Source organism: Cronobacter dublinensis subsp. dublinensis LMG 23823 (assembly GCF_001277235.1).
Taxonomy (GTDB): Bacteria; Pseudomonadota; Gammaproteobacteria; order Enterobacterales; family Enterobacteriaceae; genus Cronobacter; species Cronobacter dublinensis.
This window is the reverse complement of the sequence record NZ_CP012266.1, coordinates 3,661,051-3,773,091: the sequence shown is the minus strand read 5'-3', so window position 1 is coordinate 3,773,091 and position 112,041 is coordinate 3,661,051. Positions and strand designations below refer to the sequence as shown.

The following is a 112,041-nucleotide window of genomic DNA, read 5'->3' as shown; positions in this document are numbered from 1 at the left end:
TTCGCGCAGCTGGTACTAAGTAAATTGCAGCCCGGCGGCGTGTTCCATATGGCGACCGACTGGGAACCTTATGCTGAACATATGCTCGAAGTAATGTCCTCGGTGGAAGGGTATGAGAACCTGTCCCAGACTCAGGATTATGTACCACGCCCGGCTTCGCGCCCGGTGACCAAATTTGAACAGCGTGGCCATCGTCTTGGCCACGGCGTATGGGACTTAATGTTCGGGAGAGTAAAATAATGGCGAAGAACCGTAGCCGTCGTCTGCGTAAAAAGATGCACATCGACGAATTTCAGGAACTGGGCTTTACGGTAACCTGGCGTTTCCCGCAGGGCGCCACGGATGAGCAGATCAACACCACGGTCGATGAGCTTATCAACGAGGCTATCGAGCCAAACGGTCTGGCCTTTGGCGGCAGCGGCAACCAGGCCTGGGAAGGGCTGGTGTTCCGCCAGCAGATTGGCAAATGCACCGATGAAGATCGTGACGTCGTGCGCAAGTGGCTGGAAGCGCGCGGCATGACGGATGTGCAGGTCAGCGAGCTGGTCGACATCTGGTGGGATTAAGGTAAAAAACGGGTCGGCTCAGCCGGCCCGTTGGCATTTAAGGAGCGAGTATGATGCGTAAAGCGCTGCTGGGCGTATTGCTGGTGACGGCGATGCAGGCCCAGGCGGAATACAAATGCAGCGTCACGCCGCGCGACGACGTGGTGCTTAAGCCCCAGATGGTTCAGGTGGTGGGCGAAAACGGCGATCTGGTCATTGGCCCGGATGGCGCGGTGAAGTTTAACGGTAAAGCGGTCACGCTCTCTGCCGCCCAGCGCCAGCAGGCGCTCGACTATCAAAAAGCGCTGCGCGCCACGCTGCCGTGGGTCGATCAGGGCGCGCTGTCGCGCGTCGAGAAAGGCCGCGTCGCGCTGGATAAAATTATTGCGAAAGAAGTGGGCGAAAACAGCAGCATGCGTGGGCGCCTGACTAAGCTTGACGCGCAGCTGAAAACGCAGATGAACCGGATCATCGAACATCGCGACGACGGGCTGACGTTCCACTATAAAGCCATCGATCAGGTGCGCGCCGACGGCCAGCAACTGGTGAATCAGGCGATGGGCGGCATTCTTCAGGACAGCATCAACGAAATGGGCGCTAAAGCGGTGCTGAAAGGCGGCGGCAATCCGCTGGAAGGCGTGCTCGGCAGCCTCGGCGGCCTGCAAACCGCTATTCAGAATGAATGGAAAAACCAGGAAGCGGATTTCCAGCAGTTCGGGCACGAAGTCTGTACCCGCACTATCCAGCTTGAAGAGCAGCGCCAGGCGCTGGTCGGCAGCTTTAAGTAAGCCTGAACGGGAGCCTGGCTCCCGTTCTGTTTCCTCTTCGCAAACGCCTTACCGACACATCGAGTTACACAGAATCACAATCACTTCCTCTTTGTCTTACTTTTTATTACTACGCTCTACGGGTGACTTCATCACCGGCGAGGATGCGTATGAAACGGGATTTTTCAGCAGGGAGCCTTATTTCTCTCTTTTTGCTCGCCATCATTACTCTCAATATCACGGTGCTGTGGACGCAGAGTTATGAACCCGCAGGCAATACCGCGAACAGCGCTGTCAGCGGCTGTACGCCGTTCTCCCCTGACGATCGCTGCGAGGGTGATGCACTGACAGCCTTTGACGCAGCCCCTCGCGGCCCGCTCCCCGGCGAACCGCCGCTGCATCTTGCCAGCCACGCAGAGCCGCTTTTCTCTCCTGCGCAGATCGCGCTCTACCGCGAGCCGCCGCCTGACCTGGATTTCCCTTATGACTTCCCCGACGACGCCCCGTGGATGGAGGATGAGGGGGAGGGTGCCTGGCAATAAAAAATCAGCGCCTGACGCAGAGAGTTTCTGAACACGCCTCGCAGCGTTTTCGCGCCGTTCAGCACGTTTCCTGAAAAAAACGCATAGTGCGCACGAAGGCCTGCCGGTGCCAGGCGCTGGCGGATTGTTCTTGTGTGTATTGGTGTGTATATTTATCAGGCCAGGAGGGCGGATGAGATCCAGTGAGCTTATCAGGTGACTACAGACGGCGGGTTGCGAATGCGTCAGGCACAACGGCGGCAGTCATCAGATCTGGTGGTCGCCGTTGACCGGTAAAACATTTGCGGTGCCGCACCCGAAAAAGGATCTGCCGCCCGGCACGTTGCACGCCATTCTGAAAATGGCCGGACTGAAATCGTGAAACGCGGGAGGCGCACATGTTTTTTTCTGTAGGCGTTGAGACGCCCGATAATGACGCTGTGGCGTGGGGCATCGTGGTGCCCGCGCTGTGTAATGAAGCGTTTGGGTGTTATTCAGCGGCGGACGATCGCGCGAGCATCGCGACGGCGGCGCGCGAGGCGATTCTGCTGGTGCTGGAGGAGATGATCCGTAGCGGTAAATACCGCCCAGAGACGATCGCGGACGCGGGGCATCTTGTCTATGCCGCGCATCCGGATTATCGCGCTTACGATAGCTGGTTTGCGATCGAGGTCGATCTCAGCGGGCTCGAAGGGCGTCAGCAGCGAATTAATATCACGCTGCCGGATACGCTTATCCAGCGCATCGACAATCGGGTAAAAGCGAGCGCCGGACGATACCGGGACCGCAGCCACTTTCTGGCGCAGGCGGCGCGACACGAATTACGCGAAGAATAAACGCCTGCCGGGCGGCAGGCGTATAACGGCATTCCTCAGGGGCGAAGGGAAAAGCAGGCTTAACGTTCCTTCGGCGCCAGCCCGGCGAAGGCCGCGCGGATCTCCTCTTCAGGCAGGTGCGCGCCGATAAACACCAGCGTGCTGCGCGGCGTTTCGTCGCTTGTCCATTCGCGATCCCAGTCGGCGCTGTAAAGACGCTGGACGCCCTGGAATAACAGGCGGCGCGGCTCGTTTTCAATAAACAACATACCTTTATAGCGCAGGAGACGCTCATTGAAGCGCAGCAGTAGCCCTTCCATGACGCGGGAAATCGCATCGAGCGCGACCGGATAGTCGAAGTTCACCACGACAGACGTGATATCGGTCTGCGTCGGGGCCGCGAAGTGAAAACGCGGCGCGGGCTCGACGATACGCTCTTCCAGCATAAAGCCCTGAGTGTCGAAAATTAGCCGCAGGTCAACCTCGCCATGCACGACGCGATGCACTGGCGCGCGGGCGTTAATGCGTCGCAGGCGGGCCAGCAGGGCGTCGTCTTCGCCTGCGATATCGGTTTTGGTCAGCAGAATGCGGTCGGCGTAGCCGATTTGCGACTGCGCGAGCGCGTAGCGGTCCATCTGCTGCCCGGCGTGGACGGCATCGACCAGCGTTATCACGCCATCCAGCAGGTAGCGCTCGCAGATAGTGTCATGAGAAAAAAACGCCTGCACAATCGGGCCGGGGTCCGCCATACCGGTGCATTCGATGATCACCCGGTCAAACGTCGACGCGCCGCTGTCCAGCAGCGCCAGCAGATCGAGGAGCGTCGTCTCGAGCTCCTGCGAACGCGTACAGCAGATACAGCCGTTACTTAGCGTCTTCACCTGGGTGGCGCGGTCGCCGAGAAGCTCGCTGTCGATGGGCGTCTCGCTGAATTCGTTTTCAATCACCGCTATCTTGTAGCCGTGATCGGCTTCGAGGATATGACGCAGCAGCGTGGTTTTTCCGGCACCGAGAAAGCCGGTTAATAGCGTGACCGCAACGGGTTGCATTTCTACCTCCGCAAATTGTCAGCAGCAGCGCATGCCGCCTTCGCCGCTTCCGCCGTAGCGCACGTCCTGGCGCTCGCGGAAGAATTCGTTGTAGGTCATGTACGGTTTATCCGGATGGTTGGTTTTCATATGCTCAACGTAGTTGTCATAGTCCGGAATGCCGATCAGCATTTTCGCTGCCTGACCCAGATATTTTTTCGCCTGCCCTAAGTTACCAAACATGATGTTGTCCAGACAGAAAAAGCCAGATGGCGCGATGCGCGCCGGGGCCTGGGATGGTGTCGATGTCAGGCGGGTGCGCTTCGCTTACCCGCCCGGCATTCAACCGATGCATTTGTTATGTACGGCGGGTAAGCCTAAGCCTGCGCACCCGCCGTTTACCAACCGAATTTCCATCAATCAATGGTGTGACGTGGTCTTCACGCCGCCTTCCGGCACCGGCACATACGGGGTTTCTTTGGCGACGGGCTGCGTCGAGCGACGCGCCTTCATCGCGGTGCGCACGCCGTAGAAAATGATGCTGTACACCACCACCAGGAACAGAATACTCAGACCCGCGTTGGTGTAATTGTTGATGACGATGTGGTGCATGTTGGCTATTTGCTGCTCGGTCAGCTCCGCGCCGCCCGCCGCGATCCGCGCTTTATACGCGTTCGCCATGTAGAAGAAGCCTTCCATCTGCGGGTTGTCGCTAAAGAGCTTCATCCCGAGCGCCCAGGTGGTGCAGATAAGCAGCCACACCGCCGGTACGACCGTCACCCACACATAACGGGTGCGCTTCATCTTCACCAGCACCACGGTCGCCAGCACCAGCGCCACGGCGGCCAGCATCTGGTTAGAGATGCCGAACAGCGGCCACAGGCTCTTCACGCCGCCAAGCGGGTCCACCACGCCCTGATAGAGCAGATAGCCCCACAGTCCGACGCAGCCTGCGGTGCCGACGATACCCGCCACCAGCGAATCGGTTTTTTTCAGGAACGGCACGAAATTGCCCACCAGATCCTGGAACATAAAGCGGCCAGAGCGCGTACCGGCGTCCAGCGCGGTCAGGATAAACAGCGCTTCAAACAGAATGCCGAAGTGATACCAGAAGCCCATATCCGCCGCAGGCATAATTTTGTGGAACACGTGCGCGATACCGACCGCGAGCGTCGGCGCGCCGCCTGCGCGGTTGAGCACCGAAGGCTCGCCGATATCTTTGGCGGTCTGCATGATCTGCTCAGGCGTTATCACAAAGCCCCAGGCGCTCACCGTCGCCGCCGCGTGCGCGGAGACGTCTTTAAGCTGCGCGAGGATCAGCGGCGCGTTGCCGGTGCCGAGCTCATGCAGGTTCGGCATGGTAATGCCCAGTCCGGCGGGCGGGGTGTTCATCGCGAAATAGAGGCCTGGTTCGATGATAGACGCCGCCACCAGCGCCATCACGGCGACGAACGATTCCATCAGCATCGCGCCATAGCCAATAAACCGCGCGTCGGTTTCGTTCGCGAGCAGTTTCGGCGTGGTGCCGGAAGCAATCAGCGCATGGAAACCAGAAACCGCGCCGCAGGCGATAGTGATAAACAGGAACGGGAACAGCGCACCTTTCCACAGCGGGCCGGTGCCGTCGATGTACTGCGTAACCGCAGGCATTTTCAGTTCCGGGTTCAGGATAACAATGCCAATGGCGAGGCCAACAATCACACCGATTTTCAGGAAGGTTGCCAGATAGTCGCGCGGGGCCAGAATCAGCCACACCGGCAGCAGGGCGGAGACGAACGCATAGCCCACCAGCGCGTAAGTGATGGTCGTGTCTTTAAAGGTCAGCGCCGGGCCCCAGTACGGGTCGGCTGCGATCACGCCGCCAAACCAGATGGACGCCACCAGCAGCACCACACCAATCACCGACACTTCGCCCACGCGGCCGGGGCGCAAAAAGCGCATGTAGATCCCCATGAACAGCGCGATCGGCACCGTCGAGCAGACGGTAAAGACGCCCCACGGGCTCTCCGCCAGCGCTTTCACAACGATAAGCGCCAGTACCGCCAGGATAATAATCATGATGAGGAAGCAGCCAAACAGCGCGATAGTGCCCGGCACCGGGCCCATCTCCTCTTTTATCATCTCGCCGAGCGAGGCGCCGTTACGGCGCGAGGAGATAAACAGCACCATGAAATCCTGCACCGCGCCCGCCAGCACCACGCCTGCGAGCAGCCACAGCGTGCCGGGCAGATAGCCCATCTGCGCGGCCAGCACCGGGCCGACCAGCGGGCCCGCGCCTGCAATCGCGGCAAAGTGGTGGCCGAACAACACGTAGCGGTTGGTCGGCACATAGTTCAGGCCGTCGTTATTGATGACCGCCGGCGTCGCGCGCGTCGGGTCGAGTTTCATCACGCGGCTGGCGATGTAAAAGCTGTAGTAGCGATAAGCGACCAGGTAGACGGAGACGGACGCCACCACAATCCACAAGGCGCTGACGCTCTCGCCGCGGCGTAGCGCCACCACGGCAAGACAAAAGGCCCCGATCACGCCAAGAAGCGCCCAGGGCAGATGTTTCATTACTATTTTTTTGTCCATAGTAGACCTGCTGTTCAGACAGAGATAAAACCGCCCGTGACGAACATCCATAACGGCGCAGGCGGCGGGTAACCGGAAAGATCTAAAACGTGCCTAATGATGACAAAACGCGCGCAGCGGCGAGCGGCGAAATGATTAAGCGGCGCGATTGCCGCCCTGAATGGTCGTATAGCGGGACGAGCGGTTAGCCATCTTCGCAAGGCAGGGGAGTAATGTGAGGCAGGTCACGCGAATGCGGCATACGAACGGTGTTTTCTGGATGCTTTACCAGCGCGGCGGCGTTGAAAGGCGCTTGTAACAGATTCACCCTGCATCGCTCGTGAATAAATACGCATCGGCGATCTGCGACGTTACCCAAAATCAGACTGGTTGCCGTGGGAAATTATTCGCTCAGGCTTAACAATAATACATGATATATTTTTACCCGTTTTTTACTTTTTACGTGTGATACCCGTATCACCATCAATGTGAGTGAATTACACCGCCACCTCGCATTTTGAGTAAAATCGGAACGTTAGTTAAATTTCACTAAAATCGTATTTAGCGATGCTACATTAATTGACCGACTGGTTTAAAAAAATCAAAAAATAAAATTAGCGTAGTATCAGCGGGTTAAAAATGGCACCGTAAACCGCGCTGCGCCTGCGACAAAAATTTGCGTTAAAAGGAAAGCGGGAAAGACGGGGAGCAGTGAAAAACAATTGCGCTTAAGTGCCTACTTTTGCACTTTATTGCGCGCACAATGCGCTTTTTATTTATCTGGTTTTATCCGTTTCGTTACGTTTAATTTATACAGCCGGTAAAACTCGTTGAATTTTTTTGAATGCGGTTTTGAGAGGGCGTTCGCTAAAGAATCATTCTTTCACTGACGATAAACAATTAACAATTTTTATCATTTTAATGTGATGGTGAATGCAATGGCTTTAGTGACGTCGTTTGGCGAGAAAGTGAATAACCTCAGCGTCGGAAAAAAACTGACGTCAGGTTTTATTATTGTTTTGTGCATTATGCTGCTGATTGCTGGCGCCGGAATTTATGGCTTTCGCCAGGTGGATGAAAATGCCCGTAAGGAAACGCTGACCGTCAGTATCGTGACGGCCCTCAACGAGGCGCGTATTAACCGCACGCTGTTTCAGCTGACCAGCGATGAGAAGTATGCCGAACTCAACGCGAATGCGCTGCGTCAGGTAGAGTCGCAGCTCGCTTCGCTGTCGCTCTTTAACATGGATACCGAAGGGCGCACCCGGTTTGCGGCCATGCAGACGAACCTGCAAACCTATCTGAAAGTACGTGACAAATATATTCAGACGCTGCGTCAGCGCAACACGCTCGCCGCCGATCTGCATCAGCAGTGGCCGTCGCAGTTTATCGACCAGGCTTCCATGTTCAGCGAGCAAGCTGACGCCAGTCCGCAGGCGGCGATGCTGGCAGCCCGCCTCGCCGCGAAAGCGCAACAGGTGCAGAGTGTTGTCGACGCGCTGGTCATTCGCGGCGATCGCGAAATACTTAATCAACTCAACGAACTTCTGACGAGCATTGACGCGACCGCCTCGCTGCTGGCCGCCAGCACCCGCGATGCGCCGCTCGGCTGGTTGCCCGCGCTTGCCGATCACACCCGCCTGCTGCACAGCAGCGCCGCGCTGTTTGTTTCCGCTTTCGCGGAGCAGCAGACCCAGTCGACCACGCTCAGCGTCGCCGCAGGCGAGCTGAACCAGACGGTGAGCGACTTCCATGAGTTTCGTAAAATGCGCATGGCGAAATCCATTAGCCATGTCGAAACGCTGATGCTCAGCGGCACGCTGGCAGGCGTCCTGTTCGGGCTGATTGTCGCGGCGTTCATTACCCGCAATATCACCCGACCGCTGCGTGAAACCTTAGCGGTGGCGAATCGCATCGCGCAGGGCGATCTGACCGTGACCGTCTCCTCGGCGCGTCGCGACGAGCCGGGCCTCCTGATGCAGGCGGTCGGCACCATGAACGACAGTCTGAAGAGCATTATCACCCGCGTGCGTCACGGCGTGGATAACGTCTCGCGGGCGTCGTCGGAGATCGCCGCCGGGAATATTGACCTCTCCTCGCGCACCGAGGAGCAGTCCGCCGCGGTGGTGCAGACCGCCGCCAGCATGGAAGAGCTTACTTCTACCGTAAAAGAGACCGCAGGCAACGCCCAGCAGGCGAGCATGCTGGCCGCGCAGGCGTCCACCAATGCGGATCGGGGCGGGAAAGTGGTGAGTGAAGTGGTCGAGACGATGCGTACTATCCAGGCAAGCTCCGGGAAAATCGCCGACATCATCAGCGTCATTAACGGTATCGCCTTCCAGACCAATATTCTGGCGCTCAACGCCGCCGTGGAAGCGGCGCGCGCCGGTGAACAGGGCCGCGGGTTCGCCGTGGTCGCGGGCGAAGTACGCACGCTGGCAAGCCGCAGCGCCACCGCCGCGAAAGAGATAGGCGCGCTTATCACCGAGGCTAACCAGCGCGTGGAAAACGGCGCGGAACTGGTGGCGAGCGCGGGCGTGGCGATGGAAGATATCGTCGGCTCCGTCGCGAAAGTGCGCGAGATTATGGATGAGATTGCCCGCGCCTGTACCGAACAGAGCCGCGGCATCGCCCAGATAGGCCAGGCGATGTCGGAAATGGATACCACCACCCAGCAGAACGCCGCGCTGGTAGAAGAGTCATCCGCCGCCGCCTCGTCGCTTGAAGAGCAGGCGCGCGAACTGGAACAGATGGTCGCCGTGTTTAACGTCGGCAACGGCGCGCCGCAGCGTCCGGCACCTGTCGCTGCGCCGGTGATTGTCAGCGATATGCCCGTACCGAAAAAGCTCGCCGTCGCGGGCGCCCAGGGCGACTGGGAACACTTTTAAGCGTTAGCCCTGCCAGACCTTTACCCCGGTTCGCCGGGGTTTTTTATTCTGGCGTCCGGTAAGCGAATCGGTCAGGTATTTGCGCCTGGATTGCTATACTCTCTGGGTTGCAGCGCATATGGCGCTGACGTTTCCCGGCAACAGGATGTTTCCTTCCACCGGGCCCAGGAGAAATTATGACTGTGCTGTATAACGTGGCGATCGTGTTGCTGACGGTCGCCGTTATGGAGATCGTGGCGACGCTGACGCACAAATATGTTATGCACGGCTGGGGATGGGGCTGGCATCTCTCCCACCACACGCCGCGTAAAGGCTGGTTTGAGGTCAACGATCTCTACGCCGTGGTGTTTGCTGGCGTGGCGATTGCGCTTATCGCGCTCGGCGCGGGCGGCCACTGGCCGCTACAGTGGATTGGCGCCGGGATGACGCTCTACGGCGCGCTTTACTTTATTGTGCATGACGGGCTGGTGCACCAGCGCTGGCCGTTTCGCTATGTGCCGCGCCGGGGCTATTTGAAGCGGCTCTATATGGCGCACCGGCTGCATCACGCGGTGCGCGGACGCGAAGGCTGCGTCTCTTTTGGTTTTCTCTACGCGCCGCCGGTCGCTAAGCTGCAGGCGGTGTTGCGTGAGCGTAACGGTCGTCCTGCGCGGACGGACGCTGCCAGAGCGCCGCAGGGCGGGGCGTCGAGGTCGCGCCGCGAGAGCTGACCGCCATCGCCGCGCCTTTCGCCAGCAGGGCCAGTTTCTCCGCTTTGCTGGTGCCCTGGCGCGTCTCCCAGGCGTTCGCGCCTGCGCGCTTCACCTTCACGCCAATTTCCCGGTACACCCCGTGCGCGGTGGCGATAGCCCAGGCGCTGCGTAGCGGCAGCCCGGCAAGCCCGGCGCGCGCCGAGGCGTAATAGGGCTCCGCTTCGTCCACCAGGCGGGCGGCAAGGCGCGCAAGGGCAGGCCGATGCTCGCGCGCCGCCAGCGTCTCGCGGCGCAGTCCTTCCTGCATCAGCCATTCATCCGGCAGATAACAGCGCCCGATGGCGGCATCCTCAACGATATCCCGCGCAATGTTCGTCAGCTGAAACGCGAGGCCCAGATCGCAGGCGCGATCCAGCACTGCCTCGTCGCGCACGCCCATCACGCGCGCCATCATCAACCCCACCACGCCCGCGACGTGATAGCAGTAACGCAGCGTGTCATCAAAGGTGTGATAGCGCTCGTCGCGCACGTCCATCGCGAAGCCTTCCAGATGATCGAGCGCCAGCGACGGCGGGATCTGGTGGCGCAACGCCACTTCCTGGAATGCCGCAAAATTCGGCTCGGTCATCGGCGTACCCGCGTAAGCCTCAAGCGTCAGCGCGCGTAGCAGGGCGATGCGCGCCTGCGGGCTGTCGGCGGGCGCGTCCGGCGCGCGAAAGCCGAGCACCTGACCATCCGTGACGTCATCGCAGTGGCGGCACCAGGCGTAGAGCATCAGCGCGCTGCGGCGCGTATCGGCGTCGAACAGTTTCGAGGCGGTGGCGAAGCTTTTTGAGCCCGCCTCAATGGTTTCGGTCGCGTGCGTCAGCAGCGGTTTATCACTCATGCGCGATCCTCCAGCATCAGCCCGGCGGTGGCTTTCGCCGAGCCGATCACGCCCGGAATGCCTGCACCAGGGTGCGTGCCCGCGCCAACCAGATAGAGGTTATCGATGCGGCTGTCGCGGTTATGCGGACGGAACCAGGCGCTCTGGGTGAGGATAGGCTCTACCGAGAACGCCGAGCCCTGGTACGCGCCAAGCTGGTCGCGGAAGTCAAACGGCGTGAACATCCGGTGCGTCACCAGCTGGTCGCGCAGGCCCGGCATGTAGTGCTGCTCAAGGTACGCGAAGATGCGGTCGCGCAGGCGCGGGCCTTCGATATTCCAGTCGAGATCGGCCGTACCGAGATGCGGCACCGGCGCCAGCACGTAGTAGCTGCCGCAGCCCGGCGGCGCGAGCGACGGATCGGTCACGCACGGCGCGTGCAGGTAGAGCGAAAAATCCTCCGCCAGCGCGTCGCGGTTAAAAATATCGTCAATCAGCGCTTTGTAGCGCGGCCCGAAGCAAACGGTGTGGTGCGCCAGCTGGCTGTGATGATGATTTAGCCCGAAGTAGAGCACGAACAGCGAGTTGCTCATGCGCTTGCGCCGCAGCGACGCCGCCTGCGCGACGCCGCGCGGGTGGTGGCCGAGCAAGTTGTTGTAGGTATGCACCACGTCGGCGTTAGAGGCGACGGCGCTGGCGGCGATGCGTCGGCCGTCTGCCAGCGTAACGCCGCAGATTTTATCGCCCTGGGTTTCAAGGCGCGTCACCTGCGCGTTAAGTTCGGTCTCGCCGCCCAGATCGGTAAACAGCTTCACCAGCCCCTGCACCAGCGCGCCGGTGCCGCCGCGGGCGAACCAGACGCCCCACTGGCGCTCCAGCGCGTGGATAAGCGTATAGATCGAGGAGGTGGCGAACGGGTTGCCGCCGACCAGCAGCGAATGGAACGAGAACGCCTGGCGCAGGTGCTCATCTTCGATGTATTTCGACACCATGCCATAGACGCTGCGCCACGCCTGCAAACGCGCCAGCTGCGGGCCTGCGCGCACCATATCGCGAAACGAGAGAAACGGCACCGCGCCAAGCTTCAGGTAGCCTTCTTTAAACACCGCCTGCGAATAGGCCAGGAACTGGCGATAGCCTTCGACGTCGCGCGGGTTAAAGCGCGCGATCTGCGCCTCAAGGCTCGCCTGATCGTTATCGTAATTAAACACCTGGCCGTTCTCCCAGCAGAGGCGGTAAAACGGCGTGACGGGTAAGAGATCGACGTAATCAGCAATATTTTTACCGGCCAGCGTGAACAGCTCTTCGATGGCCGAAGGATCGGTGATGACGGTCGGGCCTGCGTCAAAGGTAAAGCCCTGATCCTCATAGACATACGCCCGCCCGCCATGTTTATCGCGCTGCTCAAGGAGTAGCGTGGGAACGCCCGCCGCCTGTAAGCGGATAGCCAGGGCCAGGCCGCCAAAGCCGGACCCGATAACAACAGTTTTAGTCATGATGAAAAGCTCGCAGCCGGGGTGTGTGCTTCAGGACGGCCTGCAGGGCTTCGCCCACCGGAACCGGTGGTTTGCCCGTCAACAGCCGCGCCATATCCAGAGGGGTCAGTCGTCCGGCGTAAAACCGGGCGATAAGCCCCGCGTTAAGTCCATAAAAGCGCTGCATCACCTGCCAGCGTTGGTCCGGTTTCCCGGCGAGAAACAGCATCCGGTTCAGCAGCCGGAAAAAGCGCTGACGCCGCCACTGGCGCTGCGCGTAACCTGCCGTCAGGGCATATAACGCCTGCGGCGTCGCGGGCGGTTGCGACGCGATAAGATCGGCAAGCGCCGCCGCGTGCGGCAGCGAATAGCCGGTGGTCGCGTGAAACAGCCCGGCGCGCAGGCCGCAGCGCGCAACGCCCTGCGCCTCCTGCCAGAACGCCTGCGGCGCGCCGGTGAGCGTGATGGGCAGATTGCCGCGCTCCTCGCGCAGAAGCGTCATCAATTGCCAGCCCTGCGTGCGGGCGTAGTCGGCGATATTCTCCCGTGCGCGGGCAGGGTCTAGCGTCGCGCTGTCGATGTAATGCGTATCTTCAATCAGCAGCGTGTCGGGCGTGAGCGGCAGCGTATAGACAAACCGGTAGCCGCCCTGCTGCGCGACGGTGGCGTCCATCAGAACCGGGCGCGTCAGGCCATGGGGGGCGGCGAGCCGCCACTGCTGGCCGAGAAACGCCTGCTGGCCGACGGTCAGGTGCGGGCTCGCCCGCCAGCCGCGACCATCGATAACCGCGCGGGCGTGCAGTGTGCGTCCGTCCGCCAGCGTGACGGACTGCGGGGTGAGCTGCGCCACCGGCGCGTTGCGCCAGAGGTTTTCTGCCAGCGTCTTTTGCAGAACGTCAGCGAATCTCTCTGACGTCACGCTGTAATAGCCGCCATCAAGCGTGCGTTTAAGCGCCGGGAAGCGCACCTCATAGCCGTCCCAGCGGTGCGCCACCAGCGGCGTTAGCCAGGCGTGCTGCGCGGGCGTGATATCGTCGCCATGAAACGACCAGGTGTGATTGCCGCCGGGCGCCTCGTCCGCCTCCAGCAGCAGCACCTTTAGCGCCGGTTGCAGCACGCGCAGGCGCAGGGCGAGAAGCCCGTTGGCGAGGCCGCCGCCTGCCAGTATCAGATCCCATTCGCTCGTCATGGCCGGGCCTGCGCCGTGACGGGCCGACGCTCGCGCAGGGCCTGTTCGGTGATCTGCGCCGCCCGCGTCGCGCCGCCGGCCTGCGCCAGCGCGCGCTGCATCGCCGAGAGGCGCGTGCGGCAGCCCGCATCGCCAAGCAGCGCCTGGAGCTGGCGGGTAAACGCGCGGCGACCGGCGAAGCGCGAGACGCGCCGCCCGATGCCGCAGTGCTCCACCCGCGCCGCGACGCCCGGCTGGTCGAACGCCAGCGGCACGACCAGCAGCGGCGTGGCGCTGGCGACGGCATCCATCACCGTGTTGAGCCCGCCGTGGGTGATAACCGCGTGTGACTGACTGAGCGCCAGCGGCTGGTCGGTAAACGCGGTGACGCGCGTCGCGCCCCAGGTTTCGAGCTGGGCCGCCTGCGCGGGGTTAAGCCCGCCGCAGTGCGCCACCAGCAGTTCGGCGTCGGCATCGCGACAGGCGCGGGCGATGGTGCGAAACAGCCCGTAACGGTGGCCCTGTAGCGTGCCAAGCGAGGCGAAAACGCGCGGGCGCGCTGCATCCGGCAGCGGCTCCGCCACCGACGGCTGCGGCGGGCGCAGCGGGCCGACGGCATGAAAACAGGCGGGCAGCGACTGGCGCGGAAAATCGAGCACGCCAAGCGTCTGGCTTATCTGCGCCAGCGGCGAGAGACAGTCATGCAGGCCGTGACGGGGCGCGAGCCCGAAGCGTTTCGCGTGATGGGCGATGACCTCGCCGTGCCGCCCCATCAGCCAGTCGTGTACCTGCTGGCTGGCGTGATAAATCTTGCGGGCGCGCGGCGTTTGCGCGTAGCGAAACGGCATGACCGGCAGCGGCAGCCCCGGCTCGCGGTTGACCGGCAGTGCGCAGGCGACCGAGATAAAGGGCAGACCGAGCGCGTCGGCGACGATGCCGCCTGCGGCTTCCATCTGGTCGACAATCAGGCCGTCGACGCCAAGCCGCGTCAGCGCGTCGGGCAGCTCGCGGCACAGCATGTCGGTGGTGCGCGCCAGATCGTTAATCAGGCTCAGGATTGCCGGGCCGCCAGGGTGGGCCGTCAGGCGCAACGTGCGGGCGAGGCTGCCGGGCGGGTGGCTCTTTTCGCCGACCGGATAAAACCCGATGCGCGGATCGTCCAGCAGCGTGCGGGCCTCTGCCTGCTGAATAAACGTGATGCGATGCCCGCGCGCGAGAAGTTCCTGCGCGAGCGCCTGCATGGCGTGAACGTGACTGTAAAGCGGGGGCGTAATGACGGCGTAGTGGCTCATTCCTCATCCCCGGCGCGAACCAGGCGAGCGTCTTTCAGCGCGTCGAGGCTGGCGCTGCCGGTACAGAAACAGGCGACCCGCAGTTGCTCAATCACCACCGCGAAATGTGCCAGCACTGCGCTGGTGGAGGTGGTGGCGCTGCCGAGCACCGCCGCGGCCTGGCCGACCAGGCGCGCGCCCATCGCGAGCGCTTTGGCGGCGTCAATGCCGTCGCGAATGCCGCCGGAGGCGATAAGCGGCATCGACGGGAGCGCCTGATGCAACTGGCGCAGCGCCTGCGCGGTGGGAATGCCCCAGCCCGCGAAAGCCATCGCCACATTGCGCGCGTGCGCGCTGGCGGCGCGTTCGCCTTCCACCGCCGCCCAGCTGGTGCCGCCCGCGCCCGCGACATCCAGCATCGCGACGCCTGCGTCGGCGAGCTGACGCGCCACCGGCACCGAGATCCCGGCACCCACTTCTTTGATGATGACCGGCACCGGCAGAGCGCGTACCGCCCGCTCAATGGCCGCCAGCACGCCGCGCCAGTCGCGATCGCCGCCGGTCTGGAGCGCCTCCTGGAGCGGGTTGAGGTGAATGATGAGCGCGTCCGCCTCGACCATGTCGACGGCGCGTCGGGCGTAATCGAGCCCCTGCGCGCTGCTAATCTGTGCGGCCCCGAGATTCGCCAGCAGCGGGATATCCGGCGCGTACTGGCGAAGCTCGCCGGTCAGCCCCCAGTTGTCGTCGCTCTCGATCGCCACGCGCTGTGAGCCGACGCCCATCGCCAGCCCCAGCGCCTGTGCCGCCTCGGCCAGATGCCGGTTGATCTCGCTCGCCCGGCGCGCGCCGCCGGTCATCGAGCTTATCAGGAGCGGCGCTTTCATCGGGCGGCCAAACAGGCGGGTGCTGAGATCGATCTCGTCGAGCGAAAGCTCCGGCAGGGCGCAGTGCTCGAAACGCCACTGTTCAAAGCCGGTACGCGTCGTCTGTTTAGCGCGCTCAGGATGCAGCACGATATCCAGATGATCGTTCTTGCGTTGGCTTAGTTCCTTGTCCTTCATTCATACTCCAGTAACGGTCGCTGTCAGCCGCGCAGACCCGCGCGTTCAGCCAAACATGGCCAGCTGATTATCAAACCAGGCGTACATAAAACGGCGGGTGGACGCGCCGCGCGAACAGGCGCAGGCGAGATGTTCGTCGGCGCGCAGTAGGTGATCGCGCAGGCGCTGATGCACCGCTTCCGGGCCGAGCATCGCCACCAGCGTGGATTTGCCCGCGTCCTTATTAATGTCTTTGCCGGTGTTATTGAGGCCGTCCGCCAGGTCATCAAGCAGCTGGAACGCCTGCCCGAGATGGCGCGAAAACTGGCGCAGCTTCTGGCGGACCGAGGCGGAGGCCCCGGCGGCGATGGCGGCGATTTGCAGCGTGGCATCAAACAGCACGCTGGTTTTGAGATCGTTGGTCGCAAGGATGGCCTCTGCGCTGCGGGCCTGGTTACCTTCGCTGAGATCGCGAAACTGTCCCTGTACCAGCCCCTGCAACCCCACCGCGCTGGAAAGCTCGCTGACCGCCTCGGTTTTGCAGCTGTCGGGCAGCGATCCCGCCTGCGCCACCACGCCGAAAGCGCGGCTTAATAACGCGACCGCCGCGAGGATCGCCACGCTTTCGCCAAACTGGCGGTGAATGGTGGGTTTGCCGCGGCGCAGCAAGGCGTTATCCATGCACGGAATATCGTCGAGCATTAGCGATGCGGCGTGCACCATCTCCACGGCGCAGGCGAGATCCAGCAGCGCGGGCTGGCTGGCGTCATAGCCGAGGTCGCGCGCGGCCAGAATGAGCAGCAGCGGACGCACCCGCTTACCGGGCGTGAGCGCGCCTTCGCGCATCGCGGCGCAGACCAGATCGCGCTCCTGGCCCGGCGGCAAAAGCTCGTCAAGGCGGGTTTGCAGGGCGTCGCGCAGCGCCTGCAATTCGTTTTCCTGCCCTGATGATTTCACGGCGTTAGCGTTCATGGTTAAGGCCTCAGGTGGTGATCGGGAGCTGTGTAGTGGAAGGAGCCAACGCGCCGGGCGCGCCGAATGTCGCGGTCAGGCGCGCAACATTCGTCGCATCAGGCGAAATGTGGGATTTTTCTTGTATGAACAACTGATTATCTTCACGGTTTTTTTTCCGGATCTTCTCTTAAAAAGCGTAGCGCAATACCGGAAAATGTCTTCGGCTAACTTAACGCGTCACAAAACTTTACATTCAGGCAACGCGTTGTACAAGTTTATGTCAATAAAGTGTGCAATAAGCTCATCACCTGACGCACTTCATCTGCAGTGAGCGCGCCATCTTTCGCAAAGCGTATACGGCCATCTTTATCCAGCACGACGACGGCTGAGCCGCCCGGCTGCAGGCGCCAGGCGCGCTGCGCGGCGCCGCTGTCATCCAGCACGAACACCGAGGCGGGGTAGGCTTTTTTGGTGCTTTCCAGACTGCGGCGCACAAAAATGGCGCTGCCCGGAATGGCGTCGTCAGTGTTGATTATCGTGGTGGCCTGGAATTTATCCGCCGGCAGACGCGCTGCGGCAATCGCGTCGCTGATGCCTTTATTAAGATCTTTGGCCGACAGCCTGCCCGCCACATGCAGCACGACCCCCACCTTGCCGCTGAGCCGCGCGCTGTTCCAGTCGCGATAACCGATATCGCCCTGATTAAGCGTCAGCTCGCCGCGCTCCGCCACGCCGACCGGCGCGACCCGTTCGCCCTCTTTAAAATTATGCGCGCAGGCGAAAAAGGGCAGCAGGGCGGAGATAAAGAGTAACGGGCGCAGCATGGAATATCCTCGACAAGGGAAACTGTGGAAAGTGTAGTGGATATTACCCTGTTCGGGTGTCAGAGAAACCCATTACGGGGTTACGTTAAGCCATTTCTGGATTGTTGCGCTCATTATGAATAAACCAGAGTTAGCATTTTTTTATTTTCAGATTACGTTGCTGCACAGGCTCTGGATGGCGCATTAGGTTGACAGTAATATTTAGTACGTAAACATGGAAAGGGAAATTTTATGGATACGACTGAACAGCGCAACGGAAAGTATTTCTTTGATGGGATGAATGTTGATAAAGAGGAGTTGCTTCACTGGCTAATACTGGATGAGTTTAAAAAACAATTCAGCGATGTGATTGATTTGCTAGCGATAGCTTCTATGCTGGTTAGTCTGCCTGTCATCCCTGTCAGGGGTAAATTAGGTGCAGATATGGCAACAAAAGGAACGAGCCCGCTTTCCCTGGCGCTCAGAAGCGTTATCCGCCAGCGCTTTAAAACAGGACGCAGAACGATCACATGGGCAAAATTGCTACGCGGTGAGTGGGCGTATACCACCAGCATAGGGGCTTATATCGGCAGATGGCTGCCCTGGGTTGGCGCCGTGTTCACGGTTTATCATCTTGCTATGATTACCCAAAATGTTATTCATCGCTATAAGCTTATTGTTGCATCGGGAGAGCGGTAATGGCAGATAAAGCTGCGTATGTCAGGGAACTCATTAAAAAGCATTTCTGGGAAATGTCTGACAATATGTCGCTCAGTACCGGAAATAAAAGCGTATTGCCGGAGGATGCTGCCGATTTTCTTGAGGAGTATATCAGTACGCTGAACGTAGATATGTCTGGTTTCTGTTTTAACCGTTATTTCCCTAATGAAGGTATTCGTTTCCTGCCAAATGCAATATTACCGCGATATTTAAAAACGGATCATCATGCACCCGAACCGTTGACGGTGAAAATGCTGATTGATTCGGCGATTGCGGGTCGCTGGCTTTTTTAATTGATTCGCGGAAAAAACGACGCTAACACAGATGTTTTGATGTATGACCTGCTACATACTGGCTCTGCGGAGCATAAGCTGCCGCCATTTTATCGCCACTCATCAGGCAGCCAACAAAAAAGCCACTCTTTCGAGTGGCTTAATTATATGATTTTAAAGCTAAAATTTGGTGGCCCCTGTTGGGTTTGAACCAACGACCAAGCGATTATGAGTCGCCTGCTCTAACCACTGAGCTAAGGGGCCGTGGCGCTGGATTATAGAGTAACTGGCGACGTCAATCCAGTCTCGGCGTCTCGGCTGCTGAATTTGTAAGCAAGGGCGGCGTAAGGCTTTATACTTTACAGATCCGTGAGTTAACAGGGAAACGACATGATAAACGATATTCTTGAACCGGGCCTGCGCGTGGTCTTTTGCGGAATCAATCCGGGAAAGTCGTCAGCGCATACCGGTTTTCATTTCGCGCATCCGGGTAACCGCTTCTGGAAGGTTATCCATCTGGCGGGGTTTACGGAGCGCCAGTTAAAACCCGAAGAGGAGCGGCATCTGCTGGATACGCGCTGTGGCATCACGAAACTGGTTGAGCGCCCGACGGTGCAGGCGAACGAGGTGGACGTGAAAGAGCTGCATGAGGGCGGACGTAATCTGGTGAAAAAAATTGAGGACTTCCAGCCGGACGCGCTCGCGGTGCTCGGTAAAAAAGCGTATGAGCAGGCGTTCAGCCAGCGCGGCGTGAAGTGGGGCAAGCAAAAGCTCAAGATCGGCGAGACGGAAATTTGGGTGCTGCCGAACCCCAGTGGGCTTAATCGCGCGTCGCTGGATAAGCTGGTGGAAGCCTACCGGGAACTGGATGAGGCGCTGCTGGCTCGCGGCAGATAAAGCGACGGCGCAGCCTGAGCCGCGCCGTAAGGGAAGGGCTGGTGGCTTAGCCGCCCGCCTGTTCGATAATCAGTTTGCCGAGCGACGACTGAATGCGGAAGCAGAGCGTTTTGATCTGCGACTGATACATCGTGATGACGATATCGTTCAGTTCCGGCGTCAGGCCCTCTTTAATCGAGAGATATTTGCCGGTTTTTGCGGTCAGAGCGTCCATTTCCGCAGCATAACGGCTGTAGGTTTTCGGGCCGTAGTGCTTAAGCGCGTCGAGCTCTTTACGGCAGGTCGCCATGCTGTTGGTGCTTTCCGAGGCGGCGGCGAACGGTTTGCTCTCCGGCGCTTGTTGTACAGGCTGTGGCTGGGCGACTGGAGCGAGCGGCGTCACCTGGCTTTTTGGCGGCTGGCTGGCACATCCGGCCAGTAAAACGCATGTCATGAATAACAGCGACTTGTTCATCCCGGGTCCTTGCTAAGTGATAACACTCTTGTTCATTTTCAGAGGCATAATCTCCCAGCAAATTACTCAGAATCGATATCTGTGACAAATTGTTTTTGCTGATTAATCCACACTCATCACGATGAATTATTGTTAATTGCCAGTTTACTGCCGGGCAGCGCTACTAATCCCACAAGAAATGCCGCAATGATTTCCTGCGTCAATAAAAAAGCCCTCCGAAGAGGGCTTTTGAAACGCGTTTATTGCAGACGATTAATCGTCAAGGAAGCTGCGCAGCACTTCAGAACGGCTCGGGTGGCGCAGCTTACGCAGCGCTTTCGCTTCGATCTGACGGATACGTTCGCGGGTAACGTCAAACTGTTTACCCACTTCTTCCAGCGTATGGTCGGTGTTCATGTCGATACCAAAACGCATACGCAGCACTTTCGCTTCACGCGCGGTGAGACCCGCCAGTACGTCGTGCGTCGCCGCACGCAGGCTTTCAGTCGTCGCGGAGTCCAGCGGCAGCTCGAGGGTGGTATCCTCGATGAAATCCCCCAGATGCGAATCTTCATCGTCGCCAATCGGCGTTTCCATGGAGATAGGCTCTTTAGCGATTTTCAGCACTTTACGGATTTTGTCTTCCGGCATCAGCATGCGCTCGGCCAGTTCTTCCGGCGTCGGCTCGCGGCCCATCTCCTGCAGCATCTGGCGGGAGATACGATTGAGCTTGTTGATGGTCTCAATCATATGCACCGGAATACGGATGGTGCGCGCCTGATCCGCGATAGAGCGGGTGATAGCCTGACGGATCCACCAGGTAGCATAGGTGGAGAACTTGTAACCACGGCGGTATTCGAACTTATCTACCGCTTTCATCAGGCCGATGTTGCCTTCCTGAATCAGGTCGAGGAACTGCAGACCGCGGTTGGTGTATTTCTTGGCGATAGAAATTACCAGACGTAAGTTCGCTTCAACCATCTCTTTCTTCGCACGGCGCGCTTTCGCTTCGCCGATAGACATGCGACGGTTGATATCCTTCACCTGCTCGATGGTGAGGCCGGTTTCTTCTTCAATCTGTTGCAGTTTTTGCAGGCTGCGGTGTACATCTTCCGCCACGTCGTGGAGCTTCTCAGACCACGGCTTGTTCATGGCGATAGCCGCGTTGAACCAGGTTTCGCTGGTTTCATTGCCGGTAAAGAGGGTGATGAAGTTCTTCTTCGGCATTTTGCACTGCTCAACGCACATCTTCATGATGATGCGTTCCTGGGTGCGCACGCGATCCATCATGACACGCATGCTGTTGACCAGGTAGTCGAACTGTTTCGGCACCAGACGGAACTGTTTGAACACTTCAGAAAGCTTCAGGATCTCTTCCTGAGACGCCGCGTGGCTGCGGCCTTTCGCTTTGATAGTGTCGCGGGTGACTTCGTACTGGGTACGCAGCTCGCCGAATTTCTCGCGCGCCAGTTCCGGATCGATGCTGTTGTCATCATCGCTGCTGTCGTCGTCAGACTCTTCGTCTTCATCTTCGTCATCATCCATCTCTTCCTGAGAGAGTTCAGAGCCGACGTGCGTCGCGGTAGGGGCCATGTCTTCTTCGGCGTTCGGATCGACAAAACCGGTGATCAGATCGGAAAGACGCGCTTCGCCGGCTTCCACACGATCGTACTGCTCCAGCAGATAGGTGATCGCTTCCGGATATTCGGCGACGGAGCACTGAACCTGGTTGATGCCGTCTTCGATGCGTTTGGCGATGTCGATTTCGCCTTCACGGGTCAACAGCTCAACGGTACCCATTTCACGCATGTACATGCGAACCGGATCGGTGGTGCGCCCGATTTCAGATTCCACGCTGGACAACACCTGGGCGGCCGCTTCTTCCGCGTCTTCGTCGGTATTGTTCGAGTTTTCAGCAAGCAACAGATCGTCGGCGTCCGGCGCTTCTTCCATCACCTGGATGCCCATATCGTTGATCATTTGGATGATGTCTTCGATCTGATCGGAGTCGACGATATCTTCCGGCAGATGGTCATTGACCTCGGCATAGGTCAGATAGCCCTGCTCCTTACCACGGGTGACAAGAAGCTTAAGCTGTGACTGCGGGTTTTGCTCCATAAGACGGTATCCACACTTATTTCATGAGGTTGGTGTCGTAGGCGTTGCCGCCAACAATAACGTGTGCCCGGGATTTCGTGTCTCAGTGTTGCAAGCGACGGCGCGTAATAGCGCCTGAACGCGTTGACAGCGACATGAAATCCACAGGGCGTTGCGGGCTGTTTTATTATTGCCGCTGCCCGGCAGTACGGCTCTCGGGTGCACCCGATCGTCAATCGGCAATTAAGCCGCGGAATTTATTTTTTTGCGCGCGCCTCGGTAATGATGCGCACTTCTTCGCGCTCCGCCGCGCTAAGTCCCTGGGTGCGCGAGCGGGCTATCAGTTCTGTTAATCTCAACTCCAGCACCGAATCGAACAGATGGTCCAGCGCGTCGGTGAACGTTTTTTCTGCGATATCCTTATCTGCTATATCGTCCCACGTTGAGAGTTTTTCAAGGGTAGCGGCTTCTTTTGTACCGCGATAATGTTCGAGCAACTGCCCAGTGGTCAGACCAGGCTGCGAAAGACAAGTATTGACCAGCTCTGAAAAGAGCTCCAGTCCAGGCAGCTTTGTTTTATCTAACGCCGCCAGAGAAGGCACTAAGGGTGCCAGCTCAGGATTCTGGACCAGCAATCCTATCAGTATACGCATGGTTGTACGCTTTAGCGTCGGCGCGGGCCGCGTTTGCGAATTATCTGCCTGCCGGGTCATCAACCGCTCGAGCTGGCTGTCATCCAGAATGCCGAGCTTGTTGCCTAACTCCTGGCGCAGATAGATGCGCAGCGTTTCGCCTGGCACCTGACTGATTAACGGCAGCGCCAGCGTACTCAACTGCGCCCGCCCGTCCGGCGTACTCAAATCCACCTGCGGCAGCAGGCTGTTGAACAGGAACGTGGAGAGCGGCTGAGCCTGCTCCATCCGCGCCTCGAACGCCGCTTTGCCTTCCTGACGAACCAGCGTATCCGGGTCTTCGCCATCGGGCAGAAACATAAAGCGTAGCTGACGTCCGTCGGTCATGTAAGGCAGCGCGGTTTCCAGCGCGCGCCATGCGGCGCTTCTGCCTGCTCTGTCGCCGTCGTAACAGCAAATGACGTTGTTCGTGACACGAAAGAGCATCTGAATATGCTCTGCCGTGGTCGCGGTGCCGAGCGAGGCGACCGCATAGTTGATGTCGTACTGCGACAGCGCCACGACGTCCATATAGCCTTCCACGACCAGAAGTCGCGGCGGGTTAGGATCGCTCTGTTGCACTTCATAAAGGCCATACAGCTGGCGACCCTTATGGAAAATATCGGTTTCCGGGGAGTTTAAGTATTTCGGCAATGCATCGCCTAAAACGCGACCGCCGAAGCCTATCACTCGCCCGCGCTTGTCGCGGATGGGGAACATCACCCGCTCGCGGAAGCGATCGTAACTGCGGCCCTTATCGTTGGTCACCAGCATACCGGCGTCGATAAGCGACTGGCGGTTTTCGCTGTTGTTGCCAAAGCGCTTTAGCGCGTTATCCCAGCCCGGCGGCGCATAACCGATGGCGAAGCGTTCAATCACGGATTCGCTCAGCCCGCGTTTCGCCAGATACTGACGCGCCGGCTCGGCGTTTTGTGCCTGTAAGGCCTGACGATAAAAGCCGTTCAGCCCGTCCAGCAGTTCGTATAATGTCTGACGCTGGTGGCGTTCAATTTGCGTCGGTCCGCTGCCCGCTTCGAATGGCACTTCCAGATTATGCATGGCGGCCAATTCTTCGACGGTCTCGACGAATTCGAGCTTGTCGTAATTCATCAGGAAGTCGATAGCGTTGCCGTGCGCGCCGCAACCGAAGCAGTGATAAAACTGTTTTTCGCCGTTTACGGTGAAAGAGGGGGTTTTTTCATTATGGAAGGGACAGCACGCGTGGTAGTTCTTGCCCTGCTTCTTGAGCTTTACCCGTGCGTCTATCAGGTCGACGATATCGGTGCGAGCCAGCAGATCATTGATAAAGACACGTGGGATTCGTCCAGCCATAAGCCCCGTTTTTATCAGCCCATAAACGAGAATAAGCCGCGCATTCCTTTCGGAAGCACGGCCTCTACAACTACTACTCTGTCTGTTTCAGGGGAGGATATCCCCTAAGGAATTAGTACAGACGAGTACGGCGTGCGTTTTCGCGAGCCAGTTTCTTCGCGTGACGTTTCACTGCGGAAGCTTTGGCGCGTTTACGTTCGGTAGTCGGTTTTTCATAGAATTCACGACGACGAACTTCCGCCAGAACACCCGCTTTTTCGCAGGAACGTTTGAAGCGACGCAGTGCTACGTCGAACGGCTCGTTTTCACGTACTTTAATTACCGGCATGTGCCTCTCACCTTTGATTAATTCGGTTCTGCTGACATCAGATAGCCAGCTTATTTCAAAATGGTGCGGAATTTTACTGCAACTGCTGCTGCTTTGTAAAGCACCGCCAGGACCAGAAACGCGGTTTTTGTGCGGTCTATTCCAGGGGCACGCATTATACACTATCTGGCCGCCTGGGTTGAGCAAAGTTTTACATCCGCAGCCGTTGGCCCTACACTGCGCGGCAGGCGAAAGAGGTAAAAAAACCATGCGTGTACTGGGAATTGAGACATCCTGCGATGAAACCGGCATCGCCATTTATGACGATGAAAACGGGCTATTAGCCAACCAATTGTATAGTCAGGTAAAACTGCATGCCGATTATGGCGGCGTAGTGCCTGAGCTGGCCTCGCGCGATCACGTGCGTAAAACCGTGCCGCTGATTCAGGCTGCAATTAAAGAAGCGGGCCTGACGGCGCAGGATATCGACGCCGTGGCGTATACCGCAGGGCCGGGTCTGGTGGGCGCGCTGCTCGTCGGCGCGACGGTCGGCCGCGCGCTGGCGTTTGCCTGGGACGTGCCGGCAGTGCCGGTACACCATATGGAAGGCCATCTGCTGGCCCCGATGCTGGAAGAGAATCCGCCCGAGTTTCCGTTCGTGGCGCTGCTGGTTTCCGGCGGCCATACGCAGCTTATCAGCGTCACCGGTATCGGCCAGTATACGCTGCTCGGCGAATCTATCGATGACGCCGCAGGCGAGGCCTTCGACAAAACCGCCAAGCTGCTGGGCCTTGATTACCCCGGCGGGCCGATGCTGTCGAAAATGGCCGCGCAGGGGACGGCAGGGCGCTTTACGTTCCCGCGCCCGATGACTGACCGTCCGGGCCTCGATTTCAGCTTCTCTGGTCTTAAAACCTTCGCGGCGAACACCATTCGCGACAGCGGCACCGACGATCAGACCCGCGCCGACATCGCGCGTGCGTTCGAAGACGCGGTGGTGGATACGCTGATGATTAAATGTCGCAGGGCGCTGGATCAGACCGGCTTTAAGCGTCTCGTGATGGCGGGCGGCGTGAGCGCCAACCGCACGTTACGCGCGCGTCTGGCGGAGATGATGCAAAAGCGCGGCGGCGACGTTTTCTATGCGCGCCCGGAGTTTTGTACCGATAACGGCGCGATGATCGCCTATGCGGGTATGGTGCGTCTTAAAGCGAAAGGCGAAGCGGGTCTTGGGGTAACGGTGCGTCCGCGCTGGCCGCTTTCGGAGCTGCCCGCCGCGTAACGCGTTCAGCGACGCGCTGTAAAAAAGGAGTGATAATTCACTCCTTTTTTTCTGCCCGTTTTTTGCGAAACCGGCTCCAGATTTTGGTTTCCTGGCCGCGCCATAAGCGCTGAATGTTGTCGTGATGACGCAAGAGAATCAGGCAGGAGAGCATCGCGACCGGGAAGGTAAACTGCGGTTTAAACCACCAGACGTAGAACGGGGCCACCAGCGCGCTGACAATCGCGCCCAGCGACGAGTAACCGCTCAGCAGCACCGTTAGAAACCAGGTGCCCGCCATCACGCCCGTGAGATCCCAGCCGATAGGCGCTATCGCGCCGAACGCCGTCGCCACCCCTTTGCCGCCGCGAAAATGGAAAAAGACCGGCCAGATATGACCAAGACAGGCGGCGATGGCGATAAGCCCCAGCCAGAACGGCGTCACGCCCAGCGCATACGCGCCCCAGACCGGCAGCATGCCTTTCAGCACGTCGAAAATCAGTACCGTTACGGCTGCTCCCTTGCCGCCAATTCGCAGGACGTTGGTCGCTCCGGGATTGCCGGAACCGCTGTCACGCGGATCGGGCAGACCCGCGATACGGCAGACCAGAATGGCGCTGGAGATCGAGCCGCAAAGGTACGCGAGGAAGATCATTCCAGGCGCGATTGCACTCATAACGCTGTTCCGTTGTGAAAATGTCGTTGTATTCTCTGCATCTGTGGATAATACGCATATTTTGCCGGAAGTGGTATCCGGTGGGGCTAAAAACAGGCAGGGCCGTGATGGACATAGTATTTATAGAGCAACTTTCGGTAATCACCACTATTGGCGTTTACGACTGGGAACAGACCATCGAGCAGAAACTTGTGTTCGATATCGAAATCGGCTGGGACAACCGCGCGGCGGCGGCGAGCGACGACGTGCGCGATTGCCTGAGCTACGCCGATGTGACGCAGGCGGTGCTGGAGCATGTCGGCAAGGGCCGTTTCGCGCTGGTAGAACGCGTGGCGGAAGAGGTCGCCGACCTGATCCTTAAGCGCTTTAACGCCCCCTGGGTGCGTATCAAATTAAGCAAGCCAGGCGCGGTCGCGCAGGCCGCGAATGTCGGCGTAATGATTGAGCGTAGCAATAATCCGAATTAAAACATTTAAATTCATAATGATTAAACCAAACGCGGGTATACCGGTCATAATGCAGGAACTTTCGCGGCCGTCGCGCTGATGGCCGCGTTTTTAGCGCTTATTTTGGGGTACGAGGGTTTACTGAATGACTGATATGCACTCGCTGTTGGTGGCGGCGATCCTGGGCATTGTTGAAGGACTCACTGAATTCCTGCCGGTGTCGAGCACCGGGCACATGATAATCGTGGGGCATCTGCTGGGCTTTGAGGGCGACACCGCGAAAACCTTTGAAGTGGTTATCCAGTTGGGCTCCATCCTGGCGGTTGTGGTGATGTTCTGGCGTCGTCTGTTTGGGTTAATCGGCATTCACTTCGGCCATCCGCCGCATGAAGGCGTCGGCAAAAACCGTTTGTCGCTTGTTCATATCCTGCTCGGCATGGTGCCGGCGGTGGTGCTGGGCCTGCTGTTCCACGATTTCATCAAATCGCTGTTTAACCCGATAAACGTGATGTATGCGCTGGTCGTCGGCGGCGTGCTGCTGATTGCGGCCGAACTCTTCAAACCTAAAGAGCCGAAGGCGCCCGGTCTGGACGATATGACATACCGCCAGGCGTTTTTCATCGGCTGCTTCCAGTGCCTCGCGCTCTGGCCGGGCTTTTCGCGCTCCGGCGCGACGATCTCCGGCGGCATGCTGGTCGGCGTTAGCCGCTATGCGGCGTCGGAGTTCTCCTTCCTGCTGGCAGTGCCGATGATGATGGGCGCCACCGCGCTCGATCTCTATAAAAGCCTGGGCTTCCTGACGATGGCGGATGTGCCGATGTTCGCAGTCGGTTTTGTCACCGCCTTCGTGGTCGCGCTGGTGGCAATCAAAACCTTCCTGCACATCATCAAACGTATTTCGTTTATTCCTTTCGCTATCTACCGTTTCATTGTCGCCGCCGCCGTATTCGCGGTCTTCATGTAAACGTTTAGCCCTCAGCCGCGGGCTGAGGGCACCGCGCGTCCTTCCAGGCCGCGACCGCGCGAATGCGCCGTTTCGTCAGCTCATCGCGGATAGCCGGGCCGGTAAAGCCCGCTTCCACTACCTCTTTTGGCGACACCGCGCGCGCCACCTCCCACGCCTCGCGCAGAAGTCGCGCCTGCGGATAATCTTTCGCTTCAAACCCGGTGCGCCCGCGCACGTCAGCTTCGCTGGTGATCGCTATCTGCTCGACGCGCTGCGGCTTGCGCCACGCGTCTATCGAATCGAACAGGCCCACGATAGTGCGCGGTTTCAGGACCGGGAAGGTATGAATAAGGTCATGGAATTCCGCCACCAGCTTTGCGAGATCGCGAATGTCGTTCGGCACGCGCAGCCGCTTGCAGACCTGCTCGACAAGCCGCACGCCTGCCGGGCCGTGACCGTGATGCCGCGGCCACAAGTGCGGCGGCGTCAGGCCTTTGCCTAAATCGTGGCACAGCGCGGCAAAGCGCACGTCCACCGCCGGGCTGAGCATCGCGGCCATTGAGAGCGTCATCAGGGTATGAATACCGGTGTCGATCTCCGGGTGCCACTTCGCCGGCGCCGGGACGCCAAAGAGTTTGTCCACTTCCGGGAACAGCACTTTCAGCGCGCCGCATTCGCGCAGCATCAGGAAATAGATCTGCGGATTACGGGTCGTCAGGGCGTTTTCGGTTTCCTTCCAGACGCGCTCCGCCGTCAGGTGTTCCAGCTCGCCGTTCTCCGCCATGTCGCGCATCAGCGCGAGCGTTTCCGGGGCGATGCGAAAGCCGAGATGCGCGTAGCGGGCGGCGAAGCGGGCCACGCGCAACACGCGCAGCGGATCTTCGTTAAACGCCGGCGAGACATGGCGCAGCAGGCGCGCGTTAAGATCGGCGCGCCCGTCGTAAGGGTCGATAAACTCGCCCGCGTCGTCCTGGGCGATAGCGTTAATGGTGAGGTCACGGCGCTGCAAATCCTGCTCCAGCGTCACGTCCGGCGCGGCATAGCAGGTAAAGCCGGTGTACCCCTGGCCGGATTTCCGCTCGGTGCGCGCAAGGGCATACTCTTCATGGGATTGCGGGTGCAAAAACACCGGGAAATCTTTCCCCACCTGCTGATACCCCAGTTCAAGCATTTCGGCGGGCGTGGCGCCTACCACCACCCAGTCTCTGTCCTTTACCGGCAGCCCTAACAGGGCATCACGTACCGCACCACCAACCAGATAACTCTTCACGCATTCGACTCCGACTCATATTTAGCCGACAGATAATACGTTAAGTGTAGAGGAGATGGGGAGCGAAAAGGGCAGCGGGCGCTGCCCTGCGAGGTTTAGTTCATCCAGCGGTCTTTGCGCTTGCGGCTTGGGATCATGTGCGGGAGCAGCAAACCGAGCAGCAAACCGACGCCCAGCACGCCGCCGCCATACATAAACCACTGCATGATGATAGTGCGCTGTTTATCATCGATCTGAATATTCGCGGCGTTCACTTTCTTCTGCGCCACGATAAGCTCGTTTTTAAGCTTCTGATTTTCGTCTTTCAGGCCGTTGATGATGCCGTCGCTGGCGGCGACTTTCTTTTGCATCTCCGCGGTGCGCTGGTTCCACGTGGTGTCGATATTGTTCAGCTTATCGGTCAGGGTCTTAACCTGATTTTCCAGCTCCGGCACCCGGGTACGCAGGCTGGGTTCGCTCTTGAGCTGTTCCAGCGGGATCCAGGACGTGCGGCCACTGGTATCACGAATCTGTCCATATTTACCGTTACTTTCGAGCAGTGCGACTTCTTCGCCAGCATTGACCGTGCCGACCAGGCGGTAATTGTCACCAGGGCCGCTACGCACCCAGGTGTTGAGTTCATCCGAGACATAGCGTTTTTCTTCGGCAACGGCCTGGTAAGAGACGCTAAGCGCAAGCAGGGAAAAGCAAATCAGACGTAATTTGTGCATCAGTTGGTCGTTATTGTCGTTGAAAGTGGAACGATAGTAGTGGCATCAGTCTGACGATGCAAAGCGTAAACCTGAATGGGAATCATCCTGGTCAGCCCGTCGCCTGCCACCGCGGCAAATTTCGCTTTTTGCGTGCGTCAAAAAGCCTCAAACATGGCAATTTTTTGCAAAATACTATCTACTGACAGATACCAGGCTATTAAGTTCGCTGGAGTTTTCTTCAGTGTGACCCAACAAGAAAGCAGAGACATGGCTCAGGAAATCGAACTCAAATTTATCGTCGACCCGGAACAGATTGATGCGGTGCGCGCCGCGCTGAACGCCCTTGAGGCTGAACACAGCGCCCCGCGCCAGCTGCTCAATATCTATTACGAAACCGCGGACAACCAGCTGCGCCGTCACGATATGGGGCTGCGTATTCGCGGGGATAATGGCCGCTATGAGATGACCATGAAGGTGGCGGGCCGCACCACCGGCGGGCTGCATCAGCGCCCGGAATATAACATTGAACTGGACTCGCCCGAGCTCACGCTGGCGCGTTTCCCGGCAGAAGTCTGGCCGGAAGGCTTGTCGCCCGAGGCGCTGCAGGACGCCGTACAGCCGCTGTTCAGCACCGATTTCGCCCGCGAAAAGTGGGTGGTTACTCACGGTGAAAGCCGCATCGAGCTTGCGCTCGATCGTGGCGAAGTAAAAGCTGGCGAGCTCGCGGAGCCCATCTGCGAGCTGGAGCTGGAGTTACTGGAGGGCCAGGCGGCGGACGTGCTGAAATTTGCCCGTCAGCTGGTGGCGAAGCCGGGCCTGCGTCAGGGCAGCCTGAGCAAAGCGGCGCGCGGTTATCATCTGGCGCAGGGCAACGCTGAACGCCCGCTGCGTCCGCTGACGCTGCTGAAGGTGCCCGCGAAAGCTCATGTGGAGCAGGGGCTTGAAGCATCGCTGGAGTGGGCGCTCGATCACTGGCTGTACCATGAAGAGCTGTGGCTGCGCGGCAACGGCAAGGCGAAGCAACAGGTGCGCGAGGCGATTGCCCTGGTGCGCCATACGCTGGCGCTGTTCGGCGGCATCGTTCCGCGAAAAGCGAGTACTCGCTTACGTGACCTGCTGACCCAGTGCGAAGCGACGCTTGCGACCGATGCTTCGGCCCAGACGGTCGCTTTCAGCGCCATTCAGGCCTCCGCCCGTCTTGCGCTCACCGAATGGCTGGTGTTCCGCGGCTGGCAGCCTTTCCTCGATGAAAAAGGCCGTCAGAAGATGGCGGACTCCTGGAAACGCTTTGCCGATATCCATCTTTCGCGTCACGCCGCTGAGCTGAAAGCCGCGTTTGGTCAGCCGCTCGGCGACCGTTATGTCGACCAGCTGCCGCGCCTGTCGCGCGAGCTTGACGCGCTGCGTCTGCTGGCGGGCGTTTATGACGAAACTGTTGCGCTGTTCTGGCTCGATAACTGGCAGGGGCTGCGTCACGCCATCGAAACCGGCCAGCGTATCGAGATTGAGCATTTCCGCAATGAGGCTATCTCGCAGACGCCGTTCTGGCGGCACAGCGGGAAACCGTAAACCACGACAGGAAAATCCGCATGACGCCGCTCTCCCTCCCTTTGCAACAGCACTGGCAAGCCGTGGTGGAGCGGCTGCCATTCGATGCCACCGCGCTCAGCGATGACGCGCGCGCGGTACTGACCTTCAGCGATTTCGTGCGCGAGGCCATCAGCGCGCATCCCGACTGGCTTCACGAGCTTGAGACAACGCCGCCTGAGGCGGATGAGTGGCGTCACTACGGCGCCTGGCTTCAGGCGACGCTTGCCGACGTGCATGACGAGGCGGCGCTGATGCGCGCGCTGCGCCAGTTCCGTCGCCGTATCATGACGCGCATCGCCTGGAGCCAGACGCTGGCGCGCGCCACCACCGGACAGACCCTGACGCAGCTCAGCGAGCTTGCGGAAACGCTGATCGTCGCGGCGCGCGACTGGCTTTATGCCGCATGCTGTCGCGAATGGGGCACGCCGTGTAACGCGCAGGGCGTGCCGCAGCCGCTGATGATCCTCGGCATGGGTAAACTGGGCGGCGGCGAGCTTAACTTCTCTTCCGATATCGATCTGATCTTCGCCTGGCCCGAGAGCGGATCGACCCAGGGCGGACGTCGCGAGCTGGATAACGCCCAGTTTTTTACGCGCCTCGGCCAGCGCCTTATCAAAGCGCTCGACCAGCCCACCCAGGATGGCTTTGTGTATCGCGTCGATATGCGCCTGCGTCCGTTCGGCGACAGCGGCCCCCTGGTGCTGAGCTTCGCCGCGCTTGAGGATTACTATCAGGAGCAGGGGCGCGACTGGGAGCGCTACGCGATGGTTAAAGCGCGCATCATGGGCGACAACGACGACGCCTGGAGCCAGGAGCTGCGCGCGATGCTGCGGCCCTTTATCTTCCGCCGCTATATCGATTTCAGCGTTATCCAGTCGCTGCGCAACATGAAGGGGATGATTGCCCGCGAGGTGCGCCGCCGGGGGTTGACCGATAACATCAAGCTCGGCGCGGGCGGCATCCGCGAAACCGAATTTATCGTCCAGGTGTTTCAGCTGATCCGCGGCGGGCGCGAGCCGTCGCTACAGCAGCGCTCGCTGCTGCCGACCCTTACGGCAATTGAGCAACTGCATCTGCTCTCGCCGGATGACGCCGCCTGCCTGCGCGACGCTTATCTCCTTTTGCGCCGGCTCGAAAACCTGCTGCAAAGCATCAACGACGAGCAAACCCAGACGCTGCCGGGCGACGCGCTGAACCGCGCGCGGCTCGCCTGGGCAATGGGCGAGGCGGACTGGGAGGCGCTTACCGCGCGTCTGGAGCGCCATATGGCGGGCGTGCGGCGGGTGTTTAACGAGCTTATCGGCGATGAAGATCCCACCGGCGGCGAGGAGTCGCTGACCGAAGGCTGGCGCGAACTGTGGCATGACGCGCTGGATGCCGATGACGACACGCCGGTGTTAAGCGCGCTTGGCGCGGAGAGCCGGATGCGGCTGCTGGCAACGCTTGCCGATTTTCGCAAAGAAACAGAGAAGCGCACCATCGGGCCGCGCGGGCGTCAGGTGCTGGATAATCTGATGCCGCACCTGCTGAGCGCCGTCTGCGCCAGCCCGGATGACGCGGCGCTGGCGCTCTCCCGGGTAACGCCGCTGCTGACCGGCATCGTCACCCGCACCACATACCTTGAACTGCTGAGCGAATATCCCGGCGCGCTCAAGCATTTGATTCGCCTGTGCGCCGCCTCGCCGATGATAGCAAGCCAGCTCGCGCGCTATCCGCTGCTGCTTGATGAACTGCTCGACCCGAACACGCTCTATCAGCCGACGGCGATGGACGCCTATCGCGATGAGCTGCGCCAGTATCTGCTGCGCGTGCCGGATGACGATGAAGAGCAACAGCTTGAGGCGCTGCGCCAGTTTAAACAGGCGCAACTGCTGCGCGTGGCGGCGGCGGATATTGCCGGTACGCTGCCGGTGATGAAAGTGAGCGATCACTTAACCTGGCTTGCCGAAGCGATTATCGACGCGGTGGTTCAGCAGGCGTGGGGACAGATGGTGGCGCGTTACGGTCAGCCGAAGCATCTGCGCGATCGCGACGGACGCGGCTTTGCGGTGGTCGGCTACGGCAAACTGGGCGGCTGGGAGCTCGGCTATAGCTCCGATCTCGATTTAGTCTTCCTGCACGACTGTCCGGCGGAGGTGATGACCGACGGCGAGCGCGAAATCGACGGCCGTCAGTTCTATCTGCGCCTCGCGCAGCGCATCATGCATCTGTTCAGCACCCGGACGTCGTCAGGCATTCTCTATGAAGTGGACGCCCGTTTGCGTCCGTCCGGGGCGGCGGGGATGCTGGTGACAACGGCGGAAGCCTTCGCCGATTACCAGAAAAACGACGCCTGGACCTGGGAACATCAGGCGCTGGTGCGCGCCCGCGTTGTGTACGGCGATAAACCTTTACAGGCGCAGTTTGACGCCATTCGCCGCGAGGTGCTTGCCACGCCGCGCGACGGCGACACGCTGCGTACCGACGTGCGCGAAATGCGCGAGAAAATGCGCGCCCATCTCGGCAACAAACACCGGGATCGCTTTGATATCAAAGCCGATGAAGGCGGCATTACCGATATCGAATTTATTACGCAGTTTATGGTGCTGCGCTACGCGCCTGAACAGCCGAAGCTGACGCGCTGGTCCGATAATGTGCGCATTCTGGAACTGCTGGCGCAGCACGACATTATGCGTGAGGACGAGGCGAAGGCGCTGACGCAGGCGTATGTCACGCTGCGTGACGAGCTGCACCGGCGGGCGCTACAGGAACTGCCGGGGCATGTGGCGCAGACGGCGTTCGAACAGGAACGCGAACAGGTGCGCGACAGCTGGCGGCGCTGGCTGGCCCCGGCGTAACCGTGCGATTGCGCGTAACTGTGCTATCATCGCGCGCAAATTTTGGTGTCTCTCAGGAGAGTCAGGAATGAAAGTAACGCTGCCCGATTTTGAACGCGCAGGCGTCATGGTAGTCGGTGATGTGATGCTGGACCGCTACTGGTATGGCCCGACGAGCCGTATTTCGCCGGAAGCCCCCGTGCCGGTCGTGAAAGTTGAAACCATCGAAGAGCGCCCGGGCGGCGCGGCGAACGTGGCGATGAATATCGCGTCTCTTGGCGCCAGTTCGCGTCTGGTTGGGCTGACCGGCATTGACGACGCGGCGCGCGCGCTCAGCCAGTCGCTCTCGCAGGTGAACGTGAAGTGCGATTTCGTGTCGGTGCCGACGCACCCGACCATCACCAAGCTGCGCGTGCTGTCGCGCAACCAGCAGCTCATCCGTCTTGATTTCGAAGAAGGTTTCGACGGTGTCGACCCGCAGCCGCTGCACGAGCGCATCAACCAGGCGCTGGGACAAATTGGTGCGCTGGTGCTTTCTGACTACGCGAAAGGCGCGCTCGCAAGCGTTCAGCAGATGATCCAGCTGGCGCGTAACGCGGGCGTTCCGGTGCTTATCGATCCGAAAGGCACCGATTTCGAGCGCTATCGCGGCGCGACGCTGCTGACGCCGAACCTCTCTGAGTTCGAAGCCGTAGCGGGCAAATGCAAAAATGAGCAGGACATCGTCGAGCGCGGCATGAAAATCATCGCCGATTTCGATCTCAGCGCGCTGCTGGTGACCCGCTCTGAGCAGGGCATGACGCTGCTGCAGCCCGGCAAAGCGCCGTTCCACCTGCCGACGCAGGCGCAGGAAGTCTATGACGTCACCGGCGCGGGGGATACCGTGATTGGCGTGCTGGCGGCGACGCTGGCGTCCGGTAATTCGCTGGAAGAAGCCTGTTTCTTCGCCAACGCGGCGGCGGGCGTGGTGGTCGGCAAGCTCGGCACCTCGACCGTGTCGCCGGTGGAGCTGGAAAACGCCGTGCGCGGTCGTTCAGAAACCGGTTTTGGCGTGATGAGCGAAGCGGCGCTGAAAGAGGCGGTGCTCGCGGCCCGCAAGCGCGGCGAAAAAGTGGTGATGACCAACGGCGTGTTCGACATTCTGCACGCAGGCCATGTCTCCTATCTGGCGAACGCCCGCAAGCTCGGCGATCGGCTGATTGTGGCGGTCAACAGCGACGCCTCTACCCGACGCCTGAAAGGCGACACGCGCCCGGTGAACCCGCAGGAACAGCGCATGACGGTGCTGGCCGCGCTGGAAGCCGTGGATTGGGTGGTGCCGTTTGAAGAGGACACGCCGCAGCGCCTGATTAGTGAAATCCTGCCGGATCTGCTGGTGAAAGGCGGCGACTATAAGCCTGAAGATATCGCGGGCAGCAAAGAGGTGTGGGCCAACGGCGGTGAGGTGATGGTGCTGAACTTCGAAGATGGCTGTTCCACCACCAATATCATCAAGAAGATCCAGAAAAACCGCTAAGGCGGTTTCACGGGCAAACGCCCCTTGCGAGTCAAGGGGCGTAGCTGGCGCTTAGTCCTGTTTGTCGAGGCTGTCGACGGGCGGGATGGCCGGCGGCGGCGTGACTGCCGTGACAGGGGCGCTGGCGCTGCCTGCCGTTGACGCCACAGGCGCGTCTGCTCCGGTTGCCGTCGTCGCGCCGCGAGATTCCAGCGCTGCCAGGCGTTGCTCCAGCGCCGTCAGTTTTTCACGCGTGCGCAGCAGTACCTGCGTCTGTACGTCAAACTCCTCACGGCTCACCAGATCCAGGCGAGACAGCTGGCCCTGCAGTACCTGGCGAATTTTCTTCTCAACATCTTCCCCGATCTCACGGATCCCTTTTGGCATCGATTCATGGACCTGACGGGCGATCTGTTCAATTTTTTTCGGGTCAATCATAGCGGTTTCCCTGATCTGGTATGGTCTGAAGAGTAATTGTAATCGCTGATCCCAAGGGTATAAACCGGAAATGTTTGAATCTCATGCATTGCCGACGATTATCAATGGCGTTATAGTTATCTCGCTTATTCTCAGGGCGGGGCGAAATTCCCCACCGGCGGTAAATCAGGCTTATCCGGCGTCTGCGCGAAGGCGAAAGACAAACGGTAAACTGAAAGCCCGCGAGCGCTTCAGAGTTTTTCTGAAGGTCAGCAGATCCGGTGTAATTCCGGGGCCGACGGTTAAAGTCCGGATGGGAGAGAGTAACGATCTGCCTGGGCTTACGCCCACTCACGTTATTTTGTTTGCCGCTTGCCGGCACTCCTAAGACCGCCCTGATTCTGGTAATCCATATAATTAATGAGGTTTCTTTACCATGAATCAGACGCTTCTTTCTGCTTTTGGCACCGCTTTTGAACGCGTGGAAAACGCGATCGCCGCACTGCGCGAAGGGCGCGGAGTGATGGTGCTCGATGATGAGAACCGTGAAAACGAAGGCGACATGATTTTCGCCGCCGAAACCATGACCGTTGAACAGATGGCGCTGACTATCCGTCACGGCAGCGGCATCGTCTGCCTGTGCCTGACCGAAGAACGCCGTAAACAGCTCGATCTGCCGATGATGGTGGAAAACAACACCAGCGCCTTCGGCACCGGCTTTACGGTGACCATCGAAGCGGCGCACGGCGTGACGACGGGCGTTTCCGCTGCTGACCGCATCACGACTATTCGCGCGGCGATTGCCGACGACGCGAAGCCGTCCGATCTGCATCGCCCTGGCCACGTTTTCCCGCTGCGCGCGCAGCCGGGCGGCGTTCTGACCCGCGGCGGCCACACCGAAGCGACCATCGATTTAGTGTCGCTGGCGGGCTTCAAACCGGCGGGCGTCCTGTGCGAACTGACCAATGACGACGGCACTATGGCGCGCGCGCCGGAGTGCATCGCGTTTGCCCGTGAGCACAACATGCCGGTCGTAACTATCGAAGATTTAGTGAGCTATCGCGAGGCGCAGGAGCGCAAAGCGAGCTGACCACACGCCCGGCGAGCACCGGGTCTGAATCAATACACAAAAGCCCGGTCTGACCGGGCTTTTTTATTAGCCGCTAAGCCCGCTCGTTTGCAGCAGCGTCAGGCTGAGTCCCATCACTGACATTCCGCACAGCACGCCGTAGCTCGGGTTGTTATGCGGGTCTATCTCTTTAGCAAGCGGCATCAGCTCATCCACCGACAGCGCCACCATAATCCCGGCCACCGCCGCCATAATCGCCGCCATCACTACCGGCGAAACCATCGTACCGAGGATAAGCCAGGCCAGCACCCCGCCGAGGATCTCCGCCATCCCGGAGACGCCTGCCCAGATAACCGCTTTACGGCGCGAACCGGTAGCGGCATAGACCGGGCCCGCCACCGCCAGTCCTTCGGGAATATTATGCAGCGCCACGGCCAGCGCGATGCCGAAGCCCAGCTCCAGGTTATTGCTGGCCGTCACGTACGTCGCGACGCCTTCCGGGAAGTTATGCAGGCTGATGCCGAGCGTCAGCAGCAGCGCGGTACGGCGCAGGCTGCCCGGCGAGTGGCGGTGTGCGGTATGCGGATCGACGAGATCCTGCGGATGCGCGTGCGGCAGCAGGCGATCGAGCGCGAAATACCCCAGCAGGCCGACGATAAACATGCCGTAGCCGAGCACCGGCGACATGCCTTCTTCATTGAGCGCGGCGGGCAGCATTTCCATTAGCGAAATCAGCAGCATAATGCCCGCGGCAAACCCCAGCGAAAACGCCAGCAGGCGGTTAGAGGGCTTCTGCCCCAGCACGCCCAGCACGGCGCCGATAAACGTGGCGCCGCCCGCCAGCAGGGTCAGGATCAGAGGCACTGACATCGAACACTCCTTTTGATAATGATTATCATTAATTTATCGGGCGCAACGGAAAAGTCGAGGCCAGTCCGTGGCTTTTACAGAACGCTTACATTCAAATTTTCTGACGATCTTCATCACCCTTATCTCCGTTCTTTACGCGCGCGATCGGCGTAAGGTAATCCCATTGATGATACCGATTCAGGGTAAAAATAATGACGCACGCACCCCGTATGCCTGCACTGTTCCTGGGCCATGGCAGCCCGATGAACGTGCTGGAAGATAACCGCTATACCCGCGCCTGGCGCACGCTTGGCGAAACGCTGCCGCGTCCGAAAGCCATTGTCATGGTTTCGGCCCACTGGTTCACGCGCGGCACCGGCGTGACCGCGATGGAACAGCCGCAGACCATTCACGATTTCGGCGGCTTCCCGCAGGCGCTCTACGACACGCACTATCCCGCGCCTGGCTCACCGGCGCTGGCGCAGCGCGTGGTGGATCTTCTGGCGCCGCTGCCGGTCACGCTCGACCGCGAAGCCTGGGGCTTTGACCACGGCGCGTGGGGGGTGCTGATAAAAATGTACCCGCAGGCCGATATCCCGCTGGTGCAACTGAGTATAGATAGCACCAAACCGCCGCTCTGGCATTATCAGATGGGCCGCCGCCTGGCGTCGCTGCGCGATGAAGGCGTGATGCTGGTCGCGAGCGGTAATGTGGTGCATAACCTGCGTACCGCCCGCTGGCATGGCGAGGGCGCGCCATATCCATGGGCGGAATCGTTCAATAACTTTGTGAAAGAAAACCTGACGTGGCGCGGCGATGACGCCGGGCACCCGCTGGTCAACTATCTGGATCACCCCGGCGGCAGCCTGTCGAACCCGACTGCGGATCACTTCCTGCCGTTGCTGTACGTGCTTGGGGCGTGGAACGGCGACGAGCCGGTGACGATACCGGTCGACGGGCTGGAAATGGCCTCGTTGAGTATGCTCTCGGTGCAGATAGGGTAAGCATGGCGCGCGAGCGCGCCATGGTGGCGATCATTCCACAAACAGATGCGGATAGAAGCGCGACAGATCCTGCGTGATCAGCGCTTTGTCTTCGCGAATGCCGATCCCGGCAGGCTGGTCGTTGATAAGCCAGCTGCCAATCAGCGTGTAGCTGTCGCCGAATTTCGGCAGCGGGTGGAACTGCTGCACGATGGTGCCTTCTTCGCCGTAAGGACCGTCCACCTGCTCGACGGTCTGACCGTTTTCAATGATAGAAACGTTCGCGCCTTCGCGGGAGAAAAAGGGTTTCACCACATATTTTTCCATCGGCGGCGGATTGTCTTCGCTGAAGTACGCCGGCAGCAGGTTAGGGTGATTCGGGTAGAGTTCCCAGAGCATCGGCAGCAGCGCTTTGTTGGAAATAATGCTCTTCCACGCGGGCTCCAGCCAGCGCACGCCCGCGTCTTCCAGCTTGGTGGAAAACGTCTCGCGCAGCATGTATTCCCACGGATAAAGCTTAAACAGATTGCTAATCACCTGATCCTGGAGATCGGTAAACTGGCCCTTTTCGCCAAGGCCGATATCTTCGATAAACAGGAACTCGTTCTCGATCCCGGCTTCGCTGGCGCAATCCTGTAAATATTGCACCGTACCGCGATCTTCCACGGTATCGCGACAGCAGGCGAGATGCAGGCGTTGAAAGCCATACTGCGCTTTCAGCTCGCCAAAACGCTCGATGATCTTCTCCTGAAGACTGTTGAACTGATCGCTCTCAGCCGGGAGTTTTCCGGCGCGCAGCTGATCTTCCAGCCAGATCCACTGGAAAAACGCCGCTTCATACAACGAGGTCGGCGTGTCGGCGTTGTTTTCGAGCAGTTTGGGCTCGCCGCGCCCGTCCCAGGCGAGATCGAGACGCGAATAGAGCGACGGCTGGCCGCTGCGCCACGACTGGCGCACAAACTCCCAGGTATGCTTCGGAATGCGGAATTTGGCCATCAGCGCATCGCTGGCAACCACTTTCTCAACCACCTGTAAGCACATCTGGTGCAGCCCGGCGGTGACCTCTTCAAGCTTCTCCACCTGCGCGAGCGTCAGGCGGTAGTAAGCGTCTTCGCACCAGTAGGGCTCGCCATACATCGTGTGAAAATTAAAGCCGTATTCGGCGGCTTTTTCGCGCCAGTCCGGGCGCTCGCTGACCGCGATTCTTTCCATGTGATTAACCGCCCATTGAACGAGAAGAAGAGCCGGCAGCGCTGCGCTGCATCGTGGCCTGTTTCGCAACGGAATCGCCGAAACCGCCGCGGGTGATGGTCGACGTGGTCGCCGGTTTCGGCGCCATCGCAGATTTCGGTACGGTCACGGTGCGGCCCGGCTGCGCGGCGCCGTAGTTGCGGCCGCTGGCGTCGGTGTATTTACCGTAAGCCGGGCTTGCCGGGTTGCGCGAGCTGAACAGCGGCTGCTGCGCGAACCCCATGCCGCCGCCGCCCATCAGACGCCCCATCATGTAGCCCGCCATCAGTGGCATCCACATGCTGCCGGTTTGCTGCGTGGCCTGGCTGGTGTTGGTGTTGTTCACCTGCTGGCACTGATCTTCGCCAAATTCCGCCACGCAGTCTTCGCGTGTCGCGTATTTCGGCGCGGTACGCTCCGCCTCTTTCAGGGCGTTATTGTACGAGGTGGTGCATTCAGCGCTTTTGCCGGGGTTAGCGGCCGCGCAGTCGTCGGCGTTCTGATAGAGCTGGACGGTTTCGTCGCTCTTTTCACAGCCCGCCAGCATAAAAGCTGCCGTGACCGCGAAGGCGACCGGCGTTAAATGACGCGCGTTCCAGCTTTTGCGAAACATCGCGCGGTTAATCTGTTTTGTCCGTTTCATGCCTGCTTCCTGACCCAGTGGTATTGCACAGTTATGGTGCTCAGGATAGTGGATGAGTGGTTGAAATTAAAGCGCAGAGCCGGATGGCGGGGGATCTTTACGTTGACTTACGTTCAGGCGGGAAGCGCGCTGGCGCCTCCCGCCGGAGGGGTTACTGACGGAACGGATTGCTGCTGTTGCCGGTCGTGCTGCGGTTTGCCGCGGCAGGCTGAACGGCCGGCGCTGCGCCGCCGCTGTTCGCCATGTTATTCACGGCGGCGTCCTGCTGTGGGTTTTCCGGGGCGACGCTTTCCGGCGTGGTAGAGACCGGTTTGCCCAGCGAGTTATTCAGCGCGACCAGATCCTGCTCGTTGAGCGTACCCAGCGCAGATTTAATATTGAGCTGGTTGATCAGGTAGTTATAACGGGCGCTTGAGAGCTGCTGCTTGGCGTTGTACAGCGTGGTAGTGGCATCCAGCACATCAACGATGGTACGAGTACCGACCGAATAACCGGCTTCCATCGCATCAAGCGAGCTCTGCGCGGAGACGACCGCCTGCTCATACGCTTTGATGCTGCTGATGGACGCGTTCACGTTGTTATAGGAAGAACGCACGGTCTGCACGACGTTGCGGTGCGCGCTTTCCAGTTTCTCGCTGGCGCCAACGAAGCTGTACTGCGCCTGTTTCACCTGCGAGGTGACCGAGCCGCCGCTGTAGAGCGGCATGCTGAAGCTCAGGCCGACGGAGTTCTGACCCACTTTGCTGTCGGTGTAACGGCTGGCTGCCGCCGCGCTGCTGGTTTTGCTGCCGCTGTAGTCGGTGTCAGAAACGCTGCTGGAGGCTGTCAGGCCGAGCGTCGGCATATGACCGGTTTCCGCGTAGCGAATCTGCTCGCGCGCCAGGTCCTGGCTCAGACGCGCCTGCAGCAGCGTCAGGTTACGCTGCTCGGCTTCTTTCAGCAGCGCGTTAACGGCGGCCGGTTTGGCGGTTTTGAAACTATCGACGTTCAGCGAGGCGAGCTGCGGGTAGTAGTTGCCCGTCACCTGACGCAGCTGCTCCAGCGCGTTGTCGAGGTTGTTGCGCGCGGTCACTTCGTTCGCCAGCACGTTATCGTACTGCGCGCGGGCGTTTTGCACGTCGGTAATCGCCACCAGGCCCACGTTAAAGCGCTGGGTGGTTTGATCGAGCTGGCGGTAAATCGCCTGTTTCTGCGCTTCGGTATAGGAAAGCGCGTCAATCGCGCTCAGCACCTGGAAGTAGGCGGTCGCAGTATTGAGCATCAGCGTCTGCTGATCGGTCTGATAGGTCACGTCCTGAATGCCTGCGGTTTTCTCCTGCAGCGTCAGGGCGCGCCATTTAGACATATCGAAAATAGTCTGGGTTAACTGTAACGAGGCGCTCTTGGACGTGGTGTCGACGCCGTCGTTATCGCGAAAACCGCTGTTATAGGTGTAATCTGCACCCAGGCCGAGCTGCGGAAGTAAAGGACTGCGGGCTTCGTTAATTTTTTCGAATGCGGCGTCGCGGTCAGCAGCGGAGCTGCGCAGGTCTGGGTTGCTTAAACGTGCCTGCTGGTAAACCTGCAACAGGTTTTCTGCCTGGCTCATGGCGCTGAAGCCCGTCAGGCTCAGGCCGATAAGGATGGGGAGCAGTTTCTTCATTTGCATTCCTTGTTGTGAAGCATAAAGAATTTATTAGCGCTGTCAGAAGCCGAAAAATTGACGCCGATTCTACCAGAGTCAACCCGCCGTCAGGCTTGGCGTAACGTGCCTTCTGCCGGTAAATTTCATCAATCTACCACATGGGCAATGAAACGGCAGGTAAACTGGCTTGAAATGCCCAAATTCGGCACCATTTTGAACCGGAAACCCTCATGAGCAAATCAACGAAAAGCCCCGTTACTTTCACCAAAAACGATGTAGAAATTATTGCACGGGAAAAGCTATATCGCGGCTTTTTTTCGCTCGATCTCTACCGCTTTCGCCACCGTCTTTTCAACGGCGAAATGAGCGGCGAAGTGCGGCGTGAAATTTTTGAGCGCGGCCATGCCGCAGTCCTGCTACCCTTTGACCCTGTGCGCGATGAGGTGGTGCTTATTGAGCAGATCCGCATCGCCGCGTTCGACACCAGCGACACCCCGTGGCTGCTGGAACTGGTCGCGGGCATGATTGAGCCTGGCGAAACGGTGGAAGAGGTTGCCCGCCGCGAAGCGATGGAAGAGGCGGGGCTCGACGTCGGACGCGTTAAAAAATTCATGAGCTATCTGGCAAGCCCTGGAGGCACCAGCGAGCGCCTGTCATTACTGGTTGGCGAAGTGGACGCCACGACCGCGCAAGGCATACACGGTCTGGCTGATGAAAACGAAGATATTCGTGTTCATGTGGTAAGCCGGGAACAGGCATACCTTTGGGTAGAAGAGGGGAGAATCGACAACGCGGCCTCGGTCATCGCACTGCAATGGCTGCAGTTACATCATCACGCATTGAGAAACGAGTGGAACACCTGAATATGAAGCGTTATACACCTGATTTTCCAGAAATGATGCGCCTGTGCGAAACCAACTTCGCGCAGCTGCGCCGCCTGCTGCCGCGCAACGACGCGCCAGGCGAAGCCGTAAGTTATCAGGTGGCGGGCGCGCAATACCGTTTAACGATACTGGAATCAACCCGGTACACGACGCTTGTGCAGATAGAGCAAACCGCGCCGAAAGTGAGCTACTGGAGTTTGCCCTCGATGAGCGTAAGGCTTTACCATGACGCCATGGTCGCGGAAGTGTGTTCAAGCCAGCAGATCTTTCGCTTCAAAGCGCGTTATGATTACCCAAATAAAAAGTTGCATCAGCGCGACGAAAAACACCAAATTAACCAGTTTCTTGCTGACTGGCTACGCTACTGTTTAGCGCATGGAGCAATGGCGGTTCCGGTTTGTTAGCGTCGTGAAACCTAAGGACACCATTTGGAAAGCCTGTTAAACCTTCCTGTTGCTGGTGGGGCCAGCGTCAGGATCTTACAAATTACAGATACTCACCTGTTTGCCGGAAAGAACGATACGCTGCTTGGGATCAATACCTGGGAGAGCTACCAGGCTGTGCTGGCGGCCCTCCATGCCGGGCAGCGTGAGTACGATCTGATTGTCGCGACAGGCGATCTTGCGCAGGACCATACGCCTGAGGCCTACGCGCACTTCGCGGCGGGCGTTTCAACGCTGCCTGCGCCCTGCGTCTGGCTGCCGGGCAACCACGATTTCCAGCCCGCTATGTTCAGCACGTTGCAGGACGCGGGCATTTCCCCCGCCAAACGCGTGTTCGCGGGCGACCACTGGCAGGTACTGCTGCTCGACAGCCAGGTCTTCGGCGTGCCGCACGGCGAACTGAGCGACTATCAGCTGGAGTGGCTTGAGCGCATGCTGCAGCAGGCGCCGGAGCGTCACACTTTACTGCTGCTGCATCATCATCCGCTGCCGTCCGGCTGCGGCTGGCTCGACCAGCACAGCCTGCGCAATGCGCAGTCGCTGGATGACGTACTGAACCGCTACCCGCGCGTGAAGCATCTGCTTTGCGGACATATTCATCAGGAGCTGGATCTCGACTGGAACGGGCGTCGCCTGCTTGCGACGCCGTCCACCTGCGTTCAGTTCAAACCCCACTGCGCCGGCTTTACGCTTGATACCGTCGCTCCCGGCTGGCGCTGGCTGAATCTGCACCCTGACGGCTCACTCACTACGGAAGTGTGCCGCCTCGAAGGCGTGCAGTTCCGCCCTGACACCGCATCAGAAGGATACTGATGTCTACGCTTCTCTATCTCCACGGTTTTAACAGTTCACCTCGCTCGGCGAAGGCCACCAGCCTGCAACGCTGGCTGGCGCACCAGCACCCTGACATCAACATGGTTGTTCCTCAACTGCCGCCGTATCCGTCCGATGCCGCGGAGCTGCTGGAATCCTTAGTGCTTGAGCAGGGCGGCGAGCCGCTCGGCGTCGTAGGCTCGTCACTCGGCGGTTATTACGCCACCTGGCTTTCGCAATGCTTTATGCTACCTGCCGTGGTGGTGAACCCGGCGGTGCGCCCCTTTGAGCTGCTGACCGATTTTCTCGGCGCTAACGAGAACCCCTACACCGGGCAGCAATATGTGCTAGAGTCACGCCATATTTACGATCTGAAAGTGATGCAAATTGAGCCGCTCGACGCCCCGGATCTCATCTGGCTGTTGCAGCAGACCGGTGACGAGGTGCTGGATTACCGCCAGGCGGTGGCGTATTACGCGCCATGCCGTCAGACGGTAGAAACCGGCGGCAACCACGCTTTTGCAGGCTTTGAAGATTATTTCACGCAGATTGTCGATTTCCTTAGCCTGCGTTAACGCTAAGGCATCGATGCCGTTTTGTGACCTGACGATAAAATCATGACCCAATCCTATAATGCCGATGCCATTGAGGTGCTCACCGGGCTTGAGCCGGTGCGCCGCCGTCCTGGGATGTACACCGATACGTCCCGTCCCAACCATCTGGGCCAGGAAGTTATTGATAACAGCGTCGATGAAGCGCTGGCGGGGCATGCCAGACGCGTCGACGTGATCCTGCACGCCGACCAGTCGCTGGAGGTGATCGACGACGGGCGCGGCATGCCGGTGGATATTCACCCGGAAGAGGGTGTTCCCGCCGTGGAACTGATCCTCTGCCGTCTGCACGCGGGCGGTAAATTCTCGAACAAAAACTACCAGTTCTCCGGCGGCCTGCACGGTGTTGGGATCTCGGTGGTTAACGCCCTGTCAAAACGTGTTGAAGTCAACGTGAAACGCGACGGGCAGATTTACAATATCGCCTTTGAAAACGGCGAGAAAGTCAAAGAACTCAGCGTGGTCGGCACCTGTCCGAAACGCCAGACCGGCACCAGCGTGCATTTCTGGCCGGATGAAAAATTCTTCGACAGCCCGCGCTTTTCGGTCTCCCGCCTGACGCACCTGTTAAAAGCGAAAGCGGTGCTCTGCCCGGGCGTTGAAATCAACTTTAAAGATCAGGTCAACAACACCGAGCAGCGTTGGTGCTACGAGGATGGTCTCAACGACTACCTGAGTGAAGCGGTGAACGGGCTCATTACGCTGCCGGAAAAACCGTTTATCGGTAATTTCTCCGGCGAAACGGAAGCGGTGGACTGGGCGCTGCTGTGGCTGCCGGAAGGCGGCGAGCTGCTGACGGAAAGCTACGTCAACCTGATCCCGACCATGCAGGGCGGCACTCACGTCAACGGCCTGCGCCAGGGCTTGCTGGACGCCATGCGCGAGTTCTGTGAATACCGCAATATCCTGCCGCGCGGCGTGAAGCTCTCGGCGGAGGATATCTGGGATCGCTGCGCCTATGTGCTGTCGGTGAAAATGCAGGACCCGCAATTCGCAGGCCAGACCAAAGAGCGTCTCTCTTCGCGCCAGTGCGCGGCGTTTGTCTCAGGCGTGGTCAAAGACGCCTTCAGCCTGTGGCTGAACCAGAACGTGCAGGCGGCTGAGCAGCTCGCGGAACTGGCGATCGCCAGCGCCCAGCGTCGTCTGCGCGCGGCCAAAAAAGTGGTGCGTAAAAAGCTCACCAGCGGCCCGGCGCTGCCCGGCAAGCTGGCGGACTGCACCGCGCAGGATCTCAACCGCACCGAGCTGTTCCTGGTGGAAGGGGATTCCGCTGGCGGCTCCGCCAAGCAGGCGCGCGATCGTGAATATCAGGCGATCATGCCGCTCAAGGGTAAGATCCTGAATACCTGGGAAGTCTCGTCCGATGAAGTACTGGCCTCTCAAGAGGTGCACGACATCTCGGTTGCGATCGGCATCGATCCAGACAGCGACGATCTCAGCCAGCTGCGTTACGGCAAGGTCTGCATCCTCGCGGATGCGGACTCCGATGGCCTGCACATCGCGACGCTGCTTTGCGCGCTGTTTGTGAAACACTTCCGCTCACTGGTGAAAGGCGGCCACGTGTATGTCGCTATGCCGCCGCTCTACCGTATCGATCTTGGCAAAGAGGTCTATTACGCGCTGGATGAAGAAGAGAAAGCGGGCGTGCTGGAACAGCTTAAGCGTAAGAAAGGCAAACCGAACGTACAGCGCTTTAAAGGCCTCGGCGAGATGAACCCGATGCAGCTGCGTGAAACGACGCTCGATCCGAACACGCGCCGTCTGGTGCAGCTCACCATCAGCGACGACGACGATGCGCGCACGCTGGCGGTAATGGACATGCTGCTTGCCAAAAAACGCTCCGAAGACCGTCGTAACTGGTTACAGGAGAAAGGCGATATGGCAGATATTGAGGTCTGATGTTCTGCAGCGGCGGGCCCCCGGTCTTGCCGACACGTTCTTTTTGCAGCGGCGCCCTGGGCGCCGCTGCTGTTTCTGGCCTGTAATCCCTTCATTTTCACGCGGCGTAGCACATGCCGCCGCTTTTATTGCGATGCAGATCAAAAACCGGCGTGTTAATCGTTACTCTGAGAGTAATGATTCGTCCGCGTCCTTAATTGATGCCTTTTTCTCCTGAGCGCACACTGAATTTAGCGTTAAGCAAATCAAAAAGATTCGCTGAATCAGGAGGTTAATAATGACGGCTTACCAAACGCCGGGGCGTGTCTGGAACACGCGCCGCACGGAGAAACAGCGGCGTCTCGCCTCGGTTCCCGTGCAGGACAAAGTATTGCCCACCGCAGATCTCGCAGCCATGCTGGAAAAACTGATAGCACCGGGTGACCGTGTAGTGCTGGAAGGCAATAACCAGAAACAGGCGGATTTTCTCTCCCGCATGCTGGCCAACGTCAGCCCGGAAAAAGTGCACGATCTGCACATGATCATGCCAAGCGTCGGGCGCAGCGAGCACCTCGATATTTTTGAGAAAGGTATCGCCCGCAAACTCGACTTCTCGTTCTCCGGCACCCAGAGCCTGCGTATTTCGCAACTGCTGGAAGATGGTCTGCTGGAAATCGGGGCTATCCACACCTATATCGAACTCTACTCCCGCCTGTATGTGGATCTGGCTCCGAACGTGGCGCTGATAGCCGGCTACAAAGCCGACCGCAAAGGCAATCTCTACACCGGGCCGAGCACCGAAGACACGCCCGCGCTGGTGGAAGCCGCCGCGTTCCATGACGGCATCGTTATCGCCCAGGTCAATGAACTGGTCGACGACGAGTGCGACCTGCCGCGCGTGGATATCCCCGGCTCCTGGATTGACTACGTGGTAGTGGCAGACAAACCCTTCTTTATCGAACCACTCTTTACCCGCGACCCGCGCCTTATCAAGCAGGAACATATCCTGATGGCGATGATGGCCATCAAGGGCATCTACGCCGAGCACCAGGTGCAGTCGCTCAATCACGGCATCGGTTTTAATACCGCAGCGATTGAACTGCTGCTGCCGACGTACGGCGAACAACTGGGTCTGAAGGGCAAAATCTGTAAACACTGGACGCTGAATCCGCATCCGACGCTTATCCCTGCCATTGAAAGCGGCTGGGTCGAGAGCGTGCACTGTTTCGGCGGCGAGCTGGGCATGGAAGAGTACATTCGCGCGCGCCCCGACGTGTTCTTCACCGGCGCTGACGGCTCCATGCGCTCCAACCGCGCCTTCTGTCAGCTGGCGGGCCAGTACGCGGTCGATATGTTTATCGGCTCCACGTTACAGGTAGACGGCCTTGCTAACTCCTCCACCGTCACCCGCGGGCGGCTTTCCGGCTTCGGCGGCGCGCCGAACATGGGGCACGATCCGCACGGCCGTCGCCACGCGACACCCGCCTGGCTCAACATGATCACCGAGCCTGACCCGATGCAGCGCGGTAAAAAGCTGGTGGTGCAGATGGTCGAAACCTTCCAGGCCGGCGTAAAACCGACCTTCGTGGAAAAACTCGATGCAGTTGACGTGGCGAAAGCCTCTGGCATGCCGCTCGCGCCGGTCATGATTTACGGCGATGACGTCACCCACGTGCTTACCGAAGAGGGGATTGCGTACCTTTACCGCGCAGAAAGCCTTGAAGAGCGCCGCGCGATGGTCGCAGCAGTCGCGGGCATCACTGACATTGGCCTTGGCGTGGACGCCGCACGCGTCGCTGAACTGCGTAAAACGGGCAAGGTGGTATACCCGGAAGATATCGGCATTCGCCGCGCCGACGCCACCCGCTCGTTGCTTGCCGCAAGCAGTGTCGCGGATCTCGTGGAATGGTCCGGCGGTCTTTACAACCCACCTGCCAAATTCCGGAGCTGGTAATGAACCGACAGCCACTGACTCACGCCGAAGGCACCGCAGACGCACTGGCGCGCATCGCCACCACCTGCCTGATTGATGAAGCGAGACTCACCCCGAAGCCGGGTCTGGTGGACTGTCGCGGGAGCGGCGCGCATCACGACCTGACGCTTGCGCTGATGGAGCGTTCGGCCCACAGCCTGACGCCCACCTTTCATGCGCTGGCTCAGCAGAGCTGGCAGCGCCCGGCGGATATTGCGCTGCGTGAAACCATTGGCCGTCTGGGCCGCGAGGGCGAAGCGCAAATGATGGCGGCCACCGGCGGGGTGAATACCCATCGCGGTGCTATCTGGGCGCTGGGACTGCTGGTGAGCGCCACCGCCATGTGCGACGCCGGAGCGACAGGTGAGGCTATCGCCGCCACGGCCGCCCGTCTGGCAGGCCTGCCGGACGCTGGCGCGCCGAAGGGCTTCAGCAAAGGGCTTCGCGCCACGCGGCGTTATCAGGTGCCGGGCGCGCGTGAAGAGGCGCAGCAGGGGTTTCCGCATGTGATGCAACTCGCGCTTCCACAGCTTCACGCCAGCCGCCGTGGCGGCGCGAAAGAAACCGAAGCACGTCTGGACGCGCTGATGGCCATCATGACGTCGCTGTGCGACACCTGCGTGCTTAACCGCGCGGGGCTCACGGGCCAGATGACCATGCAGCGCGGCGCCCGCGCCGTGCTGGCCGCAGGCGGTACGGCGACCGACGCCGGGCGTCGCGCGCTGGCAGAGCTTGATAGCGAGATGCTGGCGCTGAACGCCTCGCCAGGCGGAGCTGCTGATCTGCTGGCCGCCACGCTCTACCTCGACCGCGTGAGCGCGCCATCTCGAATAACCGAATAAGAGGGTGTTATGGAACAGATTACATTGTCATTCCCCGCGAGCCGCACGCTGAGCGGCAGAGCGCTGGCGGGAGTGGTCGGATCCGGTGATATGGAAGTGCTGTTCACCGCCGATCAGCAACAGGCGCTCAACGTGACCATCACGACATCCGTGGACAACAGCACCGCGCGCTGGAATGCGCTGTTTGACCGCCTCAACCTGCAAAATGGCCTGCCGTCCGGCACGCTGGTTATCCACGATTTCGGCGCGACGCCCGGTGTGGCGCGCATTCGCATCGAACAGGTTTTTGAGGAGGTCAGCCATGCGTAACGACCGCAGCTTTATTGAACTTCGGGCGCGCGAACGCGCCAGGGCGCTGCTCGATGAAGGCAGCTTTCGCGAACTGCTCGACCCGTTTGAGCAGGTCATGTCGCCGTGGCTTGGCAAGCAGGGCATCGTCCCGCAGGCGGACGACGGCATGGTGGTGGCGAAAGGCACCATCAACGGGCAGCCCGCCGTGGTGATTGCCATCGAAGGCACCTTCCAGGGCGGCAGCATGGGCGAAGTTTCCGGCGCGAAAATGGCCGCCGCCCTTGAGCTGGCCGCGGAGGATAACCGCAACGGCATTCCCACCCAGGCGGTGTTATGCCTGGAAACGGGTGGCGTGCGTCTGCAGGAGGCCAACCTCGGCCTCGCGGCGATTGCCGATATCCACGCCGCGATTGTCGACCTGCGCCGCTATACGCCGGTGGTCGGTATTGTTGCGGGCACCGTGGGCTGCTTCGGCGGGATGTCCATCGCGGCGGCGCTGTGCAGCTATCTCATTGTGACCCGTGAAGCACGCCTTGGCCTGAACGGCCCGCAGGTGATTGAGCAGGAAGCGGGTGTGGAAGAGTACGACTCCCGCGACCGTCCGTTTATCTGGAGCATGACCGGCGGCGAAGTGCGCTATGAAAGCGGTTTTGTCGACGCGCTGGTAGGCGATGGCGTTAACGCGGTGAAAACGGCGATGAACGAAGCCATCGCTAAAGGCGTGCCATCACAGCACCGCAGCGACAACTACGCCTGGTATCTCGATCGTCTGACGCGGTTCGACACCGCGAAACAGGCGGATCGCGAACAGATCAAACAGGTTTTTGCGCGGGAGGAAAAATGATGACGAATACAGTAAGCCGGGGCGCCTTATGGCTTGAAAAACTCGCGCCCAACGCGAAACGTCAGGAGGGGCTTTGCCCGTCCGTTCAGGTGGCCGATGCCGCGCTTAACGGCGAACCCGCACGCTTTATCGCCGTCGTGCCGGATGCCCATAACCACTACCCGCGCGCCGCTAAAGGGGAGGTCGGGCTGCTGGAGGGCTGGACGCTTGCCAGAGTGGTCAGCGAAACCATCAAAGAAGATGCCGATAAGCCAGTGAAGCGCCCGATTATCGCGGTGATTGACGTGCCAAGCCAGGCGTATGGCCGTCGCGAAGAGGCGTTCGGCATTCATCAGGCGCTCGCCGGGGCTGCGGGCGCTTATGCTAACGCACGCCTTGCCGGACACCCGGTAATTGGGCTTATCGTCGGTAAAGCGATGTCCGGGGCGTTTCTCGCCCACGGCTACCAGGCAAACCGGTTAATCGCCTTTAACGACAAAGGTGTGCTGGTGCATGCGATGGGTAAAGAATCCGCCGCGCGCATTACGCTTCGCACCGTCGAGGCGCTGGAGAAACTGGCGGCGACCATCCCGCCGATGGCCTATGACGTCGCCAACTACGCGACGCTCGGGCTGCTCTCTGACCTGCTCGATATCCGAAACCCGGATGCACCAACACCTGAGGATCTGGCACAGGTGAACGCCACGCTGCAACGCGCAATTGATGATGCGCGTCGTGACCCGAGCCTGAAAACCCGCCTCGGCGCCGACAACCGCCGTAGCTCACAGCATGTACGCGAACGTCTGCGCGCCAGCTGGTAAGTAAAACCCTAAAAAGACCTGCCGGATAGCGGCTTACAGGGGCGTAGCGATACGCCCTCTGGCCCGCCGCATCCGTAAAAAATAAAGCTCACCATCTCAGGGCGCGCCGCGCGCCATGAGATGTAAGGGCCACCATCGCACCAGTGTTGATTTTACTTTCATTACAGGTGACTTATGACTTACGTGATTATTCATGCGCTTGCCCCTATTTTTGTGATCATGCTGCTCGGCTTTATGGCGGGCAAAACAAAAATGGTCGATAACCAAAACGTCGCTTTACTCAATATCTTTGTGATGGACTTTGCCCTGCCAGCCGCGCTGTTTAGCGCCACCGTACAGACGCCGTGGGCGGGCATTGTCGCCCAGTCGCCGCTCATCATCGTCCTGGTGCTGGCGATGTGGATAACCTACGCCGCCATCTACTTCCTGGCGGTCGGGCCGTTTAAGAAATCCCCGCAGGATGCCGCCGTGCTCACGCTGACCGTGGCGCTGCCGAACTACGCCGCGTTGGGTCTGCCTATCCTTGGCAGCGTGCTCGGTGAAGGGCCATCGACATCGCTTTCCGTCGCGGTCTCCATTGCCTGCGGTTCGGTGCTGATGACGCCGTTCTGTCTGCTTATTCTGGAACGTGAAAAAGCGCGCGCCAGCGGCGAGAAGAGCGGCTCAACGCTCGCGATGCTGCCGGTGTTGATGTGGCGTTCGGTGAAAAAACCGATCGTCTGGGGGCCGCTGCTTGGCGTGGTGCTCTCCGCCATTGGCATCAAAATGCCGGAGCTGGTGCTTGCCGCCATTAAACCACTCGGCCTTGCCGCAACCGCTGCTGCGCTCTTCCTGACCGGCGTTATCCTCTCGGCCCGTAAGCTCAACATTAATTCTGTGGTGATTACCGCGACCATTGCCAAGCTGCTGATCCAGCCGTTTATCGCCTGGGGTATCGTGCTCGCGCTTGGCCTGACCGGGCCGGTTGCTATCACCGCTATCCTGATGATTGCCCTGGCGGCGGGCTTCTTCGGCGTGGTATTCGGCAACCGTTTCGGCGTACAGTCGCCGGACGCCGAAGCCGTGCTGCTGTTAAGCTCGGTATTGAGCATTCTTTCACTGCCGCTTTTTATCACCTTAACGCAAGGACTCTAAACCATGACCGACACGCCGCGTCCCCACGATTTACTCTGGCTTAACGACAGCCGCGCGCTCCAGGGCATTGACGCCCTGTGGGTAAGCGAGCAGTGGAAGTGCCAGTTTCCGGTGGTGGTACGGCGTGACCTGAGCGACAGCGGCCTGATCCCGGTGGGGGTGCGCGGCGTCAGACGCGACCAGCGCGCCGCCGGGTGGGTGGCGGCGCAGGATATCGTGCGCGTGGCGACACCGGAGTCGCTCGCCTGCCTTCAGACGCTGCTGCGCTCGCCGTTTGTCTCACAGCCTCCTGTGCAGGCCGCCATTCAACTCGCGCAGCGCACGTGGCCCTGGGCGTGGGGCATTACCGGCTCTGCTGGCTACGCGCTGGCGACCGAAATGCCGGTGCTGCACGCAGAAAGCGATCTCGACCTGACAATCCGGGCGCCCGTGCCTGTTACGCCTGCCGCCTTCGCCGACTGGCAACGGTGGGTTACCCAACTGCCGTGCCGGGCGGATACGCAGGTAGAGACGCCGTTCGGCGCGTTTTCGCTGACGGAATGGCTGCGCGACGGACGGGTATTATTAAAAACCAACCGGGGGCCGCTGCGGGTTGGCGACCCCTGGTGCAGGGAGGACGCATGAAAAGTATTTTTACGTTCCCGGGGCAAGGTACCCAGCGCCCCGGCATGCTGCAACATTTACCCGATGAGGAGACGCAGCGCGCGGCACGCGAGGTGCTGGGCGATGAATTCGCCACCCTCGACACGCCGCAGGCGCTACGCCACACCCGCGCCGTACAGCTCTCGCTGCTGATTGCCGGAGTGGCCTTCGCCCGCGCGCTGATGGCGCAGGGCGTCATGCCGGATATGGTCAGCGGTTTGTCGATTGGGGCCTATCCGGCGGCGGTGATCGCCGGCGCGCTCGATTTTCGCGACGCCTTACGGCTGGTGGCGCTGCGCGGCGATCTGATGGAGCAGGCCTATCCGCATGGTTATGGGTTGACCGCCATCCTCGGCCTGCGTCTGGATCAGGTCGAAAAACTGGCGGCGGAGCAGGGCGCGTATATCGCCAATCTCAATGCCGAAACGCAGATTGTGATTGCCGGGCGTGATGAACAGATGGCAAGGGTGGGCGAAGCGGCGCTCGCGCTTGGCGCGACCAAAGTGAACCGGCTCGCCGTCAGCGTGCCGTCCCACTGCGCGCTGCTCGACGCCCCGGCGCAAACACTTTTTGAGGCCTTTCACGACGTCACCCTGCATCGCCCGACGTGCGCTTACCTCAGCGGCAGCACCGCCCGCGTGGTGTGGCAGCCTGAGCGCATCGCAGACGATCTGGCGTTCAACATGGCGCGCACGGTGCGCTGGCAGGAGGCGATGATCGCCGCTCGCGAGCGCGACGCGAGGCTTGCCATTGAGATGCCGCCCGGCGGCGTGCTGACCTGTCTGACGCGCCAGGCCGGGTGGGAAGGCGAGAGCATTTCGCTTGAGCGCAGCGGCATGGACGTTGCGAGGCATCTGGCGGCGCGTCTGTCCCGCGATTAATTTTTATTGAGGCTCAGCGCGTACATGCGACACTCTGCCGCAAGCGCCAGCAGGTTTGGATCGCGTTCGCGATTGCGGGCAAACACCAGCGCTATCTGCTGGCGCATCTGGTACGGCTCCGCGAGCTTCAGAAGCTGCACATCGTTTTCATAAAGCTTCTTCACGCGCCCCGGTACCAGCGACAGCCCAACGCCCGCCTGCACCAGGCTCAGCATCGAGAAAATGTCATTCACGCGGGTGACGATATCCGGCTCAAAGCCCGCCACGTGAAATGCCTCCTGAAAGCCGGCATAAGTGGCGAACCCCTCTGCCAGCGAAACGAACTTACGGTTTTTATAGTGGCGCAAATCTGCGTCACGTCGGGTATCAAGCGCTTCCGCTGCCGGAGCCGCGAGATAAATGTCGTCGTTAAAAAGCGGCGTCACTTCCAGCGTTTTGTGATCAACCTGTGTTTCCGAGACCGAAATCAGTATGGCGTCCAGCGCGCCGTCTTCCAGCATATTAAGCAGCACCTGATTGGAGCCCATCGTGAGATCGAGTTCCAGATCGGGGCGGCGCAACTTCATGCCCATCAGCAGACGCGGTACGGTTTCAAGCGTCAGCGAATAGAGCGTGCCAACGCGCAACCGCCCCTGGCCGATGCCCGCCGTACGCTGTGTCTCCTCAATACCGCGCACCATCAGGCCAATGGCCTCCTGACAATATTCCAGCAAGGTTTCAGCTGCGGGCAGTGCCACCAGGCTGCGGCCCCGGTGTACGAAGAGCGGGCAGCGCACACCTTCTTCCAGGCTGTGCAGCGCCCGGTGCACGCTGACGGCGCTTAAGCCCAGCGCCTCGGCGGTGCGGGCGATATTTCCCTTCTCCATAAATGCCATGAAGATAGAAAGCTTGCGAAAGGTGATGTCGTCGTCGATGGCGAGTTTCATGCGGGCCTGGTGTTGAGTAACGGGATTAGCGAGCTTAACGGCTGGAGACGATGGGGTAAACCTTCCTTTCCGCAGGGACATTCTCGGGTTTGTTAAAGAAGGTACAGGCTATCAAATCTGTAGGTTAATACAGGTATGACTTATCAAACTGCGGGGCTATCGTAACGGCAAAACAGGACATGGAGCGAAACATGAGCACGCCGAACGACACCCACAACACGTTATCCGCAGGAAAATGCCCCTTTCATCAGGGCAACAACAATCAAAGCGCTGGCGGCGGCACGGCCAGCCGCGACTGGTGGCCAAATCAGCTGCGCGTTGAACTGCTAAGCCAGCACTCGAATCGCACCAGCCCGCTGGGCGAGGATTTCAACTACCGCAATGCCTTCAGCGAGCTTGACTACGCCGCCCTGAAAGGCGATCTGAAAGCCCTGTTAACCGATTCTCAGCCGTGGTGGCCTGCCGACTGGGGCAGCTACACCGGGCTTTTCATTCGTATGGCGTGGCACAGCGCCGGCACCTACCGCTCCGCTGACGGGCGCGGCGGCGCGGGCCGCGGGCAGCAGCGTTTCGCGCCGCTTAACTCCTGGCCGGATAACGTCAGCCTTGATAAAGCGCGCCGCCTGCTGTGGCCGGTGAAACAAAAATATGGCCAGAAAATCTCCTGGGCCGACCTGTTTATTCTTGCGGGCAACGTGGCGCTGGAAAATTCCGGTTTCCGTACCTTTGGTTTCGGCGCCGGGCGTGAAGACGTCTGGGAGCCGGATATGGATGTGAACTGGGGCGACGAGAAAGCCTGGCTTGAACATCGCCACCCGGAATCCCTGGCGCAGGCGCCGCTCGGCGCGACCGAAATGGGTCTTATCTATGTCAACCCGGAAGGGCCGAATCACAGCGGCGATCCGGCCTCCGCCGCGCCGGCGATTCGCGCCACCTTCGGCAACATGGGCATGAACGACGAAGAGACCGTGGCGCTGATCGCAGGCGGCCATACGCTCGGCAAAACCCACGGCGCAGGCGCGGCGAGCCATGTTGGCGTCGACCCGGAAGCGGCACCTATTGAAGCGCAGGGCCTCGGCTGGACCAGTAACTTCGGCAGCGGCGCGGGCGCGGATGCGATCACGTCCGGCCTCGAAGTGACCTGGACCCAGACGCCGACCCAATGGAGCAACTACTTCTTTGAGAACCTGTTCAAATATGAGTGGGTGCAGACCCGCAGCCCGGCGGGCGCTATCCAGTTTGAAGCGGTCGACGCGCCGGAGATCATTCCGGACCCGTTTGACCCGTCGAAAAAGCGCAAGCCGACCATGCTGGTGACCGACCTGACGCTGCGTTTCGACCCGGAATTCGAGAAGATTTCACGCCGTTTCCTCAACGATCCGCAGGCGTTCAATGAAGCGTTTGCCCGCGCCTGGTACAAGCTGACGCACCGCGATATGGGGCCGAAAGCGCGCTACATCGGGCCGGAAGTGCCGAAAGAAGATCTGATCTGGCAGGACCCGTTACCGGCGGCGATTTACCAGCCGACGCAGGCGGATATCGACGCGCTGAAAGCGGAGATCGCGAACGCCGGGTTATCGGTGAGCGAACTGGTTTCGGTTGCCTGGGCCTCGGCCTCTACTTTCCGCGGCGGCGATAAACGCGGCGGCGCTAACGGCGCGCGTCTGGCGCTCGCGCCGCAGCGCGACTGGGAAGTGAACGCCTCAGCGGCCCGCGCGCTGGCGAAGCTTGAGGAGATCCAGCGCGCGACCCATAAAGCCTCGCTCGCTGACCTTATCGTGCTGGCAGGCGTCGTGGGTATTGAACAGGCGGCGAAAGCGGCGGGCGTGGATATTACCGTGCCGTTTGCGCCGGGCCGCGTCGATGCGCGTCAGGATCAGACCGATGTCGCGCTGTTCGAGCTGCTGAAACCGGCGGCAGATGGTTTTCGTAACTACCGCGGCGTGCGCAACAGCACCTCCACGGAAGCGCTGCTTATCGACAAAGCGCAGCAGCTGACGCTCTCCGCGCCGGAACTCACCGTGCTGGTGGGCGGGATGCGTGTTCTCGGCGCCAACTTTGATGCCAGCCAGCACGGGATGTTCACCGATCGTGTGGGCGTGCTCAGCACCGATTTCTTCGTGAATCTGCTGGATATGCGTTACGAATGGAAAGCGAGCGACGCGACGTCTGAACGGTTTGAAGGCCGGGACCGCGCGAGCGGCGAGGTGAAATTCACGGCGACCCGCGCGGATCTCGTATTCGGTTCGAACGCGATTCTGCGCTCGGTGGCGGAAGTCTACGCCAGCCACGACGCCCGCGAGAAATTCGTGAAGGATTTCGTGGCGGCCTGGACCAAAGTGATGAACCTGGACCGTTTCGATCTGCGTTAATCAAAATGCCCGCGTTATCGCGCGGGTCGTTAATCCCCGTGCTAACAAAAAAGGCGATGAATGCTCATCGCCTTTTTTATGCTTTCCGGTGGCGCGTCAGACGCCGCTTTCCAGAATGCGGATGGTGGTATCCAGCACGTCGCCTTTCACCGCGTCACGAAAACCGAGCATATGCGGGGTTTCCAGGTGCGCTTTTAAGTGCTCGGCGCTGGCCCACTGCTCTACCATCACGATGGAATCCGGCGCGCTGGTCTGAAAAGCGAGGCCCGTGGCGCTGTCGACCATCGGGGCGTAACCGTGGCAACCGGCTTCCGCCAGCACCGCAGGAATGATCTTCTTGAACTCATCCAGCACCGCCTGGCGATGGTGCGCGCCAGGACGGGTACGAATTTCTGCTATTACTGTCAGCATGGTTAACTCCTTTTGTAAAACCGCCTGACAGTTAAGCAAAAATTTTCGCCAGATGCTCGCGATATTCTGCAACGTAGCGCGGCACGTCCGGCATTTTAATCACATCATTGGCGATATACGTCGGCAGTGCCGTCAGGCCCAGAAACTCGTTCGCCTTGTGGAACGGCAGGTAGACGCCATCCACGCCGACGCCGTGAAAGAACTGATCTTTCTCGGTGAACGCTTCCATCGGCGCGTTCCAGGTGAGCGACAACATATATTTTTTGCCCTGAATCAGGCCGCCGGAGCCATACTTTTTCGAGGCGTCGGAGCGGGTGCGGCCATCGCTGGCATACAGCGAACCGTGACCCTCGGTGAAAACATCATCGATATACTTTTTCACGGTCCAGGGCGCGCCCATCCACCAGCCTGGCATCTGATAGATAATGACGTCGGCCCAGAGATATTTCTGCACTTCTTCGCTGGCGTCATAGTCGCTGTCGGCGCGGGTGACCTGAACATCATGCCCGACGTCGCGCAGGTAGCTCTCCGCGACCTCAGTCAGGGTGTCGTTGAGCTGGCCTTTGGAGTGAGCGAACTGTTTCGCGCCGTTGATGATAAGTATGTTACTCATTATTTGTCCTCTAATTATCGCGTTTGTCATCAATAGTACCGCATCCAGCGGTGCGGCAATATTGGCAAAACGCGCAAAGACTTTTGCGCTATGAGCAATAATCAGGCGTGCGTGTACCGTTACGCGAGACCCACGTTCCACCAGAACAAATAATCATCATCGGAGTTAACGGAAAATTTCAGATCTTTGAACTCTTTATTGGTACGATCCAGATAATTCAGGAGAGATATCACCAGGGCAGGGACAACCTTGCTATATACCATATCCTTATCTAAATTGTTGACGATATAGCTGCCTGGTATTCTTAAGGCATCCAGGCCATCAAGGCGCTCAAGTTTCTCTACCAATTTATTATGATCGTCACCGGTTAAATACACCCTGAAAGAGAAGTCTTCATGTTGCGTGTGCCAGATTTCAAGGGTGGTATCAGCATTAACAACGGGGCTGGCGAGCTGTCTGGCCCGTAAATCGAAAATGCCCTTAATGATTTGGGCTACCTGAATTTCACCGTGAGTGACAAAGGAATTGTAAATACCCTGGAAAAAAGGCGTTCTGAAAACCAGGTTAATGGCATCGCTTAGAAAGTGGCGTATAACGGTATAACGTTCAATGATTTTTTCTGCATCCAGAATTGCTCTTCTTTCTTTAATCGTCAGCGCATTTTCTGTGTTCTTGAGATTACTTAGCGTCTCAATGGCAGAAAATTCATCCGCAAACGCGATGTCGATGTGCAGAGGCTCCTTGCGGGCAATCGCCAGCATCGCTTCGCCGCATAATACTTCCAGCTCTTGCTGGTCATTTTGGACGTTAAAATCGCTATCCAGCAAAAAGGTAATTACCGTTTCTTTGGCGTGGTACTGGCTATTGGCAATTTTATCGAAATCATTTTTAGCTGCCGACAGCTTATTCGCAGCAGGGAAAAAGAGCTTATAGTTTTTCTCTGTCCTTTCCAGGTTATAGCTGGTGACGAGTTGCCAGTAACAGTTGCCTTGTAGATCGCAAATAATGACGATGACGGGGATCGTATGGTTTAGCCAGTAATTAACAGTGCTGCTCGAAAAGTAGTTGGTCCAACCACTGTCATTCACCGGGTTATCAAAAAAACTAGGGCCGCATTTGATCTGAGCATGGATCTTTTTCCCGGTCGCGTATTTTTTATCGTCTTTCTCAAGCGTTATCTCGATTTCTGCGTCAATGCCGTAATCTCTGTTGTCCATGCGTCGGCAGATATAATTCATGGCGTTAATCTGCTGACTCACAAAGAGCGCGCCGCTTTCGCCCGTTATATGGTTTTCATGAACCGTGGGCAGCTGTGAGCCATCATCGTCGTTAGTTTTAGCAGGCGTTTTTACGGATTTTTTCACGGCGAAGGTCCCTTAATTTTTCAGTTGGCTGGCGGCTATTATCGGGTATGGCGCTGTTTTTAATAGCTGTTGGAATTGGTAGATAACCTAAGCACGATTTACGCAGCATAACGCGCCGCCTGCCGCGGCTCTTCAGTGACTCAGGGTGTGTTATAGGATAGAATTCAGGGTAATTTTGCCGCCGCACAGGCAGGCGCACACGTTGAGGAATCACGAGTAATGAGCGATATGGCAGAGCGTCTTGCGCTGCATGAATTCACTGAAAACGCCTATCTGAACTATTCCATGTACGTCATCATGGACCGCGCGCTGCCGTTTATCGGCGACGGGCTTAAGCCTGTTCAGCGCCGCATCGTCTATGCCATGTCGGAACTGGGACTGAACGCCAGCGCCAAATTCAAAAAATCCGCCCGTACCGTGGGCGACGTGCTGGGTAAATATCACCCGCACGGCGACAGTGCCTGCTATGAAGCGATGGTGCTGATGGCGCAGCCGTTCTCTTACCGTTATCCGCTGGTGGACGGGCAGGGGAACTGGGGCGCGCCGGACGATCCGAAATCCTTCGCGGCGATGCGTTATACCGAATCGCGCCTGTCGAAATATGCCGAAGTGCTGCTGGGCGAACTCGGGCAGGGCACCGTCGATTATGTTCCTAACTTCGACGGCACGCTGAACGAGCCGAAAATGCTGCCGGCGCGTCTGCCGAACATTCTGTTAAACGGCACCACCGGCATCGCGGTGGGCATGGCGACCGACATTCCGCCGCACAACCTGCGCGAAGTCGCTAAAGCCGCCGTGAGCCTGATCGACAGCCCGAAAACCAGCCTCGACGAGCTGCTGGATATCGTGCAGGGCCCGGACTACCCGACCGAAGCCGAAATCATCACCTCGCGCGCTGAGATTCGCAAAATCTACCAGAGCGGCCGCGGCTCGGTGCGTATGCGCGCCGTCTGGAAAAAAGAAGATGGCGCGGTGGTCATCTCCGCGCTGCCGCATCAGGTTTCTGGCGCCCGCGTGCTGGAGCAGATAGCAAACCAGATGCGCGCCAAAAAACTGCCGATGGTCGATGACCTGCGCGATGAATCAGATCACGAAAACCCGACGCGTCTCGTTATCGTGCCGCGCTCCAGTCGCGTGGATATGGATCAGGTGATGAACCACCTGTTCGCCACGACCGATCTGGAAAAAAGCTACCGTATCAACCTCAACATGATTGGGCTGGATGGCCGTCCGGCGGTGAAAAATCTGCTGGAGATCCTCACCGAATGGCTTGCGTTCCGCCGCGATACGGTGCGCCGTCGCCTTAATTATCGTCTGGAGAAAGTGCTCAAGCGGCTGCATATTCTGGAAGGTTTGCTGGTCGCGTTTCTCAATATCGACGAAGTTATCGAGATTATCCGCAGCGAAGATGAGCCGAAGCCGGTGCTGATGAGCCGTTTCGGCATCAGCGAAACCCAGGCCGAAGCGATCCTCGAACTCAAACTGCGCCATCTCGCGAAGCTTGAAGAGATGAAGATCCGCGGCGAACAGAGCGATCTGGAAAAAGAGCGCGATCAGATCCAGGGCATTCTCGCCTCCGAGCGCAAAATGAATACCCTGTTGAAAAAAGAGATCCAGGCGGACGCCGACGCCTATGGCGACGATCGCCGTTCACCGCTGCATGAGCGCGAAGAAGCGAAGGCGATGAACGAGCATGACATGCTGCCGTCCGAGCCGGTCACTATCGTGCTCTCCCAGATGGGCTGGGTACGCAGCGCCAAAGGCCATGACATCGACGCCAAAGCGCTGAGCTATAAAGCGGGCGACAGCTGGCTTTCGTCCGCGAAGGGCAAGAGCAACCAGCCGGTGGTGTTTATCGACTCCACGGGGCGCAGTTACGCGCTCGACCCGGTCTCGCTGCCGTCGGCCCGCGGCCAGGGCGAACCGCTCACCGGTAAGCTGACGCTGCCGCCAGGCGCGGTGGTGGAACATATGCTGATGACCGGCGAGGAGCAAAAGCTGCTGATGGCGTCTGACGCGGGCTACGGATTCGTTTGCACCTTCAACGATCTGGTGGCGCGCAACCGTGCCGGTAAGGCGCTGATTACGCTGCCGGAAAACGCGAACGTGCTGCCGCCGCTCGAAATTGAGCATGACGATGACATGCTGCTCGCCATTACGGCGGCAGGGCGTATGCTGATGTTCCCGGTGGCGGACTTGCCGCAGCTCTCTAAAGGCAAGGGCAACAAAATCATCTCCATTCCTTCCGCTGACGCGGCGAAAGGCGACGATAAGCTCGCTTATCTCACCATCCTGCCGCCGCAGAGCACCGTGACGCTGCACGTTGGCAAACGTAAAATCAAGCTGCGCCCGGAAGAGCTGCAAAAAGTGCATGGCGAACGCGGTCGTCGCGGAACGCTGATGCGCGGCCTGCAACGCATCGACAGGGTCGAAGTGGACGCGCCGTCGCGCCCGAAAGCCGACGACGGCGAGGCGTAATTCTCCCGACTAACGCATCACCGCAATGCTCAACCGCCGCCGCGCTTTCTGTGAACCTTAACAGGAAGCGCGGCGGCCTCGCTTGCGGAATTTTCCCGCCCGCGCCATTGTTTGTTTGCGCGTGACGCATAAAAATAAGTGTTTGAGTCTGCTCAACATGATGAGCCGCCAGGGATACCTGACCGTGAGCGGTGTGTTTTCCGTTAAAGCCGTTATACTGGTCCGCGGCTGCGGCTTCAGAGGTAGTTATGTTATCGATCGTTCGAATGATTATTGTAGTTATCTATAGTCTTCTGGTTTCTGTTCTGGGTTCGATATGGTGTCTGTTCAGTCCGCGTAACCCGCGCCATGTGGCAACGTTCGGCCATATGTTCGGGCGTCTTTCCACCGTGTTCGGTCTGAAGGTTGAGTTACGTAAACCGCAGGACGCGGAAAATTATGGCAATGCGATTTACATCGCCAACCACCAGAACAACTACGACATGGTGACGGCGTCGAAAATCGTGCAGCCGCCGACCGTGACCGTCGGCAAAAAAAGTCTGGCGTGGATCCCGTTCTTCGGCCAGCTCTACTGGCTGACCGGCAACCTGCTTATCGACCGCAACAACCGCAGCAAAGCGCACGGCACTATCGCAGAAGTCGTCGAGCACTTTCGCAAGCGCAAGATTTCCATCTGGATGTTCCCGGAAGGCACCCGCAGCCGTGGCCGCGGTCTGATGCCGTTTAAAACCGGCGCGTTCCATGCCGCTATCGCGGCCGGCGTGCCGATTATTCCGGTCTGCGTCTCCAATACGCATGGTAAAATCAAGCTCAATCGTTGGAACAACGGTCTGGTCATCGTCGAAATGTTACCGCCTGTCGACACCCAGGGTTGGGGAAAAGAACAGGTGCGGGAACTTGCCGCCCACTGCCGCCAGCTGATGGAGGCGAAAATCGCCGAGCTGGATAAAGAAGTGGCCGAGCGCGAAGCCGCCGGCAAGGTCTGAGACTGACGGCCTTGCGCCGTCATTCATTACCCGTTTTCATGGAGCCATTATGTCACTCAGTCGGCGTCAGTTTATTCAGGCATCGGGCGTCGCGCTCTGCGCGGGTGCGGTGCCGCTGAGGGCACATGCCGCGGGCCAGCAGCCAGCGCTGCCGGTGCCGCCGCTTCTGGAGTCGCGCCGCGGCCAACCGCTGTTTCTGACGCTCTCCCGCGCCCACTGGTCTTTCGCGCCGGGCACGCGTGCGCAGGTCTGGGGGTTCAACGGTCGCTATATGGGGCCGACGATCCGCGTCTGGAGCGGCGATGACGTGAAGCTGATTTACAGCAACCGTCTTCAGGAAAGCGTCGCCATGACGGTGAGCGGACTCCAGGTGCCAGGACCGCTGATGGGCGGCGCCCCGCGCATGATGTCGGCTGGGGCCGACTGGGCGCCGGTGCTGCCGGTACGTCAGGCTGCCGCCACGCTCTGGTATCACGCCAACACCCCTAACCGTACCGGCCAGCAGGTCTATAACGGCCTGGCGGGCATGTGGCTGGTGGAAGATGCCATCAGCAAAGCGCTGCCGGTGCCGAATCACTACGGCGTGGACGATTTCCCGATCATTATTCAGGACAAGCGCCTCGACAACTTCGGTACGCCGGAATACAGCGAGCCGGGCAGCGGCGGTTTCGTGGGCGATACGCTGCTGGTGAACGGCGCGCAGAGCCCTTACGTGGAAGTCTCACGCGGCTGGGTGCGTCTACGCCTGCTGAACGCCTCCAACGCGCGCCGCTACCAGCTGCAAATGAGCGACGGGCGTCCGCTGCACGTGATCGCAGGCGATCAGGGCTTTCTGCCTGCGCCGGTCGCGGTAAAACAGCTGGCGCTGGCGCCGGGCGAGCGCCGTGAAGTGCTTATCGACATGACCAACGGCGATGAAGTTTCCATAACCTGCGGCGAAGCGGCGTCGATAATGGACCGTATTCGCGGCATCTTTGAGCCTTCCAGCATTCTTATCTCGACGCTGGTGCTGACGCTACGCCCCACCGGCCTGCTGCCGCTGGTGACGGATACCCTGCCGATGCGCCTGCTGCCGGACGAGATAATCAACGGCGCGCCGGCGCGTAGCCGCGATATTACGCTCAGCGACGATCCGGGCATTAATGGGCAGCTGTGGGATATGAAGCGTACCGACGTGCAGACCCAGCAGGGCGCGTGGGAGCGCTGGACGGTGCGCTCCGATATGCCGCAGTCGTTCCATATGGAAGGCGTGAGTTTTCTTATCCGCAGCGTCAACGGCGCCGCGCCGTTCCCGGAAGATCGCGGCTGGAAGGACACGGTGTGGGTGGATGGCCAGGTGGAATTGCTGGTCTGGTTCAGCCAGCCGTCCTGGGAGCATTTCCCGTTCCTTTATTCCAGCCAGACGCTGGAGATGGCCGATCGCGGTTCGGTCGGGCAGATGGTGGTCAACCCGGCGCCGTAAGGTGCTTAGCATTAAAAAAAGCCGCTGCGAAGCGGCTTTTTTGTGCCTGAACGTCATGGTGGATGCGCTGCGCTTATCCACCCTACAAAACCCTCTCCCGCAGGCCCGAGCGTATTGTCATTCAAACATCGCCCAGGGCGGGTAAGCGCATCGCACCCTGCTTGCTAAGCCGCTACTCGACCAGGAACAGCTCCAGCAGCGAGTTCAGAAACAGCTTGCCGTGCTCGGTTATCTGCCAGCTCTCCGGCGTCTCTACCAGATAATTGCGCGCTATCGCCTCGTCAATCTGCGGGCGGATGGCGGATTCATCAAGCCCCGTGTAGCGGCGAAACTCATCGCGGGGCGCGGGTTCGAGCAGGCGGAAACGGTTCATGAAAAACTCGAACGGCTTATCCTGCGCCTCCACGTCATGCTGCTTATCGAGATAATTGCCGGTCATATAACCGCGCGGATGGCGGGTTTTGGCAGTGCGCAGAATACGCCCGTCCGCGAGCGTCACCTTGCCGTGCGCGCCGCAGCCGATGCCGAGATAATCCCCGAAGCGCCAGTAGTTCAGGTTGTGCTGACACTGGTAACCCGGTTTGGCATAGGCCGATGTCTCATACTGCTGATAGCCTGCGGCGCTTAGCAACTGATGGCCCTGCTCGAAAATATCCCACAGCGCATCGTCGTCCGGCAGCACCGGCGGGCGCGAGCCAAACAGCGTATTTGGTTCGATGGTCAGCTGATACCACGACAGATGCGGCGGATTAAGCGCGATAGCCTGGCGCAGGTCATCCAGCGCCTCTTCCAGCGACTGATCTGGCAGGCCGTGCATCAAATCGAGGTTAAAGCTGCGAAGCCCAAGGCCGCTTGCGAGCCGCGCCGCGCGCTTTGCTTCTTCCGGCCCGTGAATGCGGCCAAGTCGCGTCAGCTTTGGCTCGCTAAAGCTCTGCACGCCGATGGAAATTCGGTTCACACCCGCGCGCTGATACTCTACAAAGCGGTCGGCTTCTACGGTGCCTGGGTTCGCTTCCATGGTGATTTCGGCATCCGCCGCGAGCGTAAGGCGCGCCCGCACGCCGTCCAGCAAGGTTTGCATCGCGGGGCCGGAGAGCAGACTCGGCGTGCCGCCGCCGATGAAAATGGTCTTCACCTCGCGGCCCTGGGCCCAGGCCGCGTCGTTATCCAGATCGCTTAACAGATGCTGGACATAATCGTCGTGCGGCACTTCGCCCTTCAGCGCGTGGGAGTTGAAGTCGCAATAAGGGCACTTCTGCACGCACCAGGGAATGTGGATATAAAGACTTAAGGGTGGCAAATCAGCCATTACGCATTGCTTCCAGTAATAATTTCAGCGCCTGCCCGCGGTGGGAAATCGCGCTTTTCTCTTCGCGCGTCAGCTCGGCGGCGGTTTTGCCCTCGGAAGGGACAAAGAAAATCGGGTCATAGCCAAAGCCGCCCTGGCCTGCCGGAGCGCGTGCGATAACGCCCGGCCAGACGCCGTGAAACACCAGCGGCGTCGGGTCTTCAGCGTGACGTAAATAGACCAGCACACAGTGGAACTGCGCCTGACGCTTATCGTCCGGCACCTCTTTTAACGCCTCCAGCAGCTTTTCCAGGTTCTCCTGATCGCTCGCGTCTGCGCCCGCGTAGCGCGCGGAATAGATACCCGGCGCGCCGCCGAGCGCGTCCACCGCGAGGCCGGAATCATCGGCGATCGCCGCAAGTCCGGTGACCTGAGCGGCATGGCGCGCTTTCAGGATCGCGTTTTCGATAAACGTCAGGCCGGTTTCGTCGGCGGAGTCGACGCCAAGCTCGGTCTGTGCGACGATATCCAGCCCAAATTCCCGCAGCAATGAGGCGAGTTCACGCACTTTACCGGCATTGCCGGTCGCGAGGACAACTTTCTGCATAGCTCAATCCTGTTTAATCGGTGACAGCCGCAACTTCCGTTGGGATCTGTTGAGGTTCGATGATTTTGACTTGCTTGTGACGGCCCAGTTCGCCTTTTTCAATCACCACCTGGCTTTTAGCCACACGGAACTGTTTCGCGAGATATTTCACCAGATGGGCATTCGCCTGGCCGTCAACCGGCGGGGCGGTAATGGCGACTTTCAGTTCGTCGCCATGTAACCCGATAATGCTGTCGCGGCTGGCTTTGGGCTGGATATACAGCCGCAACACCAGCCCGTCGACGGTTTTGCTGACAGCGCTCACAGCAGATTCCAGAGCCCCGGGAAGAGATCCATGCCGACATAGTTCAGCAAATAAAGCGCAAGGATCACGCCCATCGCGGAAAAGTCGATGCCGCCCATGGCCGGAAGAATGCGGCGGATCGGCGCCATCAGCGGCTCGGTAAGCTGGATCAGCACGAATTCAATCGGACTGCGGCCCTGACTTACCCAGCTCATCAGCGAGCGGATGATAATCACCCAGAAAACCAGCAGCCCGGCGGATTTCAGCAGCGACAATAGGCCCACCACCAGGTTAAACGGATCGAGCGACAACCCGCCCGACTGAATTAACAGCAGCAGCGGGAATTTCAGTGTCGAGAGAATAAACGCCACCAGCAGCGAGGAGGTATCGATCGGCCCCATCGACGGAATTATGCGGCGCAGCGGGCCGATAATCGGCTGGGTAAATTTCACCACCGTCTGGGCGAGCGGGTTGTAAAAATCGCAGCGCGACCACTGCATCCAGATGCGCAGCAGCAGCACCATTACATACAGTTCGATCAGGGTTTTGACCAGGAAAGTCAACGTCAGCATGGCGTTCCTCAGAAGTTATTGTTGAGCGGCGCGGGCATAATCGCGCGCGCCGAAAATCGCGGTACCAATACGCACCATCGTGCTGCCTGCGGCGATGGCGGCTTCCATATCATCGCTCATGCCGAGCGACAGCGTGTCTACCGTCGGGTAGCGGGCCTTCAGCGTCGCGAAGGCTGCCGCCATCTCGCTTGCGACGGCAAACTGGCGCGCATACTCTTTTTCCGGCGCCGGAATGGCCATCAGCCCGCGCAGACGCAGACGCGGCAGAGCGGCCACTGCCGCCGCCAGCGCGTCCAGCTCGCTTAACGCGATGCCGGATTTGCTCTGTTCATCGCTGATATTAACCTGAATCAGCACATTAAGCGGCGCCATCGCATCCGGGCGCTGCTCGTTCAGCCGGGTGGCGATACGCAGCCGGTCGACCGTATGGCACCAGTCGAAATGCTCCGCCACCAGACGGCTTTTGTTGGACTGCAACGGACCGATAAAGTGCCACGTCAGTCCCTCCACGCCCGCCTCGCGGAAATGCTGGATCTTGTCCACTCCCTCCTGCACATAGTTTTCGCCGAATGCGCGCTGCCCGGCGTCGATAGCTTCTGCTATCGCGCTCGCAGGTTTTGTTTTACTCACTGCAAGCAGCGTAACTTCTTCTGGAGCCCGGCCGCAGCGTTGTGCCGCCGCTGAGATCTTTTGCCGAACCTGCGTTAAGTTGCGTTCTGTCTCACTCATGGTTAGGGAAGCTATATGGAAATGGATGAATTAGTGGCGCTTAGTGTAAAGCATAACGTTTCGGATCTACACCTGTGTAGCGAGCTGCCCGCCCGCTGGCGCAGGCAGGGGCGGCTGGAGCTGCTCAACCACCCGGTGCCGAAGCCGGAAAATCTGCTGGCGCGCTGGCTCGACGACGCCCATCAGCGCGAGCTTTCCGAGCGCGGGCAGACGGATTTCGCCGTCAGTCTTGCAGGCGGCGTGCGCCTTCGCGGTAACGCGTTTCGCCAGATGCAGGGCGTGTCGCTGGTCCTGCGCCTGCTGCCACGCGGCTGTCCGCGGCTTGAGGCGCTCGGCGTACCGGCGGTGGTGCCAGGGCTGCTTTCGATGCCGGACGGGCTGCTGCTCGTTACCGGCGCGACCGGTAGCGGTAAATCCACCACGCTTGCGGCGATGGTCGGCTATCTGAACAACACGCTCGACGGGCATATCCTGACGCTCGAAGATCCGGTCGAGTTTTGCCATCAACCCGCGCGCTGTCTCATTCAGCAGCGTGAAATCGGCACCCACTGCCAGAGCTTCAGCGACGGGCTGCGCGGCGCGCTACGTGAAGATCCGGATGTCATCCTGCTGGGCGAACTGCGCGACAGCGACACTATCCGGCTGGCGCTGACGGCGGCGGAGACCGGCCATCTGGTACTGGCGACGCTGCATACGCGCGGCGCGGCACAGGCCGTTGAGCGGCTGGTGGATGTCTTTGCGGCGGATGAACAGAACAAAGTGCGCAGCCAACTCGCGGGCAGCCTGAAAGCCGTGCTGGCGCAAAAGCTGGTGGCGGACGCGCAGGGCGGGAGAACGGCGCTTCATGAACTGCTTATCAACACGCCTGCGGTAGCTAACCTTATCCGCGAGGCGAAAACGCACCAGCTGCCAGGCCTGATGGAAACCGGCCAGCAGCATGGCATGCAGACGTTCGCACAAAGTGTCGCGATGCGCCTTAACGAAGGCAGGCTGGCGCTGCAGAAAGAGGCCAGCGCCGCACACTGGTGCTAACGCACGTGAAGCGCGTAGAGCGCGGGCAGGGCGCCTGCGGTGCTGAGGATCTCAAGCCGGATAACGCGTGCCGCGCCGGGCGTGTCGAGGCGGTGCTCGCACACCGAGTGGCGGTTATCGGTGACCTCCGCCAGCAGCGCGTCGTCAGCCCACAGCCGGTAATGCGTGATGCAGTGGGGCGTCACCGCGCAGTCATGGCCCATCTGCACCGTCTCCATCGCGTTGTCGAAGTCGTTATCGAATATCAGCGTCAGCGCCTGGAACGTCTGCGGCTGCGGCCACTGCCACTCCACCGTCGGGCGCGGATCGCTCACCGCGGGCACCCAGGCGTTGGTCTGCTGTTCCGGTCGCAGGCGGCCATTGAGCAGGTTTTCCGGCGGGTAGCAGCGCAGCGGGGCATCGAGGCGCAGCGCGGGCATGATCTGGTGCGGACGGCGACGCGGCAGCCAGAAATCGAACTCGTCCACGCCGTAGTCGCCATCGGCGACCTGACGCGAACGTTTGGCGACGCGGGCGTTAACGCTGTTGAACACCATCATGACGCCCGGCAGCTGCTGCGCGCTGAGCGCCATGTCGATGGCGTCGTTACGCTCGAAAACGACAAACACGTAGCTGTCCGCTTCGGCGGTATGGCGCAGAGTAATGGGGTAGGGCGCTTCGCCGCGCACCTCCAGCTCGCAGCTATCCAGTACGCGCTCCGGCGTATAGTTGCCGGTTTTGTGGCTGGTGAGCAGCTGAACGCGCAGACGCTGCGGCGTTTCAGCGCGGAACGTAAAATGCATCACAGGCAGCGACTGCCCGGCCCGCAGCGGCAGCAGCAGCGCGGTACGGGCCGAAAGCGACGCCCATTCGCCGTTCGCCGCCAGTTCGGTAAGGTGATATTCGCTGCTGACGCGAAGCGTTGCGCCGCGTGCCGGGTCATGCAGCCGCTGGCGCGGAATATAACAGCCTGTCGCCTGCAAATGCTGTTGCAGCTCGCCGATGCGCTCGCGCGCGGCCAGCTGACGCGGCGTGAGCGCCTGACGATGGCAAATCGCCGCCGCGCGGCCCACCACTTCGCCGAGCAGCCCGCAGGTACACATCACGCGGGCGCTGCCGAACGCGACATGCGAGGCGGAGATAAGCCGCCCGGTCAGGAAGAGATTATCGAGCGAGCGGCTGTAGAGGCTGCGCCAGGGAATGGTGTAGGTGCCTTTGCTGTGAAACTGGCGGCAGCCGTCGTGGGTACTGTAAACGCCGTCCGCCGGGTGCAAATCAATAGACCAGCCGCCATAGGCCACGGCGTCGTAGTGGTCGCGCTGTTCGATAATATCCTGCTGGCAGAGCAGATAATCACCCATAAACCGGCGGCTTTCGCGCTTGCCGGGGATGGTGCCAACCCACTCGATAGTCAGGTTATCGGCATCCGGGAACAGGCCGGAGTTTTTAATATGATCCCAGACGCCCCAGACGATTTTCCACAGCTCCCATTTGATCTCCTCGCTTTGATGCACGGTGTCGAGGCGGCCCCCCCATTCGAGCCACCAGAGATCGCAGCCATTGAGCGTGGAGGTGAGGCGCTGGTAGCGCGGGATATCGGTTATCTCTTTCAGCGCAAACGACGGCGGTACGAAGCGCACCGGGCCGCGGGTCTGTTTGGTGTAGAAATAAATCGAGTGGCCGAGCTTATGCCCGAAACTGTCGCCCGGTGCCATTTTTTCGCCAAGCTCTTCGGGTTCTTCCGCGCCGACGCGAAACTCGGCGCCGGCGAGGTAGCCGAGCACGCCGTCGCCGGTGGCGTCGCAAAACTGGCTGGCGCTGAGGGTATAAAATGTCTCGTTGATGGCGTTAAAGCCGCGCACGCGCTGGATGCGCTGGTCGCTGCTTTCGACTTCAAAAATCGCCGTATTGAGCAGCAGTGTCAGGCCGGGCTGGGAACGGGCCAGATCCAGCAGCACCAGATCAAACATCACCGGATTGCCCTCTTTGTTGCGCCAGAGGTTTTCTTCCAGGATCTCGCCCATAATGCCGCCTTCGCGCGCCCAGCGGTTGTTATTGCCCATGTGCGAGGTCGCGCCGTTGGCCCACAGCCGCACTTCGCTGGAAGCATTGCCGCCGAGCACCGGTCTGTCCTGCACAAGGATCACCTGCAATCCATCGCGGGCGGCCGCCAGCGCGGCGCACAAACCGGCGAGCCCGCCGCCTGCCACCAGCAGATCGGCATGGAGATGTTCCTGCGGAAACGTCCGGTCGGCGCTGCGGGGAAAGATGTTCATAAACTTGTATCCTTCTTAACTGGCATTACACTCATCACATTGTCATGCAACGGAACTTCGCTATGTCCTCACAACCCAACCAGAGTCTGATCGATGGGATCCGCTGCCTGCAGTATCTGGTCTCGAGCGATCGAGCCATCGGTTGTCGCGAGCTGGCCCGCCTGATGGGCATCAACACCACGCGCGTTAACCGCCTGCTGATGACGATGGCCTCCATCGGCCTCACCATGCAGGATGAGCAGCGCCGTTATCTGCCCGGCCCCGGCATTCACGCCCTGGCGGCACAGGCTATTCGCGGCTCCGCGCTCTTCTCCCATGCGTTGCCGCAGCTTGAGCTACACGCGCCGAAAGATGTCGTCGTGGCGCTCGGCGTGCTCTGGGAAGATCAAATTATCTACATCTATCACTCCACGCCCGGCAGCCAGATGAGCCAGGCGCTGGCCGGGTTTCGTATGCTGCCTGCCTGGCAATCGGTTATTGGCATGGCGCTGCTGGCGGCGGAGAGCGACGAGGCGCTGGAAGGGCGCTTCACGCCCGAGCAGTGGGCTCAACTGGCCCCGCACGTGGCACAACAACGCGAGCGCGGTCAGGTGATCTGGCGCCACGACGACGGCGAAGTCTCAATGGCGAAACCGCTCGGTATTCACAGCGCCGCGCTGGCGCTGGCCGGGATGTGGAATATCAGCATGCCGGAAATCCACACGCGTCTTGAGCAACTGAACGCACTGGCCGTGCGGCTGGTAAAACCGACCTGACGCTCCTGGTATATGTTTCTTTTATAGAAACGATTAACGTGACGGGCAAAGTCGATGCGACGGATCTGTGATCTGTCGCGGATTCATCAGCGGAAATAATGGATTTAAGACGGGAGCGACGGGCGGGAGGCGCGCAGCGTCAGGTGACGCTACGCGTGAAATCTTAACCGTGTTGCTCGAAGAAGCTTTCCAGAATGACGACCGCAGAGGCGGAGTCGACGCTGCCTTTATTCAGTGCGCGAAAGCCTCCGCGCTCGAAGAGCCCGGCGCGGGCTTCCACAGTGCTGAGACGCTCATCATGCAGCGTCACTTTCACGCCGAAGCGGCCATGCAGCCGGTTGGCGAAGGTGCGGGCACGCGCCGTCAGCGGTTGTTCGGTGCCATCCATATTCAGCGGCAGACCGACGATGATGTCGTCCGGCTGCCACTCTTTCAGCAGACGCTCAATGACCGACCAGTCTGGGTTGCCGTTCTGCGCTTTGATCGCGTTCAGCGGCCGGGCGGTGGCAGTCACGCGCTGTCCAATCGCCACGCCGATGCTTTTAGTGCCAAAATCGAAGGCCAGCAGGGTACCGCTCATTATGCGTGCCCCGCTTCGCCAGGCATGGTGTGGATATCGATACCGATAAGCTTCGCGGCCTCGCGCCAGCGATCGGCGATAGGTGTGCGGAACAGGATGTTCAGATCCGCCGGGGCCGTCAGCCAGGCGTTTTCCAGCAGTTCTTCCTCAAGCTGGCCTTTCTCCCACGAGGAGTAGCCGAGCGCCACCAGCACATCGGCGGGCTGCTCAGCGGTGCCGAGGGTTTCCAGCACATCTCGTGAGGTCGTGATGACCGTGTTGTCGGAAATACGAATGCTGGAAGAGAACATATCGGGCGGCGTATGCAGGATAAAACCGCGATCTTCCGCCAGCGGGCCGCCGAGGAATACCGGTTTATCGAGACGAATCGCCGGGTCGCGCGGCTCCGGCGTGATTTTCAGTTTCTGAAGCACGCCTTCCACCTGCAGATTTTCCAGAGGTTTATTAATGATAAGACCCATGGCCCCTTCATCATTGTATTCGCAGATATACACCACGGAACGGCGGAACAGCGGGTCCTGAAGGGCCGGCATGGCAATGAGAAAATGATGCTGTAAATTCATCGTCAAAAGTTCTGTAGTCCTGGTTGGAAAATCGGCAGATTCAGTATGCGGGGAAAGTCGCGAGCTGTCACCCCCGGTGGGGTTACGGGCGGGGATGGCCCCGCCCTCAGGGCTTACTTAGCGAGGCGTTTTTCGATGGCGTCCATCAGCATGCCGGTGATGGAAACCGGGTACTGGGCCTCGATTTCACGGATGCAGGTCGGGCTGGTAACGTTAATTTCAGTCAGCTTGTCGCCGATGATATCCAGACCCACAAAAATCAGACCTTTCGCTTTCAGCGTCGGCCCGACGCGACGGGCGATTTCCCAGTCGCTGTCAGAGAGTGGACGCGGTTCGCCGCGACCGCCCGCCGCCAGGTTGCCGCGGGTTTCGCCGCCCTGCGGAATGCGCGCCAGGCAGTAAGGCACTGGTTCGCCATCGACCACCAGCACGCGCTTGTCGCCGTCTTTAATGGCCGGCAGGTAGTTCTGCGCCATGCAGTAGCGGCTGCCGAGCTCGGTCAGCGTTTCCGCAATCACGCCCAGGTTCGGGTCGCCTTCTTTTACACGGAAAATCGACGCGCCGCCCATGCCGTCGAGCGGTTTTAAAATGATGTCGCCGTGCTGCTGCCAGAACGCTTTAAGCTGTGCTTTGTTGCGCGTTACCAGCGTATGCGGGGTGAGGTCGGCAAACCAGGCGGTGAACAGCTTCTCGTTGCAGTCGCGCAGGCTCTGGGGTTTGTTGACGATAAGCGTGCCTTTTTCTTCGGCGCGCTCAAGGATATAGGTGGCGTAGATGAATTCGGTGTCGAACGGCGGGTCTTTACGCATCAGCACCACGTTGAGATCGGCCAGCGCGATATCCTGCTCGGTACCGAACGCATACCATTTGTCGTAGTCCTGCTCGACGCTCACAAGGCGCGTGCGGGCGCGGGCTTCGCCGTTATTCAGGTACAGGTCCGCCATTTCCATATAGTGGATCTCATAGCCGCGGCGCTGGGCTTCCAGCAGCATGGCAAAGCTGGAATCTTTTTTGATGTTGATGTTTGCGATGGGGTCCATCACGATGCCGAGCTTGATCATTATTTTTCTCCTTTAGCCCAGATCGCCAAAGCGCACCTGCAGTGCGGTGATGGCGGTGAGCGCAGTGGTCTCTGTGCGCAAAACGCGTGGTCCTAACAGGATATCAGTAAACTGGTAACGTGCGGTCATCGCAATTTCCTCGGCGGAGAGGCCGCCTTCCGGGCCAATCAGCAGACGCACGCGCTCGACGGGCTGCGGCAACGTGTTAATGCTCTGCGCGGCGCGCGGATGCAGGTTCAGCTTAAGGCCGCTGTCCGGCTCTGCGCACCAGTCTTCCAGATCCATCGGCGGGCGGATCTCCGGCACGACGTTGCGCCCGCACTGTTCGCAGGCGGCGATAGCGATTTTCTGCCACTGCTGACGCTTTTTATTCAGACGCTCCTCATCAAGCTTAACGCCGCAGCGTTCTGAAAAGAGCGGCGTAATGACGCTGACGCCAAGCTCGATCGATTTCTGGATGGTGAACTCCATTTTTTCACCGCGCGACATCACCTGGCCCAGATGTAAAAAGAGCGGAGACTCGCGGTTCGCCTCTTCCTGGCTCACCACCTTCACCAGCACGCTTTTTTTGCTCGCCTGGGTGATTTCAGCGGCGAAGACATGGTTGCTGCCATCGAAGAGTTGCAGCGCCTGACCTGCGCTCATGCGCAGCACCCGGCCGACGTGGTTGGCGGCGTCTTCATCAAGGGCGACTTCGCGCCCGACGACTAACGGCTCGGGATGATAGATGCGGGGAATTCGCATGGGCTTTTTCCGGTAAACGGGCTTGCGGCATCGTGCGGCAAGCCCTGCGTTAACAATTGCCCGGTAGTGTAGGTTAGCGGTTTTGCCCCTGGCAAGCCTGCTGTACGTAGGGGTTATGGTTGCCCTGCACCTTCGCGATGCGCGCGTCGCGGGTACATTCCCACGCGGTGACCGGGTAGAGCTTGTTCCAAGCCTCGAAGAGCTGCGTCTGGGCACGCGACAGGTTGAGCTGATATTTATCGCGCATATAGAAATAGGTGCGCGCGATAGCGCCACGGGCGCGGGCTGGCGGCTCGGCCTGTTTATTTTTGAAATCGACCTTCATTTCGCACTGGCCATACTGGCCTTCACCGCCGCGCCACTGGCTGTAGAGGAAGTTGCCGCGATCGCCATTGACCTCCCCAACGGCGGGTTGCAGGTTATGAAGATCGGTTTCCATTTCGCGATAAACCGGGTCTTTATCGCAGTTTTTCCGCCCGCCATCCTGCCAGCACTGTCGCTGGTGACCGAACTGCCACGCGGGCACCACGTGTTCCCATTCGATGCGCGAGGCGCGGTTGGCGTTTTTGCGCACCTTGTAACCGCAGGCGTTGAGATCGGGAATGCCTTTTTTGCCCTGCCAGGTGATGGGGCAGCCGCAGTAGAAATCGCCGGGCGCGTCGGCGTTGATTTTGACGCCAGCGGCTTTCGCCTGGCTGAAGCTGTTAATCCCTGCCGCCAGCGCGGCGGGCGCGGCAAAGGCGACGCTCAGCGCCGCCGCCAGTAAAATTTTGCGAGACATCTTCCAGTTCCTTATCCGAAGGTGTTCGCAACGTAACGAAGGAGGGCGCCGGAAGCAATCGGTTATTGCCAGAAATTTCCTGAAGGCGTCAGCTTTCCGCCACCAGCGTGTCGCCGCAATGTACGCAGCGGTACTGGGTTTCGCCGCGCATCACGCGGTTATGACGGCGGACGGTCAGCTGATGTTGCTGACAGCGGCAGCGGTAGGGGAAGGTGTTGGCACGCACCAAATCGAGTTCAAACTGGTGTGTCCGGCGCGCCGGCACGCCAAGCACGCTTTCCATCATCCATTTCCACTCTTTGCCGTGGGGCGCAACGCGCCCGAAATGTTTCCAGACCAGCAGATGCGCCAGCTCGTGCGGCACCACTTCGTCAATAAACGCCTGCAGATTTTCCATCAGCAGTACCGGGTTTAAGCGGATCTCATAGCTCTCGAGCCAGGCGGTGCCCGCCGCAGTGCCGCGCTGCTGATAAACCAGCTTCGGCTCCGGGTAGTCGCAGCCGAGCTTCAGGTTGGCGCGCGCGAGCGCGTCGCGCAGGCTGCGCATCACGGCTTGTTGAGTGGCGATGGGGAGGCGTGGGGTTTTCATGGCGGAAAGAATAGCGGTTCAACCCGGCGGTGACAATGCATGCGGGTATTAACGACAGGTTTATTCCGCTAATAAAAAGGGTGCCGCTAATCCTTTTCTGAATAATTCCCCTTTGCTTATTTACTACCGCGGATTTCAGCGGGTAGTCATTTTCTTAATTCCGGGGAGTGCGCCGGGCGTCACAGAATATCGTGTTTCTCCTGCATTAAATAAATCGGGATTAATTGCCACTCTGCCATTACCGCGCCTGTCTGTGCACAGGCGTGGCAGGCCGGTTTTCATCTAAAACGCAGGGCATTAGCGGGCGTCATAACACGATAACGTTAAAGGAATCAGTTTAATGAATAAAGGATGGTTATTAGGATTATGCATGGCAGGTATTTCTCAGCAGGCGTTAGCGCAGGAGGAATATTTATCAGACTGGTGGCATCAGAGCCTGAATGTTATCGGGCGTTACCATACGCGTTTCGGCCCAATATTAACCAACGATCTTTACCCGGAATATACGGCGTTCGGCAAAAAAGACTGGTTTGATTTTTACGGCTATGTCGATATCCCTAAATTTTTCGGCGTTGGTAATACACCGGACCACGGCGCCTGGGACGATGGCTCGCCGCTGTTTCTGGAAATCGAACCGCGCTTTTCGCTTGATAAGCTGACGGGCGTTCCGCTGGCGTTCGGCCCTTTTAAAGAGTGGTATATCGCCAACGATTATGTGTATGACATGGGCGATAACCGGGCCTCGCGGCAAAGCACCTGGTACATGGGGCTGGGAACCGATATTGAAACCGGCTTGCCGATATCGCTGGCGCTCGACGTCTACGCCAAATACCAGTGGCAGAATTACGCGGCGGCTAATGAAAATGAATGGGATGGGTATCGCGTCAAAGTGAAATACAACATCCCCATTACCCGCCTGTGGGGCGCGCAGTTTTCCTATACCGGATTTACTAATTTCGATTTTGGCTCGGAGCTTGGCGACAGGGATAAGGCGCGCACTAATGATTCCATCGCCTCTTCACATATTCTGTCGCTGAACTGGGCGCACTGGAAAACGGCGGTGACGGCGCGTTATTTCCACAACGGCGGACAATGGAAGGATGATGCGAAGCTTAACTTTGGCGACGGCGATTTTCATGTCAGGGCGACCGGCTGGGCCGGGTATTTTACGGTGGGCTACTCCTTCTGAAAACGGGACATAAAAAAAGGGATGCCAGGCATCCCTTTTGATTAAACGGCTGTTAACGAGGCTTAGTCGTTCGAGCCGATGTCGCGCAGTTTGCGACCCTGCATCAGGTTGCGCTCGATATGCTCCAGCGACACGTGCTTGGTTTCCGGCACCAGCCAGATGGTCAGCACGATGAAGAACAGGTTGAGACCGGCGTAGACCCAGAAGGTCGGCGCGTTGCCCAGTGTGTTGAGCATGGTCAGGAAGGTTGCCCCGACAATCATGTTCGCAATCCAGTTGGTCGCGGTAGAGAGGGTGATACCGAAATCGCGGCCTTTCAGCGGCTGGATTTCAGAGCACAGTACCCAGATAAGCGGACCGGCGCTCATCGCAAAACCGATGATGAACATCAGCAGCATGGCGACGGCGAAGTACTGGCCCGCCGGGCTGTGGATGCCCATATGCAGCATGGTGCCAAGAATACCCATGCCCGCCGCCATCACGATAAAGCCGAGAATAAGCGTCGGCTTACGGCCCCAGCGGTCCACCAGACCAATCGCAATAAAGGTTGCCAGCACGTTGGTCAGGCCGACAATTACCGTGCCCCACATCTGCTCGGTGGTATTGGAATAGCCCGCCAGTTCAAAGATTTTCGGCGCGTAATACATGATGACGTTCATGCCGGTGAACTGCTGCATCACCTGCAACAGGATGCCGAGGAACACTGCGCGGCGGAAGTTGCTGTTGTCTTTAAACAGCGCCCAGCCGCTCTGTTTGACTTTAAGGCTTTCGCGGATCTCTTCGAGCTCGCGTTTGGCTTCGGCGCTGGAGTCACGCAGGCGCAGCAGCACGCGTTCGGCGTCGTGGAAGCGACGTTTGGCGGCGAACCAGCGCGGGCTGTCCGGCAGGAAGAACACGCCAATCAGCAGCAGAACTGCCGGAATGGTGATAACGCCCAGCATCCAGCGCCAGGCGCCGCTGTAGCTGAATGCGGTATCGGAGAGATACGCGCCCAGGATACCGATAGTTATCATCAGCTGATACATCGAAATCATACTGCCGCGGATTTTTTCCGGAGCAATTTCAGACAGGTACAGCGGCGCAGTATAAGAAGCGATACCGACCGCGAGGCCCAGCAGGACGCGTGAGATAATCAGCACTTCCGCATTCGGCGCGAACGCCGAGCAGAGCGAGCCGATAACAAACAGCACGGAGCCTATCATCAGGCTGTATTTACGCCCGAGCCGGGAGGAGAGCCAGCCGCTGCCGATAGCGCCGACGGCGGCCCCGAACATCATGGAGCTGACCACCCACTCCTGCTGATGCGGGGTGATATTAAAATCTTTGGCGATGAAGGGCAGTGCGCCCGCGATCACGCCGATATCGAGGCCGAAAAGAAGTCCCGCCAGGGCCGCGAGAAAACAGACGAAGAACGTCATGGCCTTGTTTGAACGCCCCTGTTTTTTATTGTCAGGCATACTGCCCTCCAGTTGGGTTATTGGTTTTATCGTCGAAAAGGGTAAGTTAGCGTAACGTAAAAATATGTGATATCAGTCACGTCCGTGTAATCGGTTACACTAGTGTCAGCTTGCGTAAAGCGCTTATCCCTTTTTTTATCAATTGATTAGTGTAGCCAGAAACGAAGCGGCAGGAAGGAATTCAGACTAAACCGAAACGGCATGTAACAAGATGCGAAACTCGCGTTTGCATAAAGACAATTCTGAAATAACGCCGGTTTTACAGCTGATGTAATCGGTTTCAGTCGTTTCTGACCTGCGCGGCTGGCAAGAAGTATAGTCGCTGGCGGAAAAGAGGAAGGGACAGGACGGATTCATCGCCCGAAAAGCAAAAGGCCAGCACGAGGCTGGCCTTTGAACGTCACTGCGAGGGAGTTATTTCAGACCGGCAGCATCGCGCAGCAGCTGCGCTTTGTCGGTTTTTTCCCACGGGAAGTGTTCACGACCAAAGTGACCATAAGCGGCGGTCTCTTTGTAGATCGGGTGCAGCAGATCCAACATCTGGATCAGACCGTACGGACGCAGGTCGAAGAATTCACGCACCAGCAAGGTGAGCTGTTCGGTCGCGATTTTCTCGGTCCCGAAGGTTTCCACCATGATGGAGGTCGGCTCTGCGACGCCAATGGCGTAAGAAACCTGAATTTCACAGCGATCGGCCAGACCTGCAGCAACGATATTTTTCGCGACATAACGGGCCGCGTAGGCAGCGGAACGGTCCACTTTCGACGGATCCTTGCCGGAGAACGCGCCGCCACCGTGACGCGCCATGCCGCCGTAGGTGTCAACAATGATCTTACGACCGGTCAGACCGCAGTCGCCCATCGGGCCGCCGATAACGAAACGGCCTGTCGGGTTGATGAAGTATTTGGTGGATTCATTCAGCCATTCCGCCGGCAGAACCGGCTTGATGATCTCTTCCATTACCGCTTCGTGCAGCGCGTGCTGCTCGATATCTTCAGCGTGCTGCGTAGAGAGCACCACCGCGTCGATACCGACGATTTTGCCGGCGTCATACTGGAACGTGACCTGGCTTTTCGCATCCGGGCGCAGCCACGGCAGCGTGCCGTTTTTACGCACTTCGGCCTGACGCTGCACCAGACGGTGCGCGTAGGTAACCGGCGCAGGCATCAGCACGTCGGTTTCATTGGTCGCGTAACCAAACATCAGGCCCTGGTCGCCCGCGCCCTGCTCAAGCGGGTCGGTGCGGTCAACGCCCTGGTTGATGTCCGGGGACTGTTTACCGATAGCGCTCAGTACGGCGCAGGAGTTGGCGTCAAAGCCCATATCGGAATGAACGTAGCCGATCTCACGAACGGTGTTGCGGGTAATCTCTTCGATATCGACCCACGCGCTGGTGGTGATTTCACCGCCGACCAGCACCATGCCGGTTTTCACGTACGTTTCGCAGGCCACGCGAGCTTTTGGATCCTGCTCAAGAATGGCGTCCAGCACTGCATCGGAGATCTGGTCCGCAATTTTATCGGGATGTCCCTCTGAGACAGACTCAGAGGTAAAAAGGTGTTTTGCCATGTTTTGTATCACCCTGGATAAATCAATTAGCTCAGCATACCGTGTGTTGGTGCCATCTTAGAAGAAAATTCTGCGGCCATGCAGGTAAACACACAGGAAGGCTAAGTGTTAATCGGTATAGATGGATTAACATCTGGATGGCTATTCTAGGTTAAATCTTAAGCCGATTTCCAGCAGTTTTTGAGGCCATCCGCACGGCGGTTATCGCAGCGGTGGCAATATTTCCTGACAAGGACCTCGTAAGCCGCTTTTTTATTTTGCTTTTTACCCCTGTTCCCGGTATAAAACGGCGCGCGCGGCTCCTGCAAAAAAGCGCACGGGATCAGACTCCGTGTCGCCACTTCCAGCCGGGCTGAGAGTGAATTTTAGCTTTGGCTTATCGCTGGTCACACAAGGGCTGGCGTGGAGGTGATACCAGATAATGAACCGTCGTAATCCGTTTAATCTGCCATGCCGTTCTGGCGTGCGTTTTTCCCCCGCAACCTGCATCTCTTTTTTGCAAACCTGCCGATGTTCTACCCATCTCGGCGCTTCTCAGGATTCCCGGGCCGGTCAAGGCTTGCGATAACTGAACAAGGGCTCTCCTGACGTCAGGAGTTTTCTCGTGGTTTCGCCGACCCGTCACACGGAGTTCGGTTACGTGTTTTACAATGATATGAATAAGAAACCGGTCGCGCGGCAGGGTGAGCAGCACTATGTGCTGGATAACTCTGCTGTTTATGGGTTGTTATCACAGTGTAACGCTGCGATAGTAGTTAACTGTTTTACACTTTCGACAAAAATTTGAGGTTCGCTATGTCTGACGACATCTGTTCATCTTCGCCTTCGTCAGCAGGCGAACAGGGTGTACTACGTTCCATGCAGGAGGTTGCAATGAGCTCCCAGGAAGCCAGCAAGATGCTGCGTACTTACAATATTGCCTGGTGGGGCAATAACTACTACGACGTCAACGAACTGGGCCACATCAGCGTTTGCCCGGATCCGGACGTCCCCGAAGCGCGCGTCGATCTCGCGAAGCTGGTTAAGGAGCGCGAAGCCCAGGGCCAGCGTCTGCCGGCGCTGTTCTGCTTCCCGCAGATCCTGCAACATCGCCTGCGTTCTATTAATGCGGCGTTCAAGCGCGCCCGTGAATCCTACGGCTACAACGGCGATTACTTCCTGGTCTACCCGATTAAGGTAAACCAGCATCGCCGCGTGATTGAATCGCTGATCCATTCCGGCGAACCGCTGGGCCTGGAAGCGGGCTCCAAAGCGGAGCTGATGGCGGTACTGGCGCACGCAGGCATGACCCGCAGCGTTATTGTCTGTAACGGCTATAAAGACCGTGAATACATTCGTCTGGCGCTGATCGGCGAGAAGATGGGCCACAAGGTCTATCTGGTCATCGAGAAGATGTCGGAAATCAAAATCGTGCTGGAAGAAGCGGAACGCCTGAATGTGATCCCGCGTCTCGGCGTGCGTGCGCGTCTCGCCTCCCAGGGCTCCGGCAAATGGCAGTCTTCCGGCGGTGAAAAATCGAAATTCGGCCTCGCGGCAACCCAGGTCCTGCAACTGGTTGAGATGCTGCGCGCGGCAGACCGCCTGGAAAGCCTCCAGCTCCTTCACTTCCACCTCGGCTCGCAGATGGCGAACATCCGCGATATCGCCACCGGCGTGCGCGAATCCGCTCGCTTCTATGTGGAGCTGCACAAGCTTGGCGTGAATATTCAGTGCTTCGACGTGGGCGGCGGTCTGGGCGTGGATTATGAAGGCACGCGTTCGCAGTCTGACTGCTCGGTCAACTACGGCCTGAACGAGTACGCTAACAATATTATCTGGGCCATCGGCGACGCCTGCGAAGAGAACGGCCTGCCGCACCCGACGGTTATCACCGAGTCGGGCCGCGCCGTGACCGCGCACCATACCGTGCTGGTCTCGAACATCATCGGCGTGGAGCGTAACGAATACACCGAACCGACCGCGCCTGCGCCGGACGCGCCGCGTCCGCTGCAAAGCATGTGGGAAACCTGGCAGGAGATGCATGAGCCGGGCACGCGCCGTTCGCTGCGCGAGTGGCTGCACGACAGCCAGATGGATCTGCACGATATTCATATCGGCTACTCCTCCGGCGCCTATTCGTTGCAGGAGCGCGCCTGGGCCGAACAGCTCTATCTGAGCCTGTGTCAGGAAGTGCAAAAGCAACTCGATCCGCAAAACCGCGCGCATCGCCCGATTATCGACGAACTCCAGGAGCGCATGGCGGATAAGATTTACGTCAACTTCTCGCTGTTCCAGTCGATGCCGGATGCCTGGGGTATCGATCAACTCTTCCCGGTCTTGCCGCTGGAAGGGCTGAACCACGCGCCGACGCGTCGTGGCGTGCTGCTGGATATCACCTGCGATTCCGATGGCACTATCGATCACTACGTCGATGGCGACGGTATCGCGACCACGATGCCGCTGCCGGAATACGATCCGGAGAATCCGCCGCCGCTGGGCTTCTTTATGGTCGGCGCGTATCAGGAGATCCTCGGCAACATGCATAACCTCTTCGGCGATACCGAAGCGGTGGACGTGTTCGTGTTTCCTGATGGTACGGTGGAAGTGGAGCTTTCTGACGAAGGCGACACCGTGGCCGATATGCTGCGCTACGTGCAGCTCGACCCGGATACGCTGCTGACGCACTTCCGCGATCAGGTCAAACAGACCGATCTGGATTCGGCGCTGCAACAGCAGTTCCTCGAAGAGTTCGAGAGCGGTCTCTACGGCTACACGTATCTGGAAGACGAGTAAGCGAAAAGACCCGGCGGCGAAATGGCTACCGGGTTTCGAATGCCAGGACGCGGAAGGCGAAGCGGCCTTCCGGCGCTCGTCATCTGCGGGCGGGCATTTGCTATACTCACTTGAACCCGTATGAATTACCGGCGATAATTCGCCCCAATAAGCGCATCAAGAATCAATCCCTTCCTCGTCGGGTTTAACGACGCGGAGGGGATTTTTTTTATCTACCGTCTCAACCTTAACAAGAGGTCAGATTCATGAATACCTTAGGCCATCAGTACGACAACTCCCTGGTTTCCAACGCCTTTGGTTTTTTACGCCTGCCGTTGAACTTCATGCCGTATGACAGCGACGCCGAGTGGGTGATCACCGGTATTCCGTTCGACATGGCAACTTCCGGGCGTTCCGGCAGCCGTTTCGGGCCTGCCGCTATCCGTCAGGTTTCCACTAACCTGGCGTGGGAAGGCAACCGCTTCCCGTGGAATTTTGACATGCGTAAGCGTCTGAACGTCGTGGATTGCGGCGATCTGGTTTACGCCTTCGGCGACGCCCGCGAAATGAGCGAAAAACTGCAGGCGCACGCAGAGAAACTGCTGGCGGCTGGCAAGCGCATGCTCTCTTTCGGTGGCGACCACTTCGTGACGCTGCCGCTGTTGCGCGCGCACGCGAAACACTTCGGCAAAATGGCGCTGGTGCATTTTGATGCGCATACCGACACCTATGCCAACGGCTGTGAGTTTGACCACGGTACCATGTTCTATACCGCGCCGAACGAAGGCCTGATCGACCCGACCCGCTCGGTGCAGATTGGGATTCGTACCGAGTTCGACAAAGACAACGGCTTTACCGTGCTGGACGCGCCGCAGGTGAATGACCGCACCGTTGATGACGTGGTCGCGCAGGTGAAACAGATTGTCGGCGACATGCCGGTCTATCTGACCTTCGACATCGACTGTCTGGATCCGGCGTTCGCGCCGGGCACCGGCACGCCGGTTATCGGCGGCCTGACTTCTGATCGTGCGCTGAAACTGCTGCGCGGCATTCAGGATCTGAACATCGTCGGCATGGACATTGTGGAAGTGGCGCCGGCTTACGACCAGTCGGATATAACCGCACTTGCCGCCGCGACCCTGGCGCTGGAGATGCTCTACATCCAGGCCGCGAAAAAAGGCGAGTAAATGTCTGCGGCCCGGCAGCGTAATGTTTACCGGGCCTGACGGCAGTCATAAAAGAGCCGGACAAGGGGATACCCTGTCCGGCTCTTATTTTTTTATAAGCGACGGCGATTACTTAATGCCGTCTGCCTTCATGCGATCGCGAATATGCTGCGCGCGCGCCTCGGAGGCCGGGTGATCGTCAAACATTGAGCTTTGACGGCCTTTCTCAAGCTTCGCCAGTTTCTCAAAGCTGGTGGCGAGGCCCGACGGGTTGATACCGCGTTTACGCAGGAGATCGTAGGAGTAATCATCCGCTTCGGACTCCTGACGCTGCGAGAATTGCGCGTTAACCAGTTTCTCGCCGAGCTCGCCCAGATCCGATTGCGACAGGCTGCCGACGATACCGCCCGCTGACGCGGCCGCGCCGCGAATCGCGTTGGTGCCGAGCGCCACCTGCATCCCGCGTTTCACGTGACCCAGCGCGACGTGGCCCATCTCATGGCCAATCACCGCTTCCACTTCGTTATCGCTCATCATGTCCATCAGCCCGCTGTAGACGCGGATGCAGCCGTTGGCCATCGCGAAGGCGTTAACGTCCTTTTCCTCGTAAACCTTGTAGTTCACCGGCTGGCCGTTGATGTTGTCGCCAAGTGCTGCGGCAATCTTATTCAGACGCTGCGTGTACTGGCTGTTGGCCGGTGCGATTTTCGCTTTGCTGTCCTGCGATTTACACGCTTCGTCGCTCAGCGCTTTCACCTGCGCGTCGCTTAAGGAGTACGCCTGGAACGCCTCCGCGCCGGAACTCAGCAGGCCGTTGGAATTCATATTTTGACAGCCGCTCAGCAGGGCGGCTGTGGTGATGCTCAGTGCTATCGCGCGCAATTTCATTGTTATGCTTCACGCTCCATGGAAGTTTCATTGTTCATCGCCGCGAACCGGGTCGGCGGCATGCGGCTAAGTATAAAGAGGTTTGCGCATCGGCGGCGAGTAAGTTGCGCAAACTGCGAGCGGCTTCCAGAGATTTCTTAGCGGACAAAAGGATGCTCCATGTACATGCTCACCCGCTTGGGTTACATTGTCGGACAATTTTTCGGGCGTAGCCCATAACGCGTAGTAGTCAAGCCGTTAACAAGGCGTGGCCTTCAACTATCCGATCTGGAGTCAAAATGTCCTCTCGTAAAGAGCTTGCCAATGCTATTCGTGCGCTCAGCATGGACGCAGTACAAAAAGCCAAATCCGGCCATCCGGGTGCCCCAATGGGCATGGCTGACATTGCCGAAGTCCTGTGGCGTGATTTCCTGAACCATAACCCGCAGAACCCGTCCTGGGCTGACCGCGACCGCTTTGTGCTGTCGAACGGCCACGGCTCGATGCTGATTTACAGCCTGCTGCACCTCACTGGCTACGACCTGCCGATTGAAGAGCTGAAAAACTTCCGTCAGCTGCACTCAAAAACCCCGGGCCACCCGGAAGTGGGTTACACCGCAGGCGTAGAAACCACCACCGGTCCGCTGGGGCAGGGGATCGCGAACGCGGTCGGTATGGCGATTGCCGAACGCACGCTGGCGGCGCAATTTAACCGCCCTGGGCATGAGATTGTCGACCACTACACCTACGCCTTCATGGGCGACGGCTGCATGATGGAAGGCATCTCCCACGAAGTGTGCTCGCTCGCCGGTACGCTCGGCCTCGGCAAGCTGGTAGCGTTCTACGACGACAACGGCATCTCCATTGACGGCCACATTGAAGGCTGGTTCACCGACGATACCGCGAAACGCTTCGAAGCTTACGGCTGGCACGTGGTGCGCGGCGTGGACGGCCACGATGCCGATTCCATCAAGCGTGCAATTGAAGAAGCGCGCGCGGTTACCGACAAACCGTCCCTGCTGATGTGCAAAACCATCATCGGTTTCGGTTCGCCGAACAAAGCAGGCACTCACGACTCCCACGGCGCGCCGCTTGGCGAGGCCGAAGTGGCCGCGACCCGCGAACAGCTGGGCTGGAAGCACGAGCCATTTGTGATCCCGCAAGAGATTTACGCGCAGTGGGACGCCAAAGAAATGGGCCAGGTGAAAGAAAGCGCCTGGAATGAAAAATTCGCGGCCTATGCCAAAGCGTTCCCGCAGGAAGCGGCTGAATTCACGCGTCGTATGAAAGGCGACATGCCGGCAGACTTCGCGGAGAAAGCGCAGGCGTTCATCGCGAACCTGCAGGCTAATCCGGCGAAAATCGCCAGCCGTAAAGCGTCCCAGAATGCGATTGAAGCCTTCGGCAAACTGCTGCCGGAATTCCTGGGCGGCTCCGCTGACCTCGCGCCGAGCAACCTGACGCTCTGGTCCGGCTCTAAAGCCATCAATGAAGATGCCGCAGGTAACTACATTCACTACGGCGTGCGCGAATTCGGCATGACCGCCATCGCGAACGGTATCGCGCTGCACGGTGGTTTCCTGCCGTACACCTCGACCTTCCTGATGTTCGTGGAATATGCCCGTAACGCGGTGCGTATGGCGGCCCTGATGAAACAGCGCCAGGTGATGGTCTACACCCACGACTCTATCGGTCTTGGCGAAGATGGCCCGACTCACCAGCCGGTTGAACAGCTGGCGGCGCTGCGCGTGACCCCGAACATGAGCACATGGCGTCCGTGTGACCAGGTGGAATCTGCCGTGGCGTGGAAATACGCCGTTGAGCGCCACGATGGCCCGACCGCGCTGATTTTCTCCCGTCAGAACCTGGCGCAGCAGGAACGTAGCGAACAGCAACTGGCGGATATCGCCCGCGGTGCGTACATCCTGAAAGATTGCGACGGTCAGCCGCAGCTTATCTTCATCGCGACCGGTTCTGAAGTTGAGCTGGCGGTGGCGGCTGCCGACAAACTGGCTGCGGAAGGCGTGAAAGCCCGCGTGGTGTCCATGCCGTCTACCGACGTGTTCGACAAGCAGGACGCCGCATACCGCGAAGCGGTACTGCCGAAATCCGTCAGCGCGCGCGTGGCTATCGAAGCCGGCATCGCCGACTACTGGTACAAATACGTGGGCCTGAACGGCGCCGTGGTCGGCATGACCACCTTCGGCGAATCCGCTCCGGCGGAGCTGCTGTTTGAAGAGTTCGGCTTTACCGTAGACAATGTGGTAAGCCAGGCGAAAGCGATTCTGTAATCGTCATCGCTGCTAAAACCGAACGGGAGGCCTTTGTGCCTCCCGTTTTTTTGGCTAATCGCCGGGGTATTTCTCGCGCATGGCACAGGCGAAAGCGGTATGGTCATAATCCGAAACAGGCCAGTCCGGGTAGTCCAGCAAATCGTCTGCCATCTCCTTAATCACCGTGTTTAGCTCAAGCGCCGCCAGCCACCGCTGCGGTATCGCCGTCACGCCATATTTCGCGCCAAGTAAATTCCCGGCAATTGCGCCGGTGGAGTCGGAGTCGCCGCCGTGGTTGACCGCCATCAGTACGCCCTGTTCAAATGAGTCGGCCTTAAGCGCGCAGTAAAGCGCGATGGCGAGCGCCTCTTCGGCCACCCAGCCTTCGCCAAGCAGCGGTATCGCTTCCTGCGGCGTTATCGGCGCATCGGAAAGCGTGCGGGCCTGCTCCAGCGCGCGCAGCGTTTCGCCATGCGCAGGGGTGTTTTTTAAAAGCGTCATCGCGCGCGCCAGCGCGTCGTTAAGGGATTCGCCCCGAGCGAGTTGCCACACCAGCGCGGCCAGCACGCCGCCTGTGAGAGAGCCGGTTGGGTGCCCGTGTGTGATCGCCGCGAGCTGACAGCCGGTATCGAACGCCGCCTGTAGCGCGTCATCCGCCGGGTAGCGAACGAAAAACAGCCCTACCGGCGCTACGCGCATCACGCCGCCGCAGCCTTTGCTGTCGTTACGGGCGGGCTCGCTGAAATCGCGCATATCGCGCAGCGCATTCAGGCAGGTCGCACCCGGCGCGCGCGGGTGGAAGAGGGCGTCATGCTGAATAAGCCAGCCGGAAAGCGAGGCGGTGCTCATCAGCCCGTGACGGTTGCGCTCGCCCTGGGTTATCAGCCAGCGCAGATACGCGTGCGCGGTCACGGGCCTGAACGACGGGCCGATGCCGCGCATCGCCGCGCGCATCCAGGCACGCAGCAGGCCTTCAGCGGTAAACAGTGTCATCTGGGTGTCGTCGGTGATTTTACCTTTTCCGCCCCAGGCGTGTTCGTAATCCGTTACGCCCTGCTCGCCGAAACGTGCGGTAATTTCCGACAGGCTCAAAAACTCCACCGGGCCGCCGAGCGCATCGCCCACACCGCCGCCCAGCATACAGCCCTGAAAACGCGCGCGCAGGTTCGCAAACGTTGCCTGATTTTCGTACTCTTCTGGAGCCGCCATCCTCTTTCCTTTGTTATTCTGCCGCAGGCGCATTGTAGGACGCCGCGGCGGGCGCGTAACCCCCTGGCATTCGCTGCCTTAGCCGTGTTTTCCTTCCCGGTATTCATAACCGGCGGTGTATCGGTGGAATTTATTCCAAAGAAAATGTGACGCAGGTCAGAAGTTGGTTTCATTTCGCGGCGTTATCATTCCTTTTATTCCATGTTTCGCTTATTCTTGCTGAAGCGTTTCAGTAGCATGATTGTTCGACAATCCATCAAACGGTTGTAGTTTGTGACGAGCGAGGATTCCCCTGAGAAGAGGGCTGCATTACTCTGTCTGCCTCTTCATTACTGGGATTCTGGCAGGAGATATATGACCTTACGCGTAGCGATTAATGGCTTCGGTCGCATCGGGCGCAACGTAGTTCGTGCGTTGTATGAGTCCGGCCGTCGCGCGGAAATCAGTGTGGTCGCCATTAATGAACTGGCCGACGCCGCAGGTATGGCGCATCTGCTGAAGTACGACACCAGCCATGGCCGCTTCGCATGGGATGTGCGTCAGGAAGGCGAGCAGCTCTGGATTGGCAATGACGTGATTCGTCTGCTGCATGAGCGTGACATCGTCGCGCTGCCCTGGAAGGCGCTGGATGTCGATGTCGTGCTCGACTGTACCGGCGTGTATGGCAGCCGCGCCGATGGCGTCGCCCATCTTGAGGCGGGCGCGCGCAAAGTGCTGTTCTCACACCCCGGTGACAACGACCTCGACGCGACGGTCGTCTACGGCGTCAACGAAGCGGCGTTGCGCCCTGAGCACCGCATTGTCTCCAACGCCTCCTGCACCACCAACTGCATTATCCCGATTATCAAGCTGATGGACGACGCGTTCGGCATTGAGTCCGGCACCGTGACGACTATTCATTCCGCCATGCACGATCAACAGGTTATCGACGCCTATCACCCGGATTTGCGCCGCACGCGCGCGGCCAGCCAGTCCATCATTCCGGTCGATACCCGGCTTGCGGCAGGCATAGCACGTATTTTTCCTAAATTTCACGACCGTTTTGAGGCTATCGCGGTGCGCGTGCCTACCATTAACGTGACTGCGATTGATTTAAGCGTGACGGTACAAAAACCGGTAAAAGCTTATGAAGTCAACCTGTTGCTGCAAAAAGCGGCACAGGAAGCATTTCATGGTATAGTTGACTATACGGAATTACCGTTGGTCTCAACAGATTTTAACCACGATCCGCACAGCGCCATTGTGGACGGCACCCAGACAAGGGTGAGTGGGGCGCACCTGATTAAAACGCTGGTCTGGTGCGATAACGAATGGGGCTTCGCTAACCGGATGCTCGACACCACGTTAGCGATGGCAGCTATTGGTTTCAGGTAAGATTTCATACGCAGCAGCCTTCAGGTCAAGCGTATGGCGTCTGCAAAACTTTAAGAATCAACGAGAGGATTCACAATGTCTGTAATTAAGATGACCGATCTGGATCTGGCAGGTAAACGCGTTTTCATCCGCGCCGATCTCAACGTTCCGGTAAAAGAGGGGAAAGTGACCTCTGACGCGCGTATCCGCGCTTCTCTGCCGACCATTGAACTGGCTCTGAAACAGGGCGCTAAAGTCATGGTGACGTCCCACCTGGGCCGTCCGACCGAAGGCGAATACAACGAAGAATTCTCTCTGTTGCCGGTAGTTAACTACCTGAAAGACAAACTGAACGCGCCGGTTCGTCTGGTGAAAGACTACCTCGATGGCGTTGAAGTCGCTGAAGGCGAGCTGGTCGTTCTGGAAAACGTTCGCTTTAACAAAGGCGAGAAGAAAGACGACGAAGCGCTGGCGAAAAAATATGCCGCGCTGTGCGACGTATTCGTAATGGACGCTTTCGGCACCGCGCACCGCGCGCAGGCTTCTACTCACGGCATCGGCAAATTCGCTGATGTAGCATGCGCAGGCCCGCTGCTGGCAGAAGAACTGGATGCGCTCGGCAAAGCGCTGAAAGAGCCGGCTCGCCCGATGGTCGCTATCGTTGGCGGCTCCAAAGTTTCCACCAAACTGACCGTGCTGGACTCTCTGTCCAAAATCGCTGACCAGCTGATTGTCGGCGGCGGCATCGCTAACACCTTCGTTGCAGCCCAGGGCCACAACGTCGGCAAATCCCTGTACGAAGCGGATCTGGTTGATGAAGCCAAACGTCTGCTGACCCTTTGCGACATTCCGGTTCCGACCGACGTTCGCGTGGCGACGGAGTTCTCTGAAACCGCCACCGCAACCCTGAAATCCGTTTCTGACATCAAAGATGAAGAGCAGATCCTGGATATGGGCGACGTTTCCGCTGAGAAACTGGCTGAAATCCTGAAAAACGCCAAAACTATTCTGTGGAATGGCCCGGTTGGCGTATTCGAATTCCCGAACTTCCGTAAAGGCACCGAAATCGTGGCTCGCGCTATCGCGGAAAGCGACGCGTTCTCCATCGCGGGCGGCGGCGACACCCTGGCGGCTATCGATATGTTCGGCATCGCCGACAAAATCTCTTACATCTCCACTGGCGGCGGCGCGTTCCTCGAATTCGTGGAAGGCAAAGTACTGCCGGCAGTTGCGATGCTCGAAGAGCGCGCGAAGAAATAATTTAAGCAGGCGGGAGTTCCCGCCTGTTTTTCAGCGCGCCTGACAGCTCGCTTACCCTTTTCAACGGTCGAAGATACACATACAGGACAACGAAACATGTCTAAAATTTTTGATTTCGTCAAACCGGGCGTCGTCACTGGCGACGACGTACAGAAAGTATTCCAGGTAGCTAAAGAAAATAACTTCGCGCTGCCGGCAGTTAACTGCGTGGGTACCGATTCCATCAACGCCGTACTGGAAACCGCTGCGAAAGTGAAAGCGCCGGTTATCGTTCAGTTCTCCAACGGCGGCGCTGCGTTCATCGCAGGCAAAGGCTTTAAAGGCGAAGGCCAGCAGGCGGCTATTCTGGGCGCTATCTCTGGCGCGCATCACGTTCATCAGATGGCTGAACATTACGGCGTGCCGGTTATCCTGCATACCGACCACTGCGCCAAAAAACTGCTGCCATGGATCGACGGCCTGCTGGACGCGGGTGAAAAACACTTTGCCGCTACCGGCAAACCGCTGTTCTCTTCTCACATGATTGACCTCTCTGAAGAGTCTCTGGAAGAGAACATTGAAATCTGCTCTAAATACCTGGCGCGTATGGCCAAAATGGGCATGACCCTGGAAATCGAACTGGGCTGCACCGGCGGTGAAGAAGATGGCGTGGACAACAGCCATATGGACGCTTCCGCACTCTACACCCAGCCGGAAGACGTTGACTACGCGTACACCAAACTGAACGCGATCAGCCACCGTTTCACCATCGCGGCGTCCTTCGGTAACGTACACGGCGTTTACAAGCCGGGTAACGTGAAACTGACCCCGACCATCCTGCGCGATTCTCAGGAATATGTTTGCAAGAAACATAACCTGCCGCACAACAGCCTGAACTTCGTGTTCCACGGCGGTTCCGGTTCTTCCGCTCAGGAAATCAAAGACTCCGTAAGCTACGGCGTTATCAAAATGAACATCGATACCGACACCCAGTGGGCTACCTGGGAAGGTATTCTGAAGTACTACAAAGAAAACGAAGCTTACCTGCAGGGCCAACTGGGCAACCCGAAAGGTGAAGATCAGCCGAACAAGAAATACTACGATCCGCGCGTATGGCTGCGTGCTGCGCAGGCGAGCATGGTGACTCGTCTGGAGCAGGCATTCAAAGAACTGAACGCTATCGACGTGCTGTAATCTTTTTTACGGTATCGCTCAAAAGGCCCACCTCTGGTGGGCCTTTCTTTTTGCAATATCAACGTAATAGGAATCCGATTCGCGTCAGGCTGACTGGCAGAGCGCGGAGGTTTTGTTTAACCTTTAACAATCCTCGCTGCCTCAATCCGGCAGTTCATTACTCACCCGACCAGGGGAAAAGGATCGCGAATGGATGATTTACACGTAATAGACAGTATCAATAACGCTGGCGGCTGGCTGGTGCGCAATCAGGCGCTGTTGCTCAGCTATGCCGTGAATATTGTGGCGGCGATCGCCATTATTATTGTCGGGATGATCGTGGCGCGCGTGATTTCCAACGCCGTTAACCGTCTAATGCTTGCGCGTCATATCGACGCCACCGTGGCGGATTTCCTCTCTGCGCTGGTGCGTTACGGGATTATCGCCTTTACGCTGATTGCCGCGCTGGGGCGCGTCGGCGTGCAGACGGCGTCCGTTATCGCCGTGCTGGGTGCCGCCGGTCTGGCCGTAGGTCTGGCGTTGCAGGGCTCGCTTTCCAACCTCGCCGCAGGCGTGCTGCTGGTCACCTTCCGTCCGTTCCGCGCGGGCGAATATGTTGATCTCGGCGGGGTCGCCGGTTCCGTGCTTCACGTGCAGATCTTCTCGACCACGCTGCGTACGGCGGATGGCCGTATCGTCGTGGTGCCGAACGGCAAAATCATCGCGGGCAACATCATTAACTTCTCGCGTGAACCCGTGCGCCGTAACGAATTTATCATCGGCGTCTCTTACGACGCGGATATCGATAAAGTTCGCGCGCTGCTGACGGAGATTATCGAATCTGACGATCGCATCCTGAAAGATCGCGAAATGACCGTGCGCATGAATGAGCTCGGCGCGTCGTCCGTAAACTTCGTGATCCGCGTCTGGAGCAAAAGCAGCGATCTGCAAAACGTGTACTGGGATGTACTGGAGCGCATCAAGAAAACGCTGGATGCTAACGACATCGGCATTCCTTATCCGCAAATGGATGTGCACTACAAACCGGTGAAAAGCGACGTACAGGAAACAGCGTCGCGAGCCGAGCCGCAGCCTGCGATTATTACACAACCTCAGGCACCGCAGGAAAAACCGGGCGACAGCCAGTAATTTGCCAGACGGTCTGCCACGCGCAGGCCGTTTTTTTATCCTCTCGCATTAGCTTTCCTTATCGGTTATTAACATTATTCGTTTTTTCTAATGGCGATCAGCCTCTAGACTAAGTGTCTAAACCTCGCTTACGTGGAAACTCAACGTGTTAAGTTTTTATTTTCAGGGGCTTGCCCTGGGCGCGGCAATGATCCTGCCGCTCGGCCCGCAAAACGCTTTTGTGCTGAATCAGGGTATTCGTCGCCAGTATCATCTGATGATCGCCTCACTTTGCGCTCTGAGCGATATCGTTCTTATCTGTGCCGGTATTTTTGGCGGCAGCGCGATTCTGATGGCGTCGCCCTGGCTGCTGGCGCTCGTCACCTGGGGCGGCGTGGCGTTTCTGTTCTGGTACGGTTTCGGCGCGCTGAAAACCGCGCTTGCCGGCAACCCTGAATTCGCCTCGGCGGAGGCGATGAAGCACGGCAGGCTGCGAATCATCACCACGATGCTTGCCGTCACCTGGCTTAACCCGCATGTGTACCTCGACACCTTCGTGGTGCTGGGCAGCCTCGGCGGGCAGCTTGACGCATTACCAAAACGCGCGTTCGCGCTGGGCACGATTAGCGCGTCGGTACTCTGGTTTTTCAGCCTGGCGCTGCTCGCCGCATGGCTTGCGCCGCGTCTGCGCACCGTTCGGGCGCAGCGGATGATTAATCTGCTGGTGGGGCTGGTGATGTGGTTTATCGCTTTCCAGCTGGCGCGAGAGGGGGTAAGCCACCTGGCGACGCTCGGCCTCTAAGCCTTCTCTGATGGACATTCCGCGACGGGACGCTAAGCTTGCAGGCAGATGCCCGTCTGCTCTGACGGGCGGTTTCACTTGCACGCAGCATGGAGGAATAACAGTGAAGTTTAAAGTGATAGCCCTTGCGGCAATGATGGGTTTCGGCGCGGCCTCCGTTCAGGCGAATGAACTGCCCAACGGTCCGCATATCGTCACCTCCGGCACGGCGAGCGTGGACGCGGTGCCGGATATCGCGACGCTGGCGATTGAAGTGAATGTCTCCGCGAAAGATGCGGCTGGCGCGAAAAAACAGGCGGACGATCGCGTGGCGCAGTATCTGACGTTCCTGCAAAACAATGGCGTTGAGAAAAAAGATGTAAACGCCGCTAACCTGCGCACCCAGCCGGAGTATGAATATCTCAAGGATGGCAAAACTCAGCTGAAAGGCTACCGCGCGGTACGCACCGTGGAAGTCACGTTGCGCAAGCTCGATAAACTCAATGAACTGCTGGATGGCGCGCTGAAGGCCGGACTGAATGAAATTCGCTCCGTGTCGTTAGCTGTGGCGCATCCGGATGAATATAAAGACAAAGCGCGTAAAGCCGCCATCGATGACGCGGTGCGTCAGGCGCAGCAGCTGGCCAGCGGCTTCAACAGCAAACTTGGCCCGGTGTACAGCGTGCGTTATCACGTCTCAAACTACCAGCCGACGCCGATGATGCGCATGATGAAAGCCGAAGCGGCCGCACCGGCTTCCGCCCAGGACACCTACGATCAGCAGACTATTCAGTTTGACGATCAGGTGGATGTGGTATTTGAACTCCAGCCTTCCCAGGCCCAGAGCGGCACGGCGAACCAGAACGGTACGTCGAATCAGGGCACTGCGCCAGCGGCGACCAACGCGCCGTCGCAGCAGTAAACGAAAAACCCGCCATCCGGCGGGTTTTTTAATCCTGACGCAGCACCTTACGCCCATAATCCAGCAGCGCGTCCGTGACCTTGCGCATCATGCGACTCTCCGGCGCGAAGCGGTGCCAGAAAAGCATGCGGCGCTGATACAACCCTGGCGTGAGATCGATAAGCTCGCCGCTTTGCAGCTCTTTTTCAATCTGCAGATGGGGGATCATACAGCACGTGGTGCCCTGACGCGCCAGCTGCACGAACGCCTCTGACGAGTTAACAATGTGACACGGCACGCTGCCGGGCGGCAGGTCGAAATTCTGCTGCAAAAACGCCTGGTGCATATCGTCGAGATGGTCGAACGCGACGGCGGGCGCTTTCAGCAGCGAGGCGCGGTTAACGCCGTTCGGGAAATAGCGATCGGCGAACGCTTTCGAGGCGACGAACAGATAATCCAGCGCGCCCAGTTGATCGACGAGACAGCTCGGCAGGGCCTGGGGCTGGATACTCACCGCGCCCACCACTTCGCCGCGGCGCAGCCGCTCCTGGGTGCGGGTTTCATCTTCCACCTGCAGGTTGAGACGCACCGGCGAATCGGCCAGCACTGGCGCCAGCGCTGGCAGCAGCCACGTCGCGAGACTGTCGGCGTTAACCGCAAGCGACAGCAGCAGCGGCGTCGAGCCGGTTTGCTCGTCGCCCAGCCACTCTTCTTCCAGCAACTCTACCTGACGCAGCAGCGCCAGCAGCTTTTGCCCCTGTTCGGTCGGACGCGGCGGCACGGTACGCACCAGCAGCGGCTGGCCGAATGTGTTCTCCAGCTGCTTGATACGTTGTGATACGGCGGACTGCGTAATACACAGCTTTTGTGCGGCGCGCTCAAAACCGCGCTCTCTTATCACCGCATCCAGCGCCTGTAGTGTTCGGTAGTCCGGGCGTTTCATCTCTGTGGTGTGCTCCCTGTCTCATTATCAGTCGCACTATGACATAAATTTGCGCGCTATACAGACCCAAACGCAAACATCGGATCTGTGCCGCAGAATGTCTGGTCCACTGGGCCGCGGCTTGTTCTATAATGCGCGACAGTTTTCACACCACAGGCAAAACTCTCATGACGCAGGATGAACTTAAAAAAGCCGTCGGCTGGGCCGCGCTTCAGTATGTCGAGCCAGGCACGATTGTCGGGGTCGGCACCGGCTCGACCGCCGCGCATTTTATCGACGCGCTGGGCACCATGAAAAACGAGATTGAAGGGGCGGTTTCCAGCTCCGACGCCTCGACCGAGAAGCTGAAAAGCTTAGGCATCACCGTTTTTGATCTCAATGAAGTCGACACGCTCGGCATCTATGTCGATGGCGCTGATGAGATAAACGGCCAGATGCAGATGATCAAAGGCGGCGGTGCGGCGCTGACCCGCGAGAAAATCATCGCGTCGGTCGCGCAGAAGTTTATCTGCATCGCGGATGCGTCCAAGCAGGTGGATGTGCTTGGCAACTTCCCGCTGCCGGTGGAAGTGATCCCGATGGCGCGAAGCGCCGTGGCGCGCCAGTTGGTGAAGCTCGGCGGGCGTCCGGAATACCGTCAGGGTGTGGTGACCGATAACGGCAACGTCATTCTCGATGTGCACGGTATGGCCATTCTCGACCCTGTCGCGCTGGAGAATGCGATTAACGCCATTCCGGGCGTGGTGACCGTCGGGCTGTTTGCGAACCGCGGCGCGGATGTGGCGCTCATCGGCACCGCAGATGGCGTGAAAACCATCGTAAAATGATCTGACCGGGGCGCGTAGGCGCCCCGCTGCGAAAAAATTTTCCCTGCGTTAAATTTGGTGACATCTCTCACATTTTTGTTTCCATCCTGTTAATCCTTCCGTCATATTTCTGACATGCCATATTTTGTCCTGCCTTTTATCTCTCCGTGATATTTCTTCAACATCGCGACGCAAACGTTCATATTGCCGGGAACGCAAATTTTGATATGTTGACAGAAGGCTGGCTTATTTCAGCTACATAACAGTTCAGACAAGACAGGGTCGGGAAATGGCAAAAGTATCGCTGGAGAAAGACAAAATTAAATTCTTGCTGGTGGAAGGCGTTCACCAGAAAGCCATCGATAGCCTGCGCGCTGCAGGTTATACCAACATTGAATATCACAAGGGCGCGCTCGACAGCGAGCAGCTGAAAGCGTCCATCCGCGATGCGCATTTTATCGGCCTGCGATCCCGTACTCATCTGACTGAAGAGATTTTCGCCGCTGCGGAAAAACTGGTGGCGGTCGGCTGCTTCTGCATCGGCACCAACCAAGTGGATCTGGACGCGGCGGCGAAGCGCGGCATTCCGGTTTTTAACGCGCCGTTCTCTAACACCCGCTCGGTGGCTGAACTGGTGATCGGCGAGCTGCTGCTGCTGCTGCGCGGTATTCCGGAAGCAAACGCCAAAGCGCATCGCGGTATCTGGAACAAACTGGCGGCAGGCTCTTATGAGGCACGCGGCAAAAAGCTGGGGATTATCGGCTACGGCCATATCGGCACCCAGCTCGGCATCCTGGCGGAATCGCTGGGCATGAACGTTTTTTTCTATGATATCGAAAGCAAACTGCCGCTCGGTAACGCCACGCAGGTACAGCATCTCTCCGATCTGCTTAATATGAGCGACGTAGTGAGCCTGCACGTGCCGGAAAACGCGTCGACCAAAAACATGATTGGCGCCGAAGAGCTGGCGCTGATGAAGCCCGGCGCGCTGCTGATCAACGCCGCGCGCGGCACCGTGGTCGACATTCCGGCGCTCTGCGAGGCGCTTTCCAGCAAACATCTGGCGGGCGCGGCGATTGACGTATTCCCGGTCGAGCCTGCGACCAACAGCGATCCGTTTAATTCGCCGCTGTGCGAGTTCGACAACGTGATCCTGACGCCGCACATCGGCGGTTCAACGCAGGAAGCGCAGGAGAATATCGGTCTGGAAGTGGCGGGCAAGCTCGCGAAATACTCCGACAACGGCTCCACGCTCTCGGCGGTGAATTTCCCGGAAGTTTCTCTGCCGCTGCACGGCGGCAGCGTCAGCCGTCTGCTGCATATTCACGAAAACCGTCCGGGCGTCCTGACCGCCATCAACCAGATTTTCGCCGAGCAGGGCATCAACATCGCCGCGCAGTTCCTGCAAACCACCCCGCAGATGGGCTATGTGGTTATCGATGTCGACGCGCCGGAAGAGGTGGCGAACAAAGCGCTGCAAAGCATGAAGGCTATTCAGGGCACCATCCGCGCTCGTCTGCTTTATTAATGGTGCGTGCCGGGTGGCGTGACGCTGCCTGGTTCTGCACTCTCGGTGCGAAAGCCGGGTCGCTTGATTGCGGCCCGGCTTTTCTTTTACCAGCGCCAGGTTTGCGTTGGCGTTATCACCGCAGGCAGCGGAATATCCCACTCTTCCACGGGCAGGCGCTCCACCTGCTGGCAGTCGTGCGCGTAACCGACCGGGAAGAATCCGTGGTCGCGCCAGTGTTGCAGGGTGCGATCGTAAAAACCGCCGCCCATACCGAGGCGCTGGCCCGTACGGTCAAACGCCACCAGCGGTGTGATCAGCACGTCGAGCCTGTCGAGCGGCAATACATGGCGCACATCGAGCGCGGGCTCAAGAATTTTCAGACGATTGGTGGAGAGCAGGCTGTCCGGCAGATAGCGCAGAAATAAAAGATTGCCGGGGCTGAAAGGGTGGAGCACGGGCAGGTACACCTGTTTCCCGGCGCGCCACAGGCCTTCAATCAGCGGACGGGTGTCGAGCTCGCCATCGAACGAGAGAAATACTGCGACGGTGCGCGCTTCCACAACCGGTGCGAAGCCCAGCATACGTGCGGCGGCCCGCTCGGCGAAATGCGCCTGCTGTTCGGCCGTCAGCGCGCGGCGCTGTTGACGTATGGTTTTACGGATTTGTTGTCGGAGGTCGGTACTGACAGGAAGTTGATTCATGGTAGTAAAAAGAAGGGGAATCTCCGAGATGCCGCCGCAGGCTGTAACCCTTGAACCCGTGGTTCAAGGTGAATGCGTCGTCACGGTTTTAAGGCTTCTCGGACGAACCGAGCATGCTCACCAACCGTGGAGCGTCACATTCTGTTTTTTTGAAATATCGGCTCAGGGGACTGGCCCGCTTGCGAACATCTCAGAGAAATTTTTTCTTCACGGTCACTCTACCATAGTAAACCCTGAAGCGTTATTCAAACTTTGGCTCCGCTCTTTCACTTATGCGACCTTGCTCAAGTAATGCTTGCTCAATGGTCTGCTGGAGCATCCGGATACGCTGTTCCATGTTGGCCGCGTAGTCACGGGTTTTCACTTTTTCCTGAGCCAGTTCATAACAGATGTTCAGCGCTGCGATGAAAACTAACTGCTCAGTATTGGTGACTCTAGTGCGAACTTTCAGATCTTGCAACCGTTGATTCAGCTCGTCCGCAGCCTGATTCAGTGCATCTCGCTGTTCCGGCGGGCAATTCACCCGTAGTGAACGGCCAAAAATTTGGATATCGACTGGTTGTGCAGACATTCCACTTTCCTGCTGTTGACTCGCCAACCATTCGCGCCGGGGCTGCGAAGGGGCGACACTATAGCTACCCTGATATGAAGACACAAGCCCTTTTCTGGTATCACCAGGGCACGAAGTGGTAGCATAACACGAACTCATCCTCCCAACGACGACGAATGCGCATGTCTATACAGAACGAAATGCCTGGTTACGACGAAGTCGGCCAGTTGCTCAATCAGCAAGGCGTGGGCCTGACCCCCGCAGAAATGCACGGCCTTATCAGTGGAATCCTGTGCGGTGGCAACCATGACAGCAGCTGGCAACCGCTGCTGCATGACCTCACCAACGAGGGCCTGGCGTTCGGCCAGCAGCTCGCGCAGGCGCTGCGTCAGCTGCACGCCGCCACCAGCGATACGCTGGAGGATGACGGTTTCCTGTTCCAGCTCTGGCTGCCGGACGGCGATGATGTCTCGGTTTTCGACCGCGCCGACGCGCTGGCAGGCTGGGTCAACCATTTCCTGCTGGGCCTTGGCGTGACGCAGCCGAAGCTCGATAAAATCACCGGCGAAACCGGCGAGGCTATCGACGATCTGCGTAACATCGCCCAGCTCGGCTATGACGAAGGCGAAGATCAGGAGGAGCTGGAGATGTCGCTTGAGGAGATAGTCGAGTATGTGCGCGTTGCGGCGCTGCTCTGCCATGACACCTTTACGCGCCAGACGCCCACTGCGCCAGAAGTGAAAAAGCCGACGCTTCACTAAAATTCGTTTACTCAGGAGGTGCAATGACACAGCAAGAGTTTCTGCGACGCCGTCAGGCGTTGCTGGCGAAAATGGCGCCCGCCAGCGCGGCGCTGATCTTTGCCGCGCCGCAAGCGACGCGCAGCGCCGACAGCGAATATCCGTATCGCCAGAGCAGCGATTTCTGGTACTTCACCGGCTTTAACGAGCCTGAAGCCGTGCTGGTGCTCATCAAAAGCGATGAGACCCACAGCCACAGCGTTATCTTCAACCGTCTGCGCGATAAAACCGCGGAGATCTGGTCTGGCCGTCGTCTCGGGCAGGATGCGGCACCGGCGAAGCTCGGTGTTGACCGTGCGCTGGCCTATAACGAAATCGACGAGCAGCTCTATCAGTTGCTCAACGGGCTGGATGTGGTCTATCACGCGCAGGGCGAATACGCTTATGCCGACACCATCGTTTTCGCCGCGCTCGATAAGCTGCGTCGCGGTTCGCGTCAGAACCTCTCGGCACCCGCCACGCTCACCGACTGGCGTCCCTGGGTACACGAATTGCGCCTGTTTAAATCCCCGGAAGAGCTGGCTGTGATGCGCCGCGCCGGTGAAATCAGCGCGCTGGCGCATACCCGCGCCATGCAAAAATGCCGTCCTGGCATGTATGAATATGAGCTGGAAGGCGAAATTCTGCATGAATTCACCCGCCACGGCGCGCGTTTTCCTTCCTATAACACCATCGTGGGCGGCGGCGAAAACGGCTGCATCCTCCATTATACCGAAAACGAAAGCCAGCTGCGCGACGGCGATCTGGTCCTGATCGACGCCGGATGTGAATACCGGGGCTACGCGGGCGATATCACTCGCACTTTTCCGGTAAACGGCAAATTCACCCCGGCTCAGCGCGCCGTCTACGACATCGTGCTGGAGTCGCTGGAAACCGCGCTGCGTCTCTTCCGTCCCGGCACGTCGATCCAGGACGTCACCGGCGATGTCGTACGCGTGATGGTCAAAGGGCTTATCGGACTTGGCATTTTGCAGGGCGATGTGGAACAGCTGGTCGCCGATAACGCGCATCGTCCGTACTTTATGCACGGGCTCAGCCACTGGCTGGGGCTCGATGTGCACGATGTTGGGTTCTACGGCCCGGATCGCTCGCGCATTCTGGCGCCGGGCATGGTCATTACCGTTGAGCCGGGCCTCTATATCGCACCGGACGCCGACGTGCCGGAGGCGTATCGCGGCATCGGCATTCGTATCGAAGACGATATCGTCATCACCGAAACCGGTAACGAAAACCTCACCGCCAGCGTCGTAAAATCAGCAGATGACATCGAAGCGCTGATGGCGGCGGCGCGGCGCTCATGAGCGTGATTATCGCAGGCGGCGGCATGGCTGGCGCGACGCTCGCGCTGGCTATCTCTCGCTTCACTCATGGCGCGTTGCCGGTACACCTGGTGGAAGCCAGCGCGCCGGAATCCGCCGCGCATCCAGGCTTTGATGCCCGCGCCATCGCGCTTGCAGACGGCACCTGCCGGGAGCTCGCACGCGTCGGCGTCTGGCAGGCGCTCGCCTCCTGCGCCACGCCTATCACCACCGTTCACGTTAGCGACCGCGGTCACGCCGGTTTTGTGACGCTCAACGCGCGCGATTACCAGACGCAGGCGCTGGGCAACGTGGTCGAATTACACGACGCCGGACAGCGGCTTTTCAGCCTGTTGCGTAAAGCGCCAGGCGTTCATCTGCATTGTCCGGCCCGCGTGGTGACCATTACGCGTCGTGAAGCGGCGGTCAGCGTGCAGCTTAATAGTGGCGAAACGCTGGAAGGGCAGATACTGGTCGCCGCCGACGGGTCGCGGTCGTCCATCGGCGCGCAGTGCGGCATCGAATGGCGTCAGCAGCCTTATCATCAGGCGGCGATTATCGCCAATGTCGCGACTGCGGTGCCCCATCAGGGCCGCGCGTTTGAACGTTTCACCGAGCACGGTCCGCTGGCGCTGCTGCCGATGTCCGGGGGGCGCAGCTCGCTGGTCTGGTGCCATCCGCTGGATAAACAGGCGCAGGTGCTCGGCTGGAGCGATGAGCGCTTCTGCCAGGAGTTGCAACACGCCTTCGGCTGGCGGCTCGGTCGTATTACGCACGCGGGCGCGCGCAGCGGTTATCCGCTCGCGTTAAGCCTTGCCTCACGCGTGATTTCGCACCGCACGGTGCTTGTCGGCAACGCCGCCCAGACGCTGCATCCGATCGCCGGTCAGGGCTTTAACCTCGGTCTGCGCGACGTTATGACGCTCGCCGAGACGCTGGCGCAGGCGTTCGCGCACGGTCAGGATATCGGCGCCTGGCCGGTGTTAAGCGCGTATCAGCAGCGCCGCGAGCAGGATAAAGCCGCGACGATCGGCGTTACCGACGGGCTTGTGCAGCTTTTCGCCAACCGCTGGTCGCCGCTGGTCGTCGGGCGCAACCTTGGCCTGATGGCGATGGATCTATTTACCCCGGCGCGTGACGCGCTGGCCAGACGCACCCTGGGTTGGGTGGCGCGCTAAGGAGTCGAATGTGCAAAGTGTAGATGTAGCGATTGTCGGCGGCGGCATGGTCGGGCTGGCGGTGGCCTGCGGGCTGGAAGGCAGCGGGCTGCGCGTCGCGGTGCTCGAACAGCGCGCGCCGCAGCCGCTGGAGGCGGACGCGCCACCGGCGCTGCGCGTCTCGGCGATAAACGCCGCCAGCGAAGCGCTCCTCAAACGGCTTGACGTCTGGGAAACCATCACCCGCGATCGTGCCGCGGCCTATCACGGTATGGAAGTCTGGGAGAAAGACAGCTTCGGGCGCATCGCGTTTGACGACGCGTCGTTCGGCTTTAGTCATCTCGGGCACATTATCGAAAACCCGGTTATTCACCATGCTCTCTGGCAAAAGGCGCAGCAGTGCAAGTCCGTGACGCTGATGGCCCCCGCGACGCTGCAACAGGTCGCCTGGGGTGAAAACGAAGCCTTTATCACGCTCGAAGACGGCAACATGCTGACGGCGCGTCTGGTCGTGGGCGCGGATGGCGCCAACTCCTGGCTGCGCGCGAAGGCGGAGATCCCGCTGACGTCATGGGATTACCAGCATCATGCGCTGGTCGCCACCATCCGCACCGATGAGCCGCACGGCGGCGTGGCGCGACAGGTATTTCACGGCGACGGCATTCTGGCGTTCCTGCCGCTGGGCGATCCGCATCTTTGCTCCATCGTCTGGTCGCTCTCGCCGCAGGAGGCGGATCGGATGCAGCAGGCCCCCGCGTCTGCGTTTAATCAGGCGCTCTGTGTGGCGTTCGATAACCGTCTGGGCCTGTGCGCGCTGGAGGGCGAGCGTCAGGTCTTTCCGCTCACCGGGCGCTATGCGCGTCAGTTCGCCGCGCACCGTCTGGCGCTTGTCGGCGACGCCGCGCACACTATTCATCCGCTGGCCGGGCAGGGGGTTAACCTCGGCTTTATGGACGCAGCTGAACTGATAAGCGAACTGCGTCGCCTGCATCAGCAGGGCAAAGATATCGGTCAGCATCTCTATCTGCGCCGCTACGAGCGCAGCCGCAAGCACGCCGCCGCGATGATGCTTGCGGGCATGCAGGGTTTTCGCGAACTCTTCTCCGGCTCCAACCCGGCGAAAAAGCTGCTGCGCGATCTGGGCTTAATGTTTGCCGATAAACTGCCGGGCGTTAAACCGCAGCTGATTCGCCAGGCGATGGGGCTGAATGACCTGCCCGAGTGGTTGCGTTAACTGCGTCACACTTCTCTTTCCGCGACCCGGAAAGAGAAGTCTCTTCCCGTTTGAAATATTCTAATTTCACTCTCTTTTTCGGATTAGTTTTTTTAATCTCTGGTTTTTTGCGCCGTCGTTATTTTCCCTTCAAAACAGCGGTTTCTGCCCGGTTATTTTAAAAAGACGGCAGACCTTTAGCGTTTCACTCACGCCTGAAACCATTCAGGCAGTGTTTAATTCTGTCACCCACAAAGCCTTTTCTGGTCATAAGCTAATCTGATGGCTCAGTTCAGCTTATGGTTTACGCCCCCGTTCGGTGATAAGTTCGAACGCAAGATAACGTTTGCGTCGCCGCCGGGATCGGCGTCGGCGCCGGGTTTCACTCAGGGCGTTTCGCTGTCTGAAACCCACACCAACCCGGCTGACAGGATGAGGAAAAGATGGCTCAACAAACCCCGTTGTATGAACAGCACAACCTCTGCGGCGCGCGCATGGTGGATTTCCACGGCTGGATGATGCCGCTGCACTACGGCTCGCAGATTGACGAACACCATGCGGTGCGCAACGACGCGGGGATGTTTGATGTCTCCCATATGACCATTGTCGACTTGCGCGGCGCGCGCACCCGCGATTTCCTGCGCTACCTGCTGGCAAACGACGTGGCGAAGCTGACCCAGCCGGGTAAAGCGCTCTATACCGCGATGCTCAACGCCTCTGCCGGGGTGATTGACGACCTCATTGTTTACTTCATGACGGAAGACTATTTCCGCCTTGTGGTGAACTCTGCCACCCGCGAAAAAGACCTCGCCTGGATCAACGAGCATGCCGAGCCTTACGGCGTTGCCGTTACCGTGCGCGACGATCTCTCCCTTATCGCTGTTCAGGGCCCGAACGCGAAGGCCAAAGCCGCCACGCTGTTTAACGATGCGCAGCGCAAGGCCGTCGAAGGCATGAAGCCGTTCTTTGGCGTGCAGGCAGACGAGCTGTTTATCGCCACCACCGGGTATACCGGCGAAGCGGGTTATGAAATCGCGATGCTGAATGAAAAAGCGGCCGGGTTCTGGAGCCAGCTGGTGGAAGCGGGTGTGAAGCCCTGCGGCCTCGGCGCGCGCGACACGCTGCGCCTTGAAGCGGGTATGAATTTGTATGGTCAGGAGATGGACGAGGGCGTTTCGCCGCTCGCCGCCAACATGGGCTGGACGATCGCCTGGCAGCCGGAAGACCGCGATTTCATCGGTCGCGACGCGCTGGAAGCCCAGCGTGAGAACGGCACCGAACAGCTCCTGGGCCTGGTAATGACCGAAAAAGGCGTGCTGCGTAACGATCTGCCGGTGCGCTTCACTGACGCCCAGGGCAACGCCTGCGAAGGCATTATCACCAGCGGCACGTTCTCGCCGACGCTCGGCTACAGCATTGCGCTGGCTCGTGTTCCGGCGGGTATCGGCGATACTGCCATTGTGCAGATCCGCAACCGCGAAATGCCCGTAAAGGTCACTAAACCCGTTTTCGTGCGCGCCGGTAAACCGGTCGCGCAGTAAGTTTTGTTATCAGGAGAGAAGCAATGAGCAATGTGCCAAACGAACTGAAATACAGCAAAGAACACGAATGGCTGCGTAAGGAAGCGGACGGTACTTACACCGTCGGGATCACCGAGCACGCGCAGGAACTGCTGGGCGACATGGTGTTTGTTGATTTGCCAGATGTCGGTTCTACCGTCAGCGCGGGCGACGACTGCGCCGTAGCGGAGTCCGTAAAAGCCGCCTCTGACATCTACGCGCCGGTCAGCGGCGAGATCGTGGCCGTCAACGATGCGCTGAGCGACGCGCCTGAACTGGTCAACAGCGAGCCGTACGGCCAGGGCTGGATTTTCAAAATCAAAGCCAGCGACGAGGCCGAAGTGGCCGCGCTGCTGGATGCCAGCGCGTATGAAGCGCTGTTAGAAGACGAGTAATTCGCGTCCCGGCCCCTGAGTTACGCTCAGGGGCCAGTGTAAGCGCCGCGCTGCGCGCCGCTCCCGTCGGGAGCACGACTTACCATCGCATTAATTTGCCTCACTGCACGTTTCAGGAAATATCGCCCATGACCCAGACCCTGAGCCACCTGGAAAATCGCGACGCTTTTATCGGGCGTCATATCGGACCGGGTGTTGACCAGCAGCAGGAGATGCTGCGCACCGTTGGCGCCGACTCGCTGGATGCGCTGATTTCGCAAATCGTTCCTGCGGATATCCAGCTTGAGACGCCGCCTGATGTCGGCAACGCCGCGACCGAATTCGCCGCGCTGGCGGAGCTCAAAGCCATCGCCGGGCGCAACAAGCGCTTTAAAAGCTATATCGGCATGGGTTACGCCGCGGTGCACACTCCGCCGGTCATCCTGCGCAACATGCTGGAAAACCCAGGCTGGTACACGGCCTATACGCCTTACCAGCCGGAAGTGTCTCAGGGACGTCTCGAAGCGCTGCTTAATTTCCAGCAGGTGACGCTGGATCTGACCGGGCTCGATATCGCCTCCGCCTCGCTACTTGATGAAGCGACCGCGGCGGCGGAAGCGATGGCGATGGCTAAACGCGTCAGCAAGCTGAAAAACGCCAACCGTTTCTTTGTCGCGGCGGATGTACACCCGCAGACGCTGGATGTGGTGCGCACCCGCGCCGAAACCTTTGGTTTTGACGTGATTGTCGATGACGCGCAAAAGGCGCTTGATCATCAGGATCTGTTTGGCGTGCTGTTGCAACAGGTCGGCACCACCGGCGAAGTGCATGACTATCGCGAACTGATGAGCGAGCTGAAATCCCGCAAAGTGATTGTGAGCGTGGCGGCAGATTTTATGGCGCTGGTGCTGCTGACGGCGCCGGGCAAACAGGGCGCGGATATTGTCTTCGGCTCCGCCCAGCGTTTCGGCGTGCCAATGGGCTACGGCGGCCCGCATGCGGCGTTCTTTGCCGCCAGCGACGAATTTAAACGCTCTATGCCCGGGCGCATCATCGGCGTGTCGAAAGATGCCGCCGGTCGCACCGCCCTGCGCATGGCGATGCAGACCCGCGAGCAGCATATTCGTCGCGAGAAAGCGAACTCCAACATCTGTACCTCGCAGGTGCTGCTGGCCAATATCGCGAGCCTTTACGCCGTGTTCCACGGCCCGGAAGGGCTAAAGCGCATCGCCAGCCGTATTCACCGTTTTGCCGATATCCTGGCGGCGGGCCTGCAACGCAAAGGGCTGAAGCTGCGTCACGCCACCTGGTTTGACACGCTGTGCGTTGAGGTTGCCGATAAAGCCGCCGTGCTGGCGCGCGCGCAGGCGCAGGAAATCAACCTGCGCAGCGATATTCCCGGCGCGGTCGGCATGACGCTTGATGAAACCACCACCCGTGCTGACGTTCAGGCGCTGCTGCGTGTCGTGACCGGCGATGACGCGCAGGTCGATATCGACGCGCTGGATAAAGAAGTCGCGCACGACAGCCGCTCCATTGCGCCCGCCATGCTGCGCGACGACGCCATCCTGACGCATCCGGTTTTTAACCGCTACCACAGCGAAACCGAGATGATGCGCTATATGCACAGCCTTGAGCGTAAGGATCTGGCGCTGAACCAGGCAATGATCCCGCTCGGCTCCTGCACCATGAAGCTCAACGCGGCGGCGGAGATGATCCCCATCACCTGGCCGGAATTCGCCGAGCTGCATCCGTTCTGCCCGGCCGATCAGGCCGAAGGGTATCTGCAGATGATCAGCCAGCTCTCCGACTGGCTGGTGAAACTCACCGGCTATGACGCGCTCTGCATGCAGCCGAACTCCGGCGCGCAGGGCGAGTACGCGGGCCTGCTGGCGATTCGCCACTATCACGAAAGCCGTAACGAAGGCCATCGCGATATCTGTCTCATTCCGAGCTCCGCACATGGCACCAACCCGGCGTCGGCGCAGATGGCGGGGATGCAGGTGGTGGTGGTCGCCTGTGATAAACATGGCAACATCGACCTCGCCGATCTGCGCGTGAAGGCCGAAACGGCGGGCGAAAAGCTCTCCTGTATTATGGTGACGTACCCGTCCACCCACGGCGTGTATGAAGAAACTATTCGTGAAGTCTGCGATATCGTGCATCAGTATGGCGGCCAGGTTTATCTCGACGGCGCCAACATGAACGCCCAGGTAGGTATCACGTCGCCGGGCTACATTGGCGCGGATGTCTCGCATCTTAACCTGCATAAAACGTTCTGCATTCCGCACGGCGGCGGCGGTCCGGGCATGGGGCCGATTGGCGTGAAAGCGCATCTGGCGCCGTTCGTTCCGGGTCACAGCGTCGTGCAGATTGAAGGTATGCTGACCTCGCAGGGCGCGGTGTGTGCCGCCCCGTTCGGCAGCGCGTCGATTCTGCCGATAAGCTGGATGTATATCCGCATGATGGGCTCAGAAGGGCTGAAAAAGGCGAGCCAGACGGCGATCCTTAACGCCAACTACATCGCCAGCCGTCTGAAAGACGCCTATCCGGTGCTCTATACGGGCCGCGATGGCCGCGTGGCGCATGAATGTATTCTGGATATTCGTCCGCTGAAAGAGACCACCGGCATCAGCGAACTGGACATCGCCAAGCGTCTTATCGACTACGGCTTCCACGCGCCGACCATGTCTTTCCCGGTCGCAGGCACGCTGATGGTTGAGCCGACGGAATCGGAAAGCAAAACCGAACTGGACCGCTTTATCGACGCGATGCTGGCTATTCGCAGCGAAATCGACCGTGTGGCGCAGGGCGAATGGCCGCAGGATGACAATCCGCTGGTCAACGCGCCGCACGTCCAGCGCGAACTGGCGCAGGCGTGGGAACACGCTTACAGCCGCGAGCTGGCAGCATTCCCGGCAGGTTTCGAGAATAAATACTGGCCGACCGTGAAGCGTCTCGATGACGTCTACGGCGACCGTAATCTGTTCTGCTCCTGCGTGCCGATGAGTGAGTATCAGTAACGTTCGGGTTAACGCAATCCCACGACAAAGGGCGCTTCGGCGCCCTTTTTTATTCCGCTGCATCCAGTGCCACACCATGGCTACCTGATTTGTAGAGTGTCCCTGCGTTACGCACAGCGGTAAGTTATCGGGCTCACTCTTATGCAGAAAAGCCTGCTGTACCACACGATGAAAAGGAAAAGTATGTCTATTGCACTGGTTACCGGCGCGAGCCGCGGCATTGGCAGGGCGACGGCGCTGCTGCTGGCCACGCAGGGTTATACCGTAGCAGTCAATTATCTCAGTAACGCCGCGGCGGCGCAGGAGGTGGTTGACGCGATTACCGTCAGCGGCGGGCGGGCCTTTTGCGTGCAGGCGGATATCAGCGACGAGCGGCAGGTGATGGCGATGTTTGCGACCCTCGACGAGCAGGGCGAGCCATTAACTGCGCTGGTCAACAACGCCGGCGTTCTGTTTACCCAGTGCATGACAGAGAAGCTGACCGCCGAGCGTATCAACAAGGTGCTGGCTACCAACGTCACCGGCTATTTTCTTTGCTGCCGCGAGGCGGTGAAGCGAATGGCGCATCATCACGGCGGGCAGGGCGGCGCGATAGTGAATGTCTCGTCCGCCGCGTCGCGTCTTGGCGCGCCTGGCGAGTATGTCGATTACGCCGCGTCAAAAGGGGCGGTGGATTCGCTGACCATCGGACTGTCGCTGGAAGTCGCCGCGCAGGGCATCCGCGTTAACGGCGTGCGGCCAGGGCTTATCTATACCGATATCCACGCCTCCGGCGGTGAGCCCGGACGCGTCGATCGCGTGAAATCCGCGTTGCCGATGCAGCGCGGTGGGCAGCCGGAAGAAGTGGCCGAAGCCATCGCGTGGCTGCTCAGCGACAAAGCCTCGTACGTGACGGGGAGTTTTCTCGATCTCGCGGGTGGGAAATAGGGTCGTTTGACTGGCGGGTGCGCTGCGCTTACCCGCCCTACGGGACAAGCATCATCCACATGGTTGTAGGGGGCAGGTAAGCGCAGCGCACCCACCGCCATGCCAGCCTGCGGGGGTTTACACCCTCTCCCCATGGGGAGAGGGCCTGGTGTGAGATCAGAGCGACTCGCCGTTGCTCGCAATCACCCCCTGATACCACGCAAAACTTTTCTTGCGCGAACGGGACATATCGCCCGTGCCGTCATCGTGTTTGTTCACATAGATAAAACCGTAGCGCTTGCTGTACTGCCCGGTGGTGAACGACACGCAGTCGATGCAACCCCACGGCGTATAGCCCAGCAAATCAACGCCGTCGTAAGTCACCGCTTTCATCATCTGCTCGATATGGGCGCGCAGATAGTCGATGCGGTAGTCGTCGTTGATGCTGCCGTCTTCTTCCACTTTATCGTAAGCGCCAAAACCATTTTCGACGATAAAGAGCGGCTTCTGGTAACGCTCATACAGCTCGCATAGCGCATAACGCAGGCCCACCGGGTCAATCTGCCAGCCCCAGTCCGACGCCTTCACATGCGGATTCGGCACGCTGCCCTGGAAACCGCTTAGCGCGTCGCCGCTGCCGCCGTCGGCTTTTACCGCGTTGGTCATGTAATAGCTGAAGCCCAGATAGTCGCAGCAGCCTTCGCGCAGGATCTGCGTGTCGCCGTCTTCCATCCTGATGTTAAAGCCGCGGCGCTCCCACTCGTTCAGCACGTAAGACGGGTAGTAGCCGCGCAGCTGGACGTCGGTAAAGACATAACGCTCACGCATCGATTCCTGCGCATACATCACGTCTTCCGGCTTACAGGAGGACGGATAGAGCGGCACCATCGCCAGCATGCAGCCAATTTTCATCTCGGGGTTGATGCGATGGCCAATTTTCACCGCCATGGCGCTCGCCACAAACTGATGGTGCAGCACCTGGTACATCGTCTCTTCCGGGTTATCGTGTTCGGTATAGACCACGCCGGAGCAACAGTAACCGAACAGCGGCGCGCGCCAGTTGCGCTGGTTATTGATCTCGTTAAAGGTCATCCAGTATTTGACCTTATTCTTGTAGCGCTCAAACACCACTTCGGCGAAGCGCACAAAAAAATCCACCACTTTACGGTTGGTCCAGCCGCCATACTGCTGCACCAGATGCAGCGGCATTTCAAAATGCGAGAGCGTAATAACCGGCTCGATGTTGTATTTCAGCAGTTCATCGAACATATCGTCGTAAAACTGGAGGCCCGCTTCGTTGGGCTGCGTTTCATCGCCGTTGGGGAAGATGCGCGTCCAGGCGATGGACGTGCGGAAACATTTAAAGCCCATTTCGGCGAATAGCTTAATGTCATCTTTGTAATGCCCGTAGAAATCGACGGCCTCGTGGTTCGGGTAATATTTGCCCGGCACGACTGACTCAGTAATTTCACGCGGTACGCCGTGCGCGCCGCCGGTCAGCACGTCGCAAATGCTTGGCCCTTTGCCGCCCTGATCCC

At 59.2% G+C, this 112,041-nt stretch carries 105 protein-coding genes, 1 tRNA gene, 1 other RNA gene, 1 pseudogene and 1 riboswitch (2 of these 109 cut by a window edge); of the genes and pseudogenes, 60 read left to right on the top strand and 48 right to left on the bottom strand.

Annotated elements, in window-relative coordinates:
• From trmB to AFK67_RS17410, 6 genes and pseudogenes are all read left to right on the top strand, one after another.
• Nucleotides 1-240 carry the end of a tRNA (guanosine(46)-N7)-methyltransferase TrmB gene (trmB, locus tag AFK67_RS17435; RefSeq protein WP_007752347.1) on the top strand. Its footprint begins 480 nt before the window's first position, so only the last 240 of its 720 coding nucleotides appear in the window; the start codon falls outside the window, past its left edge; the stop codon is at nucleotides 238-240.
• The gene (locus AFK67_RS17430; RefSeq protein ID WP_007709531.1) at nucleotides 240-566 is read left to right on the top strand and encodes a YggL family protein; all 327 of its coding nucleotides are present in this window, start codon (nucleotides 240-242) and stop codon (nucleotides 564-566) included. The genes trmB and AFK67_RS17430 overlap by 1 nt, the downstream gene beginning before the upstream one ends.
• Before the next feature lie 50 nt (nucleotides 567-616).
• Complete coding sequence (locus tag AFK67_RS17425) at nucleotides 617-1,333, top strand: YggN family protein (protein WP_007709530.1); 717 nt, start codon at nucleotides 617-619, stop codon at nucleotides 1,331-1,333.
• Nucleotides 1,334-1,482: 149 nt separating this feature from the next.
• Nucleotides 1,483-1,854 (top strand): hypothetical protein, encoded by a 372-nt coding sequence (locus tag AFK67_RS17420; protein ID WP_007709529.1) that lies wholly within the window; start codon nucleotides 1,483-1,485, stop codon nucleotides 1,852-1,854.
• 172 nt (nucleotides 1,855-2,026) lie between these two features.
• A pseudogene (locus AFK67_RS17415) lies at nucleotides 2,027-2,215 on the top strand (type II toxin-antitoxin system HicA family toxin).
• A 16-nt stretch (nucleotides 2,216-2,231) separates the two neighbouring features.
• Nucleotides 2,232-2,669 (top strand): type II toxin-antitoxin system HicB family antitoxin, encoded by a 438-nt coding sequence (locus AFK67_RS17410; protein ID WP_007709528.1) that lies wholly within the window; start codon nucleotides 2,232-2,234, stop codon nucleotides 2,667-2,669.
• Between the two features lie 59 nt (nucleotides 2,670-2,728).
• On the opposite strand, the gene yjiA is transcribed toward AFK67_RS17410, so the two are convergent.
• The 3 genes from yjiA to AFK67_RS17395 form a co-directional block, all read right to left on the bottom strand.
• A complete protein-coding gene (yjiA, locus tag AFK67_RS17405; protein WP_038884529.1) occupies nucleotides 2,729-3,697 on the bottom strand; it encodes a GTPase in 969 nt (322 codons plus the stop codon).
• A gap of 18 nt (nucleotides 3,698-3,715) precedes the next feature.
• Nucleotides 3,716-3,919 carry a YbdD/YjiX family protein gene (locus AFK67_RS17400; protein WP_007709526.1) on the bottom strand — a complete coding sequence of 68 codons (204 nt, stop codon included), beginning with the start codon at nucleotides 3,917-3,919 and terminating at the stop codon, nucleotides 3,716-3,718.
• A gap of 177 nt (nucleotides 3,920-4,096) precedes the next feature.
• Entirely contained in the window at nucleotides 4,097-6,250 is a 2,154-nt protein-coding gene (locus tag AFK67_RS17395; protein WP_038884527.1) for a carbon starvation CstA family protein, read from the bottom strand.
• Between the two features lie 917 nt (nucleotides 6,251-7,167).
• Between AFK67_RS17395 and AFK67_RS17390 the strand changes: the two genes are divergently transcribed.
• Together AFK67_RS17390 and AFK67_RS22255 are read left to right on the top strand one after the other, a co-directional pair.
• Entirely contained in the window at nucleotides 7,168-9,117 is a 1,950-nt protein-coding gene (locus AFK67_RS17390) for a methyl-accepting chemotaxis protein (protein WP_038884524.1), read from the top strand.
• A 176-nt stretch (nucleotides 9,118-9,293) separates the two neighbouring features.
• Nucleotides 9,294-9,827 (top strand): sterol desaturase family protein, encoded by a 534-nt coding sequence (locus AFK67_RS22255; RefSeq protein ID WP_071602241.1) that lies wholly within the window; start codon nucleotides 9,294-9,296, stop codon nucleotides 9,825-9,827.
• On the opposite strand, the gene crtB is transcribed toward AFK67_RS22255, so the two are convergent.
• The 7 genes from crtB to AFK67_RS17355 form a co-directional block, all read right to left on the bottom strand.
• Nucleotides 9,724-10,695, bottom strand: coding sequence for a 15-cis-phytoene synthase CrtB (gene crtB / locus AFK67_RS17385; RefSeq protein WP_007709519.1), 972 nt, complete (start codon nucleotides 10,693-10,695; stop codon nucleotides 9,724-9,726). The genes AFK67_RS22255 and crtB overlap by 104 nt on opposite strands.
• Nucleotides 10,692-12,170, bottom strand: a complete 1,479-nt coding sequence (locus AFK67_RS17380) for a phytoene desaturase (protein WP_007709516.1) — start codon at nucleotides 12,168-12,170, stop codon at nucleotides 10,692-10,694. The genes crtB and AFK67_RS17380 overlap by 4 nt, the downstream gene beginning before the upstream one ends.
• On the bottom strand, nucleotides 12,163-13,338 hold the full coding sequence (gene crtY, locus AFK67_RS17375) for a lycopene beta-cyclase CrtY (protein WP_007709515.1): 1,176 nt from the start codon (nucleotides 13,336-13,338) through the stop codon (nucleotides 12,163-12,165). Before crtY ends, AFK67_RS17380 begins: the two co-directional genes overlap by 8 nt.
• Entirely contained in the window at nucleotides 13,335-14,609 is a 1,275-nt protein-coding gene (locus AFK67_RS17370; protein WP_053532917.1) for a glycosyltransferase, read from the bottom strand. Before AFK67_RS17370 ends, crtY begins: the two co-directional genes overlap by 4 nt.
• Nucleotides 14,606-15,649, bottom strand: a complete 1,044-nt coding sequence (fni, locus tag AFK67_RS17365; protein WP_007727061.1) for a type 2 isopentenyl-diphosphate Delta-isomerase — start codon at nucleotides 15,647-15,649, stop codon at nucleotides 14,606-14,608. The genes AFK67_RS17370 and fni overlap by 4 nt, the downstream gene beginning before the upstream one ends.
• 45 nt (nucleotides 15,650-15,694) lie before the next feature.
• Nucleotides 15,695-16,600, bottom strand: coding sequence for a polyprenyl synthetase family protein (locus AFK67_RS17360; RefSeq protein WP_007727063.1), 906 nt, complete (start codon nucleotides 16,598-16,600; stop codon nucleotides 15,695-15,697).
• A 257-nt stretch (nucleotides 16,601-16,857) separates the two neighbouring features.
• Nucleotides 16,858-17,406 (bottom strand): YtfJ family protein, encoded by a 549-nt coding sequence (locus AFK67_RS17355; protein ID WP_038884500.1) that lies wholly within the window; start codon nucleotides 17,404-17,406, stop codon nucleotides 16,858-16,860.
• 231 nt (nucleotides 17,407-17,637) lie between these two features.
• Here AFK67_RS17355 and AFK67_RS17350 point away from each other — a divergent pair, with 231 nt between their 5' ends.
• Nucleotides 17,638-18,084, top strand: a complete 447-nt coding sequence (locus AFK67_RS17350) for an STM2901 family protein (RefSeq protein WP_032967450.1) — start codon at nucleotides 17,638-17,640, stop codon at nucleotides 18,082-18,084.
• Complete coding sequence (locus AFK67_RS17345; RefSeq protein ID WP_007727067.1) at nucleotides 18,084-18,398, top strand: DUF1493 family protein; 315 nt, start codon at nucleotides 18,084-18,086, stop codon at nucleotides 18,396-18,398. Before AFK67_RS17350 ends, AFK67_RS17345 begins: the two co-directional genes overlap by 1 nt.
• Before the next feature lie 167 nt (nucleotides 18,399-18,565).
• Here AFK67_RS17345 and AFK67_RS17340 read toward each other — a convergent pair.
• Nucleotides 18,566-18,641, bottom strand: a tRNA-Ile gene (locus AFK67_RS17340).
• Between the two features lie 126 nt (nucleotides 18,642-18,767).
• On the opposite strand from AFK67_RS17340, the gene mug reads away from it, so the two are divergent.
• On the top strand, nucleotides 18,768-19,274 hold the full coding sequence (gene mug, locus AFK67_RS17335; RefSeq protein WP_007727069.1) for a G/U mismatch-specific DNA glycosylase: 507 nt from the start codon (nucleotides 18,768-18,770) through the stop codon (nucleotides 19,272-19,274).
• Between the two features lie 46 nt (nucleotides 19,275-19,320).
• Here mug and AFK67_RS17330 read toward each other — a convergent pair whose 3' ends face one another.
• From AFK67_RS17330 to rpsU, 4 genes are all read right to left on the bottom strand, one after another.
• Nucleotides 19,321-19,728: a YuaE family lipoprotein gene (locus AFK67_RS17330; RefSeq protein ID WP_007727070.1), complete on the bottom strand. Its 408-nt coding sequence runs from the start codon at nucleotides 19,726-19,728 to the stop codon at nucleotides 19,321-19,323.
• Nucleotides 19,729-19,980: 252 nt separating this feature from the next.
• Nucleotides 19,981-21,825, bottom strand: coding sequence for an RNA polymerase sigma factor RpoD (gene rpoD / locus AFK67_RS17325; protein WP_007727072.1), 1,845 nt, complete (start codon nucleotides 21,823-21,825; stop codon nucleotides 19,981-19,983).
• A 236-nt stretch (nucleotides 21,826-22,061) separates the two neighbouring features.
• A complete protein-coding gene (gene dnaG, locus AFK67_RS17320) occupies nucleotides 22,062-23,807 on the bottom strand; it encodes a DNA primase (RefSeq protein ID WP_007727074.1) in 1,746 nt (581 codons plus the stop codon).
• Nucleotides 23,808-23,919: 112 nt separating this feature from the next.
• Nucleotides 23,920-24,135: a 30S ribosomal protein S21 gene (gene rpsU, locus AFK67_RS17315; protein ID WP_001144069.1), complete on the bottom strand. Its 216-nt coding sequence runs from the start codon at nucleotides 24,133-24,135 to the stop codon at nucleotides 23,920-23,922.
• Between the two features lie 247 nt (nucleotides 24,136-24,382).
• Between rpsU and tsaD the strand changes: the two genes are divergently transcribed.
• Nucleotides 24,383-25,396, top strand: coding sequence for a tRNA (adenosine(37)-N6)-threonylcarbamoyltransferase complex transferase subunit TsaD (gene tsaD / locus AFK67_RS17310; protein ID WP_007727078.1), 1,014 nt, complete (start codon nucleotides 24,383-24,385; stop codon nucleotides 25,394-25,396).
• Between the two features lie 37 nt (nucleotides 25,397-25,433).
• On the opposite strand, the gene plsY is transcribed toward tsaD, so the two are convergent.
• A complete protein-coding gene (plsY, locus tag AFK67_RS17305; protein WP_007727080.1) occupies nucleotides 25,434-26,051 on the bottom strand; it encodes a glycerol-3-phosphate 1-O-acyltransferase PlsY in 618 nt (205 codons plus the stop codon).
• A 107-nt stretch (nucleotides 26,052-26,158) separates the two neighbouring features.
• Here plsY and folB point away from each other — a divergent pair, with 107 nt between their 5' ends.
• On the top strand, nucleotides 26,159-26,518 hold the full coding sequence (gene folB / locus AFK67_RS17300; RefSeq protein WP_007727083.1) for a bifunctional dihydroneopterin aldolase/7,8-dihydroneopterin epimerase: 360 nt from the start codon (nucleotides 26,159-26,161) through the stop codon (nucleotides 26,516-26,518).
• 124 nt (nucleotides 26,519-26,642) lie between these two features.
• Nucleotides 26,643-27,461: an undecaprenyl-diphosphate phosphatase gene (bacA, locus tag AFK67_RS17295; protein ID WP_007727086.1), complete on the top strand. Its 819-nt coding sequence runs from the start codon at nucleotides 26,643-26,645 to the stop codon at nucleotides 27,459-27,461.
• Between the two features lie 4 nt (nucleotides 27,462-27,465).
• Here bacA and AFK67_RS17290 read toward each other — a convergent pair whose 3' ends face one another.
• Together AFK67_RS17290 and AFK67_RS17285 are read right to left on the bottom strand one after the other, a co-directional pair.
• On the bottom strand, nucleotides 27,466-28,713 hold the full coding sequence (locus AFK67_RS17290; protein ID WP_007727090.1) for a multifunctional CCA addition/repair protein: 1,248 nt from the start codon (nucleotides 28,711-28,713) through the stop codon (nucleotides 27,466-27,468).
• 95 nt (nucleotides 28,714-28,808) lie between these two features.
• Nucleotides 28,809-29,423 carry a TIGR04211 family SH3 domain-containing protein gene (locus tag AFK67_RS17285; RefSeq protein ID WP_007727093.1) on the bottom strand — a complete coding sequence of 205 codons (615 nt, stop codon included), beginning with the start codon at nucleotides 29,421-29,423 and terminating at the stop codon, nucleotides 28,809-28,811.
• Nucleotides 29,424-29,672: 249 nt separating this feature from the next.
• Between AFK67_RS17285 and AFK67_RS17280 the strand changes: the two genes are divergently transcribed.
• The 3 genes from AFK67_RS17280 to hldE all read left to right on the top strand — a co-directional run bounded on the left by AFK67_RS17280 (nucleotide 29,673) and on the right by hldE (nucleotide 35,327).
• Entirely contained in the window at nucleotides 29,673-30,974 is a 1,302-nt protein-coding gene (locus AFK67_RS17280) for a CYTH domain-containing protein (RefSeq protein ID WP_038884497.1), read from the top strand.
• Nucleotides 30,975-30,994: 20 nt separating this feature from the next.
• The gene (gene glnE, locus AFK67_RS17275; protein WP_038884494.1) at nucleotides 30,995-33,832 is read left to right on the top strand and encodes a bifunctional [glutamate--ammonia ligase]-adenylyl-L-tyrosine phosphorylase/[glutamate--ammonia-ligase] adenylyltransferase; all 2,838 of its coding nucleotides are present in this window, start codon (nucleotides 30,995-30,997) and stop codon (nucleotides 33,830-33,832) included.
• A 67-nt stretch (nucleotides 33,833-33,899) separates the two neighbouring features.
• Nucleotides 33,900-35,327, top strand: a complete 1,428-nt coding sequence (hldE, locus tag AFK67_RS17270; RefSeq protein WP_007727109.1) for a bifunctional D-glycero-beta-D-manno-heptose-7-phosphate kinase/D-glycero-beta-D-manno-heptose 1-phosphate adenylyltransferase HldE — start codon at nucleotides 33,900-33,902, stop codon at nucleotides 35,325-35,327.
• Between the two features lie 51 nt (nucleotides 35,328-35,378).
• Here hldE and ubiK read toward each other — a convergent pair whose 3' ends face one another.
• Entirely contained in the window at nucleotides 35,379-35,744 is a 366-nt protein-coding gene (ubiK, locus tag AFK67_RS17265; RefSeq protein ID WP_007727112.1) for a ubiquinone biosynthesis accessory factor UbiK, read from the bottom strand.
• A 123-nt stretch (nucleotides 35,745-35,867) separates the two neighbouring features.
• A riboswitch (FMN riboswitch) is annotated at nucleotides 35,868-36,052 on the top strand.
• Nucleotides 36,053-36,159: 107 nt separating this feature from the next.
• Between ubiK and ribB the strand changes: the two genes are divergently transcribed.
• Nucleotides 36,160-36,813, top strand: coding sequence for a 3,4-dihydroxy-2-butanone-4-phosphate synthase (gene ribB / locus AFK67_RS17260; RefSeq protein ID WP_007727115.1), 654 nt, complete (start codon nucleotides 36,160-36,162; stop codon nucleotides 36,811-36,813).
• Nucleotides 36,814-36,879: 66 nt separating this feature from the next.
• Here the strand turns inward: ribB and zupT are convergent, their stop codons facing one another.
• Nucleotides 36,880-37,662 (bottom strand): zinc transporter ZupT, encoded by a 783-nt coding sequence (zupT, locus tag AFK67_RS17255; protein WP_007727119.1) that lies wholly within the window; start codon nucleotides 37,660-37,662, stop codon nucleotides 36,880-36,882.
• Between the two features lie 191 nt (nucleotides 37,663-37,853).
• Between zupT and ygiD the strand changes: the two genes are divergently transcribed.
• Complete coding sequence (ygiD, locus tag AFK67_RS17250; RefSeq protein ID WP_038884491.1) at nucleotides 37,854-38,645, top strand: 4,5-DOPA-extradiol-dioxygenase; 792 nt, start codon at nucleotides 37,854-37,856, stop codon at nucleotides 38,643-38,645.
• Between the two features lie 30 nt (nucleotides 38,646-38,675).
• Here the strand turns inward: ygiD and AFK67_RS17245 are convergent, their stop codons facing one another.
• The 3 genes from AFK67_RS17245 to tolC all read right to left on the bottom strand — a co-directional run bounded on the left by AFK67_RS17245 (nucleotide 38,676) and on the right by tolC (nucleotide 42,139).
• The gene (locus tag AFK67_RS17245) at nucleotides 38,676-39,836 is read right to left on the bottom strand and encodes a glutathionylspermidine synthase family protein (protein ID WP_007729558.1); all 1,161 of its coding nucleotides are present in this window, start codon (nucleotides 39,834-39,836) and stop codon (nucleotides 38,676-38,678) included.
• A 4-nt stretch (nucleotides 39,837-39,840) separates the two neighbouring features.
• A complete protein-coding gene (locus AFK67_RS17240) occupies nucleotides 39,841-40,497 on the bottom strand; it encodes a DUF1190 family protein (RefSeq protein ID WP_007729561.1) in 657 nt (218 codons plus the stop codon).
• Nucleotides 40,498-40,648: 151 nt separating this feature from the next.
• Nucleotides 40,649-42,139, bottom strand: a complete 1,491-nt coding sequence (tolC, locus tag AFK67_RS17235; protein WP_007729563.1) for an outer membrane channel protein TolC — start codon at nucleotides 42,137-42,139, stop codon at nucleotides 40,649-40,651.
• A 212-nt stretch (nucleotides 42,140-42,351) separates the two neighbouring features.
• On the opposite strand from tolC, the gene nudF reads away from it, so the two are divergent.
• The 13 genes from nudF (at nucleotide 42,352) to mdcH (ending at nucleotide 54,156) form a co-directional block, all read left to right on the top strand.
• On the top strand, nucleotides 42,352-42,984 hold the full coding sequence (gene nudF, locus AFK67_RS17230) for an ADP-ribose diphosphatase (RefSeq protein WP_007729566.1): 633 nt from the start codon (nucleotides 42,352-42,354) through the stop codon (nucleotides 42,982-42,984).
• A gap of 2 nt (nucleotides 42,985-42,986) precedes the next feature.
• Complete coding sequence (locus AFK67_RS17225) at nucleotides 42,987-43,409, top strand: DUF1249 family protein (protein WP_004385612.1); 423 nt, start codon at nucleotides 42,987-42,989, stop codon at nucleotides 43,407-43,409.
• 24 nt (nucleotides 43,410-43,433) lie between these two features.
• On the top strand, nucleotides 43,434-44,261 hold the full coding sequence (gene cpdA / locus AFK67_RS17220) for a 3',5'-cyclic-AMP phosphodiesterase (protein ID WP_007729568.1): 828 nt from the start codon (nucleotides 43,434-43,436) through the stop codon (nucleotides 44,259-44,261).
• Complete coding sequence (gene yqiA / locus AFK67_RS17215) at nucleotides 44,261-44,836, top strand: esterase YqiA (RefSeq protein WP_007729569.1); 576 nt, start codon at nucleotides 44,261-44,263, stop codon at nucleotides 44,834-44,836. Before cpdA ends, yqiA begins: the two co-directional genes overlap by 1 nt.
• 42 nt (nucleotides 44,837-44,878) lie before the next feature.
• Nucleotides 44,879-46,771: a DNA topoisomerase IV subunit B gene (parE, locus tag AFK67_RS17210; protein ID WP_007729570.1), complete on the top strand. Its 1,893-nt coding sequence runs from the start codon at nucleotides 44,879-44,881 to the stop codon at nucleotides 46,769-46,771.
• A gap of 277 nt (nucleotides 46,772-47,048) precedes the next feature.
• Entirely contained in the window at nucleotides 47,049-48,704 is a 1,656-nt protein-coding gene (gene mdcA / locus AFK67_RS17205) for a malonate decarboxylase subunit alpha (protein ID WP_038884487.1), read from the top strand.
• Nucleotides 48,704-49,564 (top strand): triphosphoribosyl-dephospho-CoA synthase, encoded by an 861-nt coding sequence (locus tag AFK67_RS17200; protein WP_007729576.1) that lies wholly within the window; start codon nucleotides 48,704-48,706, stop codon nucleotides 49,562-49,564. Before mdcA ends, AFK67_RS17200 begins: the two co-directional genes overlap by 1 nt.
• Before the next feature lie 9 nt (nucleotides 49,565-49,573).
• Nucleotides 49,574-49,873: a malonate decarboxylase acyl carrier protein gene (mdcC, locus tag AFK67_RS17195; RefSeq protein WP_007729581.1), complete on the top strand. Its 300-nt coding sequence runs from the start codon at nucleotides 49,574-49,576 to the stop codon at nucleotides 49,871-49,873.
• Nucleotides 49,866-50,699: a biotin-independent malonate decarboxylase subunit beta gene (locus AFK67_RS17190; RefSeq protein WP_007729584.1), complete on the top strand. Its 834-nt coding sequence runs from the start codon at nucleotides 49,866-49,868 to the stop codon at nucleotides 50,697-50,699. The genes mdcC and AFK67_RS17190 overlap by 8 nt, the downstream gene beginning before the upstream one ends.
• Entirely contained in the window at nucleotides 50,699-51,499 is an 801-nt protein-coding gene (gene mdcE / locus AFK67_RS17185; RefSeq protein WP_007729586.1) for a biotin-independent malonate decarboxylase subunit gamma, read from the top strand. Before AFK67_RS17190 ends, mdcE begins: the two co-directional genes overlap by 1 nt.
• A gap of 174 nt (nucleotides 51,500-51,673) precedes the next feature.
• Nucleotides 51,674-52,633: an AEC family transporter gene (locus AFK67_RS17180; protein WP_007669337.1), complete on the top strand. Its 960-nt coding sequence runs from the start codon at nucleotides 51,674-51,676 to the stop codon at nucleotides 52,631-52,633.
• A gap of 3 nt (nucleotides 52,634-52,636) precedes the next feature.
• The gene (locus AFK67_RS17175; protein WP_007729589.1) at nucleotides 52,637-53,257 is read left to right on the top strand and encodes a malonate decarboxylase holo-ACP synthase; all 621 of its coding nucleotides are present in this window, start codon (nucleotides 52,637-52,639) and stop codon (nucleotides 53,255-53,257) included.
• Entirely contained in the window at nucleotides 53,254-54,156 is a 903-nt protein-coding gene (gene mdcH, locus AFK67_RS17170) for a malonate decarboxylase subunit epsilon (RefSeq protein WP_007729592.1), read from the top strand. The genes AFK67_RS17175 and mdcH overlap by 4 nt, the downstream gene beginning before the upstream one ends.
• Here mdcH and AFK67_RS17165 read toward each other — a convergent pair.
• On the bottom strand, nucleotides 54,153-55,082 hold the full coding sequence (locus AFK67_RS17165; RefSeq protein ID WP_007729594.1) for a LysR family transcriptional regulator: 930 nt from the start codon (nucleotides 55,080-55,082) through the stop codon (nucleotides 54,153-54,155). The genes mdcH and AFK67_RS17165 overlap by 4 nt on opposite strands.
• 191 nt (nucleotides 55,083-55,273) lie before the next feature.
• Between AFK67_RS17165 and katG the strand changes: the two genes are divergently transcribed.
• Nucleotides 55,274-57,454, top strand: a complete 2,181-nt coding sequence (gene katG, locus AFK67_RS17160; protein ID WP_007729597.1) for a catalase/peroxidase HPI — start codon at nucleotides 55,274-55,276, stop codon at nucleotides 57,452-57,454.
• Between the two features lie 96 nt (nucleotides 57,455-57,550).
• Here the strand turns inward: katG and AFK67_RS17155 are convergent, their stop codons facing one another.
• From AFK67_RS17155 to AFK67_RS17145, 3 genes are all read right to left on the bottom strand, one after another.
• The gene (locus AFK67_RS17155; protein ID WP_007729600.1) at nucleotides 57,551-57,865 is read right to left on the bottom strand and encodes a putative quinol monooxygenase; all 315 of its coding nucleotides are present in this window, start codon (nucleotides 57,863-57,865) and stop codon (nucleotides 57,551-57,553) included.
• A 31-nt stretch (nucleotides 57,866-57,896) separates the two neighbouring features.
• The gene (locus AFK67_RS17150) at nucleotides 57,897-58,478 is read right to left on the bottom strand and encodes an NAD(P)H-dependent oxidoreductase (protein ID WP_038884482.1); all 582 of its coding nucleotides are present in this window, start codon (nucleotides 58,476-58,478) and stop codon (nucleotides 57,897-57,899) included.
• 119 nt (nucleotides 58,479-58,597) lie between these two features.
• Nucleotides 58,598-59,842 (bottom strand): DUF4365 domain-containing protein, encoded by a 1,245-nt coding sequence (locus tag AFK67_RS17145; RefSeq protein WP_007729603.1) that lies wholly within the window; start codon nucleotides 59,840-59,842, stop codon nucleotides 58,598-58,600.
• 219 nt (nucleotides 59,843-60,061) lie between these two features.
• Between AFK67_RS17145 and parC the strand changes: the two genes are divergently transcribed.
• From parC to ftsP, 3 genes are all read left to right on the top strand, one after another.
• A complete protein-coding gene (gene parC / locus AFK67_RS17140; RefSeq protein ID WP_038884479.1) occupies nucleotides 60,062-62,320 on the top strand; it encodes a DNA topoisomerase IV subunit A in 2,259 nt (752 codons plus the stop codon).
• Between the two features lie 248 nt (nucleotides 62,321-62,568).
• On the top strand, nucleotides 62,569-63,306 hold the full coding sequence (gene plsC / locus AFK67_RS17135) for a 1-acylglycerol-3-phosphate O-acyltransferase (RefSeq protein WP_038884477.1): 738 nt from the start codon (nucleotides 62,569-62,571) through the stop codon (nucleotides 63,304-63,306).
• 49 nt (nucleotides 63,307-63,355) lie between these two features.
• Complete coding sequence (ftsP, locus tag AFK67_RS17130) at nucleotides 63,356-64,768, top strand: cell division protein FtsP (protein WP_007729613.1); 1,413 nt, start codon at nucleotides 63,356-63,358, stop codon at nucleotides 64,766-64,768.
• A 172-nt stretch (nucleotides 64,769-64,940) separates the two neighbouring features.
• Here the strand turns inward: ftsP and hemW are convergent, their stop codons facing one another.
• The 5 genes from hemW to AFK67_RS17105 are packed head-to-tail and all read right to left on the bottom strand — an operon-like array spanning nucleotide 64,941 to nucleotide 68,247.
• Nucleotides 64,941-66,077, bottom strand: a complete 1,137-nt coding sequence (hemW, locus tag AFK67_RS17125; RefSeq protein ID WP_007729620.1) for a radical SAM family heme chaperone HemW — start codon at nucleotides 66,075-66,077, stop codon at nucleotides 64,941-64,943.
• Nucleotides 66,070-66,663 (bottom strand): XTP/dITP diphosphatase, encoded by a 594-nt coding sequence (locus AFK67_RS17120; RefSeq protein WP_007729623.1) that lies wholly within the window; start codon nucleotides 66,661-66,663, stop codon nucleotides 66,070-66,072. Before AFK67_RS17120 ends, hemW begins: the two co-directional genes overlap by 8 nt.
• 13 nt (nucleotides 66,664-66,676) lie before the next feature.
• A complete protein-coding gene (yggU, locus tag AFK67_RS17115) occupies nucleotides 66,677-66,967 on the bottom strand; it encodes a DUF167 family protein YggU (RefSeq protein ID WP_004385624.1) in 291 nt (96 codons plus the stop codon).
• Nucleotides 66,964-67,518 (bottom strand): YggT family protein, encoded by a 555-nt coding sequence (locus AFK67_RS17110; RefSeq protein ID WP_007729627.1) that lies wholly within the window; start codon nucleotides 67,516-67,518, stop codon nucleotides 66,964-66,966. The genes yggU and AFK67_RS17110 overlap by 4 nt, the downstream gene beginning before the upstream one ends.
• Nucleotides 67,519-67,533: 15 nt before the next feature.
• Nucleotides 67,534-68,247 carry a YggS family pyridoxal phosphate-dependent enzyme gene (locus AFK67_RS17105; RefSeq protein ID WP_032967561.1) on the bottom strand — a complete coding sequence of 238 codons (714 nt, stop codon included), beginning with the start codon at nucleotides 68,245-68,247 and terminating at the stop codon, nucleotides 67,534-67,536.
• Between the two features lie 15 nt (nucleotides 68,248-68,262).
• Here AFK67_RS17105 and AFK67_RS17100 point away from each other — a divergent pair, with 15 nt between their 5' ends.
• The gene (locus AFK67_RS17100; RefSeq protein WP_007729638.1) at nucleotides 68,263-69,279 is read left to right on the top strand and encodes a type IV pilus twitching motility protein PilT; all 1,017 of its coding nucleotides are present in this window, start codon (nucleotides 68,263-68,265) and stop codon (nucleotides 69,277-69,279) included.
• On the opposite strand, the gene AFK67_RS17095 is transcribed toward AFK67_RS17100, so the two are convergent.
• Entirely contained in the window at nucleotides 69,276-71,534 is a 2,259-nt protein-coding gene (locus AFK67_RS17095; RefSeq protein WP_007729641.1) for an FAD-dependent oxidoreductase, read from the bottom strand. The genes AFK67_RS17100 and AFK67_RS17095 overlap by 4 nt on opposite strands.
• 62 nt (nucleotides 71,535-71,596) lie before the next feature.
• Here AFK67_RS17095 and AFK67_RS17090 point away from each other — a divergent pair, with 62 nt between their 5' ends.
• The gene (locus AFK67_RS17090; protein WP_007729647.1) at nucleotides 71,597-72,289 is read left to right on the top strand and encodes an IclR family transcriptional regulator domain-containing protein; all 693 of its coding nucleotides are present in this window, start codon (nucleotides 71,597-71,599) and stop codon (nucleotides 72,287-72,289) included.
• Between the two features lie 163 nt (nucleotides 72,290-72,452).
• Here AFK67_RS17090 and ruvX read toward each other — a convergent pair whose 3' ends face one another.
• From ruvX to AFK67_RS17060, 6 genes are all read right to left on the bottom strand, one after another.
• Nucleotides 72,453-72,869, bottom strand: coding sequence for a Holliday junction resolvase RuvX (ruvX, locus tag AFK67_RS17085; RefSeq protein ID WP_007729649.1), 417 nt, complete (start codon nucleotides 72,867-72,869; stop codon nucleotides 72,453-72,455).
• Nucleotides 72,869-73,432, bottom strand: coding sequence for a YqgE/AlgH family protein (locus AFK67_RS17080; RefSeq protein WP_032967562.1), 564 nt, complete (start codon nucleotides 73,430-73,432; stop codon nucleotides 72,869-72,871). The genes ruvX and AFK67_RS17080 overlap by 1 nt, the downstream gene beginning before the upstream one ends.
• Before the next feature lie 113 nt (nucleotides 73,433-73,545).
• A complete protein-coding gene (gshB, locus tag AFK67_RS17075) occupies nucleotides 73,546-74,493 on the bottom strand; it encodes a glutathione synthase (protein WP_007729653.1) in 948 nt (315 codons plus the stop codon).
• 12 nt (nucleotides 74,494-74,505) lie between these two features.
• Nucleotides 74,506-75,237: a 16S rRNA (uracil(1498)-N(3))-methyltransferase gene (gene rsmE / locus AFK67_RS17070; RefSeq protein WP_007729655.1), complete on the bottom strand. Its 732-nt coding sequence runs from the start codon at nucleotides 75,235-75,237 to the stop codon at nucleotides 74,506-74,508.
• A gap of 73 nt (nucleotides 75,238-75,310) precedes the next feature.
• Complete coding sequence (endA, locus tag AFK67_RS17065) at nucleotides 75,311-76,018, bottom strand: deoxyribonuclease I (protein WP_007729657.1); 708 nt, start codon at nucleotides 76,016-76,018, stop codon at nucleotides 75,311-75,313.
• Nucleotides 76,019-76,106: 88 nt separating this feature from the next.
• Nucleotides 76,107-76,607 (bottom strand): SprT family zinc-dependent metalloprotease, encoded by a 501-nt coding sequence (locus AFK67_RS17060; RefSeq protein ID WP_032967563.1) that lies wholly within the window; start codon nucleotides 76,605-76,607, stop codon nucleotides 76,107-76,109.
• Between the two features lie 370 nt (nucleotides 76,608-76,977).
• Here AFK67_RS17060 and AFK67_RS17055 point away from each other — a divergent pair, with 370 nt between their 5' ends.
• Complete coding sequence (locus AFK67_RS17055) at nucleotides 76,978-77,796, top strand: nucleoside-specific channel-forming protein Tsx (RefSeq protein ID WP_235047939.1); 819 nt, start codon at nucleotides 76,978-76,980, stop codon at nucleotides 77,794-77,796.
• Nucleotides 77,797-77,858: 62 nt separating this feature from the next.
• Here AFK67_RS17055 and AFK67_RS17050 read toward each other — a convergent pair whose 3' ends face one another.
• The gene (locus tag AFK67_RS17050) at nucleotides 77,859-79,253 is read right to left on the bottom strand and encodes a sugar porter family MFS transporter (protein ID WP_038884473.1); all 1,395 of its coding nucleotides are present in this window, start codon (nucleotides 79,251-79,253) and stop codon (nucleotides 77,859-77,861) included.
• A 414-nt stretch (nucleotides 79,254-79,667) separates the two neighbouring features.
• Complete coding sequence (gene metK, locus AFK67_RS17045; protein ID WP_007752225.1) at nucleotides 79,668-80,822, bottom strand: methionine adenosyltransferase; 1,155 nt, start codon at nucleotides 80,820-80,822, stop codon at nucleotides 79,668-79,670.
• Nucleotides 80,823-81,243: 421 nt separating this feature from the next.
• On the opposite strand from metK, the gene AFK67_RS23715 reads away from it, so the two are divergent.
• The 4 genes from AFK67_RS23715 to speB all read left to right on the top strand — a co-directional run bounded on the left by AFK67_RS23715 (nucleotide 81,244) and on the right by speB (nucleotide 84,760).
• Nucleotides 81,244-81,390 (top strand): small protein YqgG, encoded by a 147-nt coding sequence (locus AFK67_RS23715; RefSeq protein ID WP_418884776.1) that lies wholly within the window; start codon nucleotides 81,244-81,246, stop codon nucleotides 81,388-81,390.
• Between the two features lie 87 nt (nucleotides 81,391-81,477).
• Nucleotides 81,478-81,609: an acid stress response protein YqgB gene (yqgB, locus tag AFK67_RS22975; RefSeq protein WP_134792918.1), complete on the top strand. Its 132-nt coding sequence runs from the start codon at nucleotides 81,478-81,480 to the stop codon at nucleotides 81,607-81,609.
• 8 nt (nucleotides 81,610-81,617) lie between these two features.
• Nucleotides 81,618-83,594, top strand: a complete 1,977-nt coding sequence (gene speA / locus AFK67_RS17040; RefSeq protein WP_032966996.1) for a biosynthetic arginine decarboxylase — start codon at nucleotides 81,618-81,620, stop codon at nucleotides 83,592-83,594.
• 245 nt (nucleotides 83,595-83,839) lie between these two features.
• Nucleotides 83,840-84,760, top strand: coding sequence for an agmatinase (gene speB, locus AFK67_RS17035; protein WP_007718896.1), 921 nt, complete (start codon nucleotides 83,840-83,842; stop codon nucleotides 84,758-84,760).
• 108 nt (nucleotides 84,761-84,868) lie between these two features.
• Here the strand turns inward: speB and loiP are convergent, their stop codons facing one another.
• The gene (gene loiP, locus AFK67_RS17030) at nucleotides 84,869-85,627 is read right to left on the bottom strand and encodes a metalloprotease LoiP (RefSeq protein ID WP_032966999.1); all 759 of its coding nucleotides are present in this window, start codon (nucleotides 85,625-85,627) and stop codon (nucleotides 84,869-84,871) included.
• Between the two features lie 278 nt (nucleotides 85,628-85,905).
• On the opposite strand from loiP, the gene tkt reads away from it, so the two are divergent.
• Nucleotides 85,906-87,897 carry a transketolase gene (tkt, locus tag AFK67_RS17025; protein WP_038884469.1) on the top strand — a complete coding sequence of 664 codons (1,992 nt, stop codon included), beginning with the start codon at nucleotides 85,906-85,908 and terminating at the stop codon, nucleotides 87,895-87,897.
• A gap of 54 nt (nucleotides 87,898-87,951) precedes the next feature.
• On the opposite strand, the gene AFK67_RS17020 is transcribed toward tkt, so the two are convergent.
• Entirely contained in the window at nucleotides 87,952-89,088 is a 1,137-nt protein-coding gene (locus tag AFK67_RS17020) for an ADP-ribosylglycohydrolase family protein (protein ID WP_007718906.1), read from the bottom strand.
• Nucleotides 89,089-89,442: 354 nt separating this feature from the next.
• Between AFK67_RS17020 and epd the strand changes: the two genes are divergently transcribed.
• The 6 genes from epd (at nucleotide 89,443) to AFK67_RS16990 (ending at nucleotide 95,684) form a co-directional block, all read left to right on the top strand.
• Entirely contained in the window at nucleotides 89,443-90,462 is a 1,020-nt protein-coding gene (epd, locus tag AFK67_RS17015; protein ID WP_007718908.1) for an erythrose-4-phosphate dehydrogenase, read from the top strand.
• A gap of 75 nt (nucleotides 90,463-90,537) precedes the next feature.
• Nucleotides 90,538-91,701, top strand: a complete 1,164-nt coding sequence (gene pgk / locus AFK67_RS17010; protein WP_007718912.1) for a phosphoglycerate kinase — start codon at nucleotides 90,538-90,540, stop codon at nucleotides 91,699-91,701.
• A 96-nt stretch (nucleotides 91,702-91,797) separates the two neighbouring features.
• Nucleotides 91,798-92,874 carry a class II fructose-bisphosphate aldolase gene (fbaA, locus tag AFK67_RS17005; protein ID WP_007718914.1) on the top strand — a complete coding sequence of 359 codons (1,077 nt, stop codon included), beginning with the start codon at nucleotides 91,798-91,800 and terminating at the stop codon, nucleotides 92,872-92,874.
• A 189-nt stretch (nucleotides 92,875-93,063) separates the two neighbouring features.
• Complete coding sequence (locus AFK67_RS17000; RefSeq protein WP_007718915.1) at nucleotides 93,064-94,002, top strand: small-conductance mechanosensitive channel MscS; 939 nt, start codon at nucleotides 93,064-93,066, stop codon at nucleotides 94,000-94,002.
• A gap of 145 nt (nucleotides 94,003-94,147) precedes the next feature.
• On the top strand, nucleotides 94,148-94,783 hold the full coding sequence (gene argO / locus AFK67_RS16995) for an arginine exporter ArgO (protein WP_007718918.1): 636 nt from the start codon (nucleotides 94,148-94,150) through the stop codon (nucleotides 94,781-94,783).
• A 103-nt stretch (nucleotides 94,784-94,886) separates the two neighbouring features.
• Complete coding sequence (locus AFK67_RS16990) at nucleotides 94,887-95,684, top strand: oxidative stress defense protein (RefSeq protein ID WP_007718920.1); 798 nt, start codon at nucleotides 94,887-94,889, stop codon at nucleotides 95,682-95,684.
• A gap of 28 nt (nucleotides 95,685-95,712) precedes the next feature.
• Here AFK67_RS16990 and argP read toward each other — a convergent pair whose 3' ends face one another.
• A complete protein-coding gene (gene argP, locus AFK67_RS16985) occupies nucleotides 95,713-96,606 on the bottom strand; it encodes a DNA-binding transcriptional regulator ArgP (RefSeq protein WP_007718922.1) in 894 nt (297 codons plus the stop codon).
• A gap of 167 nt (nucleotides 96,607-96,773) precedes the next feature.
• On the opposite strand from argP, the gene rpiA reads away from it, so the two are divergent.
• Nucleotides 96,774-97,433, top strand: a complete 660-nt coding sequence (gene rpiA / locus AFK67_RS16980) for a ribose-5-phosphate isomerase RpiA (protein ID WP_007718925.1) — start codon at nucleotides 96,774-96,776, stop codon at nucleotides 97,431-97,433.
• Between the two features lie 268 nt (nucleotides 97,434-97,701).
• Entirely contained in the window at nucleotides 97,702-98,940 is a 1,239-nt protein-coding gene (serA, locus tag AFK67_RS16975) for a phosphoglycerate dehydrogenase (RefSeq protein WP_007718931.1), read from the top strand.
• A gap of 86 nt (nucleotides 98,941-99,026) precedes the next feature.
• Here serA and AFK67_RS16970 read toward each other — a convergent pair whose 3' ends face one another.
• The 3 genes from AFK67_RS16970 to zapA form a co-directional block, all read right to left on the bottom strand.
• Nucleotides 99,027-99,623, bottom strand: coding sequence for a 5-formyltetrahydrofolate cyclo-ligase (locus AFK67_RS16970; protein ID WP_032967001.1), 597 nt, complete (start codon nucleotides 99,621-99,623; stop codon nucleotides 99,027-99,029).
• Between the two features lie 16 nt (nucleotides 99,624-99,639).
• Nucleotides 99,640-99,823, bottom strand: a non-coding RNA gene (gene ssrS, locus AFK67_RS22240) — 6S RNA.
• Nucleotides 99,824-99,864: 41 nt separating this feature from the next.
• Nucleotides 99,865-100,194 carry a cell division protein ZapA gene (zapA, locus tag AFK67_RS16965; RefSeq protein ID WP_004385658.1) on the bottom strand — a complete coding sequence of 110 codons (330 nt, stop codon included), beginning with the start codon at nucleotides 100,192-100,194 and terminating at the stop codon, nucleotides 99,865-99,867.
• Between the two features lie 161 nt (nucleotides 100,195-100,355).
• Between zapA and AFK67_RS16960 the strand changes: the two genes are divergently transcribed.
• From AFK67_RS16960 to AFK67_RS16925, 8 genes are all read left to right on the top strand, one after another.
• Nucleotides 100,356-100,934, top strand: a complete 579-nt coding sequence (locus AFK67_RS16960; protein WP_007752124.1) for a YecA/YgfB family protein — start codon at nucleotides 100,356-100,358, stop codon at nucleotides 100,932-100,934.
• Between the two features lie 23 nt (nucleotides 100,935-100,957).
• Nucleotides 100,958-102,274 (top strand): Xaa-Pro aminopeptidase, encoded by a 1,317-nt coding sequence (gene pepP, locus AFK67_RS16955; RefSeq protein ID WP_007718941.1) that lies wholly within the window; start codon nucleotides 100,958-100,960, stop codon nucleotides 102,272-102,274.
• Nucleotides 102,271-103,449, top strand: coding sequence for a 2-octaprenyl-6-methoxyphenyl hydroxylase (gene ubiH, locus AFK67_RS16950; RefSeq protein ID WP_007718942.1), 1,179 nt, complete (start codon nucleotides 102,271-102,273; stop codon nucleotides 103,447-103,449). The genes pepP and ubiH overlap by 4 nt, the downstream gene beginning before the upstream one ends.
• Before the next feature lie 10 nt (nucleotides 103,450-103,459).
• Entirely contained in the window at nucleotides 103,460-104,662 is a 1,203-nt protein-coding gene (ubiI, locus tag AFK67_RS16945; RefSeq protein ID WP_007718944.1) for an FAD-dependent 2-octaprenylphenol hydroxylase, read from the top strand.
• A 422-nt stretch (nucleotides 104,663-105,084) separates the two neighbouring features.
• On the top strand, nucleotides 105,085-106,182 hold the full coding sequence (gene gcvT / locus AFK67_RS16940) for a glycine cleavage system aminomethyltransferase GcvT (protein WP_007718945.1): 1,098 nt from the start codon (nucleotides 105,085-105,087) through the stop codon (nucleotides 106,180-106,182).
• Between the two features lie 23 nt (nucleotides 106,183-106,205).
• A complete protein-coding gene (gene gcvH, locus AFK67_RS16935; RefSeq protein ID WP_007718946.1) occupies nucleotides 106,206-106,595 on the top strand; it encodes a glycine cleavage system protein GcvH in 390 nt (129 codons plus the stop codon).
• Between the two features lie 128 nt (nucleotides 106,596-106,723).
• Nucleotides 106,724-109,597: an aminomethyl-transferring glycine dehydrogenase gene (gene gcvP, locus AFK67_RS16930; RefSeq protein ID WP_007718949.1), complete on the top strand. Its 2,874-nt coding sequence runs from the start codon at nucleotides 106,724-106,726 to the stop codon at nucleotides 109,595-109,597.
• Between the two features lie 183 nt (nucleotides 109,598-109,780).
• Nucleotides 109,781-110,524: an SDR family oxidoreductase gene (locus AFK67_RS16925; protein ID WP_038884465.1), complete on the top strand. Its 744-nt coding sequence runs from the start codon at nucleotides 109,781-109,783 to the stop codon at nucleotides 110,522-110,524.
• Between the two features lie 156 nt (nucleotides 110,525-110,680).
• Here AFK67_RS16925 and AFK67_RS16920 read toward each other — a convergent pair whose 3' ends face one another.
• Nucleotides 110,681-112,041 carry the 3' portion of a 6-phospho-beta-glucosidase gene (locus AFK67_RS16920; protein ID WP_038884463.1) on the bottom strand. The gene runs 73 nt beyond the window's last position, so 1,361 of the gene's 1,434 nt are visible here — the last part of the coding sequence; its start codon lies beyond the right edge, outside the window; it ends in the stop codon at nucleotides 110,681-110,683.

What these genes read in the sequence shown, in the direction of transcription:
- AFK67_RS17430 (WP_007709531.1), top strand. Translation starts at nt 240, where the DNA reads ATGGCGAAGAACCGTAGCCGTCGTCTGCGTAAAAAGATGCACATCGAC.
- AFK67_RS17425 (WP_007709530.1), top strand. Translation starts at nt 617, where the DNA reads ATGATGCGTAAAGCGCTGCTGGGCGTATTGCTGGTGACGGCGATGCAG.
- AFK67_RS17420 (WP_007709529.1), top strand. Translation starts at nt 1,483, where the DNA reads ATGAAACGGGATTTTTCAGCAGGGAGCCTTATTTCTCTCTTTTTGCTC.
- AFK67_RS17410 (WP_007709528.1), top strand. Translation starts at nt 2,232, where the DNA reads ATGTTTTTTTCTGTAGGCGTTGAGACGCCCGATAATGACGCTGTGGCG.
- yjiA (WP_038884529.1), bottom strand. Translation starts at nt 3,697, where the DNA reads ATGCAACCCGTTGCGGTCACGCTATTAACCGGCTTTCTCGGTGCCGGA.
- AFK67_RS17400 (WP_007709526.1), bottom strand. Translation starts at nt 3,919, where the DNA reads ATGTTTGGTAACTTAGGGCAGGCGAAAAAATATCTGGGTCAGGCAGCG.
- AFK67_RS17395 (WP_038884527.1), bottom strand. Translation starts at nt 6,250, where the DNA reads ATGGACAAAAAAATAGTAATGAAACATCTGCCCTGGGCGCTTCTTGGC.
- AFK67_RS17390 (WP_038884524.1), top strand. Translation starts at nt 7,168, where the DNA reads ATGGCTTTAGTGACGTCGTTTGGCGAGAAAGTGAATAACCTCAGCGTC.
- AFK67_RS22255 (WP_071602241.1), top strand. Translation starts at nt 9,294, where the DNA reads ATGACTGTGCTGTATAACGTGGCGATCGTGTTGCTGACGGTCGCCGTT.
- crtB (WP_007709519.1), bottom strand. Translation starts at nt 10,695, where the DNA reads ATGAGTGATAAACCGCTGCTGACGCACGCGACCGAAACCATTGAGGCG.
- AFK67_RS17380 (WP_007709516.1), bottom strand. Translation starts at nt 12,170, where the DNA reads ATGACTAAAACTGTTGTTATCGGGTCCGGCTTTGGCGGCCTGGCCCTG.
- crtY (WP_007709515.1), bottom strand. Translation starts at nt 13,338, where the DNA reads ATGACGAGCGAATGGGATCTGATACTGGCAGGCGGCGGCCTCGCCAAC.
- AFK67_RS17370 (WP_053532917.1), bottom strand. Translation starts at nt 14,609, where the DNA reads ATGAGCCACTACGCCGTCATTACGCCCCCGCTTTACAGTCACGTTCAC.
- fni (WP_007727061.1), bottom strand. Translation starts at nt 15,649, where the DNA reads ATGAAGGACAAGGAACTAAGCCAACGCAAGAACGATCATCTGGATATC.
- AFK67_RS17360 (WP_007727063.1), bottom strand. Translation starts at nt 16,600, where the DNA reads ATGAACGCTAACGCCGTGAAATCATCAGGGCAGGAAAACGAATTGCAG.
- AFK67_RS17355 (WP_038884500.1), bottom strand. Translation starts at nt 17,406, where the DNA reads ATGCTGCGCCCGTTACTCTTTATCTCCGCCCTGCTGCCCTTTTTCGCC.
- AFK67_RS17350 (WP_032967450.1), top strand. Translation starts at nt 17,638, where the DNA reads ATGGATACGACTGAACAGCGCAACGGAAAGTATTTCTTTGATGGGATG.
- AFK67_RS17345 (WP_007727067.1), top strand. Translation starts at nt 18,084, where the DNA reads ATGGCAGATAAAGCTGCGTATGTCAGGGAACTCATTAAAAAGCATTTC.
- mug (WP_007727069.1), top strand. Translation starts at nt 18,768, where the DNA reads ATGATAAACGATATTCTTGAACCGGGCCTGCGCGTGGTCTTTTGCGGA.
- AFK67_RS17330 (WP_007727070.1), bottom strand. Translation starts at nt 19,728, where the DNA reads ATGAACAAGTCGCTGTTATTCATGACATGCGTTTTACTGGCCGGATGT.
- rpoD (WP_007727072.1), bottom strand. Translation starts at nt 21,825, where the DNA reads ATGGAGCAAAACCCGCAGTCACAGCTTAAGCTTCTTGTCACCCGTGGT.
- dnaG (WP_007727074.1), bottom strand. Translation starts at nt 23,807, where the DNA reads ATGGCTGGACGAATCCCACGTGTCTTTATCAATGATCTGCTGGCTCGC.
- rpsU (WP_001144069.1), bottom strand. Translation starts at nt 24,135, where the DNA reads ATGCCGGTAATTAAAGTACGTGAAAACGAGCCGTTCGACGTAGCACTG.
- tsaD (WP_007727078.1), top strand. Translation starts at nt 24,383, where the DNA reads ATGCGTGTACTGGGAATTGAGACATCCTGCGATGAAACCGGCATCGCC.
- plsY (WP_007727080.1), bottom strand. Translation starts at nt 26,051, where the DNA reads ATGAGTGCAATCGCGCCTGGAATGATCTTCCTCGCGTACCTTTGCGGC.
- folB (WP_007727083.1), top strand. Translation starts at nt 26,159, where the DNA reads ATGGACATAGTATTTATAGAGCAACTTTCGGTAATCACCACTATTGGC.
- bacA (WP_007727086.1), top strand. Translation starts at nt 26,643, where the DNA reads ATGACTGATATGCACTCGCTGTTGGTGGCGGCGATCCTGGGCATTGTT.
- AFK67_RS17285 (WP_007727093.1), bottom strand. Translation starts at nt 29,423, where the DNA reads ATGCACAAATTACGTCTGATTTGCTTTTCCCTGCTTGCGCTTAGCGTC.
- AFK67_RS17280 (WP_038884497.1), top strand. Translation starts at nt 29,673, where the DNA reads ATGGCTCAGGAAATCGAACTCAAATTTATCGTCGACCCGGAACAGATT.
- glnE (WP_038884494.1), top strand. Translation starts at nt 30,995, where the DNA reads ATGACGCCGCTCTCCCTCCCTTTGCAACAGCACTGGCAAGCCGTGGTG.
- hldE (WP_007727109.1), top strand. Translation starts at nt 33,900, where the DNA reads ATGAAAGTAACGCTGCCCGATTTTGAACGCGCAGGCGTCATGGTAGTC.
- ubiK (WP_007727112.1), bottom strand. Translation starts at nt 35,744, where the DNA reads ATGATTGACCCGAAAAAAATTGAACAGATCGCCCGTCAGGTCCATGAA.
- ribB (WP_007727115.1), top strand. Translation starts at nt 36,160, where the DNA reads ATGAATCAGACGCTTCTTTCTGCTTTTGGCACCGCTTTTGAACGCGTG.
- zupT (WP_007727119.1), bottom strand. Translation starts at nt 37,662, where the DNA reads ATGTCAGTGCCTCTGATCCTGACCCTGCTGGCGGGCGGCGCCACGTTT.
- ygiD (WP_038884491.1), top strand. Translation starts at nt 37,854, where the DNA reads ATGACGCACGCACCCCGTATGCCTGCACTGTTCCTGGGCCATGGCAGC.
- AFK67_RS17245 (WP_007729558.1), bottom strand. Translation starts at nt 39,836, where the DNA reads ATGGAAAGAATCGCGGTCAGCGAGCGCCCGGACTGGCGCGAAAAAGCC.
- AFK67_RS17240 (WP_007729561.1), bottom strand. Translation starts at nt 40,497, where the DNA reads ATGAAACGGACAAAACAGATTAACCGCGCGATGTTTCGCAAAAGCTGG.
- tolC (WP_007729563.1), bottom strand. Translation starts at nt 42,139, where the DNA reads ATGAAGAAACTGCTCCCCATCCTTATCGGCCTGAGCCTGACGGGCTTC.
- nudF (WP_007729566.1), top strand. Translation starts at nt 42,352, where the DNA reads ATGAGCAAATCAACGAAAAGCCCCGTTACTTTCACCAAAAACGATGTA.
- AFK67_RS17225 (WP_004385612.1), top strand. Translation starts at nt 42,987, where the DNA reads ATGAAGCGTTATACACCTGATTTTCCAGAAATGATGCGCCTGTGCGAA.
- yqiA (WP_007729569.1), top strand. Translation starts at nt 44,261, where the DNA reads ATGTCTACGCTTCTCTATCTCCACGGTTTTAACAGTTCACCTCGCTCG.
- parE (WP_007729570.1), top strand. Translation starts at nt 44,879, where the DNA reads ATGACCCAATCCTATAATGCCGATGCCATTGAGGTGCTCACCGGGCTT.
- mdcA (WP_038884487.1), top strand. Translation starts at nt 47,049, where the DNA reads ATGACGGCTTACCAAACGCCGGGGCGTGTCTGGAACACGCGCCGCACG.
- AFK67_RS17200 (WP_007729576.1), top strand. Translation starts at nt 48,704, where the DNA reads ATGAACCGACAGCCACTGACTCACGCCGAAGGCACCGCAGACGCACTG.
- mdcC (WP_007729581.1), top strand. Translation starts at nt 49,574, where the DNA reads ATGGAACAGATTACATTGTCATTCCCCGCGAGCCGCACGCTGAGCGGC.
- AFK67_RS17190 (WP_007729584.1), top strand. Translation starts at nt 49,866, where the DNA reads ATGCGTAACGACCGCAGCTTTATTGAACTTCGGGCGCGCGAACGCGCC.
- mdcE (WP_007729586.1), top strand. Translation starts at nt 50,699, where the DNA reads ATGACGAATACAGTAAGCCGGGGCGCCTTATGGCTTGAAAAACTCGCG.
- AFK67_RS17180 (WP_007669337.1), top strand. Translation starts at nt 51,674, where the DNA reads ATGACTTACGTGATTATTCATGCGCTTGCCCCTATTTTTGTGATCATG.
- AFK67_RS17175 (WP_007729589.1), top strand. Translation starts at nt 52,637, where the DNA reads ATGACCGACACGCCGCGTCCCCACGATTTACTCTGGCTTAACGACAGC.
- mdcH (WP_007729592.1), top strand. Translation starts at nt 53,254, where the DNA reads ATGAAAAGTATTTTTACGTTCCCGGGGCAAGGTACCCAGCGCCCCGGC.
- AFK67_RS17165 (WP_007729594.1), bottom strand. Translation starts at nt 55,082, where the DNA reads ATGAAACTCGCCATCGACGACGACATCACCTTTCGCAAGCTTTCTATC.
- katG (WP_007729597.1), top strand. Translation starts at nt 55,274, where the DNA reads ATGAGCACGCCGAACGACACCCACAACACGTTATCCGCAGGAAAATGC.
- AFK67_RS17155 (WP_007729600.1), bottom strand. Translation starts at nt 57,865, where the DNA reads ATGCTGACAGTAATAGCAGAAATTCGTACCCGTCCTGGCGCGCACCAT.
- AFK67_RS17150 (WP_038884482.1), bottom strand. Translation starts at nt 58,478, where the DNA reads ATGAGTAACATACTTATCATCAACGGCGCGAAACAGTTCGCTCACTCC.
- parC (WP_038884479.1), top strand. Translation starts at nt 60,062, where the DNA reads ATGAGCGATATGGCAGAGCGTCTTGCGCTGCATGAATTCACTGAAAAC.
- plsC (WP_038884477.1), top strand. Translation starts at nt 62,569, where the DNA reads ATGTTATCGATCGTTCGAATGATTATTGTAGTTATCTATAGTCTTCTG.
- ftsP (WP_007729613.1), top strand. Translation starts at nt 63,356, where the DNA reads ATGTCACTCAGTCGGCGTCAGTTTATTCAGGCATCGGGCGTCGCGCTC.
- hemW (WP_007729620.1), bottom strand. Translation starts at nt 66,077, where the DNA reads ATGGCTGATTTGCCACCCTTAAGTCTTTATATCCACATTCCCTGGTGC.
- AFK67_RS17120 (WP_007729623.1), bottom strand. Translation starts at nt 66,663, where the DNA reads ATGCAGAAAGTTGTCCTCGCGACCGGCAATGCCGGTAAAGTGCGTGAA.
- AFK67_RS17110 (WP_007729627.1), bottom strand. Translation starts at nt 67,518, where the DNA reads ATGCTGACGTTGACTTTCCTGGTCAAAACCCTGATCGAACTGTATGTA.
- AFK67_RS17105 (WP_032967561.1), bottom strand. Translation starts at nt 68,247, where the DNA reads ATGAGTGAGACAGAACGCAACTTAACGCAGGTTCGGCAAAAGATCTCA.
- AFK67_RS17100 (WP_007729638.1), top strand. Translation starts at nt 68,263, where the DNA reads ATGGAAATGGATGAATTAGTGGCGCTTAGTGTAAAGCATAACGTTTCG.
- AFK67_RS17095 (WP_007729641.1), bottom strand. Translation starts at nt 71,534, where the DNA reads ATGAACATCTTTCCCCGCAGCGCCGACCGGACGTTTCCGCAGGAACAT.
- AFK67_RS17090 (WP_007729647.1), top strand. Translation starts at nt 71,597, where the DNA reads ATGTCCTCACAACCCAACCAGAGTCTGATCGATGGGATCCGCTGCCTG.
- ruvX (WP_007729649.1), bottom strand. Translation starts at nt 72,869, where the DNA reads ATGAGCGGTACCCTGCTGGCCTTCGATTTTGGCACTAAAAGCATCGGC.
- AFK67_RS17080 (WP_032967562.1), bottom strand. Translation starts at nt 73,432, where the DNA reads ATGAATTTACAGCATCATTTTCTCATTGCCATGCCGGCCCTTCAGGAC.
- gshB (WP_007729653.1), bottom strand. Translation starts at nt 74,493, where the DNA reads ATGATCAAGCTCGGCATCGTGATGGACCCCATCGCAAACATCAACATC.
- rsmE (WP_007729655.1), bottom strand. Translation starts at nt 75,237, where the DNA reads ATGCGAATTCCCCGCATCTATCATCCCGAGCCGTTAGTCGTCGGGCGC.
- endA (WP_007729657.1), bottom strand. Translation starts at nt 76,018, where the DNA reads ATGTCTCGCAAAATTTTACTGGCGGCGGCGCTGAGCGTCGCCTTTGCC.
- AFK67_RS17060 (WP_032967563.1), bottom strand. Translation starts at nt 76,607, where the DNA reads ATGAAAACCCCACGCCTCCCCATCGCCACTCAACAAGCCGTGATGCGC.
- AFK67_RS17055 (WP_235047939.1), top strand. Translation starts at nt 76,978, where the DNA reads ATGGCAGGTATTTCTCAGCAGGCGTTAGCGCAGGAGGAATATTTATCA.
- AFK67_RS17050 (WP_038884473.1), bottom strand. Translation starts at nt 79,253, where the DNA reads ATGCCTGACAATAAAAAACAGGGGCGTTCAAACAAGGCCATGACGTTC.
- metK (WP_007752225.1), bottom strand. Translation starts at nt 80,822, where the DNA reads ATGGCAAAACACCTTTTTACCTCTGAGTCTGTCTCAGAGGGACATCCC.
- AFK67_RS23715 (WP_418884776.1), top strand. Translation starts at nt 81,244, where the DNA reads ATGAACCGTCGTAATCCGTTTAATCTGCCATGCCGTTCTGGCGTGCGT.
- yqgB (WP_134792918.1), top strand. Translation starts at nt 81,478, where the DNA reads ATGAATAAGAAACCGGTCGCGCGGCAGGGTGAGCAGCACTATGTGCTG.
- speA (WP_032966996.1), top strand. Translation starts at nt 81,618, where the DNA reads ATGTCTGACGACATCTGTTCATCTTCGCCTTCGTCAGCAGGCGAACAG.
- speB (WP_007718896.1), top strand. Translation starts at nt 83,840, where the DNA reads ATGAATACCTTAGGCCATCAGTACGACAACTCCCTGGTTTCCAACGCC.
- loiP (WP_032966999.1), bottom strand. Translation starts at nt 85,627, where the DNA reads ATGAAATTGCGCGCGATAGCACTGAGCATCACCACAGCCGCCCTGCTG.
- tkt (WP_038884469.1), top strand. Translation starts at nt 85,906, where the DNA reads ATGTCCTCTCGTAAAGAGCTTGCCAATGCTATTCGTGCGCTCAGCATG.
- AFK67_RS17020 (WP_007718906.1), bottom strand. Translation starts at nt 89,088, where the DNA reads ATGGCGGCTCCAGAAGAGTACGAAAATCAGGCAACGTTTGCGAACCTG.
- epd (WP_007718908.1), top strand. Translation starts at nt 89,443, where the DNA reads ATGACCTTACGCGTAGCGATTAATGGCTTCGGTCGCATCGGGCGCAAC.
- pgk (WP_007718912.1), top strand. Translation starts at nt 90,538, where the DNA reads ATGTCTGTAATTAAGATGACCGATCTGGATCTGGCAGGTAAACGCGTT.
- fbaA (WP_007718914.1), top strand. Translation starts at nt 91,798, where the DNA reads ATGTCTAAAATTTTTGATTTCGTCAAACCGGGCGTCGTCACTGGCGAC.
- AFK67_RS17000 (WP_007718915.1), top strand. Translation starts at nt 93,064, where the DNA reads ATGGATGATTTACACGTAATAGACAGTATCAATAACGCTGGCGGCTGG.
- argP (WP_007718922.1), bottom strand. Translation starts at nt 96,606, where the DNA reads ATGAAACGCCCGGACTACCGAACACTACAGGCGCTGGATGCGGTGATA.
- rpiA (WP_007718925.1), top strand. Translation starts at nt 96,774, where the DNA reads ATGACGCAGGATGAACTTAAAAAAGCCGTCGGCTGGGCCGCGCTTCAG.
- serA (WP_007718931.1), top strand. Translation starts at nt 97,702, where the DNA reads ATGGCAAAAGTATCGCTGGAGAAAGACAAAATTAAATTCTTGCTGGTG.
- AFK67_RS16970 (WP_032967001.1), bottom strand. Translation starts at nt 99,623, where the DNA reads ATGAATCAACTTCCTGTCAGTACCGACCTCCGACAACAAATCCGTAAA.
- zapA (WP_004385658.1), bottom strand. Translation starts at nt 100,194, where the DNA reads ATGTCTGCACAACCAGTCGATATCCAAATTTTTGGCCGTTCACTACGG.
- AFK67_RS16960 (WP_007752124.1), top strand. Translation starts at nt 100,356, where the DNA reads ATGTCTATACAGAACGAAATGCCTGGTTACGACGAAGTCGGCCAGTTG.
- pepP (WP_007718941.1), top strand. Translation starts at nt 100,958, where the DNA reads ATGACACAGCAAGAGTTTCTGCGACGCCGTCAGGCGTTGCTGGCGAAA.
- ubiH (WP_007718942.1), top strand. Translation starts at nt 102,271, where the DNA reads ATGAGCGTGATTATCGCAGGCGGCGGCATGGCTGGCGCGACGCTCGCG.
- gcvT (WP_007718945.1), top strand. Translation starts at nt 105,085, where the DNA reads ATGGCTCAACAAACCCCGTTGTATGAACAGCACAACCTCTGCGGCGCG.
- gcvH (WP_007718946.1), top strand. Translation starts at nt 106,206, where the DNA reads ATGAGCAATGTGCCAAACGAACTGAAATACAGCAAAGAACACGAATGG.
- gcvP (WP_007718949.1), top strand. Translation starts at nt 106,724, where the DNA reads ATGACCCAGACCCTGAGCCACCTGGAAAATCGCGACGCTTTTATCGGG.
- AFK67_RS16925 (WP_038884465.1), top strand. Translation starts at nt 109,781, where the DNA reads ATGTCTATTGCACTGGTTACCGGCGCGAGCCGCGGCATTGGCAGGGCG.